A 95,673-nucleotide genomic window follows, 5' to 3' on the forward strand; every position below is an offset into this window, starting at 1 on the left:
TCTCCTTTATTTCATACATTGATTACAAATCGTTGTATTGTTTTCATGTGATCTCCTCATATCCGTATCATACATCAACCAATGAAGAAAATGCCATGATAACTTTGGTGATTTATTGGATCGAACGTCTAAATCAGGCTTTTCGCGCGCTAGCGTGAAATAGCCTGCATTTTCTTGTTGGAGTCCTTTTCCTTTGCTTCATTAATTCGGATGGTCGCCGGATACTCACCACCTTTGATCTGATGCTCGGATATGGTCAGAGTCCCGGTAACAGTCAGGACTGCGTCACTCTTGAGGGGGGAAGCCGAACGCAGGTATGTCCAAAGACCAGATGGAAGACGTTCGCCGGATACGGCATCGACCTTGAGTATCTGGCCTTTGCTCTGAAAGACCTGCGTTCCGGTTAGCTGGTCTTTGTAGGACTCGGACACTGGAGCAAAGACTCTGACAACGGCAACCACGTTGCTACCGTTTTGCGGGTGGGACGCTTGCCATTTGGCTGGAATCTGCAGTTCATTACTGTTGCCGCCTCGCGATGCCGCACAGCCGCAAAGCAAAGCGGTGAGAATTGAGATGCTGATTGTTTGTCTCATCTTATGACTCCAACAGAGTAATCAGAGGACTTTTTCCATGATATCAGAACTTATAGATGACTAATTTGTCTACTTATTACCACTATTAGTCCGCTAAACATGGAAAACCTGTCCACTTATTACAGTTTTGTTTAGATTTTTCCGCTTATTGTGTTATTAATCCGCTAAAGATGGAAAGTCTCTTCCAAAAGAAAACTCCCCATGACCACATCATTAACAAAGAAGACCGATGAAGTCCACAAAAAAAACAGGCATATTTCGTCCAAATCCAGAATTAAAGTTGATGGAGCAAGTTCGGGAAGTATTGCGTTATCATCATTACGCGTATCGCACAGAACAAACGTATTGCCAATGGATTTTACGGTACATTCATTTTTATGGCGGAAAAACGCATCCTAAAGATTTGGGGGCAAAACAGGTGGAACGATTTCTTTCTGATCTGGCGGTCAATGGTCAGGTGGTAGCCTCCACTCAGCGTCAGGCGTTGAATGCTCTGGTCTTTCTCTATCGGGAAGTTCTGGATATTTCACTCGATGCGGAAATTGCGCCGATGCGCTCAAAAAAAGAAACACATCCTCCAACCGTCTTGACCAAAGAAGAGGTTCGGAAGCTTTTGCTGAAGATGAACGGTACCCACTTGTTGATGGCAAAACTGCTTTATGGGGGGGGATTACGTTTGATGGAATGCATTCGGTTACGGATTCAAGATGTGGATTTCGGGCAGAACAAAATCTTTATTCGCGGAGGAAAAGGCGGAAAAGACCGGGTGACCATTTTACCTCAGAATATCAGGGATGAACTTAAATCTCACATTGACCGCGTGGTTTCGCTACATCATCAGGATCTGGAAGCAGGTTTTGGAGAAGTCTATCTTCCCAATGCTCTGGGGAAAAAATATCCTCAGGGAGCCAGAGAAACTGTATGGCAATATGTTTTTCCCGGAAAACAGCGCTCCATTGATCCACGTTCAGGAAAAGAAATGAGGCATCATGTTCTGGAATCAGGACTGCAAAAAGCGGTGAAAAATGCCGCCAGAGAAGCAGGAATTCATAAACGTGTCGGTTGTCACACCTTACGGCATAGTTTTGCCACCCATATGCTGGAAAATGGCGTTAACATTCGAACTCTTCAGGAATTATTGGGACATGCCGATGTCAAAACGACAGAACTTTATACACATGTGATGCAACATAATCTGAATGTACTCAAGAGTCCTCTGGATCAATGAGAGGACTCCATCAAGTCTGGCCCGCAATTACCCCATCAATGAAATAATAAACGGACTTTCCAGCACTTCCACAACATATTTCAGAAATCGGGCCGCATCGGCACCATCAATGACACGGTGATCATAGGACAGCGAAAGCGGCATCATGAGTGCCGGTTCAAAGGTTCCATTTTTATAGACCGGTTCCATGGAACTCTTGGAAACACCAAGGATGGAGGTTTCAGGCCAGTTGACAATCGGGGTGAATCCGGTGCCGGCGATTCCTCCCAGATTGGTCACAGTGATGCATCCGCCCTGCATATCAGAGGGTGACAGTTTTTTCGCACGGGCTTTTTTGGAAAACTCACTCAATTCACTGGAAATCGTGAACAGATTTTTCTGGTCGGCATTCCGGATCACAGGAACCACCAGGCCATTGGGGGTTTCGACCGCGACACCGATATTGCGGTAATGTTTCTGCACAATGGCCATGTTTTCCATATCCACCGCCGTATTGAACTGCGGATATTTTTGCAGAGCCATCGCCAGCACCTTGATCAGAATTCCGGTGATTGTTAAATTGGAGCCTTCGGCTTCCAGCATGGGTTTGAATTGTTTGCGCAATGCTTCAATCTGAGTGATGTTGGCTTTGTCAAACTGGGTCACATGCGGAATGGTATTCCAGGCAGTGGTCATGTTTCGGGCAGTGGCTTCCCGGATGTTGCTCATCTTGATCCGTTCCACCTTGCCGAATTTTGAAAAATCGGGAAGCGGCGGAGAACTCATGCCGGTTACAGAGGCGCCACGCCGTTTGGTGTGCAGTTCCCGTGAATAATGTTTCACATCCTCTTTGGAAATTCTTCCATGAGGCCCCGAACCGGGAACCTGAGCGATATCCACGCCAATTTCACGGGCAAATCTGCGGGTTCCCGGAGACGCGGGCACAACTTTTCCAGGACGGCTCACTGGCGATACGGTTGGTTTTTCCATGACCAGTGGTTCCCGTTGAGGCTGTTTTTCCGCCCTGGCTGATTGTGGTTGGGGTGTTTTGACAGGTTCTGTTTTGTCTGCTTCCCGGCTGATTTCAACCTCAGCCAGCAACTGTCCAGCCCGCACCTTGTCTCCAATGGCGACAAACAGTGATTTTACGGTTCCGTTCAAGGTGGAGGGAATTTCAAAAGTCGCCTTGTCTGATTCGGCTTCCACCACAGGGGTGTTCACATTGATTTTTTGCCCTGCCGAAATCAGAATCGATGTGATCTGAGCCTCGACAATGCTGTCCCCCAGATCCGGTGTTTTGAGTTGTTCCACCACAGGACCATCGTCTTTTTTCAGATTGTAGGCTGGTGTCGAAGGTGCCGCTTTACGGGATTCATCCTGAACGGGAGGTGTTGATGCCGACGCCGGAGCTTGCTTTGAAGCAACAGGTTTGGCAGGAGCAGACGATTCTGCGGCTTCAGCGGTTTCAAGCGTCATGAGGCTGGCACCAATTTCGATATGATCGCCGGTTTTCACCAATATTTTTACGATTTTGCCCGCAATATCGCAGGGCACTTCCACAGTTGCTTTGTCAGTTTCAATTTCAATAACAGGGTCATTCACCTGAAGTGTGTCACCGGGTGCGACCAATATATTGATCACATCTCCACCCTTGATGCCATCCCCCAGATCAGGCAGTTTGAATTCTTTAGCCATTGCAGCATTTCCTTTCAAAAAATAATGATGAATTGTAACTTTCAGTCACAAAGGCACAGAAGATTTGTATGGCTTCACCTCTGTACCTTTCATGTTCAAAGACGCGGTGTGTGTTCAATTTAAGCCAGTGACATGGGATCCCGTTTGTCAGAACGAATTTCCAGATCTTTAGCGGCTTGCTGAAGCACTTTTTTGTTCAGTTCACCTTTTCTGACCAGCGCGCCCAAGGCCGCATAAACCATGTGCCGGGCATCCACTTCAAAATGATCTCTCAGGGCTGTTCGTGTCTCACTCATGCCAAACCCGTCTGTTCCCAGTGAAATCATGGTTTGGGGGACCCATTTTTCGATCGAATCCGGCAGTGCTTTCATATAATCACTGGAAGCAACGACCACGGAGCCTGATTCATTTTTCAGAACTTGTGTCACATAGGGAATTTTTTCCGGTTCCAGCGGATTGAGCAGGTTCCAGCGGTCACAGTCCAGTCCGTCGCGTCTGAGTTCTCCATAGGAAGTCACACTCCACACATCCGCGGTGACTTTATATTTTTCCAGAATGGTTTGGGCTTCCAGAGCAGAATTGATGAGGCTTCCGCTACCAAACAAGTGGACATGAACCGCTCCGGGCTTCACTTTTTTAAGTTTGTAAATTCCCTTGAGAATGCCCTCTTCAACGCCTTCAGGCATTGCCGGATGCTCATAGTTTTCATTGCAAACCGTGAGGTAATAGAACACGTTCTGCTGTTCCACATACATTCTGCGCAGACCATCTTTGAGAATCACCGCGAGTTCATAGGAAAAGGATGGATCATAGGTGATCAGGTTGGGAATGGTGCTTGCCAGAACATGGCTGTGTCCATCCTGATGCTGAAGTCCTTCGCCGTTGAGGGTCGTCCGTCCGGAGGTGCCTCCGATCAGAAATCCGCGGCACATCAAATCCCCCGCGGCCCACGCCAGATCGCCCACACGCTGGAACCCGAACATGGAATAAAAGGTGTAAAACGGAATCATCGGAATTCCATTGGTCGCATAAGAACATCCTGCCGCGATGAAGGACGACATCGCACCGGCTTCATTGATGCCTTCTTCAAGAATCTGTCCATCGGTGGATTCCTTGTAATACAGCAACGTGTCTGAATCCACCGGGGAATACAATTGTCCTTTGGAGGCGTAAATTCCATAGGCGCGGAACAGGCTTTCCATGCCAAAGGTCCGTGCCTCATCAGGAACAATAGGCACAATATATTTGCCGATTTCCTTATCTTTCATGAGTTTGGTGAGCATTCTGACATAGACCATTGTGGTGGAAACCTCCCGCCCTTCAGAGCCTTTATGAAACTCTTCAAACACCTTGTCTTCAGGCAATTTCAGGGAAATGCACTGTGACATTCTCCGTGGCAGGGATCCACCGAGTTTTTCGCGTTGGGCACGCATATACTGCATTTCAGGACTGTCTTGCGGCGGCATATAAAAAGGCGCGTCCGCCACATCTTTGTCTGACAACGGAATGGAAAAACGGGTACGGAATTTTCTAAGTTCGGCTTCTGTCAGCTTTTTTTGCGAATGCGTGATGTTTTTGGCTTCCGCGCTTTCGCCCAAACCATAGCCTTTGACGGTTTTGGCCAGAATGACCGTTGGGCCATGGTGATATTCAGTCGCGGCCTGATAAGCGGCGAAAATTTTGTAGGGATCATGTCCGCCCCGATTGAGTTTCATCAGGTCCTCATCGGTCATGTGCGCCACCAATTTGGCCAGTTCAGGATATTTTCCAAAAAAATGTTCCCGCACATACGACGGTGGTTCCACCGAATATTTCTGATAATCCCCATCCACGGCTTCCATGGCTCGTTTTGCCAGAATTCCATGTTCATCACGGGCAAATAACTGATTCCATCTCCGGCCCCAGATCACCTTGAGGACATTCCAACCCGCGCCGCGAAAATGACCTTCCAGTTCCTGAATGATTTTTCCATTGCCCCGCACAGGCCCATCCAGTCGCTGAAGGTTGCAATTGACCACGAAAATCAGATTATCGAGTTTTTCACGTCCGGCCAGACCAATCGCGCCTAAAGATTCCGGTTCATCGCTTTCACCATCGCCCATGAAGCACCAGACTTTGCCGCCATTTTTAGGTTTGAGTCCGCGGTCTTCCAGATAGCGATTGAAGCGGGCGTGATAAATGGCCATCAACGGTCCCAGTCCCATGGACACTGTGGGGAATTGCCAGAAATCGCGCATCAATCGGGGATGCGGGTAAGAGGAAAGTCCGCCGCCGGGATGCAGTTCTTTTCTGAAATTATTCAATTGTTGCTCGGTAAGACGGCCTTCCAGAAAGGCGCGGGCGTAAATTCCGGGAGCTACGTGCCCCTGAAAGTAAATCGAATCGCCCCCATATTCCGGAGAACGGGCACGGAAAAAATGATTGAAGCCAACCTCATACAGGGTGGCACATGAAGCGAAGGAGGAAATGTGTCCCCCGACATCCGAGCCGTCACGCTGGGCACGAATCACCATGGCCATGGCATTCCAGCGAATATAACTGCGAATCATCCATTCCAGATTGACATTACCGGGATAAGCCGGTTCTTCTTCCGTCGGAATGGTGTTCATGTAGGGGGTGTGCGCTGAATACGTGAATCGCAATCCTTTTTGAAACGCATGATGCTGTAAAGACTGAATCAGAAATCTGGCCCGGCCTGTTCCTTCTTTTTCCAGAACATAATCCAGCGATTCCAGCCATTCAACCAATTCAAGTTCTTCCTCTTCGTTTCTCGTTTTATTTTCGGGAGCCATAGTGTGATCCTGTTCAAAAATTTTATTCATTAAACCAATTTTCTGTATCCAGATGTGGGACGCGGAAAATTTTATGTGATTCTGCCTGTAGGGGCGATTCGCGAATCGCCCCTACATCGTTTGTGAAAAAAACGTATGTTTCACCCCTACGTCATTTGTTAAAAATATGGATAGGCGATTCGCGAATCGCCCCTACATCGTTTGTGAAAAAAACGTATGTTTCACCCCTACGTCATTTGTTAAAAATATGGATAGCTTTTTTCAAGGCCGCGGCGGCGGCTTCCATGTGTCCTTCACTGAAACTGGGATGCGGATGGATGGTCAACGCGACATCTTCCAGGGTTGCGCCCATTTCAATCGCCAGGGTTGCTTCCGCAATCATTTCTGAGGCCTTGTAGGAAACAATGGTTGCGCCAAGGATTCGGTCATCAGCGGCGTCAGCCACATATTTCACATACCCCAGCGCTTCATTGGTGGTGAGTGAGCGGCCCAGTGCGGCGATCGGGAATTTTCCGACTTTTATGGGAATATCCCGGGCGAGGGCCTGTTCTTCCAGCAAGCCGGCGTTAGCCACTTCCGGTTTGGTATAAACCACGTCAGGAATAATCCGGAGGTCCTCTCTTGAGGCTTTTTCTCCGGAAATGATTTCAGCGGCAAGCACACCTTCGGCTGTAGCCTTGTGAGCCAGCATGGGGCCATTGATGACATCCCCAATCGCATACACATTCGGGAAAATGGTTTGAAGCTGGTCATTGACCGGAATTCTGCCTTTATCCAGTTGCAGTCCCAGAACCTCCAGATTGAGATTGTCAAAATTGGGTCGTCGCCCCACCGTGACGGCCAACAAATCGGCTTCGAGAATCAGGCTTTTTCCCTCTTTCTCACAAGTCAGCCTGATCCTCTTCCCGGAAGTGTCGCACGAAACAGCTTTGGTCGAAGTGAAAACATCGCCACCCATTTTTTTAAATTCCCTGGCAACCAATCCCGCGGATTCGGATTCGCAGGTGGGAAGAATTCGATCCAGCATTTCCACAATGGTAACTTTGGTGCCAAGTGCCGCATAGACCGTTCCCATTTCCATGCCAATGATTCCACCGCCCAGCATCACCATGGATTGTGGAATGGTCTTGAGCGAAAGAAGCCCGGTAGAATCCAGAATTTTTTGCTGATCTACGGGAAAAGGTGGCAGATTGAGGACTTTGGAGCCGGTTGCCAGAATAATGTTCTGACAGTCGATCCGCACCGGGGAAAGACTGTCAACTTCCACCTGATTGGGTCCCAGCAACTTTCCTGAGCCTTTGATGAGCTGAACCTTGTTGTTTTTTAGAAGTCCCTGAATTCCCTGCACCAGTTGTTTCACGATCCCGTCTTTCCAGCCAATGGTTTCTGCCCAGTTGATGGTAGGCTCCGCCACATGAATTCCCAGCACAGGCGCTTCTTTTTTCATGTGCGTAAAACTGGCTGACGCATGAAGCAGTGCTTTGGAAGGAATACACCCGACATTCAGACAGGTGCCGCCGACATGTTCTTTTTCAATCAGCACGGTTTCGATACCAAGCTGTCCCAATCGAATGGCCGCGGCGTATCCACCCGGACCACCGCCAATGACTACTGTATTTGTTTGAATCTGTTCCATGAGATGTCCTGAATTGAATAACAAAAACATAATTGCTTGAACACTTTCTTACATCCGTAACTGGAAACATTGTAATTGTAAAGGATGAGAAATGAGGAATTTTTGAAAAGATGGGCGTTTGATTCTTGCTTGCGGCATAAGTTCGCCAATATTCAATCATGTGAGCGTTCCATTTCTTGCTTCAGCATTTGTTTTACGTTATAAACCGAAAAAGTACTCACCATTCTTCATTCCTTATCTGGCTGATGACCACCTCAATAAATATCCGGTCCCTGTGACCTTCACCGGACTGGTGCTGGTGTCTCATGAATGGGAACTGGTTTACCGGGGAGCTGTAAGTTGATGATCATGAAAAAAACATTCAGGTTATCCGATTATCGCCTTGTCCATATCGGGATTCTTCTTCTCTGTATGATTCCAGCGCAATTCGTGCTTGATTCCAACACGATGATTCCGGTGGCAATGGCACAGGAAATTCAGGAAGAAGAGGCGCTGGATGGATTTGACAGCTCAGAGGCCCCGGATGAAGAAGATGCCGCCTTGTCAGGCTTTGGGGATGAAACACCACCCGCAGAAACCTCAAAAGTCAGATCACTGGACGATGTTCCCCTTGAGGAAATGATTCCCACTGAAACACACAAGCAACCCCTTGAAATACTCATGGAACGGTTGCAACCCGAACAACCCCGTGAAACTCCGCAACCTGTCTGGCTGATTTACAAGACAATCCGGGAACAAGGCGTGTTGCATGGTACCTATGGTTTTAACAGCAGTTACAACCATGCCTATCCTGAACCTGAAGATCCTGACCTGCCGGACTACAGCCGCTTATCAAAACTGAAATTTTATTTGCAACTGGATTGGAAAATGGATCTGGAAACAGGCTGGAAAGCCAAGGTCAGCGCAAAGGCTTCTCACGATCTGTTTTACAGTTTGCAGGATCGAAGCCGGTTTTCGGAAGAAGTCTTGAGAGAGCATGAAACTGAAGCAGAACTCCGCGAAGTGTATATTCAATCCAACCTGCCCTTCAGCGTGGATCTCAAGTTTGGACGTCAGATACTGGTCTGGGGAAAATCTGATTATCTGCGGGTCACGGATATTCTGAATCCTTTGGATAACCGGGAACCCGGAATGGTTGATATCGATGATCTCCGTCTGCCGGTCACGATGACCCGTCTGGATGTTTATGCCGGAAACGTGAATTTGCAGGGCGTGCTCATTCATGAAATCCGCTTTGACAAAATTCCGCCTTATGGCAGTGAGTTTTATCCACTGGAGGGGCCGTTGCCTCCTGAAAAGATGCCAAAAAGTGACGACCGGAAAAACTGGGAATATGGACTGGCCCTCAATTTTCAATTCGGCTCTTTTGACGGTTCCCTGTATTGGGCTGATGTGTTCAACGACACCTTTCATCTGGTGGTTCGCCAGTATCAGATGCTACCTACAGGCGAAGTGATCCCTGTCCTGATGGAACGCCAGCACAGTCGGTTGCTCATGAGAGGCACCGCCTGGAACCGGGTTATCGGAGACTGGAGTTTGAAGGCTGAAATGGCAGTGCTGGACGGGTTACGTTATTTTGCTACCCCGGAGACACTATGGCAACGGGAGGATCTGCTGGGATCAATAGAATATGCCGGCCTCACGGACACGACGATGACGTTTGAAATCCTGCGTCAGCAATTAAACAATTTTGATCAACGCCTCAACAATGCGGTGGATGGGGTGCTGGACGAAAATTTTACGGAAGTTGTCAGTTATCGTCGAAATTTCCGGAGAAATACATTGCGTCTTGTTTTGCTTGGAATGATCTTTGGGAAAGAAGGTGAAAATGGCAGTTTTTCACGTTTGTCTCTGGAATATCAGGTTGATGACCATTTCTCAATCCAGGTCGGTGGCGTCGGCTATGAAGGTGGCACAGAACAGAATGTTGTGACTGAAAAATATAAAAACAATGATCGGATTTTTTTGAATGGTAAATACGCCTTCTGACAAAACACGACTGTGAAATGACAACTTTAAGGGAGTGGAACACATGATTCGCCAAATTTTGTTAATGACATGCGCCTGCCTTGGTTTGTGGCTAATCGCGGGCTGTGGAAATGTGGACAACACCGGTGTCAGGAATGGTCATATTTCGTTGAAAAACACGGCTCGTGCCTATCGTCTGACGGGAACATGGTTGTTGCATTCGGGGAATGAAGCCCGGGTGATTCCTGACTGGAATGATGGGAAATGGCGTTCGTGGCAGGTCCCTGATGGTCAGATCACCCTGACTCTGGATGAAACAGAAAAATACAATTCCTGGCTGGGCCTTGAATTTGAAATCAGTCCCGAGTTTGAGGGGCATCCCATGAGTCTGCTGATTCCCGTCAATGGAAATTACACCGTCATCCTGAACGGACAGCGCCTCCATGAATACCGGGAACTGGGCGAAATTGTGCAGACAGGTCCCACCCAGTTTCATTTTGATGCCAGAGATCTGCGACCGGGAAAAAACAGGCTCCTGCTGGAAGGCACCCGTCTGATTGGCGTGAGTGGCCCCAGTCCGGAAATATTTCTGGGTTTGACCGATGTGGTGAACACGAGATATATCTTTCGCTGGGCCTGGAATGCCATTCTGACCGGCGTGTTTGTCTTTCTGGCGTTTTATCACTGGCAGATGTTTTTTAAACGACGCACAGCCATTGCCTATTTCTGGTTTGGCTGTGTGTTGCTGTCAAACGCGATGTGGGTGCTGTTCAACCCCTATCTCGCGTTTTCTATTTTTCCGGAAAACACATGGGTCTGGCTTATATGGTGGTTCACCATTCCATTGACCATGCTGTCCTATCTGCCCTATTTTCATTACACTTTTGATTATCCTGTGACACGCTGGACCAAAATGCTGGTGGGCATTATTGCGGCATGGGCATTGATTCCCGCATCCGATTTGATTTTTAACGACTGGACCAAATGGACCTTCAAAATCGGATTGCCTGTTATTGGCCCTGTCTCTCTTCTTTTTTATATTTATACCGGAGTGTTGCTCACACGGGCTATTCGGGAAAAACAGGTCGGTGCTTCATTGATGTCGTTGGGTATGTTTGTCGTCATTGCCAGTTCAGTCAATGATCAGTTGATGAACATGAATGTCTATCAGGCTCCCTTGTTGCTTGGTGAAGGAACCCTGTTTTTCATGATCTGTCTGACCATTGCCCAGGCCAACCGTTTTGCCGCAGTGCATGAAGCACTGGATCGATCGCACAAAATTATTGAAGACTACAGTCGAACTCTCGAACAAAAAGTGGATGAACGCACCCGCCAGTTGCGTCAGAAAACGACAGACATTCAGAGCATGTTACAGAATATGGATCAGGGCATACTGACTGTGACCGAAGAAATGCTGATTCATCCCGAATATTCCCGCTATCTGGAAGAAATTTTTGAAACAAACCACGTGGCTGGCAGGGACGTCATGGAATTCATGTTTGACCGCACCGATCTGGGAGTCGATGCGCGGTACAGCATCGAGACCGCCATTGGTGCCTGTGTCGGTGAACACATGGCAAATTTCATCATCAACTCTCACATTTTCCCGCTTGAAATGGTTTATATTCTGCCGGAAGGGCGCAATAAATATCTTGAGTTGTCCTGGGGGCCTATTTGTGATGAAGATGAGTTTATTGAAAAAATTCTCATTTGCGTCAGGGATATGACAGAAATCAGGAAACTGCGGGAACAAGCCGGACAACAAAAAAGAGATCTGGAAATCATTTCTCATATATTGGGCGTTTCTCAGGAAAAGATTTTTGAGTTCTTTACCAGTGCCCATGAATTTCTCGAAGAAAACCGGAAACTGCTCACTCAAACCGCTCACAAGGATGGCGAAGTGCTGGATTTATTATTCAGGAATATGCACACCATCAAAGGCAATGCCCGAACCTATGCCCTGCTGTTCATCACGAATGTGGTTCATGAGGCCGAACAGACGTATGATGAACTGCGACGGAATCCCGATTCAGTCTGGAATCCGGAACAATTACTGGCACAACTGGCAGAGGTTCGCCGAATCATTGAAGACTATGAACAGATCAACATCAAAAAACTGGGCCGGAAAGGTCCGGGTCGCCGTGGTGACGCGGAACGATTTTTCATGGTGGAAAAGGAAAAAATCAAACAAGCACTGCTCACTATTCAACAGACAGACCATGACGACCTGATCGCGCTTCAAGCCCTGGTGCATGAGCTTAACAACACACTTTCGCTGATCGGCATGACCACTGTCCGGGATGCGCTTTCCGGCGTCTTGGACTCGTTGCCGTCGCTGGCACAGGAATTGGGAAAACAGCCGCCTGCTATCCATATTCAATCAGAGGGTGTTTATATCAAAAACCAGATTACAGGATTGCTGCGTAATGTGTTCATGCACATCTTCAGAAACTCCCTGGATCACGGAATTGAATCTCCTGATTCACGAAAGGCAAACAGTAAATCCGCTCAGGGCAATATCTCGTTGCAATGTTCTGTAGAGGGTGACCTGCTGGTTTTCAGGTATCAGGATGACGGGGCCGGCCTGAACATCAAACGATTGCGTGAAAAAGGGATTGAGAAACAGAGTTTACCACCTGATGGCGGAACCCGTCAGGCTGTGGCTGAACTTATTTTTCATTCAGGCTTGTCCACTGCTGAAAAGGTCTCTGAAATTTCAGGCCGTGGGGTAGGAATGGATGCCGTAAAAAATTTCATTGAACGTGAACAGGGAACCGTCAAGATTGAATTCACCGGACAAACAGAAGGGGCTTATCAAACCTTTGCGTTTGTGCTGACCTTTCCTGCAAAATTCGCGGTGAAAATTGACGGATAATGCATGGATGAACAGGATCAATGCTATGGAAATACTGGTTATCGAATGTGTGAAGCTTGTATTTGGTTTGATCGGTCTGATCCTGTTGACAGTGGTTTTGCTGCCATTGCTGAAAGCTTTGAAAAACAGTCTTCATGAAGAAGTATTACAGGATCATCATGAAATGCCTGTCATCCACGAAGAAACAGAACTGGAAATTCCGATTAAAGATACGAAGCAGAAAATAGAGGAAGGCTTAAGACACGCAAGGACGGTTCCCTGGAAAACAGCCCGAATTATTCAGTCCTGGATCAGGGAATCTTGAATCAACAAAGAAGGCCTATTCCAGGAACTGGTAATTGGTTCGATCCTGATGGCGACTCATGGAGTAATCTTCTTTGGCTTTGAAAATTTTATCCACCAGTTGAATGTATCGTTTAATACGGGGAGCACTTTCAGGAACGATCTCTGAAGAATGCTCCTGATAGTGTTTGATCATCATGGAAATGGATGATTTTGCTGAAGCATATTCTTCCAGATAGACGGAAAGCGCAACCACTCTGAAACAGCAACGGAAAAACTGCTCGCCCATCGCTGTGGGCAGAATTTTGCGGTAAGCCCCCAAAGCGATTCCCAGAAATTCCTGTTCACGATCCATGGATTTCTCAATCTTTGCCAACACCGCGGCTTTCAGCGCGTATTCGCCCAATTTGTGAAGTTCATTGCCAAATTTGTCTGAATCATAACTGTACAGCAGTTCGGATGTACGCATCGCAAGCTGATAGGCCAGCACAGCGTTTTCTGTCGTTCGCTTGACCGTGTTCATTGTTTTGGAAAGTCCTCCCAGCATGTCTTTCATGGGTTCCATCTGGATCGTGAACCGTTCCTTCAAGGCGGGATCTTCCAAAAGTTCATTAGTAGGATTCTGTGAATGTCGAAAGTAATTCAGAACATTGCTGGCAAACAGTGTTTCCGGGCAGATATGAATTTCAAGGGCAGTAAAGTTACAGTAATCATTGCCTTCTGTCGGACCGATGTATTCAGGTACCAGGAAAAAATTAGGGGCCATGACCTGACTGTTGGGTTTGAGCGCGTAACTTCTGAATTTTGTGTGGTTGTCACTCATGAATGAACTGAGTTGAATCGGGATGAGCGCAGAGTTGGATTCTTTGATTGCCGCTTTTTTCTGGTTTTCCGCAGACTGATCGAAATATTGTTCTGATTCAAAACAGGCTTCAACTGTAAATGTTCCATCTTTTGTTTTGAAGGGAATGGCCGCGACAATTCCATGAATTCCATGTTCCAGTAAATGGTTATCTCCCTTGATGAGCGCGGGAATACCTGCCTGAAAGATAAATCCTTCTTCAGCCAGTTCTCTACGGGCTTCCCCGGAAATCATGTTGGTCAATTCGCCGACGGCATCAGCGACATCATCGTTGAGCGCCTCATAGGATTCGCCCAGCATGTTGTTCACAATCGAAACAATACAGCTTTCCGTAAAACTGATGCTGATACTGCCTCTGGTACCACCAGTCAGGGGAATGATAGCCGAAATCACTCCATGAGTAGATTGATCTTCTTTCTTGTAAGGTTTTCCGGGCTTGGCATCTGTCATGGCCATCGTCTGGAGAACTTTCATTGTTGAAGCCAAAAATGGATTGATATATTCTACTCGCATTAGAATGTTTCCTTTGCAGTCTGGTCAGAAAATTTTAACAAAGAATGACTTGTGAGAAAAAACAGTTTCACTTATTTTTATTCCGGTTTTCTTGGAAAAACATCAAATTTCCGATTTAATATCTGATATGTTTAGATAAAATAGTATATGACACAGGATTACCGACTGTGTCTAAAGAATTAATCACAGATTCAAGATAAACTGTCAAATATTATTTAGCTTCAAAAGGAGTGCTGGAATATTTGATTTTTACAGAGTATAAGCTGTCATTCTATGGATTAAGAATCATGCGCATTTTACTGGTAAGTTGCAGTTGCTTTCTGGGTATTTCCGGAATACTGCTCAGATCCCCCGAAATCTTCCCCTGGAAGGCGGTGGTGAGTGGTCTTGAAATCACCCACAACTGGGGCGGAATGCTGTTTTTAGTCATTTTCCCCATGTATTCATTGGATCATCTCCGGATTCATCAAAAACGGCTCAAAGCCATTTCATTGGTTTCAGTTTCAGGGTTTGCACAGTTGTTTTCCGGGCTTGGTCTGATAATTTCAGGAATCGCCGTTTTTTTATATGGAACAGATCCGCAAAGTTTTTCGACACAATCGCATTATCTTCTGACCTATCTCCTTGTTGTCAGCATGATGATGCATTATATAATCAAGAAATAAATCCCAATTGATCTAAGAAAAGTAGCCCTTATGAGTAAAAAAGAGTTGTTTGTTGAAATCATGGACACCACCCTGAGAGATGGAGAGCAGACCCAGGGTGTATCGTATACCCCCGCTGAAAAATCCAATATTGCCAAAGTCATCCTGAAATCATTGAAAGCTGATCGTATCGAAATTGCGTCCGCCAGAATTTCTGATGGCGAAAAAGAAGCGGTCAAACATGTCACCCAGTGGGCTAAAACTGAAAATCTGCTGGAAAAAGTTGAGGTGCTAGGCTTTGTCGATCATAAACTCAGTGTGGACTGGATCACTGAAGCCGGAGGAAAAACCATCAATCTGCTCACAAAAGGCAGCAAGAAGCATTGTGTCCACCAACTCAAAAAAACTCTGGAAGAACACATATCCGCCATCAAGCAAACCATTCAGTATGCGCACCAGCAGGGATTGACTGTGAATGTCTATCTTGAAGACTGGTCCAATGGTTACCGTGATAATCCGGAATATGTCTATGAGTATATGGAATCACTGAAGGATTCAGGCATTACCAGGTTCATGCTGCCCGACACATTGGGGGTGATGGCACCTTATGAAGTTTATGACAGCATCCATGACATGGTGACCCGTTTTCCATGGGCTCATTTTGATTTTCATCCACACAATGACTATGGTCTGGCAACCGCCAATGTCCTGTTTGCCGTGAAAGCCGGTGCCAGAAGTGTCCATTGCACGATGAACTGTCTGGGCGAACGCGCGGGAAACGCGTCGCTGGCTGAAGTAGTCGTTGTGTTGAGAGACAAGCTCAATGCTCAATTGTCGGTTGATGAAACAACCTTGACAGCTCTCAGCGAAATGATTGAGAATTTTTCTGGAAAACGGATTGCGTCCAATGCGCCAATTGTCGGGGAAGACGTTTTTACTCAAACCAGCGGAATTCATGCTGACGGTGACAAAAAAGCCAATCTTTATCATAATCCCATCACACCGGAACGTTTTGGTCGGCAACGGACCTATGCTCTGGGGAAAATGAGTGGAAAGGCTTCTCTGCAGAAAAATCTGGATCAGCTCGGACTGCAATTGTCTGAAGAAAACTTTGACAAGGTTCTGCGAAGAATTGTCTCTCTTGGTGACTCTAAAAAGGTCATCACTGTAGCCGATCTACCCTTTATCATTACAGATGTTCTGGAAAGTAGCGAACAGGATCGTATCCAACTGTTGAACAGTTCCATCACCAGTGGACACAATCTCAAAGCGATTGCGACGATACATCTGGAAATGGATGGACATTCTTATCTGGAAACCGGCTCTGGAAATGGCGGATATGACGCTTTCATGTCTGCCGTAAAGAAAGTTCTGTCAAAAGAGAAAATCAAGTGCCCTGAATTGATAGATTATGAAGTACGTATTCCCAAAGGGGGGAAAACCGACGCGCTCACAGAAGCCACCGTCACCTGGAAAGCGGAGGATCTCCGATTTAAAACAGTTGGCGTTGATTCTGACCAGGTCGCGGCCGCAGTGAATGCTACAATGAAAATGCTCAATCTGGAACTCATGCGTCAATCGTCTTTGAACACTCTTGCATCCAAAAACTGAAAACAAGGATTATTATGGCATTGGAAGGAAAAACAAAACGACTGATTCCCGGTTCTGAACCCGGAACCCTGATCATGGTCACCAAGGATGAACTCACAGGTGGTGATGCCGCGAAAAAGGCCACCATCACAGGCATCGCAACTCACAAAACAACCCAGACCGCAAATGTATTTTCTTTACTGACCCGGCATAACATTCCAACGGCCTTTATCAGGAAGGAAAGCGAAACATCGCTGTTATGTCAGGACTGCGATATGCTCCCACTGGAACTGGTCATGCGTCGATACGCCTGGGGCAGTTTTCTGAAACGGGAACCCCAATATCAGAGAAGCGAACCATATCGCTTTGATGAGATAAAGTGTGAATTCTTTCACAAATGGGCCGTGGTCATGTCGCCACTCACACCGGCCCCCATACAGATGGAAGAAAATGAAGCCAGAGCGAAATACTTGAAAGATGGAGTCTGGGCTGAAGGTGTTTATACCGATCCTTATCTGCGTATTCAAGGCAAGGACTGGTTTCTGCACTCGGCCAAATTGCCTGTAGAACAGACGAATACATTGATGCAAACCACACCGGTCTGTACCGCAGAGGAATTGTCCTTCATTGTCAACAAACTCATGCTTCCCTGTTTCCAGGTTTTGGAAAACGCCTGGAAAACCGTGGTAACAGCACATGGCCCGGTGGTGCTGTGTGACATCAAAATCGAGGTTGGCCGCAAAAAAACAGATGGCCAATTGGTGATTGCGGATGTCATTGACAACGACAGTTGGCGGATTTGGCCCGGAGGTGATCCCAAACGACAACTGGATAAACAGAATTTCAGAGATGGGCATCCTCTGAGAATGGTTTCTGATAACTATGCCCTTGTTGCGGAGTTGACCAGTGCGTTCCTCAAATAACAAAGCGCCTGGCAAAGGCGTAAAAACAGCCCCGGAGTATGACCTTCAATACACCGCTTTTCTGTTATTAACAGGAAATCCTTCAGGATTTCATCACTTGATGATGACTGAACTGGTGTTGCGACAATTTCCTGAAATTAAACGGATTGTCCTGATTCTGTCCAACGGAAAACATCCCGATCCGACAAAAACAGGGCCGATTACCGACAAAAATATCCGACTGGAAATTCTACAGAATCTGATCCGGGAGTTCAATGATCCCCAAAACAGTTGCGTGGCGCAGATTGCTGAAAAAAATGGTTATGCCCTTCAAGTGAATGCTAAAATACTGGAGATTTCCACCATAGAATTTGATCAGGATCTGATATTTCGGATTATTGACCATCTGGGTTACATCCGGCAGCAGGCGACGCTGGCGTCTCGCATGCATCCCATCAAAATGATTATCGGTGCGGATCTGATTCACAGAATGAACAATCCGCAGATTTTTACAGACGCCGATCTCGGTGAATTTAAAAAATCCTGTGAGTTTTTAGTCATTCCCCGGGAAGATTATGCGATTAACGACGAGATAGAAGCCGTACAGCAAAACCGTAAAGTAGAACTGAAGTTTCAGCTTCTGCAATTGGAAATTCTGCCACCGGAACTTTCTGTTTTTTTACAGCTTTCATCCACTCAAATCAGAAAAAATGTTCAGGCTGGACATGACATGTTTTACCTGGTTTCTGAATCAGGCGCCAAGCTTGTCAAATCTTATGGTCTGTATACGTCTCAATCCAATGTGGTTCTCAATGAATGGGAAGTCAGTTGCTGGAACATGCAGAAAGTATTGGCCCAATTCTGCCTTCAGGTCAAACAAACCCTTGATCAGCGTGCTCAGGACAATCTCGAACATCTCCTTGCGTTTGTGGAAACATCCTCAGGAGGCAACCTGTCCGCAGCGTTTTCGGCAATTCCGGGAGCGTCAGTGCATCTGAGTGAAAGCGTGGTGGCTTATAGTCCGCAGGCCAAACAAAGATTGCTCAAAAAAACCTCCATGGAATTTCCGGCAGTATCAGAAGAAATGGCCCAGACACTGGCAAAAGCGCTCAAACGGCAGAGCAACGCGAATATTGTTGTCGTGGAAACAGGCATGGCAAGTCCACCTGACAACAGGCATCACAGTCCTAAAAATGGCGAATGCTATTTGTGTGTGATTGTGGGACGGCGAATGTCCCACCGAAGAATCCTTGGGTCGGTATTTTTAAGCAAACGGGAGCATCAATTGGTGTTTGCGATCCAGGCCTTGAATTTTCTGCTGGAGTTATTGCGAGAACCGGAAACCATGCAAATGTCAGGTCTTGAATAATTTGATGCGGCATTCAGCGCATCCGACCTGTTCAATATTTCCTTCAAAGGTATGGTATCCTTCCCCTCGGGACTGCTCAAAAACAGCCTTGCATAGTGAAAGATCCTCTTCATGAAGGCTTCCCAGCATTTCATAGTCACGATGCTGGGAAGGATCCAGAATATGAATCATGGGTTCCGGGGTGTTATTCCACTGGATCAGTTGAAGTTGATCCGGATCCAGTCTGTTGCTTTTGATTCTCATAAATTTCCCACCAGCATCAATCACCTCCTGGGTAAAATGACGGGGGACGGCCATCAGATGGAAGGTTTCCTTGTTTTCCATAGTTGTCATCAATCCATTGTGTAGTTCAATTCCATCAATATTTCCATATTATGAACATCACGGGGAAATATTGGAAGTTTTTGAATAAAAACTGACGAAGGCAATTCGCCAATGATTGAGCGAATCATATCATTTTCATGATTGACATGCTTCTGATGGTTCAGCAATAAACGTTCCAGAGCCTGTCCCAGTTCATGGGGAATTTCAGCACTGGATGAAAAATTAAATTCAGGTGTGCACTTGTTGATCAAAAGTCCCTTGAAGGGCAGATGAAACTCCAACAATTTTCGGGTGAGAGAAAAAGATTCAATGAGTTGTTGTTTTTCAGGACTTGAAACGGCCAGAAATGCGGTTTCATTGCTGGCCAATAAGTCAGAAACCTGCTCGGCTTCATCGCGGATGGCCTCATACATTCCCTGAAAATTCCCCAGAAAATCTGATAAATCACTCAGAAAATGAGATCCTGTCAATTTTTCAAAAAGTTTCAGCGCCAGGTTTCCCCCTTTGCCAGCCAGAGAGCGTCCAATCTGTTCTTTCTGTCCTTCCAGAAAATATTTCAAAACAGACTGCCCAAAGAATTCCTTCAGTTTGAGCGGTGCGCTGATAAAATCCAGAGCATGCTGTGACGGGGGGGTATCCAGAATGATCAGATCATATTCATTTTTCAGATGGAGCGCATACAATCCTTCCATCGCGCCATATTCCTGTCCGCCACCCATACTATGACTCAACTGCTGATAGATATGATTGTTCAGGATGTTTCTTACCTGCTGCTCAGATGTTGCGTTCCTTACCACCAGATTACGAATGGTATCACGAACATCCAGCATCATGGCCCACATTTCACCCTGAACACCGCTCGTCAATGGAACTTTTTTTGGTTCATTGGTGATGGAACCGATTCCCAGACTATCGGCCAAACGTTTTGCGGGGTCAATGGTCAGGACAATCACCTTGAGTCCCATTTCAGCGGCCCGGATTCCCAGAGCCGCACTGATGGTTGTTTTTCCCACACCACCACAACCGCAGTTGATGACAATTTTATGATTTTTCAATGTTTGATTCAGTAATTCTGACACAACGACTCCTTTCTATCGGCTCATCCAGTAATTCAACAACCTTGTTTCCATCAAATGAAAAAATTCAGGATTGCTGGTCCCACCATAAATTATGGGTAAGGTATAAATAGGTCCGTTGCAATTTTGTTGCAGATAGGCCTGATATTCCTGGGACATATCAAAACGGCTCTTGAAAAAGTCCACCATATCCCGTGCTTGTGGTGGCAATGATTGACGGTGCTGTTCAAAAAGAGTCTCGACAGATGGAGGAAATGTTTTTTCAGGGATTTTATTCAAAAACAAGGGCCCCAGCGCAATATTCATGGATTCTGAAAGGGTTCTTGCGAATTCCAGCGTTTCCTGAATGACCATAAACTCCGGTAACGCTGACAATACCATACAGCTTTTTGAGTGATCAGAAAACAACTCATCCATTTTGGCTGTCTCATGCGCCACAATACCTTTCATGAAAATTTCACGAACAACTTTGGAAATATTCAGCATGGTTAAGGCATGTCCTGTTGCGGGCATATCCACAATCACATGGTCCCACTTTTGTGAAAACCACAGTGTCTTCTGTTTGCATTCCCAATAAACTTTTCCCAGCAAGACAAGCTCATTCAAGGCTGGAGCGGCCCTGCGCAAAACACTCAACCCACTGGCGCCTTCAAACAGCATATCATACAGCTTTTCGCTCCTGAGCTTGAGCATGACATATTCCTTGATCGCGGAGTTGGGCGTGATTGAAATTCGGGATACTCTGGGATGGGTTGACAGATAAGCTTCCTCCCAGGGTTCTTCCGAGACCCGGTTGATATGGCACAGCAAAACATTTTTTCCCTGGCTTGCCGCCATTTGAGCCAGAAACACAGCCAGTGTGGTTTTTCCAACACCGCCTTTTCCAGAAACCATGATCAATTGCCGGGAAAACAGGCTGTTCAGATCACCAATAAATGAAACAGGTTTGGACATAATAGCCTCAAGTTTTTTGACAAACTGCCGATTACAAATTAAAGAGTCTCTAACAGATAGAGATTGGGCTACGAAGTTATTCCTTAACGTGTTCATTTCAAAATGGGAATATGAAAATACAGACATTTTTGATTATTTTTTCAACAATCATCTTCAGCAGTTGTGCTGAACTGCAAAGATTGACGCAACCGTTTGTCCCTAAAAAAGTGGAAATGGCCTGTGCTTCAGTACTAGTGGATGATGCTTTTCAGCTTTATAATGAAGCCAAGGCAAACCTCGCCATTTTTTATGAACGGCGTGATGCCAATCTGCTGTATGAAGCATATTATCTCTCCTATGATTCTGTCATCACAGCAAAATCTGTCAGGACTTGTGAAGATAAAGCCATGTCACATTTCCTTGCATGGAAGAATTTATATGACATGAATAAAAATCTGCGAAAAGTGATCAGGGCCAATCTGCCAGATGATGATCGTGGAAATTTAATTGCAATTTACAAAGAACAGTACAATAAACTGATGACAACAGACATTCAGTAACCTGTTCAACGCTACATCTATCATTGTTTATGGCATTCCCCCGTCAAAGTCTTTATCACTCCATCCATGTTTTTCCTCATTCCGGAAATGAGGATTCATGATTATCAGAGGATTTTTCACCTGGTGGCTGATCATTTTTTCTTTTGTTTCATGGGCTAATTCTCTTGATCAGGAAATTTCACGCTACATCACCCGGGGCAGTGTTCTGGTTGCCAATGATGAAAAAACTATTTATTCCTTCCAGAAAGGCTCCTCAGAGCAAGTTCCGGCATCCATTCTCAAAATTGCGACCTCATTGGCCGCACTGCACTTTCTGGGACCTGATTACCATTTTAAAACGGAATTTTACCTGCGCTCTGACGGAGATGTGTTGGTCCGGGGATATGGGGATCCGTTTCTTGTTTCAGAACAATGGATAGAGATTGTTACGCAATTACAAAACACGCCCGAATTCCCACAAATCATCCGGAATATTCTGCTGGATGCCAGTTCCTTCAGTCCAGATATCCACATAGATGGTGTGGAACAATCTTTGAATCCATATGATGCGAAAAACGGCGCGCTTGTCACCAACTTCAACACCATCAATGTCATCAAGCGTAACGATGGCAGTGTTATTTCTGCTGAAAAACAAACACCGCTCACGCCACTGGCCCGAAAACTCGCCGCACCGATGCCTTACGGTTCCGACCGCATCAATATTTCCCCAACACCAGAGCATATTCTTCCTTACCTGGGAGAACTGTTTAAAGCTTTCCTGGAGCAGGCAAATTATCGTGTGACCGGTATTATTCGGGAAGATCGTGTGAAACCTGAAGACAGACTTATCCTGACATTTTATAATCCCAATCCTCTGACACAAACGCTGAAGGGAATGCTGCACTATTCCAATAACTTTACCGCAAATCAACTGATGCTGACCGTTGGCATGAGGCAAAAGGGGGAACCTGCGACACTTGAAAAAGGCATGAGTGCGTTGAACACCTATTTTCATGATTATCTTTCAGCACAAAATCCTCAATTTGTCGAAGCTTCCGGCATTTCACGAAAGAATCTGGTCGATCCCCGCTGGATGATCACGGTTTTAAAAGCATTCCGTCCGCATATGACGTTGCTTTCCTTAAAAAAAGGAATCTATCTGAAAACAGGAACACTCAAGGGGGTTTATTCCCTGGCGGGTTATTTACCTTTCCAGAAGGATTATATCTATTTTGTGATCATCCTCAATCAATCACAAAATAATCGAAACCAGATCCTTGATTTATTGATCAGGAATTTCAGCGAAAATCGAACTTTTCAATGAGATGTTGAACTTGTAACTCACGCCCATAACAGGCTATAGAATTCCGAATTTGAAACAACTACTCCCGGATTTGTATTCCAAACTCTGTGGACGTACCCTGTGAAAATCCATTTATCCACAATTTTATTCCTCACATAAGGACTCAGATGTTTGAATCATACGCATGGTTGGCGTTGGGAATCGCAGGCACTGTCGGTATGGTTGCCAGCCTCATTCGGATTATCATTATTCTTCGTGTTTCCAGTTTGCTTCAAAAACTCGACTCGCCGGAAGCCGCACTGAAAGAACTGGAGAAATTAACACCACAAGCATTGAGAGACAAAGAGCCCTCTCCCTCTGAAAAAGCCCGCAAAGAACATAAAATTCAGCAAATTCGCCAGCAGGAAAAACAGATTTCAGAAGAACTTGAAAAACGGGAACAGGAGCGGAAACAAAAGCAAGTCCTGACCAAAGAAATCATTGAAGAAAAACTGGAAGAACCCGCACCCGTGAATTTCATGGAACGACTGCGGCGAGGCATTGGCAAAACCCGGGACAGTTTCATGCAGGGGTTGGGAAATATTGTTCTTGGTAAAAAGGAAATTGATGATGATGTGCTGGACGAACTTGAAGAAGTCCTGATCAGCGCGGACATTGGCCCGGAAACAACCTATAGAATTCTGAAAGCCATTACCCAAAAAGTAGAACGAAAGGAATTACAGTCGCCAGATTCATTGAAAGACAGCATCAAGGAGGAAATATTCAAAATCATGAGCAAGACTTATCCCGGGAAAGATGCCTCATCGCTGAAACCCAAGGTTTATCTGTTCGTCGGTGTCAATGGTGTTGGCAAAACCACCACGATCGGTAAACTTGCCTCCCAATATCAGAAGCAGGGAAAAAAAGTGTTGCTTGGAGCCGGGGATACGTTTAGAGCCGCGGCCATTGAACAACTGACGGAATGGAGCAAGCGTTCCCAATGTGATATTATTGCGAAATCGGCAGGCAGTGATCCTTCCTCAGTCATGTTCGAATCTGTTGAAAAGGCCGTGAAGGAAAACTATGACGTGGTTATTTGCGACACAGCAGGCCGACTGCATACCAAGCAAAACTTGATGGAAGAACTAAAAAAAATGATCCGGGTGATCAAAAAAGTGATCCCGGACGCGCCCCACGAAGTTCTGCTGGTACTCGATGCGACGACAGGACAGAACGCCATTTTCCAAACCCGCGAATTTCGGGAAGTGGCGCCACTGACCGGTCTGGTTGTCACCAAACTTGATGGCACAGCCAAAGGCGGCGTGGTGATTGGCATCGTTAATGAATTTGATGTTCCGGTTCGTTATATCGGTGTCGGCGAAAGCATTGAAGATTTAAGAGAATTTGATCCGCAGGCCTTCACAGAATCACTGTTCTCCTGAGATGCTGCAATCTGCTTTTAATTCCCTGTTGAACGACAAATTATTCTTGCAGCGTTACAAAGTCGTGAGTCTCTCAAAGGAATGTTGAAATGATACTCATTAAAATGTTGGCGCCTCACACAAATGGTTTACTTATTGCTTTTCGGGATTTCAGGGAGCACCATTAATGGTATTTAAACGTGAAGGTTAAAATACCGTTAATTTATTTTACGAATATTGTCAGAAAAATTTACTTTTCTAAATTATTTTTTTGATATATGGTTACAACAGTTCAAAAAACTATACTTTTTATTAATTCTTTTTAAGAGGTTCTATGAAACGAAAAATGTTGAGTACACAAGTAGTTGCAGCAGCTTTGATTGGTATGATTTCAGCACCCGTATTACATGCGGCTGATGAAGCCTTCAATGCTTCAATCAGAATTGTTGCAGCCTTGGCCATTTCTGAAACCAGTGCATTGACATTCCCTCAAACCGAAGCGTCTACCAGCACACAACAAGTGGCTATTGGTCCAAATGATTCAGGCGCGGCATCTTTTAACATCACGGGAGAGCCTAATGCGGGAGTAACCGCCTCTATCGTGGAACCAAGTCTTGAAATGACTGTTGGTCAGACCACCATTACGATTAATACATTCACCTTTGGTGGTGCTTTAGCATCAAACGGTTCAGTATCTTTGAATGGTTCCGGTAGTGCGACTGGAGCTAAAGTAGGAGCTACCGCGAATATTCCTGCAAATCCTGAATCAGGGCAATATTCCGGCGCATTGACCTTTAGGGTCGTTTATAATTGATCATGTGACATCGGCTATGCTCCCTGTAGCCTGATCCTATATAAAAATGGCATACAGACTGAACCTGTATGCCATTTTTTTTGGTAATTTCGAATTTAAATCTGTTGATAGATGGGAGTAAAAATGAATATCAGCAAATCTTGGTATATAAAACAAAATTCAATGATTTTCATTGTTGTCACTTTTATCTGTTTTGTATCCTTACCTCAATTATCCCTTGCCACCAATGAGTTATTTTCTGTAAATCTGGAGATCCTGCCTGTACTAAAAATCAATCAAGATGAAATTCTGAGTTTTTCCATAAACCCGGAAGAAATGATAAAGGCTGAAACCCTCACTGAAACTGGCGGTATTGCATCTAAGCCAAAACACACTTTTACTATTGAACCCGACCAGCAAGGTGCTGCGAGATTGAGTATTAACGGCGAAAAGAATACCTTGATACGAGCCATAGTTGTAGAAACAGAAGTATCACTGTTCAACGCTAATGGTGGTCACAATGTTAAAATCAATCAATTCAAATTAGGTGGTGGCTTGGGACATGATGGACAGGGCGTCATTTCCTCATCTAAAACAAGTATCTCTACCTCTATTGGCGCGACGGCAGAATTTACAGATACTCCCGCAGATGGTCAATATTCTGGATCACTCACACTCAGGGTTCTGTATAATTAAATAACTCTAAGGTTCTAACTGGAGTTCATCTTCATAGGATGGAATTGGATCAGGCGTTCCTTCTCCACGAAAGCGTGAATGGCATTCCTTACAGCCACGTTCTTCAAACAATTTCAACTGTTGCAGGATCTCGCGCTGACTTTTAAATTTTACGGTTTCAATCAGTTTAAGAGCCTCAGTCTTCATAACTTTTGCCAATTCCTCAAATTCTGGAGACAAACGTCCCTCGGCATCCCAGATTGACTCTTTAGCTCTGGATTTTGGACTGATGCTTTTGACCATAAACAGACGCAAAAGATCATCGGTCATCAATTGCAACGATTCCGCATGCGCAATGATTTGGGGACGGGCATTGATATGCTTCCGGATCAGATATTTGAGTGTCAGTGTATGCATCCCCTTGATTTGCATGACCATGCCACGATATCTGATCAAATTATTCAGGTTAGTTTTTTGTAGAGTAACATTGCGAGTTTGTGCATCTTCGGTAGACTGAGCACTGGTAATCAGTGGCACACACAACAACATGAACATCAAAACAGTTTTATATACAAGAGGGCTTGATTTTCGCATATTGATCCTTTGTTTGGAAGAAGATTGTCAAACGGTTATGCCAATAATGAGGAAAACATGAAAGTACAAAAATTTAATAAAATCTGGGCAATTTTCAGTTTGATCGTGATTATTTTTTTGGCTTCAGGACATCCAGCCCTCCCCAAAAAAGATGATGACTATGACGATAACGAACATGAGGAAGCCCAAGATGATGATTATGACAATAGAGACCACGGAAATAAGCATTACTGGCGTTTAAGAATTGAAGAACGTAGCGATTTGCGCTTTCCGACCGTTGTTTCAAATACAGACAATAATGACATCATCGTAGACCCTGAGGATTCAGGCGCTGCCGTTTTTGATGTGAAGGGTTTCCCGTATCAGGAAGTCAGGGTATTTATTTTGCATGATGAAACCTATATGTATCCTGTAGATATTACTCAGAATTCATCTAATTCTTCCGGTGACAGAGTGATCAAGGTCATGAGGTTCACTTATGGCGGTTCGTTGAGAGACCATGGAAGAGGCGGTGAAGGCTATCTGAACGCACAGGGCATGTTAACCAATATGAGAATCGGCGCAACAGCCAAACTTCAGAACCAACCCGTCCCGGGTGCCTACCTGGGACAATTGATTTTGAGAGTGGTTTACAAATAATTCTTTGACAGGTTTTTAGTAGATTTCTGCTAAACGAGGTGGCCCATCTAATTCAATTTCAACTCTTTACATTAACGGATGTTTTGATCATGCAGATTATAAATCGGCTCAAACAAATATCAGCAATAGCCCTCATTATTGGCAGTTATCTTGCATTTTCCCCACTTGCATGGAGTAAAGCAAATTTCACAGTAGCCCCTGGAATTGTGGAATTTGATTTGTCTCGTCCCGGGACACAGACCTTTTTACTCATCAATAGCGGTGATGAAAACATCCGACTGTTCATTCGGCCCCTTTATTTTGAAATTGATTCAAGATCATTGGCTGCGGGAGTTCACCTGCGCTCACTCACTGCGGAAGAAGAAGATATTTCATCAGTCATTCTGGTCAGCCCGCGAGTGCTAGCACTCATACCGGGAGAACGAAGAAATATACGCATTTCAGTTCGTCCCAACCGCACCTTAACACCGGGTGATTACCGTGCGCATTTGCTTATAAAAACGCTGGGAGATCAAAAAACCGCACCTCAGCCTACGGATAGCCAACAACAGGGGATGAGCATAAAACTCGATATCTCACTGGAAACAGCCGTGGCTGTTTATGGGCGAATCGGAAACCCCGAGTTTGACTTTCAATGGGAATGTCAGACGACTCAAGAAGGAAAACTGCAGATCAACGCAATCAATCTGAGCAAATGGCGTTATAGTGGATGGGTAGCCGTTTATGACGTGTCCAACATGGAAAACCCACTTGCCAAACAACGGTTGATTTCACTGAGAGAAAGTAAACGTCCAATAATGTTCGATTTTTCCCCTCCTGAAAAAATGGAAATACGCTGGGGGACTGGTGAAGCCAAACAAGATGAAGGAAAAAGTCAATGTTCCATCAGCAAGTAACCTTTTCCTTATTTTTGGAGTGGCACAGTTCACACGAATATTTATATTATGCCTGATTTTAGTCACAGCTTGTAATATATTTGTTCAAGCTGAGGACAACCCACTTTCCCCCCCTGCACCCCCCCAAGAATCTGCTTCTAATGATATTTTTGAGGCTTTTATTGCCTTTCAGGTACGCAAAGCAACAGGCGATACCTTTTATCGAGTCCTCATGGATGCTGATGAACGACCCTATTTAAACATTGAAGATATCCTGTTTAACTGGTTGGAAATGTCCGGAAGTTGTGACACCGCAAAAATTGCCTGTCATGCATTTTTACACCTTTACCAGCAAAATTATTGGATTGACGGGAAAAAATCACAATTTGGGAATTCTCGTCAAAATACCACAGTTACATTTCCAGCAGACGCACTGGTTATATCAGAGGATAAACTCTGGTTGCGTTATGACGTATGGGATCAATGGATTCCTGCTGATATTACATGGAGTTTGTCACGTTATTTCATGAAATTTCTGCCGCAATACCCATCCCTGGTAGATCTGGCCAGTGAACGTGAAAAACAACGGGATAAATCAAGAAAAGCACAGTTAGAAAGAGAACGGATTGATCGACTTCCAGTCATGGAACCTGATGGGATCTTTCATAATGAAATGCGCTACAAACTACGAATGGGAAGAGAAGTGAACAGTCTCCAGCAGGGTGTTCAGGTTCAGGATGCTGAGGTTTCCTACGAATACAATGCCGATCTCTATCAGGGGACGCTCCAGATTTCCGGGAATGTGAACACGACCAGCGCTGGAGAAAATGCGAAAAATTTAAGTTTTTCCACCTGGAAATATACCCGCATGGAACAAAGCCTGTTTCATCTTTTCGAGTTGGGAGATCTCAGGTTGGGCCCTACCGTGATGATGCCGTCCATCGTTTTAAATTCCGCAGTTCATTTACAACGCCTGGAACATAAACGGGGAGTCGGGAATATCAGCTTGATAGGCGTAGCTCCAGAAGGAACAGAAGTGGATTTGTATCATAATGGATATTTACTCGCCAGTACTGTGGTCAAAAAAGACGAAGCGTCTGAAGGTTTTGAAACCATTGATTTTCTGAACTTGACCAAAGGTTTTGGCTTGTACCAGTTCAAGGACATGGTGGTTGAAGGTGGAGGAATGATGTCATTGAAATTCTTTTATCCTGATGGTTCCTATAGTGAAGATGTGGTGCGTATTGCTCCGGACAACGGATTGATTCTTGCTCCATTTCAATGGGATTCCCAGGCTTATTGGGGCAAGTCACCTCTGGGGGAAATCGGACATCTCGATTTCCGTTTTGGTTTATTGAGCAATTTTTCGCTCGGAATTCACGGCTATCAGATGCCGGATGACGCATTGACCCGTCAAACCGGGTTTCAACATTCTGTCACCGCATTTGGCGGTGACATTGCACTGAGACCTTTTTATGGAATGACAATTTTGGGCGAAACCATTCAGACAGCAAATACTTTCAGTTATGGAATTCAATCGAACATATCCTGGTTGAACCCCCACGTGATTCAACTGGAAGCACGCTTTCTTGATGAACTTAGCCCCTTATATAGTTTTTATTCTGGCGATCAACGGACACCTAAATACTATCGTGTTGGGCATAATGTGAGCTGGCGAAGCTGGTTTTTTTCGGAAGACTATCAGGAAAATACTTCAAAACAGAAACTCAACATGAGCGTAAGGTATCGGGTATCCTCCCCTGTTTCATTATTTTCTGAGTCGGCATTTTCAAAATTCTGGAATGATCCTTCCGTGTTAGAAACTTATACCTTTGGGGGCGAATACACGACCGAATATCATGGGTATCGAGTGTCCCGGAATCTGAGTTCCATTCCATCAGTGTCTATGAGTTATCGCTTTCAGGGAAAAGACAGTTTCCCCTGGGAAGCCTCGCTGAGTGTCACCAGAAACGACGACAATCGAGTGACAGCCTCCGCAACCATCGCGTGGAAACCGTCAGATCAATTCAACACAACCGTCAATGCCACCCAGAACAAGCAAAGTATTCAGGTTTCATGGACAGATATTCTTTCTCAGGAGAACGGCCCTGATCAACCCCGTGATTTTGGTACCGGGACCTTGAGCGGAAAAATTTCCATTCCCAAACGTAAAGAAGCTGAAAGCATCCCGTTGCAGGGCGTTGTAGTGCGGGCCGGATCCAAGCGAGGTGTTACCAATGAAAATGGAGAATACCGCATCACCGGACTTCCTCCTTATCAAACGTTAGAAGTGTCCATTGATCCTGCTTCTTTAGATGTTGGATTGGTTCCTAAAAAAGCAAGGGATATGATCCGGTTTCGTCCATCCACCCATATAGAATTTAATCCTCAACTCTCCTGGAGCACAGGACTCGACGGACAGGTCAATGTCGGTGCTGGAGTGAAAGATCCCGCCTTTGTGGAAGCTGTCGATGCTGATTTAGAAGTAGTGGCTAAAGGCAAGATTGAAGAAGATGGATTTTTTCTCATCGAAGGGTTGATTCCTGGCAAATACACTCTTCGCGTCAAAGGCATCAAACCTGTACCCCATCCTGTTCAGATTGTGGTGGAAGAAGGTATGGACTGGATTCCAGGTATAACCTTTGAGGGCGTAGACGATGAAGTATTGCGTGAACAGCCGCTGTACGAAGATTCGTCACCAGTTTTTCAGGAAAAATAAAAAATAGACGGGAGTGCCACTTTTTCAGCCACAAATCGTAGGGGGCAAACCTGTGTGTTCGCACTGATCCCGGGCTGACACACAATTTCAGCTTTCAGTATTAATGCAATTCAGAAGCATTATGACTCCATAGCAGAAAATATCGTTTGGCTTCCATGCCTTGATAATTCTTGAAAACTGATAGCTGACGGCTGAACGCTTACCAATACCCAATAATTATTGGAAGGTAGTCCAGATTTCCTGGGCTATAGGTCCCATGGGTTCACCGGCTTTGCGAAGCAGGGAAATATCAAATGAGGGCTTCTGAAAATTTTTCAGTTTGAGCGGCACCAGGCTTCCAATGGCGAGTTCATTCTGAATAAAATGGGTGGGCATGATGCCCCATCCCAAGGCTGAAATCAGGATTTGTTTCTGCGCATACAAGTCATTGACCATCCATGTAGTCAATTGCTGTTGGTAGGCGGCTACGTAATCTTCCAGAGTTTGATTGACCAGAACCATCACATAGGGTTGTAATTCCTCTATTCCTATTTCATCGTTGGCATGTGAGAGAGGAAAGGCCGGTGTGGCAACAGGAATCAACTCAATTGTCACCCATTTGAGCGATTCCAGAAGCGGGTTGGACTGACTCAGATACGTCAGGGCAAAATCAGTTTTTTGATTCAGCAGGAGTTCAGGAATATGCTTGTTGTTCTCAATACGGAGTTTGATTTTGAGGGAGGGGTGACTGGTCTGAAATAAATGCAGAATGGTCATGACTCCCGCAAGTGGACACAATGAATCCACCACCATGGTTATTTCAGCTTCAGCTCCGGTTTGAAGATATTTCGCAAAATCTTCCAGCTTATCAATCGCCTCAAGAGATTGCCTGGCTTTTTCATAAAAGGCTTTACCCTGAATAGTCAGAACGGGACCTGAGTGAGCTCTCGAAAAAATTGAAAAACCTAAATCATCCTCCAGATTCTTGATTGAAATACTGATGGCTGACCGTGAGCGGTAAAGGCCTTCAGACGCTGCCTGAAAACTACCTTTTTCCACCACAGCCATCAATCCTCTCAGTTGGTCAATTGTCATATTCTCCTTCCGGGAAAAGGTTCATACGTGTCTGACACTGGCTTAAACCCTCATCACACTCAGGAATAGTCCGCTTCCGGATGAAAACACACCACGGCGCCGGTGGTTCCGGTCGGAATGAATTCATGGGCATCAGTCAGTCGGATTCCGAGTTTGTCAGCCTGGATCAACTGATAAAGTGTCCGGTTGTTCTGCAAATTGGTGATACCAGGGTATCCGGGACTATAACGGGCGCCAGTTCTTTGAACGGTGCTGGTCAATTCCCGCAATTTTTCATGGAGCCATTCCGCCATGTCTTCCGCCACACGGTCGGACAATCCCTGAAGTAGCATGGCTGATTCGGTGTCGCCTTCCGCTTTGAACGTTTCAATTTGCTGTTCTGCCAGATTTCCGCCTGTAGAAATCTGAAAACCGATCACATCATACTTGCCGGAACTCACAGGATGATAAAATTGTGCCGCGGAAAACTTATCCTGATTTCCTTTGCCCAGTACAACGGTGAAATCAATTCTGGCAATTTCCTGTGTGAGATCCTCGGGAGCATACACCAGCACTTCGTCACCATCGGACTGACAGGGAAACAAACCGATGTGTCCCTGCGGAACCAGCCATTGTTTGGCTTCACACAACGTGATCCATTTTCGTTTCATGGCGTCAACGGATTCCGGGGTCAACCCCTTTTTCTCCCAGCTATCCCTGCGTCCAAGGCGCCAGTTGAGCGCATACAACGTTTTTTCGTCCAGCGGCAATTTGCTCAACGGCAATTGCCAGGCTGTGACCCCGTATTTAACTGGAGGTGCCTGATATTTATCAAAGGCTACGGTTCTTCGTGGAAGCGTATTGAGCAGGGATTCTGTCTTTTCACTTTGTTTGCGGGCACGTTCGTAATAGGTTTTCAGTTCTTCACGGTTTTTTTCAATGAACTGTTCTTTTTCTGCGGATTGCAGGGCTTTGATTATATTGACGCCATCCATGGCCGAAGCGCAATAAAACACATCGGGCTTGATGGCCTTGAGATCCTCCTGTCCAGCCATAGCCACATATCCTGCATGCCGCCGGTTCACCGGTGCCCCACCGATCAGCAACGGAATGGAGAATCCGGCTTCCTGCACCATGCGTGACACCGTGATCATGTGATTGGATGTTTGCACCAGCAACGCACTCATGCCAATGGCGTCCGCCTGATGTTCACGGGCGGTTTCAATAAATTTTTCCAGCGGCACCTGAACGCCCAGATCAATAACCCGGTAGCCATAATTTTCGAATAAGGTTTTTGCCAGATCTTTGCCGATGCTGTGCACATCCTGATAAACAGTTCCCAGAACAATGGTGCCTTTATAGGATATTCCTCCGTCGCCAACCGTATTGCGTTTCATGAACGATTCCAGAAACCCCATCACATGTTTCATGACATCGGCGGATTTGAGCAGATGGGGCAAAGAAACTTCTCCTGCGCCAAACCGGTCTCCCAGTTCCTGCATCGCTTTCATCAGGTGTTGATTGATCAGATCCAGCGGTTGCATGTGTTGAATCACCCGGGCGGCCTGTTCCACAATTTTGTCCTGATATTCATAAGTAAATCCTTCCACCGTCACAGAACCGCCGATGCGTTCCTTGAAACCGTCCTTGATTTTTTCACAAATCGCGGTGGTGTCTGGCAGATCTTCATAGGTTTGCTTTTTAGTGACAGTCCCGCCTTTTTTAATTTCCGCGATTTCTTCAAGCCGGGCAAACGCTTCCATATCACGTTCCAGAACGACTTTGAGTCCCAGTTCATAGTCTTTGGGGTCAATACTTTCCACAGGCACATAATGGTTCGGATTCACAATGGCCGCATCCAGTCCGCGTTTGCGTCCCTCATCCAGAAAAATGGAGGTGAGAACCAGTCGCATGTATGGTTTTTTTGCCAGACCATTGGTGAGATTGCCCACCCCAATGGTTGTTTTAATATCAGGATGCAGTGCCTTGATCCGTGGAATGGAATTGAGCGATTCCATCGAAAAATTCATGCCTTCAATCGACTCCGCGCCAATCGGAAATGCGTTCACGTCAATCAGCAGTTGGTCAGGAGTGACGCCATGAACCGCGCAGGCTTCCATGATTTTTGTAGCCAGTTCAACTTTTTTGTCCGCGGTGAGTGCGGGGCCTTCCAGGTCAGTCGCCAGAGCGATATAAAGGGGATGATGGAATTTTGTTTCTGGCACCAACGCGTCAATCTTGCTCAGTCCCGGCGCATATTCCTCAAGGGAAATGGAATTCACGATCGGACGTCCCGGATAAACCTGAATCGCGTTTTTGAGTGCGTCCACATCGAAGGAATCCAGACACATGGCTCCTGAAAAATCCAGAGTCATGGCCTGAATGACTTTGGGCAGAACCTCGGGAGTGCTGACAACATTGGAATCCATGCACACGTCAATAATGTCCACGCCCAAATCCTTGACCTGTTCATTGACCACTTCTTCCAGTTCATCAAAATTGATCACCCCTGCCGGATTTTCCACGGCATCTTTTACTTTTTTGGAGCCACGCACATTGAGACGCTCACCGATCCGGATCAGATTGCTGGTACTGTCCACCGCCACCGCCTGTTGGGGGCCTGACAAATAAACACGGGAATCCAGTTTTCTGGAAACAGGGGTGATTCCCCGAACCGCATCTGAAATCGCCTTGATATACGCCGGAGTGGTACCACAGCAACCACCCACAATGTTGACGCCCAGTTCCTTGACAAATTGGCTCAGATGCCGGGCCAGATCCTGCGGGGTTTGCTTGTAAACAGTTTTGCCATTTTCAGAAGTGGGCAAACCTGCATTGGGTATGACAGAAATCGGCAGTTTTGAATAACGTGAAAGCTTTTCCACCGTAGGACGCATCAGGTCAGGACCAATGGAACAGTTGATGCCGAACACATCAATGCCAATTCCCTGCACAGTGGTCAACGCGGCATGAATATCGGTGTTGAAAATCTGCATTTTACAAAATTGATCCACCGTGACCTGCACCATGATGGGCAGTCTGATCTTTTTTTCACTCATGGCACGAAGTCCACCCGCCACGGCCGCTTTCACTTCCAGAATATCCTGCTGGGTTTCATACAACAGCACATCGGCACCACCGTCAATCAATCCCAGCACCTGATGATAAAAATTGGATTCCACCTGCGCCCAGGTTCCTTTGCGCAGATTGGCACTGGTGCTGGAAAGCACCGTATTGGACGGACCAATGGACCCAATCACAAACAGTGGTCGTCCATCATAATCCGCTTCTTTTTGATAGACAGCCTTTGCCCTGACGGCAATCTCAGCCCCAACCCGACTCATGGCATAGGCCATTTCTTCATAGGAAATCCGGTTCAAATCAAATCCGTGCGGAATTGGCGCAAACGCACTGGTATCAAGTTGACTGAAATCATATTCCTGAAGCCGGAGAGGTGTGGCGCCAAAGGTATTGGTTTCAACCGCATGAGCGCCGGAGCGGAAATAGGCCAGATGAATTTTTTGAATGGCATCAGGATGGGAAAAACTGAGCATGTCCGACAGCATGCCAAACGCAGCGCCCCCAAAGGCATCATGGCCCAGTTCAAGGTTTTGAATCATGGTTCCCATCGCACCATCCAGTACGATCACCTGTTGTTTCAACGCTTCCAGAAAATTCATAAAACTCCGGTATATTTTAGTTATTCAATTGAGAGGACACACAAAAAGGGCGAGGAGCAAATATCAGGTCTTTCTCGAAAGTGGTAAGTTCTCAGCTTTCAGTTCTCAGTTTTTTTGAACTGATTGAAATTTTTATGATTTTTTATATAAGCCAAAAAGTTTCTTTGAAAGTTTGATACTCATAAAACTTTTAATTTTAATGACTTACAAAAAACTGAAGGCTGATAACTGAAAACTTACAACTCTTGAGTTCTTTCAAAAATTTGCGGAAATCATATGTTTTTTTGAGAAAATTTCAATGATCGGTGTCACCGTCTTCAAAATTTTGACAGAATTGTTCACCTTTCTGAATATATTCCAGATAAAGCAGGATGGTATCACTCAGGAATTTCGTATCTTTTTCTGAAACATTCTGAGTTTTGATATCATGAACTTTCCTATGAGCAATATCCAACCAGAAAAGCCCTTCGGCTGGTGGCTTATTGCACTGGATATAAAGCGGAGCATCCTTCCCTTTGGAATAAAAAAACAGTCGCCATTCCTCGACATACAGCATGGTTGGCATATTGAAAAGACTCTCGAAAGTTTTAAAAAACAGGATGCGGATATTAAAAAAAGTTTTTAGGCCAGGGGAGAGATAACCCTCTAATCCTCTGCGCTGTCTTGCCCGTTTTAGTTTCAGGGATCAATATCGGTAATCAGAGGAAACAATTTTGCGATAAAAGTAAAATTTGATTAATTCTTCATCCAAAATATTATTGATACGTTTCATACGTATACCTCCTGAAAAGCACAAACACTTTATTCACCTAAAATTAGCTTCCCTATCTGTTCAATTGAATCAACGTCCAGTTCGAGGGGGTAATCTGTTCAGCGGAGATGATCTGGAACCCTTTGAAGCCCTTGTCAGTGAAATATGATTATGTCATTTGTCGGATTGAAAAATAGCGGTTTTTCAAAGAGTATCCTTCTGTCTTGATACAGGACGTTTCGCTCAACAGTTCATGAAAGGAATTCTTTATGAAACAAAAAATTATATTTATCGCGGTAACAGTAATCGTCGCAGTATGGGGCATCAGCCTGGTAGCGGCAAAAATAATGGTGCCAGAGCATAATCCGCCTGAACATTATGCGGGAATGATCCTTGGCACAGAAGCAGATAAAATTCTGGTTGACTCCTGCTTTGACTGTCATAGCAACCAATCAAACTGGCCCTGGTACAGTTACATGCCGGTGGTTTCAGCACTGGTTGCGCATGATGTGGAAGAAGGACGCAAAGAACTGAATTTTTCCCTGTGGGATAAAATGACTGAACAGAAACGTCTCAAAAAAATGGATAAGGCCCTGGAAGAAGTCATGGGTGGTGAAATGCCCCTGACGCCTTACGTCTGGATGCACGCCAACGCAGAAATAACCCCTGATAAAATCGCGGTATTGCGTGCTGCGGCTCAGGAAAAACTGGGGCTTGTTGTGAATGAATTCGCAGACAAAGACGAGGAGGGAGACGAGGATGAAGATAAAGATTAGCCGTCATGCCCTGTCTCAGAGTAGACTTCCCTTTTTGTTTTTTTTATGCATGGTGACCTTGAGTTCGTTGGCATTTGCCGAGGAAATGAAACTCAATTCCGCCATCGTTTTTAACGTGAAGACCAACCTGTTCGCTGTTCAATTTGACGGGAATGCCGATCCGGAAAAAGTGCTGTTTGAGCTGACTCTGCAAACAACGGAATCCAGTTTGATGATTTCTGAGGTGTCAGTCACAATTCCTCTTGAGGCGTTATCCACTGGAATCAAAGTGCGGGACAAGCACATGAAAGAAAAAATATTTCAGACCCAGGATGGGCAACAACCGCCAATCCTGTTCAAGTCACAGCAGAATTCCTGTGTGGTTGAAATCAAGGGTGGTGACTGCACCCTCAATGGAGAACTTGAAATCGCAGGAAGAAATCTGCCCACAGCAATTCCACTGCATGTGGAACAAACAGAGGGAACATGGAAAGCTTCCGGACAAATGGTTATCCTGTTGGATGCCTTTCAGATCAAACCTCCGGGATATATGGGAGTAAAAGTTAATAACGCTGTGACAGTTCAATACGAGGTATGGTAGAAATAATATAATCAGGCAGGTTCGATGAAAAAAAATATATTCCCCAGACCGCGTTTAACAACGATCACACTGTTTAGCAATAAACAATTCAGGATCCAGCGATATTTTTCCATCGCGGGTTTTGTCCTCCTCTCCTTCTGGAGTGGAATTGCCCATGCTGAACCGGAAATGATCCGGCATGATTATTTCAGTTGCATGGCCTGTCATTACAGTCCTCACGGCGGTGGTCTGTTGACGCCTTATGGACGGGGAATCGCACAGGCCCTGAGCTATCAGGGAGGAGACTACGAAGAATCGGAACTCAAACAAAAATTGAGTTTTGACGGCTTGATGGATCAGGGCGTTCAGGTCCGACTTGCGGCCTTGACCCATGGTGAAATCGGAAAAGCTTTTCCAATGCAGGGAGATTACCTCAACCATACGCAACTCAATGATAATTTATCCCTGAATGTGAATATTGGCGAGATCCCTCCTCCGGCGGGTTCTGATTACACGTTTGATCAGGAATTCCTTAAACAAATCATCCTCAGAAAATTCGTGGTGAGCTATCGACCCGGAGAAGATGGAACTGAAATCACGTTCGGCAGAGATTTGCTGCCTGTCGGACTGGGATTGGATGATCACACTTATTTCATTAAAAAATACAATCGACTGAATGTGAATGATGTCGTGACGCAACTGGGATACTATTCATGGGGACCCCAACTCCTCTATGCCATTGTCGGTTATGCACCCAGCACTGAGGAGTCTGAGGGAAATGGTGAAGCAGGAGGTGTGCTCAGTTTTGAGTATAAACCGATGGTTCAGAAAAATTATTCCTTTGGCGGACATGTCCTGAAAGGCCGCACTGATGCAATTTCCCGCACTTTGACAGGCCTTATGACTCGTCTGTCATTCAGTGAATCCATCGTGATATTGGCAGAGTTGGACCATACGCAACGGGAATTAGCGGACACAGGACTCAGTTTCGGACAATGGACTCGCTTTCTAAAGGCAAGTTACTATCCGATGGACTATCTGGAAACAGCGCTGACCATGGAGTCTCTGGAACGTGAAACACCTTTTGAGGCCGGGGTATCACGAACCGCCTTAAGAAGCACACTACGCGCCACCGGACAACTGAGTTTTATTTTTATTTTCCAGAATCAGTTCACTAATGATACGGCCTCCAATCTGGATAACATGTTGATGCTACAGGTCTTTTACAACGGATTTTAAGGCCATTGCTGAGGAAAGATGATTTATGAAAAAAACAGGATTTTATAAAAATTTGACAAAATATTGTGTCAGTGTGGGAATCATTGTTTGGACCATAGCGTCCTGTGCGCCTACAGGAACTGATGAAACCGCCGAATATCAGACCATTGACGCAGACACACCTGTGACCTTTGACATCCTGCATGATACCGTTTTAAAACCACTTTGCGTCCGTTGTCACGATTGGGCCAATACTGAAACTGAAACCAGAAACTATATCTATCCCGGAGTGGCGGATTATTCAGAATTGTATAAAGTGGTCACTGTAGGAGAACCGATTATGCCTCCTGGCGGCCCCGAACTGACTGTTGCGCAAAAAGAACTGGTTTCACGATATATTGAAGAAACTGCCGTAAAATAGTTCAAGTGCCCCAAACCCCATGTTTCCACCCGCCACGAAAGACGGGTGTTCCTTTTTTTGACACTTGGCCAAAAATGTGGCCAACCCCGCTTGCAAATCCTGCCCGAAAACAAAATGCAGGCTTGATTAAAGAAGCAAGCCGTTGTATATCGACGCCTTTGCGGCGTTAGCAAAACAAACATTTCATTAGCCACAGCGTTATTATGGCCGCATCTGATTTGGAGGATTGATTTGAATATTGCCGAATGGATTATGGCCGCAGGAGTTACCTTTGCCATAAGTGTATTGATGTTCTCGGTGTTCCAAAATGATCCATGGAAAGATCATGTTTATGAGCAGGCACCTGCGATTGTAGCCGGTACACCGTCGCCTCATAAAGCCGGGCGAGAAAAAATGGCTTGTGCGAGTTGCCATGCGATCGTGGACCCAAGTGTTGCTGGACGTAATCAAATTATACCACCCATTGTTGATGGAGCGGCCATTCCAATTTCTCATAAGGATGGACGTCACAAGCAGGCCTGTTCCATGTGTCATCAAATCATAAGCAGAAAAGTTGCCGCTGAAACCCGGAAAAGCACTCCCGCCGCCATTGAAACCAGACCAAACACGCCCACGGCAATTACAGTGGCTCAGGTCCAGGTCGTAATGCCCGCGACCCCGGATGCGGCAGTCTGGGACCCGGAATGGCATGAGAGTTTTGGACTGACTCGCTTTCAAGGAAAAATTGTTCGTATTGTAGAAAAGGCAGGGGCCTATCAAACTGATAATATAAACATTCTGGTAGATAACAAAATTAGCACACCGACATGGTACAATGTAGCACCAGGCTGGTTTTTACAAGAACAAAAATGCTCTCTTGATTTTGGAATGTTTGTAAAAGGTGTTGCCTTTCAAGACATGGCCGCAACAACGGAAATGCAATATGTAAAAACACTCTCAGTCAATGGGCAATTCTGCGATATTCGCGATAAAGAAATGATTGGCTTCTGGGAAACTGGTGCTATGTTCGATGAAGAGTGAGTTTATCATGAAAGAAATAACCAATATATTAAGCCGCGAAAAATGGGAGGTATTTTATCTTCTGTCAACGCTATCCACCCTGGTCATCGGCCTCACCGCCGCACTGCAACCCTTCTTTTTAGCGGATGTGATTGTTATCCCTTTTGAGGAGGAAGGCACCATCAATGCTCATCTGGTGGTTGTTACCCAAATGTGCAGTTTGGGGCTGAATTTTCTTCTGGGTTTCGCCTGGAGCCGCCGCAAAAGGATGGCTTCTCTGTTTTATGGCTTTGTTATCGCCGCATTTGCGGCCTTAATGATCCCTTTTAGCAAGAACATAGCCCTTACCATCGGTATTTCCGGCCTTACGTTTTTTTATATGATGCGCATTTTAGTTTCAATGGGAGCCGACACGCTCCAGTTACAACTCTCGACCATGGGAGGCGATGGGACCCCCGATAGAAAGCACCCGGAACTTCTATCCAACATGATTTTCATGATGATTCTGGGCAGCACCATCATCCTCGCAATTCTGATGCAGATTCCCACCTCGGTCAAAAATATTGAGCTTGTTATGCTCCTGCCATTTTATGTTGCCGTATTCGGGGCGTTTATTGTCAACAACTACATGCTTTCCGATTCAAATGAAGATGAGTCCGTCCCCCAACCCTTCAAACAGGCCTGGGAATTACTATCCAGTGACCCAAGGATGCAGCTTTGTTTCGCTTCCGCCCTGTATGTTCGGGCAGACATGCTGGCGATCAGCGTATTTCTCTCGTTATGGACAAATTCTTTTGCCGATATTGTTGGTATCTCACACGCGGCCGCGGCGGGACAAGCAGGATTGATGCTGGGTTATCTGGGGCTTATCATTCTGCTCACAATGCCCTTATGGCGCAAATACATGGATACGCATAGCCGTATTTCAGCCATAGGTGCCAGCCTGTCGATCACTGGAATCGGGTTCATTCTTTTAGCGATGATGGTGACAAATCCCTTCGACTGGTGGACAACGTTACTGCCGCTAACCCTGGTAGGTATCGGTCAGGCAGGCAGTCTGATTGGCCCCAAGATATTAGCCGCTGAACTCACCCCAACGCATGTTTTGGGATCATTACAGGGATTGTTATATCTGATCAGCTCCATGGGTGTTGTGATGCTGGTTCAAAGCGGTGGCTATTATTTTGACGCTGTTGGGCCAACCGCGCCGTTTATTTTAATTGGCGCAAGTAACATGCTGATCATGTTCTATGCGTTTTGGCTTGTTAAAAGCGGCATGGATGAACGCGATGATCATACCTTGATCAAACGGCGCAAAATTAATCTGAAGCCATTTGTTTTTATGCTGTCACTGCTGCCTCTCATCTGGTTGATTGGACGGGTTCTGGTCGGAGGTGTTACTCTGGGCAGTGACATCGGGCAGATGCCTGTCGGCTTTATCAACCGTTACCTGGGGGATTGGGCCTTTAATTTTCTGCTGTTATCCTTATCTTTACGCCCTGTAGCCAAATTGACTAAGGTGGGAGCGCTCATGCAGTATTCCCGCATGATTGGACTTTATGCTTTTTTCTATGCATTTCTGCATGTGTTAACTTATTGGTCGTTGGAGTGGGTCTTTAATTTGAATGAGATCTTTACCGATATTGTAGAACGCCCTTTCATTCTTCTGGGAGTGGCCGCGTTTATCATTCTGGTTGTTTTAACAGTGACATCAACAAAAGGCTGGATGAAAAAACTTGGTGGTAAAAAATGGAAAAAGCTTCACAAAACTGTTTATCTTGTGAATATATTGGTAGCTTTTCATTTTATGTTTGCCGCAACCCATGAAAATGGAGAACCTCTCATCTATGGATTTGCGGTAGCGTTACTGCTTGGCTATCGGTGGTGGAAGAGGCCCCAAAAAAATGTAAAAACTGTTAATTAAAAAAACTCAATGGATCTTTATGTCTGATACACAACAATCTCAAAAAAATACCCTATCGCCCCAAAACAAAGTAATGATTGGCATGCTGGTTGGTGTGATAGTCATCATCATCTTGTTTGGCTACCTCAAAAACAGGGAAACGGCCTCAATTGCGCCCGGTTCTATTGTGCAGGGACAAAACGTTGCTTTTGTTGCGAATTCCAATAACACAACTCTGACTCAACAGGAATATGAAGATCTGCTCTTTATGCGCGAAGAGGAGAAAATGGCTTTGGATGTCTATCAGTTTTTATCACAGCAGTGGCAATTCAACATTTTTTCCAGCATCGCGCAATCGGAACAACGCCATACCAACAGGGTTGCTAATCTTCTGAATGTATACAATATTCCAGATCCTTCATTGAATAAAGGACCAGGTGAATTTTTGAACAACAATCTGTCTGAGCTTTACTCGCAACTTGTAGTGAGAGGACAATCCTCTATTTTGGAGGCTCTTAAGGTTGGTGCACTCATTGAAGAAGTGGATATTCGCGATCTGGATGCGGCAATTCAGGCAACTGACAAGCAGGATATAATATTCGTCTATAATAATATCCGAAATGGCTCATATCACCATTTACGAGCATTTGTTCACAGTATAGAACTGTATGAAAACCGTTATCAGGCGGTTATTCTTCCTCAGGAACGAGTGGATTCTATCGTTCAAAGTCCACTCGTATTAACCCCATAAAAACCACAGCTATTCTCCGCAGACCTTTTTGTGTGTCACAAATCAATAATTTACGGTTTGATCATGGGGAATGGATTCAACGGATTTTTTTTGATCCATTGTGTTCCAACCCCCAGCAACACTTTATGGAAGCCTTCATAAGGAAACATCCGCCGCACCTCTTTTGTGAAAGCGGAGGGTATTTTCGGTCCAAGCAATCCCATGGAAAGATCCAGTAAATCCGCTTTTCTGAAAGCCTCCACCATTGCGCCAAATTCACCACGATAGGGAACCAGTTTGTGATGATTATCGATCATTTTCGCGATTTCATCACCCCAGAGAGTTCGTCCTGAGTTTTCCAGAAATTCCCGTGCATGCGCAATGGAGGGTTCAAGATAATCAAAAGTACGATCGAGCCAGATTCCGATGTCATGAAAGGCTGATGCGATTGCCACCTTTTCATGAACAATCCGGTCCTCTGTTTCCATTTGGAACAAGGTGTAGTTATAAACCCGGTACACATGGCCGTGATACGCCTGATAATCATTGCCGAGGGGCTTTTTCCAGAAAACAAATACAGCTTCAATGAGAGGCACTCGCTCTATGGGTGTCATGGGATTCATTCCTTCAAAAAAACTGTTAAACTTGAATTTCGCTGTTGTTTTGAACTGACACACATGCTATCGAAGCGCAAGGATATATTGTCCAGATTCAATTCAAACACACAGGATCACTATGCCATTGTGGCTGAATGAAGCATCATCTCCCCATTTTCCTCCAGTAGAACGATTGGACCCGGAACATACCGGAATTGTCGCGGTTAATGGGGATTTTTCCATCGAACGGCTGATCAATGCTTATGCCAACGGGATTTTTCCATGGCCCTCGGATTATGGACTGCTCTGGCATTCTCCAGATCCCAGGTATGTCCTGTTTACGGATGACGTACATCTCTCGCGTTCCTTGCTCAAACAAATACGGTCAGGCAGATTTGAAACCCGATTTGATACGAACTTTGCCAGTGTGATTCGGTTGTGTTCTGAAGAACGTAAACGAGGCACATGGATTTTACCCGAAATGCAAACAGCCTATACCCGACTGCATGAACTCGGATACGCGCATTCAGCAGAAACCTATGATGCGGAAACGGGAGAGTTGATCGGTGGCTTGTATGGGGTTTCCATCGGGAAAAGCTTTGCGGGTGAATCCTGTTTTTTTCGCCGTGACAACGCCGGAAAAATCGCGTTTGCCGCACTGGTCGCAAAGCTTGGAGAGCTGGGGATTCCTTTCATGGATTGCCAGATGGAAACCCCTCTTTCAAAAAGCTTTGGCGGAGTGTTTGTTTCCCGGAAACAATACCTCACCATGTTGAGGAGGCAGGTGCAACAACAAGATATCCCCAAGAACTGGATGATGTAAGGGCGACCGGCCGGTCGCCCCTACGTGGGCATCAATGGGCATCAAACTGTTATCGGTCAGGCAAATACATTGGCTTCATAAAACCAGTCAATCGTGAGAGAAAGACCCTCTTTCAGGGGAATCTGGCTGTAGTTGGGCATCAACGATTTCAGTTTGGTAATATCCAGACATTTGGATTTGGCACCCACATATTTCGACGTATCAAACTGAATCTTTCCAAAATCGTAGTCAATTTTCTCACAAATCAACTGGGCAAACTGACGAATCGTGAACTCTTCACCCCCGCCAATATTCACCAGTTCATTGTTGTGATGAGCGGTCAACTCCAGCGTCGTATTTACAAAATCACCAATATAAATCAATTCCCGCCGTTGAAATCCATCCCCCCAGAGTGTGACAGGTTCATGATGATATTTTCCACGCATGATTTTGCGGATCAGGTCAAAGATGAAATGCATCTGCCGTCCATCCGTGTGATATTGAGGACCATACAGAGTGGATGGGACCAGACACAGATAATTCAAACCGAACTGCTTGTTCAAGGCCAGTAATCCCGCATACAGCATCCGTTTGGTCATGGCATACGTAAACAGGCTTTCAATGGGAGTTCCTGACATATAATTTTCTTCTCTCAACGGCAACTCTGGCGCATAGGAACAACTGGTGCCCATGCAGATCAGTTTGGCCTGCGGCTGGTGTTTCTGCCACCAGGTGAGTACATTGGTGTTGATATGCTGATTGATGAGCCATTGTTCTCCCGGATGATACAGACAAAAATCTCCAGCCTGGGTCCATGCGGCCAAATGATAAATCTGGTCATACGTCACAGCACCAAACGGTTTAAGCGATTCCTGGCGGGTCAAATCCGCGTTTTTTGAATTCAGTTTCACCACCTCGTGTCCCTGTTCTTCAAGAGTGCGGCAAAGGGTGGTGCCCAGAAAACCGGTTGCGCCGGTTACCAGAATTTTCATGCGGTGCCTTTCATGGGTTGACAGGGAAGTAAAATTCAATTCTCTGTTCAATGAGGTGCTGGTTTCGAGCCAGAATTTCATCCTTGAAATTCCAGGCCAGTACAAAATAAATATCTGGGAGACGCGTCAATTCATCTTCCATGACGATGGGAATATGGGTTCCCGGAGCATATAAACCTTTCCGCAATGGATTTTTTTCCACCAGAACATCCAGATATTGTTTACCTGCCCCGAAATAATTGAGCATGGTGTTGCCTTTGACGGGGGCACCCATACCATAGATGGTTTTGCCTGCCTGTTTGGCTTTTTCCAGATATGCCAGATTTTCAATTTTCATCTGCTCTATCCGTTTTTCAAACAACCGGTAGGTTTGAAACGCATTGCTGGAATCCTGTTCTTCCTGAGCGATCATGGTTTTAAGGCGATCAGAAGGCGTGGCACGAGGCTTATGCGTGACATAGCCGATAATGGACCCACCATGTATCGGAGACAGTCTGGCATCAAACATGGAAAGACCGTGTCGCTGAAGCAGGATTTCAATGGTTTTGAGATTGTAGTACAGCAGATGTTCATGATAGATCTGGTCAAATGCCAGATTTTCCACAATCTTTTTCATATACAGAAACTGAACAATGAACACGCCATCGTCTCTCAGACAATCCCTGATTCCTTCTGTGACCGAATGCAGTTCTTCCAGATGAAAAAACACTCCTGACGCATTGATCAGATGAAATTTCCGGGGCAATTGACGCGCCAGTTCCTGATTAAAAAAGGAGTTGATGGTAGGCACACCGGCATCATTGGCAATCCGTGCGGTGGTTTTGGACGATTCGACCCCGGTCACTTCATATCCCAGTGCCTGATATTGTTTCAATTGAGAGCCATCGTTGGAACCAATATCAAGGATGGATTTATCAGGAACTCCGGCAAAAAAACGTTTGTCCGCTTCCTCCGCAATGCTTTGAAAGTGGTAGTTCAATGAGCGTGTTACGCCTGAAAGATAGGTGTGATCGCCGAACATGATTTCTTTTTTGACAGTGTAATCAAGCTGTGCCGTTTCGCAATCGTGACAATATAGAACCCGCAGGGGATAAAACGGCTCCTTGCCGAGTTCCTCTTCCTTTAAAAAATGATTGCACCAGGGCTGATGTCCCAGATCAATGGCCAATTCCAGACGAGAGGAATCACAAACACGGCAAGCGTTTAGTAACGTGTTCATACACGGAGCAAAATTAAAGGGTTCATAAAGTTTTTGTGGCTAACGATATTCAGGCAAACAGATCCTGATTATTTTTTATAAAAGCTTCTGCCTGATTCAGGGTTTCAGGGGTGCCGATATCCAGAAAGGGTACTGCGACAGGATGCACACGAAGCACATGCTTTTGCTGGAGTAGCGTTGGGAAAATCTGCGTTTCAAAACTCAAGGGACGCACCTCGGGAAAATCGCTCAGCAACTGATGTCGAAAGGCATAGACACCGGCATTGATCAACCCTTTTCCCGGTCGTTTTTCCGCAAATTCAACCAGATTGCCCTCACGGTCCAGGATGAGGGAGCCATATCTGGAGGTATCTTCGACTTCCAGACCAAGGATCACACCATCCACTTCTGAGTCCTGAAATCTGGAAAACAGGGGGGCCAGATCTGCCAATGCCAGGGAATCCCCGTTCAGAACGAGCCAGATATCGGGTTGATGGGAATGATTGTTCACAGAGTGCAGAAAGCCGCCCCCTGTTCCTAGAGCTTCGGGTTCCTGATAGCAGTGAGTCCGGCTGAAAAGAGTGGTCAACGATTTGAAATGTTGTTCAATGACTTCAGACAGATAGCCTGTGGAAAGAAGAATATCCCTGATGCCATGTTTTTCCAGATATTGAACAACCCACTCCAGAAACGGGCGTTCCAGGACAGGAGCCATCGGTTTGGGAATTCCTGGAAGCAGGTGTCGGATTCGTGTACCAAAGCCTCCAGCAAGGACTACTGCGGATATATCGAGATTAAATTTCAAAGAATGAGACATGAGAAATAATGAAGCAGATCAGGAATTTTTAGAAAAAAGCCGATGCTCAATCCATGAGCAGATCAGATGTCCAACCAGGATATGTCCTTCCTGAATTCGCGGTGTTTCATTGGAGGGCATTTTCAGACAGAGGTCACACAACGTTCCCATTTTCCCGCCAGAAGATCCTGTCAGACCAATGACAAAGATTCCCATGCTTTTTGCGGTTTCAATGGCATTGACAATATTGGGAGAATTGCCAGAAGTGGAAATTGCCAGAAACACATCGCCTTTCACACCATTTCCCTCAATCTGTCGAGAAAACAGTTTTTCATAACCATAATCATTGCCAATGGCTGTCAGAATGGAGGTATCTGTCGTCAGTGCGATTGCGGCAAGTGCAGGGCGGTCAAAATAAAAGCGGCTCACCAGTTCTCCTGCGATATGTTGAGCGTCTGCGGCAGAACCACCGTTGCCGGCAATCAGAAGTTTATTTCCCTGTTTGTAGGCCTGCACAGAATGATCACACGCTTCCTGAAGCAGGCTTAAAAAATTTGAATCCGCCAGAAGTTGCTGTTTGAGGGTGATGTTGTTTTCTATTTGAGAAGTCAGGAATATATCAGCCATAAAGCTTTTCCGATCAATAGATGTTGTTTGAAAATGGTTTCAGTCTTGAAAAAATCTGGTTGATCCAGTCATCAGACAATTCTGAAACACCCTTGCGGATCCAGTCCTGCCACCAACTGGAGATCGTTTCAAAATCTTCAGCCTCAAAACGATGCTGAATCATGTATTTAAGGTCATTGCGGTATACTGCGACATCAATGGGAAAGCCTACATCCGTGGTGCTGGTCCGGGTTGCGTCAAACGAAAGATATCCCACTTTCAGCGCCCATTCCAAACTATCTTCATAATTCAGGGCACGGTCCAGCACAGGTTTTCCATAACCTGATTCCCCAATGATGTAATATGGGGAGCCGATGGTTGATTCAACCCAGTTTCCTTCAGGATAAATCATGTAGAGTTTGTGTTCTTTGTCTTTTTCAAGACGTCCGCCCACAATCGCATACAGATTAAACCAGATATTGCTGTTTCTAAGAGAGGGACCATCTTCTTCGGCGACCCGACGAATTTCGTTGGCAAAAGCATTGACCGCTTTATACATTTTATCAAAAGAAGAGACTTCCTGTTCCAGAACTTCCTCAAAATAAGTGATGGCTTTATCTCTGACAGACCTTAATCCCGAAGTCATCACAAACATGCTGTGATTGTTGTGTTCATGGATGGTTATTTTTCGGGCTGTGGTGCGAACCGTTCCTGACGTGAGTCGAGTATCCGCAATTGCGACCAGTCCATTTTGAAGTTTGATTCCCAGACAATATGTCATAACTAAGACCCTGTTCACGATTAGACTTAAAAAATTAAAGCCGGAGAATGCTAGAGTCATCCTCTAAAATCAAGTTCTTACTGCCGGAGGGGATGCTGTTGTAACACTGTAGAGTCATAACATGTTACGTCGCTAAGAATCGTTCAGGATTGGGTGTTTGACGATAACTGATTAAGACAACCCGAAAAACGCATTCTCGGACAGCCTCCTAGTTTTGAGCGTCAACATTACATGCCCCGCAAACGCCAAAAACCGTATGTTTGACGGGCACGTAATCCTGTCCTGCCGTTGAACTGAACAACCCTGGCCATCCCACCAGTCAAAGTATTTTCCACACATTGTGATCTCGCTTACCTCACAAATATTAGTAAAAATCCATTGACACTATATTTTTGTTAGCATATACGAAGTTTAGTTATTTACTCTTACATCCATAAATTATTATCCTGGTCATTCAACAAATTTTCGGGAGGTAAAAAATGAGCGTGGTTGAAGCATTGATTTTATTTGCGATCCTGTTATCTACGGCCTTTTATCTGGTACAAAAGTTCAAAAAAACACTTTCAGGCTCTGGTAGTTGTTGCTCAGAAGGTTGTTCTGGCGCAGAAAAATCAAACTCTTCCGGTTGCGGACAGGCCAAGGGAAACAGTGAATTTATTCTAAAAACCAACAAGGAGACACTATGAGTGAACACATCAGCCTGCGAAATATGAAAATCAATGAAAAAGCAACCATTGTTTCAGTCAAGGCAACCGGTGAATTGGGACGACGAATTAGAGACATGGGACTTGTCAAAAATACCACTTTCCAGGTCATTGGAAGAGCACCCTTGAAAGATCCTGTTGCGTTACGTCTGAAAGATTTCACCTTAACGTTGAGAAACAAAGAAGCGGATCATATTCTTGTTCAACTCAGTGCATAACCTGAATTACTCCTTCCCTTCATAATTCGCATGATTATACCCCGTCCATCTCTTGCGGCGGGGTATAGAATCTTTTAGATCTCCCCAATTTTATTCAAAGGATACTCGTATGGATCAATTGAAAGTTGCCCTGGCTGGAAATCCCAATTGCGGCAAATCCACAATTTTCAATGCATTAACAGGTTTAAAACAAAAAGTAGGGAATTACCCCGGCATTACTGTCTCCAAACATGAGGGACAAGCGACAATCAATGATACGTTGTTGAACATTTGTGATTTACCAGGGGCCTATTCGTTGACCCCTTACTCTCAAGAAGAAATCGCTGCCAGAAATCATCTCATCAATGAGCGACCGGATGTGATTATCAACGTGGTGGACTCCAACAGTCTGGAACGAAACTTATATTTTACGTTGCAACTTCTCGAACTGGGCATCCCGCTCGTTTTGGGATTGAACATGATTGATGAGGTCCGCAAAAAAGGCATTACGATTGACTCAAAAAAATTATCCAGTTTGTTGCGGGTTCCAGTGTTGGAAACCGTTGGGAAAACAGGTGAAGGAAAGACAGAACTCATCACTGAGGCCATTAGAAACGCTAAAGAAGGCAAAGGTGTTACAGTGCCCTTGTATATCTCGTATGGCGCAGATCTTGATCTCGCTTTGCAAAAAATGGAAGATGTGATCATCAAACATAACTTCATGAACGGCGCTCTCCCTGCACGATGGACTGCGATTAAATATCTGGAAGGTGATTCTCATGTGATTTCCATGGGTTTAAGGGAACGGGAAACCCATAAACAATTGGAGATAATTGTTGCTGAAGTTACAGATCATTGTAAAAAAACTCTTGATACAACACCTGATGAAGTGATTGCGGACTATCGCTATGGTTATATCGCGTCTATCCTCAATGAAGGGATCATCTCAAGAAATAACCGTGCTGAACGACTGGAATTGAGCGACAGGATCGACAAGGTTCTGACCAACAGGTTGTTTGGTCCGATCATTCTGCTGGGCGTTTTATATGGAATGTTTGTTATGACATTCACCGTAGGCGCGATTCCAATGGGATGGTTGGAAACCTTTTTCGGGTTTCTGGGCGATACCGCTACAAATCTGATCCCCGAGGGACTGATTCAATCGCTGGTGGTTTCTGGAATTATTGATGGCGTAGGAGGCGTTCTTGGTTTTGTCCCATTGATATTATTTATGTTCTTCATGATTGCCTTCCTTGAGGACTCCGGTTATATGGCCAGAGTGGCCTACATTCTGGATCGTATCATGCAGGCGGCAGGTTTGCATGGAGCATCGGTGATGCCCTTTGTCATTTCCGGAGGGATCGTTGGTGGATGCGCTGTGCCAGGAGTAATGTCAACCAGAACCTTGAAAAGTCCAAAGGAAAAATTAGCGACGATCTTAACATTGCCCTTTCTAACCTGTGGCGCCAAAACACCCGTGGTACTGTTGCTGGGCGCGGCATCTTTTCCGGAATATGGACCACAAGTGTTGTTCGCCAGCGTTCTGCTGGGTTGGACGGTTGCGCTGGTTTCAGCCAGAGTCTTGCGTTCTACTGTAATCAAAGGGGATTCGACACCATTTGTGATGGAACTTCCCCCCTATCGATTGCCAACACTGAAAGGTTTGCTCATTCATACCTGGGAACGAGCCTGGAACTACATTCAAAAGGCCGGGACGGTTATTTTGGCCATATCCATTTTGCTATGGGCGGCCATGACATTTCCGCAACTGCCAGAGGCACAGGTTCAGGAATTCCAGCATCAAAAAGTGGCACTTGAGGAAACGCTGACAGACAGTTTGACCGCTGAAGAAAAGGCTGAAATCGAGCAAAAAATGTTAACAATTGATAACAATCAGGCAGGCACAGCCTTACGTTATTCCTTAGCGGGAAAATTAGGCACTGCTTTAGAGTCAGTCAGTTCTTATGCTGGATTTGACTGGAGGGTGAATATCGCCTTGATTGGCGGTTTTGCCGCAAAAGAAGTCATTGTCTCCAGTCTGGGCACCGCTTATAGCCTGGGAGAAGTAGACGCGGAAGCATCAGAAGCATTATCCGACCGATTGAGAGCAGATCCCAATTGGACATTTTTAACAGCAGCCAGTTTGCTGGTGTTTGTCATGTTGTATGCGCCCTGTTTCATTACAGTTGTGGCGATCGCCAGGGAAACTTCGTGGAAATGGGCAGGGTTCAGTATCGTGTGCAACACGATCATCGCCTATGTATTAGCCGTAGGTGTTTATCAAATTGGTTCGTTGATACTTCAAATCAATTGACCCCAGTTCATTCTCCTCTTTGAAGAAATAGTCCTCATAAGCCGCAAAACTGATTCAACATGTTTTTGCGGCTTTTTTGTTTTCCACCAAAACAATCTATCCTTATAAAGTTAAAATTGACTTTAGCGCCCTCGTAATTATAAATTCCCTGAATATTTGCTCGCACCAGGAGATCAACTTGTTTGAAGTGTGTCATCTTGTCCCTCTTAAATGGTTGGTGCTATGGTCTCCCGTATCAGTCATTAATAAAACGGAATAATTTTTATGCTGGAAATATTCTTTGAACATAGAAAAGCGCTTTTCGCAGAAATGTTGGGAACCTTTGCCCTGGTCTTGGTCGGTGCAGGCTGTGTGATCATGGAAAATCACACAGGAATGTCACATTTAGGATTGCCTGATGGAAAGGTGGGTCTCACTGGAATCGCCTTTGGCCATGGATTGACCTTGATGGCTATGATCTTTGCTTTAGGTTCTATTTCCGGAGGCCATTTTAATCCTGTGGTTTCAGTCGCGTTCTGGTCCCAGAAAAAACTGAACAATGACTTGTGTATCGGCTATATCGCCGCCCAGTTTGCTGGCGCCATCGCAGCGGCCTTGATGCTCGCGGGTTTCTTTCCCGATGAAATTGCGCTTGCGACGCTGGGAACACCAGTTCTGGCTGCAAAGGTTTCTCTTGCCAAAGGAATGTTTTTAGAGGGATTGATCACATTTTTGCTGGTGATAACCATATTGTTTTCAACCCATGAGGATAATCCTCATCGAGCGTTTGCACCAATCGCGATTGGCATGACTTTAGTCGGATTGATCCTGTTAGCGGGTCCGATGACGGGAGGATCTGCCAATCCAGCACGTTACCTGGGGCCTGCACTTGTCTCCTTGAACCTCAATCATTTTTTTCCGTACATGTTTGGGGAGTTTGCGGGTGGATTGATTGCGGCGTTTGTATTCAGTCTCATCCAGGAAACTGGATTTCCGACCTTCGTAAATCTGACGGAATCTCAAACAAAGAAAAAAAACAATACCGTATCCCGACCTGTTGAAGCAGCTTCTTTGAAAGAAACAATTCAAGTCCCGACATCGACTGAAACGGTAAAACCCGCAACTGCCCCGGATAAAAGTACCGTTCGAAATGCATACAACTTATTGAAAAATGGTCAACAGGCAGAGGCGATTACAGCGCTCAAGCATCTGTTGTCAGAGTTCGCCCAATGTGATGCTGAAATACAGAATCGTATTCTAGGACTTAAAATTATTTTTGAAGAAGAATTGGGACCAATCAAAGACCTCGAAGGCTTCAGTCAACTTACAGCTAAACCAGCCTGATTGACAATGTGCTAAACCCGGGAACATGGATCATTGATTCAGATCATCAGGAAAGGGCAGGAAAAACGTCTGTTGAGCCAGATAATCCGTCTCAAAACGAACGATCCAGCTTCTCAGGAGATGTGCCATTACACTGAAAGATGATTTTTCATTACGATAACTTTCCAGGGCGTCCAGAAAAAAAGCTTTCTCCCTTGCTTGCAACTGTTTTGAAAAATAGCCAAGTGCATGCATCAAGGCATTGATGTTATTGCTGATCCTGGCTGGTCTGGAAAGTGCTTTTTTTAGTTCACTTTCATAAAGTGACAATATTGTTGAAATTTGCATTTTATCCGGATTAGCGACAAGTCTTCCCAAAACCCTCATCTGTGCCTGGTTGTAGGCCATCAGTAACAGCTTGTTTTCTGATTGAAACTGAACCAGTTCAGCCATATTTTTTGATTGTTTTACCTGTCGAAATCTTGCCAGAGTGAAAAGTTTTGTCAAAAAATGCTCCCTGATTCTGACATCATGCAATCGTCCTTCATCTTCAATGGCCAAGCCCTCAAACTTTTGCACTACCGCCTCAGCAAATAAACCGGAACTTTTCCCAATCGGGATTTTTGAATCAATCGCAGGGAAAATTTTTACATCCTTGATTCCACATGAAGGAGAACGCCCCTTCAGTAGAAACCCATCCACATCGGCCAGTTCATTGACAAAAGAGTGAGAGAAATCTCTCATTTTTTGTGTAAAATCCAATCCCGTCGCAGGTTGTTGCAGAATTTTCTCCTGATGATTCATCACAACCCTGATGGGTTCCCGTGGTATTCCCATACCGATAGCGACTTCAGGGCAGACTTTTTTGAAATCAACGTACTGATTCAATTTTCTGACAAAATCATTGGGCATCGCCTGTCCATTATATCGGCAGGATTCAAACTCCAGACATTGGGAAACAACAACAACGGGACGAATTTGGTTCATGGTATGACTCAGGAGAAAATCAGTGATTGAAATATTTATTCTTGTTCCTTGATATTCAGGATCTCACAAATCCGGTATTTATGCTCCTTGTTGCCCGAACATAGTAGATCTATCATTTCCAGTTTTTGTGCATCAGTCAGAATCACAGGTCGTTTTTTCCGGATATCCAGATGTTTCACCTGATTCAATCCGGTTGTTACTGATTCCGAAATTCCCACCATCCCTGTTACGATGGTTTCAGACAGTTCAGCAACGCCTGTAGCCACTGTCTCGGAAAGTCCCACAACACCTGATGCCAGAGCTCCCGCCGTGGAAATAAAGTCCTTTATGGTTTTACTCCCACCTTTTTTCCCCTGACTTGAAATCCACATTGGCAACGAGACGGATTGCTCCAAACCAAGTTTATCGGGAGTTATATTCAAGGCCTCCATCAATTTTGTGATTTTACGTTTGGGTATCGCTATCTTGCCTTCTTCTATTTTGTGAATCACCTGGCCCGCTGAATTTTCTGCATAACCTATTTCCATACCAAGCTCTTTCTGGGTCAGGCCCTTCTCAAGTCTGGCTCCGCTGACGATCTCCCCAAGGAGTTTTAGAAATTGTTTTTCTGGTTTCATAGTTATTTTATAGTTAAATTTTGACTATTTTTATTTAGTTAATAAATAAGTATTGACTTATTAAAACAGATAAACTACTATTTGATCACGATAAACAACAAACCAAATCAATCTCATAATTTTGGAGGAAGTATGAATGCAACAGAAATCAAAAACAAAGTAGAACAAACGCTGGAAAACACTGTGAATGCTGTTGAGAGCATCCATAAGACACTGGTCAACCATCCCTTTGAACTTCTTGAAAGTGTGGAAACCTTCAAGACTCCAGTTCAAAAAGCTCGAGCCTTACATGATAAGGCCACAGAAAGTGTCTATAACCAGATCAGGAGTATCAATAAAATATTGAGCAACTACCTTTCAACCTTGATACCTGAACCTGTATCGGCCTCACAAGCCAAAGCACATTCTTCAACAGCTAAACCAGCTAACAAGACAAAACCTCAAGCAAAAAAAACAACCAGTAAAACAACAGCAAAGAAAGCTTAATTTCTAAACACAACAATTTAATTACTAAGGAATGTATGGAAAAGCTGAATGAAATCAATAAAAAAGTTCATGAATTTACATTACAAAATGTTGGACGTGTTGAAGAAGTCTATCACAGTGTGAGTGACAGAGTGTTTGCCTCTATTGGACAGGTTGACGTCCTTAAAAACATCGCCACAGATATTAAATCCATGGAGGGACGATTGTCCAATGATGTTTTTACAAATATCAGAACTATCAGTAAGAAATCTGAAGAATTGATTACCGATATTTTGAACAAACTCCCCGGAAAAGCCGCATAGGGTGTCTGGTGCGACACCATGAACCACACCAGTGGTTCATTTTTGAAAGGAAAGAGGTTTCCTCCCCTGGTCTCTTTCCTTTCCCTCTCTCAATCATTCCCTAAAAAACCAAGCGTTTCTGAAAACTTCGAATCATCTTGTTCAACTGTTTTGAAGACGCCATTCCACCAACAAAACGGTCGGGTCTTAACAGAACAAAATCAATGCCTTTGATTTGTTTAAAATATTTTTCCAAATCACCATACACATCAATCACGCGGACTAATCGAGCATCATCCATGGGGGTTGGCGATTTATTCAACAGTTTGTCTATGGAAACAATCTGGATGTAACTCATTTCCATCGCCTGACAAGCAATGATCGAATCCTGATTCAATAGATTCAACGGATTCAAATTCCATCCCAGCAAAGTAAAATAAGGCCCCATACAATCATCAAGGAGTTTTCTTTCTCCGCTGACAAGCTGAATGGATGGCTGGATAAAAAGCTGACCCACATAATCCTGATCATTTGACGAGGTAGATACTACGATACTATTTTTTCCCAAGGGAATTTTGGGTGTAGGTTTCAAGGCCTTATCAAACAACCATTTATTCACAAGGGCTGAATTATTGAAATACTTGATCAGGGAGTCCCGTAAAAGGGCCATGACATTGCTGGAATAGGTCAACATTTCCAGATTCATGCGTGCCATCTGAATTTCATGTCTGATCAGATGTCCCCGTTCATTGTCATAGCTATTGAGCAGATCTTTTCCTGCTTTGCCTTTAATCAATAACACGACCTTCCAGATCACATTAAGCACATCCTTGAACCCTGAAATCACGCCCTGTCCAGCAAAGGTCGGAATCATTCTGGCCGCATTTCCCAAGAGCACCACCCGGCCTTTGCATGTATGATCAACCGTCTTTGCATAGACATTATATATCTGCTTATGACTGATATCCGGGGTACGGTCTCCAATCCAGGGATTTAGCAATTGATGGATTCTCTCAGTCTGTAAAAGGCTCGCTTCGTCTTCCCCGGGCAACACCAGAAATTCCCATCGTCGATGTCCCATGGGCAACGGATAACAAATGGCTGGACGCTCAGGATTACAATGAAACTCGATATAATCTGTCGGCAAAAAATCATGTTCTGTTTCAACAGTAAGCCATTTGATACAATAATTATTTGTATTAAATTTTTCCCCGATCAGTTTTCGGACAGTACTGTGTTCACCATCACAACCCAGTAAAATCTGGGTTTTAAACTCATGAATTTCTCCATTTTGATTTTTGTATTGAACGAGTAAGCCATCCTCCTGTTCCTTAAAGGCTATCAACTCCGCATCAGGAATCACATGCACATGCGGATATTTTTTCAGATTCGCCATCATATTCGATTCCAGAACAGGTTCCAGAAACGTATTCAGGCGATAATGACCGAAGTTTTTTTCATTGGCCGCAGGCACAATTCGATACAGGGTTCCGAATGTGGAGGATAGAATATGGAGTGGTACCCCTGTGTGAATGCTATCGCTGGATTGATCAAGTAAATCGATATTTTGTAGAATACGAAGTCCTTCATCATCAATCAGTACAGCGCGTCTTTGAAAAGACGGTTCTTTTTTTTTCTCAAGTACCTGTGTCTTGATATGATATCGCGCTAATAAATTTGCAGCGAGCAAACCCGTTGGGCCACCACCAACAACAGTGACTGGAATATCTTTCATAGTTTTTGGTTTCTAAAGAACATCTTGAGGAATTTTCCAGAAAAAATTCTAATTGTTTATCTCGTCGAAAAAAATTGGCTTCAATGTTCTCTAAAATACTCGATACGAACTGTCCATGTTTTTATGTAAAAAATTACAAATATCATTTCATTTGACATTCATCATTCAGTTCCTGCATGCATATTGTAAGGAGAATAATGTGTATTTTAAAACTCTGTAATCAACTATCTGAGGTCAGACATGGAATCTTTGCTCAATGAAGACATGCCCGCCAACGCAAAAAACTGGATCGCTCATGCCATTGCTGGAATGGCCATTGCGGATGGACGTGTAGACTCTTCTGAACTGGTGTTCTTAAAAGAAGCCATGTCTTTTCTGAATGATCGGGAATCCATCAATAAAATTCTAACCTTCGTAAAACAGGGAAAAGTTCCTGAACTTCCCGCCATAAGCCTCGATAAAAACGCGGCATTTTCCATATTAAAACACTTGACCCAAATTGCCATCATTGATGAAGATCTTCATGAAAATGAAACTTCATTTTTACACTCAGCAGGTGAAATACTTGGATTTCCGCCCAGTATCACTGAAAAATTTTTATCCATTGCCCACAAAAATCTGGAATCTCGAGTTGCCAGAGGATTGCTAAAAGTTCAGGGATCCCAGGAAGAGGTGCGATGCAAAGACATGACGCTTACTGGTTGCATGGTGGATCTGGATTATGTGGTCAATCCCATGACTGTCGGAGAATTACAGGTTTATGCAAAAAATAACGAAGAAGAAATGTTGTGCAGTGTGATTCCCTGCATTGTAAAATGGTTTCGGAAAAAATCATCCGGGAAAATCGCCATCAAGCTTGAGTTCAAGGAAGAAATAAATGTAAATCATGGTGTTCTGCAGATTGTTGATCCTGACTCCTGTATTATTGGCGCACAAAAAGAACTGGTTACAAAATCATCAGCTCTTGCCGGAAGATATGTCCAGTGCCGTATTTGCATGACATCAGAAATCCCCTTCTGGTCGTTGCGTCCTGGAAACATGATTCCTGAAACCAATATTTTCTGGGTTCCGATCTATACAGAAGCCTACAAAGGCAAGGAACTTTGCAATTTCAATTTACAAAGAATCACAGTCTGCCCCAACTGTTTTTTTGCCAGTGACATTCTACATTTTTTTCATTTGCATGGTGAAATCCAGATGCCGGCAAGTTTTGATGTTAAATTATTTTCAGTCAGGTGGAAAGAAACCATTAATGGACGAAAATCCATCTTGAGGGGCACATTGGAAGAACTTCTTTCAGAAAAGCGTCCCCTAGAGCAGGCTATTGCCACCTATACCATGGCCGTTTACACGCATGATTTATTATCACGTCAGGTTCAGATGACTTTTTTTCATCAGCAACAATCAATTTTTTATTTATTGATTCAGGCCGATCTTTACATGCAGATCAACAAAAAGCATGAAGCCGAAAAAAATTTAAGAGAAGTGATCAAACGGTTGGAATTGATCATGCTGAAAACCAAAAGTGTGTTCTGGATTCAAGCTGTAGAACAGTTAGCCATGATCAAACTCTATTTTCAGGAAGATAAAGGGGTTTCCAAACAACTGACCCAACTGGAACGCTACAAGGAATCTCACCCGCCCAAACCCTCAACAGCGGAAGACGAAGCCCTTGAAAAAGCAATTGAGTCCCTCAAACAGGCCAATCTGGACCCACAATCCTATTGGAGTTCAAAACGTTCCCACTTTCATAGAAATCAATGACCCCGCATTGTTCTCCGAACAACTTGAAAACAAATCAATCAATGGCTTGAAACGTTCCTTAAACAAAAATGTCCAGCACCAGGACATATACGATGGGGCGTTCCACATCCTCCCTGATCACATGGGTGATTTCATACCCCACATTCTCATAAATAAAACGTTCGCCCTCGACCAACTGATTCTCCGTAAGCCACAATTGTATGGTTTCCTCATATTTCAGGGCACCATGAACATTTACCAGAATTTTTTCTGAAGATTCGCTCATATTTTCATTATTAAGGATGGAATTGATGGTTGTAATGCCACTCCGGCATTTTTATTGAGACTTTAATAATCGAATCAAATCTCGCCTTGAAATCACTCCAACCAATTGTTTGTCATCATCCACCACAGGAAAACTGTGAATACTGGACTGTGCCATCAGTTCCAGAACATAAGTCAGCGGATGCCATGCTCTGACTGTCACAAGTTGGGAAAAAATATGTCGAATGGTTCGTTCCTGAGCAATATTTTCATAGGGTCGCGGATTTCTCAGGTCGGTTCCAAACACAATAAACGCTTTTAGAAAATCGTATTGTGAAACAATTCCAATCAGTTCCTTATTTTCAAGCACGGGAAACATATTGAATTGATATTCATCAAACAATAATTCCAAGTCATGGATACTCATATCAGGATGTACCGTGATCACATTTCTGGTCATTCCATTTTCAACCTTGCCATTCACAAAATTTTGCATAAGTCCTTTACCGGAAACCCAATTTTGGGGATTATTTTGAAGATTCTATGGTGATATTGTCAATCAAACGAGTCTTACCCACCCAGACCGCGGCAACAAACAAGGTTTGTCCCTCAAAATGTGACTGGGGTTCCAGGGTTTCAGGATCAACAAAAGTGGCGTAATCCAGACGAACTGAGGAATGTGTCAGGATTTCCGCGTGTAGAACACTGATGATTTCTGAAAAATTATATTTTTTTTCCTCCAGGACAAGAGACTTTGCCAGTTTCATCGACCGTTGGATTCCCAGGGCATATTCTCTTTCCGCTGTTGACAGATACCGGTTGCGCGAACTCATGGCCAGGCCATCTGGTTCCCGATGAATCGGGGCTTCGATGAGTTGAATTGGAATATTGAGATCCCTGACCATTTGACGGATGATCAAACATTGCTGATAGTCTTTTCTGCCAAAAATAGCCACATCAGCTTGAATGATATTGAACAGTTTCAAAACAACCGTGGTCACCCCTCTGAAATGCCCGGGTCGGGATGCGCCTTCAAGTTTTTGGCAGACGGGCGTTTCTGGTATGACCCAGGTTCCATAACCTTCAGGATAGATCTCTGATACTTCCGGCGTAAAAAAACAATCCACGCCCGCACGTTGGCCAAGCCTCACATCATTTTCGAGAGTTCGGGGATATTTATTAAAATCTTCATGCGGTCCAAACTGTGAGGGATTCACAAAGATAGTCATGATCACATGATCGGCAACAGTTCGAGCCTGATGAACCAGACTCAAATGGCCTTCATGCAACGCACCCATTGTAGGCACCACTGCGACCTTGCCCTTCAAGGCGGAGCGATATTTCCGGAAGGCTTCGATGGATTGAAAGATTTGGCTGTTCATAAATCACATGGAGTTATTTTTGATCAAAAGGAAACTTGAAGATATCGGCTCAATGTTGAAATATTCCTGTCATCTCAAAATTCTGAAAGTTTTTCCTATCGTCGAAATGACACAAATGCATCTCCGGATTCACATCATAACCATGAAACACTATGAAAATTCCTGATAAAATGGAAATTCTCCGTTGGCTTTTGATACTGTTTTTTTTTGGAATGACAGGTCTCGGATTTTATTTAAATTATCAACGTGCCGTTGTCAAAAATAAAGTTCCGATGACTGAACAATCCTTCCGTCAGGATTCGCCCAACTCAGAACAGGAGCGTTCTGATTATATGAATTCCCACTAACGCGACCACAACGGAGATATCCAGATTTCCAATTGGCGGAATGGTTCTGCGGATTGGCGTCAAAACAGGCTCACAGACTCTGCTCAGAAACCTGTTGACAGGGTGCAACGGATCAAATTGAATCCAAGACATAACCGCATAGCCTAGCAAACAAAAACTGTAGAGACCTAAAGCAGCGTCCAGGACTCGGATCATGGATACAAAAAGTGATGTCATGATTCTCCTTATATTAGAAATATGAGTTAGTTTTTACGAGGTTCCACCGCTTCCATCAACACCCCTCGAAAACCTGATTTTTCTAAAGCCAGCAAGGATTTAGCGGCCCGTGGAGTTTCTTCCAGCAATGAATTTTTATACAAAACAGGACTATTTTCTGACTGTTTCAGCCCCTTCACCATTCCATGCATCACATGAATAATGGCTTGTGCGGTTTCTTCTCTTGAGAGCCCCAAGGCACCGCCACCATCAGTCAGTGCTTCAATCAGAACACTTCCAGTCAAGGCTCCCAGATGAAAGATTCTTTCCAGAGTATCCAACTGATATTCAGTGTGAACCTCCTGAATGAAGGAAAACATCGACAGGCATTGCCGCACCTGATTCATGTCCTCCCTATCCACCAGTTCTGATCCTGTCAAGGCGATCACAGAATCCTGAGGATTGACAGGATGATTCGAAACACATTGCACCATTTTATGCGGATTGATTTCCTGAGTCATCCGGGCAAAGGACACATCATTTTTTAATAAAACCAGAATATGCCTGTCCGCAATCAATAACCTGATCCTGGTCAGCAAGGGTTTGAACTCGAGGAACGTTGAATCCATGAAAATCAGTTTACACTGACTGAAAAGTTGATCCAGATTCCATTCCACCCGAGTGCCAGGCAACAAAGCATTTTCCGGTAATTCTGTCAGCGGATGGATACAGAATACCGGCGTGTTCCGGAATTTCTGCCCTTGGGACACGGCCTGCAACCTTTTGCCAAAAGGACCCCAACCGATGAATCCCAAAGTGCCCAACTCTGCGTCATTCATGATTTCATGCGTTTTGAGTTCAACCACGTTGCCCAAAGATAGCCCTCCCTATACGAATCATGGTTGCCCCTTCACGAATGGCTGACGGATAGTCGTCACTCATTCCCATGGATAGCTCCGTCAAGCCCTCATATCCCAAATGCTGTTTCATTTTAGTTTGCCAATGACTCAACTCCCGAAATCCGGCCTGAGTAGCCGCCTCCTCCAGGGTAGGATCGCCAATGGTCATTAAGCCTCGCCAGACGAGGTGTTTGCATTGCAGCAGGGTGGTGCCAAGTTCCAGAACATCGTCATAGCGACACAATCCTTCCTTGGAATCTTCTCCAAAGATATTTACCTGTATCAACACTTGCATGGTCCAGCCAGCTTCAGCGCATTTTTTTTCCAGCAATGCGGCCAGATCCTTCGAATCCAGTGAGTGAATCCAGTGAAATTTTCCAGCGCAAAATTTTGCTTTGTTTTTTTGAAGATGTCCGATCAGATGCCATTCCACATCGGCCCTGTTCAACGCTTCAATTTTAGGAATGGCTTCCTGAACCCGATTTTCCCCAAATTGAATATGGCCAGCTTCCACGGCCAACCGGATGGCTTCTACAGGATGGGTTTTGGAAACAGCGATCAAACGGATTGTTTTGGGATCGCGTCCAGCCTGTAGGGCCTGATGGGTGATGTTTTGCACAAGGTCTTTCAGGTTATTTTCAAGGGAATACAAATTGGTCATGAGGTGTTTATTTCGCGGGTTGTGCTTGCAGTTTCCACAAGCCCAATTGATTGGCCTGCGCGTATTTTTCGGCATTCTGATAATCGACATGGTATTTGCCCGGCGTGTCTTCCAGAAGATAAAACGACCAGCCATTTTTGATCAACCATTCGTTGATACTGGTATCACTGGCCCAAAGCTCACCCACCATACGATAAATTTTATCCAGATATTTATACTCGACCCGAACCCGGCGCCCATAAAACAGTTTGCCAAGTTCATAAGCCACCTTTTTTTTGAACCAGTCATTATAAGCCTTGCCCTGACTGATGGATTGCTCTGGTGACACAAAACGCAACCATACTCTGATTTCCTGACGGGAAATATTAAGATTGTTTTTGGACAATTTAAAGGTCCATTTTCGAAATTCAGATTTGTCATCAATGCGAATCCAGATGCTTTCCGAATCAGAAACTCTCCCGACCACACCTTCCAGCATATCAGGAAAAGCCTGCCCGGATTGATCGCCCAGGCTATTGAATAAATTGCTTCGGCTTTCACTGAGCGACTGAGCCTGTGTGTTGAGCGCAGACAAAAAGAACAGGATCATAAACAGGGATCTGGCAGCCATCATGATGTTCCTTGTGAAATTGATTGATAATGATGCAAGGCCTCCAACAACCGCATAATCTGCTCTTGTTGATTATGAACATGCAGGCAGATTCTGAGACGCTCAGTTCCGGCGGGAACGGTCGGACTTAAAATCGCTTTGACCGCAAACCCTGATTTTTGCAGAAACAAGGCTGTCTGTCTCGCCTTCTCATTTCCAGGAATGAGTGCCCCCTGAATTGGACTGTAACTCTCAAGAAACGATATAGCAGAACCGGAACGGAGTTGCGACCGAAAAAATCTGATCCGTTCATGAAGGGCCTCCAGCATTTCCGGATGTTGTTCCAGAAAATCATAGGCGCATTGAATGGAAATCAAACTGTGTGCGGGAAGGGAGGTACTGTAAATCAGGGATCTGGCATGATTGATCAGATAATTTTTCAAAATTTCCGGACCAAGCAATATTGCGCCGTGACACCCCATGGCTTTACCAAACGTATGAATCCTCGCAAAAATCTGACTCTCCAGTCCCAGTTCAACCACGCGCCCCCGGCCCTGTGGACCAAAAACCCCGGTCCCATGGGCTTCATCCACAATCAGCATTGCGCCTGTTTCCTTACACAGTGAGGTTAACTCTGTCAGCGGCGCAAAATCACCATCCATGGAATATACCGATTCCACCGCAATGAACACTTGCCCGGAAGCCTGCCGCAGTTTTTCTTTCAGATGGTTCAGGTCGTTGTGTCTGAAGGAAAAATGCCGGGCAACTCCAAGTCGTAGACCATCACGGATCGACGCATGGATCCATTGATCATACAGTACCGTATCGCCTTTTTGGGGGACACAACTGAAAAATCCCAGATTGAGGTCATAGCCGGAATTGAACAATAAACCTGACGAAGCCTTATGAAAGGTTGCGATACGTGTTTCCAGCGCTTCAGCCAGGAGGCTGTTTCCGCTGATCAGTCTGGAGCCTGTGGAACCTGTGGCCGGAGGCGACAAGGCGACCATTTTTCGCAAAACAGCATCATGCAACTCATGGGATCGGGCAAATCCCAGATAATCATTGGAACAGAAATCTATGAGGGAATGATATTGCTCCAACTGGCGAAGCAAACCTGCCTCCTGACGTTTCAGCAACAGGTTCTGGAGCAATTTTTCAAAGGAATCCACAAACGGTCCAATCAACCGTGATGATGGTGGTGGTGATCATGATCATGACCAATGGTGTATTCATTGACAGGTCGGGGTACCAGGCCAAGAATATCAAACATCTGCTGATCCAGATCCACATCAGGATTGGGCGTCGTCAACAGTTTTTCGCCGGCGAAAATGGAATTGGCTCCCGCCAGAAAGCACAAGGCCTGATCAGACATACTCATCTGGGTTCTTCCCGCAGACAACCGCACTGTTGATTTGGGCATGATAATCCGGGCTGTTGCCACCATGCGTATCATTTCCCAGATAGCGACCAGTGGCTGATTTTCCAGAGGAGTTCCTTTGACTGGCACCAATGCGTTGACTGGCACCGATTCAGGGTGTGGAGTCAAATTGGCCAGAGTGAACAACATGCCAATGCGATCACTGTGAGATTCGCCCATGCCAATGATGCCCCCTGTGCAAACAGAGATACCTGCCTCCTGAACATGTTTAATGGTTTTGATCCTGTCATTATAGGTTCTGGTAGAAATAATTTCTGAATAATAATCTTCCGAAGTATCCAGATTATGATTATAGGCGGCCAATCCGGCTTTGGCCAGTTTATCAGCCTGATCCTGATTCAGCATTCCCAACGTACAGCAAACCTCCAACCCTTCCTTGTTGACGGCAGTGACCATTTCCAGAACCCTGTCAAATTCTGAATTATCCTTAACATTTCTCCAGGCCGCACCCATGCAGAAGCGTGAGGACCCGTGTTCCCTGGCTTTTTTTGCGGCCTCAACCACCAGCTCCAGGCTCATCAGTTTTTCTGCGGGCAGACTGGTCTTGTGACGGGCAGATTGTGGGCAATAACCACAATCTTCAGTACAGCCTCCAGTTTTGATGGAGAGCAAGGTGCACTTCTGAACTTCTCGCGATGGATGGTTTTCACGATGAATGGTTGCCGCACGAAAAATAAGATCCATCAACGGGGTGTTGTAGATCTCGGTGACTTCGTCCAAAGTCCAGTTATGTCGGGTTTCCTGCATTGAATTTCTCTGATAGAGTTGGTGTCTTATGACAAAAAAATGGAAGCATGATGCTGTTTCATAAAAGAGCATCCACTTTATTTCAAGTTATTTCAGGGAGTGTTTCAGAAGGATAAATCATGCGGAATTGGCGATATACACCACTTTTCCATCACAATATTTGCAACGATAGCGATGAATGGCTCTGTTCCTGCGAAAAGCTGGAAGTTGCCAGCAGCCATTGACGCATTTTTTAAAATAGGGAGACTGTGAAAATTCTACAGAGTGGCAACGTTCCCCCGAGCAACCAAGCTCCTGGGCTTTGGCTCGCCAGACATTGTCATGACCATGACTGGGCCCCACGAGTGCATGAGCGATTTCGTGCAACAGGGTATCCGTGATTTCCACGTTGCCGGCGGATCTGACAAAACCACGGGACATCGTTATTTTTTTTGCTCGATAACGACAGTTTCCAGCCCTGCGACGGGCATTATCCAGTTCAAACCGCCATCCTCTCTGCCAAAGCCAGTGTTCCCGTAAAAGCCGTTCAGCTTCTGCCATGACACGCACTTCAAGGGGATCCTCAGATTTATCAGAATAGGGCTTTGTTCTAGTGTCAGAAGTTGAGGTGAGGAATGCTTTCTGCAGAAAACCAAAAGGGTTAGAGCCACTCATGAACGTCTCACGCAGGAAACATTTGTTTCAATTTATCAATCAGCGTTTTTGCGTCAAAGGGTTTGACGATATAGCCATTGACTCCGCTTTTTATGGCCGCCAGCACATTATCTTTCTTGGCTTCCGCAGTGAGCATCAACACCTTGATGGATTTATATTGTTCGTCTTCCCGCAATTTTTTCAAAAAATCAATCCCGTTCATTTTGGGCATATTCCAATCAAGAATAATCAATTGGAATTTATCTCGTTCATCACGGGGAATCTCCATTTTTTGCCATGCGGTTGTTCCATCATCGGCTTCAGTGACATTCTTCAATCCCTCATCAAACAGAGCTTTTACTACCACACGTCTCATTGTGGGTGAGTCATCAACCACCAGGATGTTTAAATTCTCGTTAATCGACATATTAAGGTCTCCTATAGTTTTTTTGCAAAAAAATCATGCTAGGAAATGAGACAAACTCTAAAAAAGAGCAAGAAATTTTATGATTTTTTTTACAGTGAGATTCAGTCTGATGTAAAAAACTTGTTTTGAACAGGGGTTGAGTTAGATATTGAAACCGTTATCAGTATCACAAACCTTTTGTTGCTGTAAATTTTCTGGTGACGGCAACCGAATCAAGCCATCGCAAGGTGTCATTCCGTGCTTGACACGGAATCCATCGGCGCACTCCTGGATCCCCGTTTTCACGCGGATGACATCGTGGCGGGCCACAGGATTTCATCACCAAATTATTTACAGCAGGAACCTTTTTAAAGGATGGCCTGATCATGTCATGGGATCTATCTCCACCAGAAAATTCAGCTTTGAAAGATCATGATGTCGCCCCGCAAGGACAACATCTGCAAGGAAAAAGGATCGCGCTTCTGATTTCCGGAAGCATTGCCGCCTATAGAACACCTGATCTGGTGCGGGATCTTCGTCGTGAAGGCGCGGATGTGGTGGTGTTTGCCACACAGGAAGGCCTCAGGTATGTGTCAAAAGAGTCGCTGGAATGGACCTCTTTGCATAAAGTCATCGACGAGTTCACTGCGGAGGCGGAGCATTTAAGCGATACTTTTCCGTTTGATGCCTGGCTGGTGGCCCCTGCCACTTACTCTGTTATCAATAAAATGGCCTGCGGCATTGCGGATTCCGTGGTGACTTCCACGCTGGCCTCCGCTCTGGGCAAACTGGAACGATTTCATAAACCTGTTTTGCTGGCTCCGGCCATGCACGGTTCCATGCACAACAGCATTCTGACCAAATCCATGGGAGAATTACAGCAGAAAGGTGTCATCCTGATCCCGCCACGTCAGGAAAATGGCAAAAACAATCTGCCATCCAACGAGATACTGACAGCTCATACAATCCGCGCCCTGAATCAATCGAAGCTCAACGAGAAATCAATCTTGATCACTGGCGGCCCCACCCCTGTACCCATCGACCACATCCGCCGGATAACGACCCATTTCACGGGTGCGCTTGCCATTGAAATTGCTCGCGAAGCGTGGTTTCGTGGTGCCGATGTCCATTTGCTTCTGGGAAAAGGAAGCAACACGCCCCCGGTATTTCTTCAATCACAGATAGTCTCGACCTTTGACGAGTATAAAACCCGGATTTTAGAAGCCTTGACACGTCAGACCTTTCATTGTGGCATTTTTTCCGCGGCGGTAGCCGATTATCAACCCGAAATGATTCATCCCGGAAAAATCCCCAGTGGAACCGCTGAATTGTCATTGAAGCTGGTTCCTACCCCAAAAGTAATCCAACTGGTTCGTCAACAATTTCCTGAACTGTTCATGGTTACTTTCAAATATGAGGAAAATCTGTCACATCAGGCTTTGATGAGCATCGCCCGAAAACGACTCGAACAAAATTATAACCTCGTTGTTGCCAACCGGGGTGAAGAATCAGGACCCCATGGGGAGCAGGTTGCCTGGTTGGTAGCGCCCGGACTTGAGGAAGTTTCTGCCACTGGTAAACCACAAATTGCCAAAGCCTTGATCAATTATCTGGAAAACAGCCTTTGAAACACATGAAATTTTTCCTTGGAGCACTTCTCTGGATGCTGTCCGGAATCCACTCACTGAAGGCCCAACCTCCCGTGATTTCTACGACGCCTGAGCAGAATCATGACCTTTTTGAATGGGTCACGATCACTTTTCAGGAAGTTCTCCATTCTGATTCCGCCATCCACAATGTGCAAAAAGCGATTGAAGGCAGAACCTCACTCAAACTGAATCCGGTCCGGAAACGCGTTCAGTTTTCTCTTGAAAATCTGCGTAAATATCCCTTTTTGCATCTGGAAATGTGCCGGGAACCCCCGGTCCTCAAGCTTGCTGAAAAATTTGCCTGGAGAGATTTTTTCAATAGTGGCGGCACCTTGTTTCTGGACGCATGCTCTGGAAGCAATCCCGTCATTTCACAGTGGAAACAGTGGGGGGAGCAGATCTTTGCCAATTCAGGCTGGGTTCCGCTCAACAGCAGTCATACCCTTTCGTTCAGTTTTTATCTGCTTGAAAAAAAAATGCGCTATGCCCGGGGCGGAAATCCGGTCTCGGTGCTGGAAAATGATGGCCGCTTCATCATAATACTCAATCAGTCAACCGCCTGGAACTGGAACTCTTTTGTCGCGTCAGAAGTCAGCCCCTTGTTGAATGAATTTCCCCTGGAACTTCATTTGAGATTTTATGTGAATCTGTTGATGTATCTCCAGACAGGAAATTACAAAAGCGATCAACTGCATTTACCAACCATTCTGCTAAGACGCCGGTGATATGAAATTTTTTCACAAGGGGTTCGTCCTGACAGGGTGCTTCCTGCTTTCTGCCTGTGGATGGACCCATTCCACCCATCATAACGAATCTCGTTTTCCTCACCCACCGGCGTGTGTCAATGCCTATGTGGATCAGATCGATGACATCACGATCCTGCGAATCTTCCCCCACAATTCTGATGCCTACACCCAGGGACTTTTGATCCATCAGGGAGAATTGTTTGAAAGTACAGGTTTGTATGGGCATTCTTCACTACGCAAAGTGGAGTTGGCAACAGGCACTGTTCTTAGCAAAATTTCGCTTGACAGCCAGTGGTTTGCTGAAGGTCTCACCTTGTTTGACAACCGGCTTTATCAACTCACATGGCGTGAAAAAACCGGCTTTATTTATGATGTTGCCACCTTCGAACAAAGCGGAACCTTTGACTATCAAACAGAGGGCTGGGGATTGACCCAGGATGGCACCCATCTGATCATGAGCGATGGCTCATCAACCCTTTATTTCCTTGACCCTCACACAAGGGCGATCATAAAAACGCTGGAGGTCCGGCAACAAAACTGTGCGGTGACCCGGTTGAATGAACTGGAATATGTAGAGGGAGAGATCTGGGCCAATGTCTGGCAAACAGATTTTATTGTGCGGATTGATCATGAAACAGGAAATGTTTTGGGCTGGATCAATCTTCAAAGCTTATGGAATGAAGCGTTGGGAGCCACAGCCGAAGTATTGAATGGCATTGCCTATGATCCTGACAAACGCACACTGCTGGTCACCGGCAAACGTTGGAACAAACTGTTCGAGATCAGGAAAAACCCCTGAATTTCACTGTACCTGTGGGCCGCTGTTGGGAGTTGACCACTTTTTCGGCCCTGTGTCAAAAAATGGATCTTTGCTGTTCCACCTGATTTGTGTTTTATTCTGTAGGAGCCGACCTGTGTGTCTGTCCCGGAGCAGGACGCATACAGAGGTTCGCCCTTACAATCTCATCAGGCATTATGTCGTCTGAACAACACTACTCACTGGAATCTTTATGAACATATCACGACTGACATTCTGCATTGCGTTCATTCTTTCAGGCATCATTCCTGTTCCAGGCAGTTATGCCCAGCAATTGCCTTCTCTTGATAGTGTTACGCTACAACTCAAGTGGAAACACCAATTCCAGTTTGCAGGGTATTATGCCGCAGTGGAAAAGGGTTTTTTCCAGGAGGAAGGACTGGCTGTCAAAATTCTGGAAGCGCCTGCGGATGGCAGTTCTTTTGAGCCTGTTCTGGCTGGTGAAGCAGAGTTTGGAATTGCCATGTCCGATTTGATTCTTCTGCGTGCCAAAGGTCATCCCGTTGTGGCCTTAGGTGCCATTTACCAGCACTCGCCCCTGATTGTGCTGGCACCGGAAAAAAGTGGAATTGACACCGTGCATGATCTGCTCAACCGGAAACTCATGATCGAGCACCATGCCGCTGAAATTCTAGCCTATCTGGAAACTGAAAATCTACCTGCCTCCAAACTGATTTTATATCCGCATACGTTTGATATCTCACAAATCCTTAACGGCGACATTGACGCGATGACTGCATATTCCACCGATGAACCCTTCTTGTTAAAAGAAAAAGGCATCAAATATAACGTCTTTTCGGCAAGAGCGGGTGGCATAGATTTTTATGGAGACATTCTGTTCACCATGGAAGAACAGATTAAAAAACATCCAAAGCGGGTCCTTGGATTTCTCAAGGCTTCCACCAGGGGTTGGGAATATGCGCTGAATCATTCTGAGGAAATCATTGAATTGATCCTGACCCATTACAGCCGGCGACATTCCAGAGAACATTTGAAATTTGAGGCGGATCAAACCAAACATCTGATTATTTCCGATGTGGTGGAAGTGGGTTACATGAACCCCGGTCGCTGGAAGCATATTTCTGAGATATATCGCAAAATGAACATGATCTCCGGAGATGTTTCTCTCGATGAGTTTCTGTATGATAAAAACCCCCTACCCGATTTAAGCTGGTTCTATTGGACTCTTGCCGGACTGACTTTTCTTGGATCTCTTGGATTTATGGTTTCTGCCAGATTCTATAAACTGAACCGAAACCTTGCTCTGGAAATCAAGCAACGCGAAGAATTGCAAAACAAACTGTTTGAAAGTGAACGCTCCAAATCAAATCTGCTGAAAAATTTGCAGGGCATGGCATACCGTTGTCGCAATGATCTGCACTGGACCATGAAATACGTCAGTGACGGTTGTGAAGACCTCACAGGATACCAGGCAGAAGCACTTCTGGAAAATGCTCAGTTATCGTACAATGATATCATTTTGCGCGAAGATAAATCCATGGTGAGTTCAAACATTAATGAGGCACTCAGGGAATTCAGACCATATCAACTGACTTATCGGATAAAAACCAGGACTGGAATTGTGAAATGGGTTTGGGAACAGGGAAGGGGCATTTTTTCTCCGGAGGGAGATCTGCTATATCTGGAAGGCTTCATCACGGATATCAGCCTTCAGAAAAAAGTTGAGGAAGAAAAAGAACAGGCGTTGGATAAACTTGAAGAACAATCGCGGTTGCTGGAAGAAAAATCCGGACAACTTGAAACCCACAACAGACAGATGCTCCGTGATCTGAACTTAGCCGGAGGAATTCAGAGACATTTGTTCCAGACTGATGATGTTCCGGCTTTTATCACCATTGCCACCTGTTTTATTCCCTATTCCCACATTTCAGGGGACATCTATAAAATCTATATGAATTCCAACAACCACCTGAATTTATTTATCGGGGACGGAACAGGGCATGGTCTCGAAGCCGCGCTGTCTACCATGATGGTCAATGCCCTGCTGACACAGTATCCCGATGAAAGACCCATGCAGTTACTACGCTCTGTGAATAAGGTGCTTGAAAAAAACTGGCCCATTGATCGTTTGATGTCGGCAATGCATCTCCAGATCCATGAATCCGGTGAAGCACTTCTGGCAACGGCCGGACATCCGCCGCTTTTAATTGTCTCACCCAATGGTAATGTCAATTTCTGGTTTTCCAGCAATCCCTTCCTGGGGGTTGGTGTAGACACCTTTTTCCAGCATGAAGAACAACAGTTTGTGTTATCCCCGGGAGATCGTGGATTGCTTTATACAGATGGGATCATTGAATGGATGAATCAGGATGAGGAACAGTTTGGAGTTGATGCTCTGGCAAAATTTTTCCAGGAGCACCGCACGATGGATCCTGATGAGTTTCTGCAAACATTACTGAACCATGTCGCTCAGAACCATGCACCAGGAATACCGCTCTCCGACGATCTGACAATGATTTTGTTTGAGTTTCACGGAGTTGCCTGAGCATCACAGGCCTTGCTCAAAAATGCTGAATCCGGAGTTTCATTTCCGTTCACCAGACAACCATCATCTGACATATTTGTCTGCAATGTGAGTTGGTTACTCACACTGAATATATATCCAAATATTAACTGGTCTTTTTAATAGTATTTTTTATGTTTCACCTCTTCTTTCTGAACGTACAAACGATAACATCCATGGGAGGTTTATGCACCAGGTAGTGAAGCTTTCATCCATATTGCCCGAGAATCATTTTCAGACAGTTCTGGATGCGTTCAAATCTTTGAAACAGGGAGAGGCGCTGATCCTTGAGAATACTCTTTCTCTCAGTCCTGTACTTCAAAAAATACAGGAATCCCTGTGGGGGCAATATTCATGGACCCCTGTTTATTCCAAAGAGGGATCGTACACCGGTGAACTCATCAAAGCACCAGCCGCCATACACGCTGGAAAATCCGTCTCTGGTTTCATGCAACAGGAACATGAACTTTGCGACAAATTTTATGCGGAGGGGGAATCAGCTCTCCTTGAAGGAAAATGGGATGCCGGGGAGCAGGATCTGCGGTCCTTTGAGATCAGCATGAGACGTCATTTCAACATGGAAGAAGACGTGTTGTTTCCCGCCTTCGAAGCAGAAACAGGCATGACCCGCGGGCCAACCCAGGTGATGCGCATGGAACATGGGCAAATCAAAGGGATGCTGGATCAAATCAAAAACGCACTGGATGAACACGACACCGATCAGGTTCTTGGTCTTGGGGAGACACTGCTGATCCTGATGCAACAACACAACGCCAAAGAAGAAAACATGCTGTATCCCATGTGTGACCAACATTTGAGAAGTGTTGAAGGGCTTTTGAAAGAAATGCAACAGACGGATGTATGACTAAAACCTTGAAAAACACACAGGGAAACCAAATCATTCTCACCATTGATTGCAGGGAATTGTTGCCGCCGGAACCCTTGGTGAGAGTGTTGGAAGCACTCAATGTGCTGGAAGAAAACCAGACTTTACGGATGCTCCACAGACAAAAGCCCTGTTTGCTGTTTGATAAACTGGACGAACGCGAACTGACGTATCACCTGACAGAATTTGAAGATGGTTCCATCGAACTGGACATCTGGAAAGATCCCTCATGAGAACCTCCGGTCTCAGTCTTGAACAAGCTCCTCCCGAAGATATTCCCTTCCGTTTTTTTATCATGGCTCCCGTTTACGGAATATTGGCGGGAATGCTGCTCTTGTGGAAAGGCCTCTCCCTGTTTCAATCTCAATGGAGCCTTGAAACAGTCAGTCTGACACATCTCCTTACCCTGGGCTGGCTGACCATGATCATGATGGGGGCTTTTTATCAGATGGTTCCTGTTCTTGTCGGAAATAAAGTGCCGGCAATTGTACTGGCCCGTTGGGTTCATGCTCTGCTGAATCTCGGGATAGCGGGATTGACTGGTGGAATGCTCTGGTTTCATCGTCCGGTACTGACAGTGGCATTCCTCTGCCTGATGCTGGCATTTGTTTTGTTTTTAACACAGATCGCCATTGCCCTCTGGACTGTTAAAGCTGACAAGCCTGTTGTTCATGCCATGAGAATTTCTGTCGCAAGTGGTAGTGTCGTGGTTGGTCTCGGATTGTTCATGCTGTCACGTTATCTGGGTTGGAACACCCTCGCTTTTTCGCCGTCAACCATGCGGACAATCCATGTGTCATGGGCCTTTACCGGCTGGATTGGCTGTCTGATTGCGGGGGTGGGCTTTCATGTCATCCCCATGTTTTATCTTACAGGCGCGTTCCCGGGACGCACAGCCCACTGGATTTTGACAGGATTGGCAATCAGCCTGATTCTGGTTTCAATCTGCCTGGCAACGGAATCTTCAGGATGGTGGTTGGCTTTGTGCGTGCTTCCCGGAATAGCCGGCTTTCTGATGTTTTCGGGAAAAATGCTGGAGATGCTTTTTCGCAGGAAACGCAAGATACAGGATTCACCCCTCTTGTTCTGGCAGCAGGGATTGTTTTTTCTGATTGCAAGCTGTCTACTGGTTTGGGTTGCCATCTGGAATGAATTGCCGCAGATGCCTCTTCTGCTGGGCGCTGTTTTTCTGGCAGGTTTCGCCATGTCCATCACGCAGGGGATGCTTTATAAAATTGTTCCGTTCCTGATCTGGTTTCACCGTTTCAGTTCGCTTGCAGGCAAAATCAAAATTCCGTTGCTAAAAGATATCCTCTCAGACCGCCATGCCCGGGGGCAATGGTTTTGTTATGCCGGTTTTACAGGTTTGGTGCTGCCGGGAATTCTATTTCAATCCAGCGAAATGATCAGGGTTGCGGGATTTTTGCTGATAATTTCTTCATCCTTTCTATTCATCAACCTGTTCAAAGCCTACCGGATCGCCCAACCAATAGTCGCCCTTTAACGTAGAACGAGTCATTCCCTTTTGCAAATTATGCAAATTTATCAGTTTTTCTCCTTCACATTTGGTTTATTTTTTGCCAGAAGCAACATAATACCTGATATTTTATTCAACCCGATGAATCAAGGAGTCGCCTTTGGAAGACTTTGACATGGCCACAGACCTTGGGCCAATTACGGTTCCTCCCGGACAGCAAACGCCTGGTCCAGCCTCTGCGTCTCAAAGTGGGGCTGAGTATGGCCGCAACGATGGCTTAAGCGGTGGAGCACCAGTTTTATCACTGGATAAAGCATGGTTGCACCAGAACCTGCTCAACTGGACCGATCATCATCCACGAAAAACCGGTTGGAATGAATCGGATCAAAAAATTTTATTGCAGTTGTTTGAAGAGCTCCATGACCAGAAAGTGACACCTTTGTTTGACGGCTTCTGCGACCACATGAGTGGAATCGATGCCGGCCCCGGGATTGCTCAGGAATTGATTCAACGGTTTCAAAACTTTTTCAGATGGATCATTCGACAGGAACTTGTGGCTGATTTTGTATTCAATGTGAGGTTCCAATCCATCAAGGGGCAGGGGGTCTCGATTGTTTACTGCAATGCCCGAACCGGATTGTTTGTATTTCGTCTGCTGCAGGAATGCCACAAATTTCTAAACCTGCGCTGGCGTCCCTGTGATGCGGAAACAGATGCCCTCTATTTCTCACAGTGGCTGAATTTATGCCGCTCGTTGGCCTTCAGGGAAATGGATGATGAAGTGATGCCCTACTGGGCCAATATGGAACTACAGGACCTGGAATTCCATGATATATCGTTTCATGGAATCCAATCTGTCAGTACCTCGTGGAAGCGTCAAAAAATGCGGTTTGTCCGTTTTCTGGATCCTGTTCTGGAACATTGTGATTTCAGTGAGTGTGAGCTGCTGGATTCCCAAATCATGAATGCCCGACTCCAACATGCGGATTTTAAAAAGTCACATCTGTCTGTAGATATCCGTAACTCGGATTTAAGCCATGCTGACTTTTCGTTTTCCAACATCCGGTTCAGTGCGATGAAAGAATGTGTTCTGGATCATGCAAGGTTTGTAGAATCCAACATGGAGCGGATGGATTTGTATTTATCCCGTGGAACCGGGGTACATTTCAGCCATTGCCAGATGGAAGAAGCCAATTTGATCAAAGGTATTTTTCCCGGGTGTCAGTTTGACCATACCATGCTGAAACGATGTGTCAGCATGGACGCGCAATTCAACGATTGTGACTTTTCCCATGCGGACTTGACTGGGGCCTCCATGAGTCGCTGTGAAGCTCAAAACGCCAAATTCATCAATGCGTCCCTGGTGGAAGCCAACCTGTATCAGGCAAATCTTGAAAATTCAGATTTCACAGCCGCCAATTTGACGGATTCCTACATGATCAATGCCAACCTGGTGAAAGCGGTATTCAATCATGCGATTCTGGAACGCACACTCCTGCGTGGTGCCAAAATGAATGAGTGTCAGATGATCAGCGCAAACCTGACTCAGGTTGACCTCTCCTACGCCCAACTGGTAAAAACAAACCTGGAACACGCGAACATGACGGGTGCTGTCCTGAAATCCGCGAATATGGAAGGAACGTTGTTTACAGGAGCTCATTTGCTTGGCGTTGACCTGACAGGAGCGCATCTTGAAGGCGCGGTGATGAAAAATGTCGATTTTTCGGGTGTGAAACTGACAGAAGCTCAATTACGCAATGCGGATCTGTCGGGAAATAATCTATCCAAAGTCGATCTGACCAATGTCGATCTTCGTGGTGCCAATCTGAGCCACTGCTACCTGGAAAAAGTTGATTTGCGTCATGCGAAAATGGGGCGGGCCAATTTGACAGGAACCCGGATGAAAGGCGCTAAACTGAACAATGCCATGCTCTCAGGTGCCAATCTGTCAACCGCTGATTTGAGAGAAGCAGACCTTCGTGGTACAGATTTAACCGAGCGGGAACTCCGTAAGGCTCACGAGAATGGAGCGTTGATGGAAGATGCTCTGGTCTTTATGAAAGATGCTGATTATCATTGTAAAATTTTACAGGGTGCCCTGATTTTTGTTAAAGTCCCCCCCAAAAAACGCGTGAATTAGAAATTATTTATTAAAATTGAAACAAGAGTCATACCATGATCAAACTTTGCCATCTGCCGTTCTGTTTAATGGAATTCCAGTCGAGTAAACTGATCTATAATAATTTTCATTATTTTCCGGAATATCAGGGTTTCTGGCCTCATCAGGAAGATCTGAACAACAATAATCTTTACAGCAGTATCCTCGCCAAACATGATATTGAAGATCTGGATAAGGTCTTTCATTGGATCGAAACCATCAAACTCTCTCCTCCCAGAGGAATCCCGGAAATAGAAAACCGGTGCCCTGTTCTCACGATTGATCACAACAACCTGAAGTATCATCTGAAATTCAGCATTTATCTGGGAAACAAACAAAGCCCCCTATTTCTGATCCTGCATCTGATCCCTGAAGATCAGATCAACCACATTGATCAGGAGGATCGTCGTATTTTTATGGATCAACTCGAACAATGCCACAGGGGACTCAGTTTCGGTGAAGCTTTTTTCAATTATTCTGTCCAGGATATTGCCATACTGGCCAACACCATCTCCATGATCATCAAGGACAATGACTTGATCAAGTTACCGGATTTAGAATCATCACTCGATCGTATCAAAAAAATTGGAATATGGTTACAACTCCATCAAATGGTGGATACCTGTTTTGAACTTGAAGAAATTCTTGAACAAATGACAACGCAACCAGAATCGTCATTGAAGAGTTTTCAAGCGTTTCAGGAAACCTGGAAAACCTTTGATTCGCTGGTTGCAGTGACAAACGCGGTGGCCAGTTATTCCAGATATCGCAAGGATATCGGCTATTTTCGCATCAGGAGAAGTCCTCTGGGAATGGAAGAGCGCCAGTATCAGGAAATGATCAAGGATTTTGAAATTCTTCAGCAATTGATTCATTATGACAACCCCAATGATCTTGTGAGAAAACATGCTGATAAATGTATGGGATATCTCAAACTGATGGATAAGGTGGTCTTGAATCAAACCTTGGGTCGATTGAAATCGATTGCGGCTGATTTGTCCCATGAACTGGGAAAATGTCTCAGATTTCATATTTCCTGCGAATGGATCATTGTCACAAATCACTATGCACAGCATTTGATCTGCAGATACCTCATCAATGTTCTCAGATATTTGATTGTCGAGCATCTTGAACTTCCCAAAGAACGTGAGATGACGAAAAAACATCTTGTTTCCGAAATCCTGCTCAAGGTGGAGCAGGATGATCACAATGTTTATATTATTTATGAAGATAACGGCTTTGAATTTGACATGGCCAGTGTGGTCGAACGTGCTCTTGAAAAGAAGCTCATCACAGAAACAATGTCAGAATGGATGTTGGATCAGGGACGTGAAAATGTATATAATCTGATGCTTAAACAAGGCTTTGGTCCTCCAGTCAAACCACCACCAAACACCCTCTATGAACAGCATCTTTCATTAATTTACGAAGAATCCAGTAATCTTCAGGGACACATGACTTTTGTGCGCAGAGGTCCATACAATGTTATAAAACTCCGTGTTCCCAAACAATCCAACGGCATCCTGCTTTTCCCCAAAAACCAACCACTGGAATTGGGACTGTTGAGGCTATAAATTCATTGAGATAACCGATCATGAAAATAATAATTTCATGATCGGTTATAAAGGTATTTATGGATATCTCGAATCTGAAAGTATTACCCCGCCCGAATCGTGTGATCTGCCTGGCCATTACTGCTGAACGGCTCAACCAATTCCGTTATCATCTCAAGAGTTGTAAGGTTTCAGTTATCAGCCTTCAGATTTTTATAAGCCATTGAAAATAAAAGTTTTCTGAATATCAAACTTTCAAAGAAACTTTTATGCTTATATTAAAAATCATAATAATTTCAATCAGTTCGTAAAAACTGAGAACTGAAAGCTGAGAACTTACTACTGTCGAGATATCATGATAGTTGGCTATAAAATTTCTTGATTTCAGCTTCATTGGACGGTTATCGGAGGCCTTCTCTAAATCCGTTATAATCAGGATAATGCAAGAAATTTTTTTGACTATTTGAATGGATATGGTTAGACTCCGGTCCGCTTTAAAAATACCTCTCTTGTGGAAATACCTCAAATAGGTTATAGCCAATTTTTCAGACTTCATTTAATTCCCTGAATTGTTCGCGCAGAATGTATTGAATCCAGTTGCTCAACGGCTTCAATCATGATCCGACAGTTTTTCAGGCTTCAATGCGTGTTATCAGTTTAAGGATTGCTCATGATCAACGGTTTCGTAACTTCAACAGAAATATTTGTTCCCAAAATCAAGGTGATTGGTGCCGGCGGAGGTGGGGGAAACGTCGTTACCAAAATGGTGAACGTGGGCGTCAAAAATGTGGAGTTCATTACCTGTAATACGGATATGAAAGCCTTGAACCGTACCACGGCTGAGCTCAAAATTGAATTGGGCAAGAACCTGACCAGAGGCCTGGGTGCGGGAGCCAAACCTGAAATTGGAGAAGCCGCGGCTCGAGAAACACTCCAGGAACTGGAAGCGCATCTGGAGGGTGCAAACATGGTGTTTATCGCCGCAGGAATGGGGGGTGGAACCGGGACAGGCTCGGCACCTGTCATTGCGGAACTTTCCAAAAAGAAAAATATCCTCACTGTGGGGGTGGTCACCACGCCGTTTTCGTTTGAAGGTAAAAAACGCATGCGTGTCGCTCTGCAGGGGATTGAAAAACTCAAAGGCTGCACAGACACGCTACTGGTGATTCCCAATGATAAACTGCTGGGCGCCTCCAATCAGACAACCAGCCTGCTGGACGCGTTTCATCTGGCGGATGAAGTTCTCATGAACGCGATTCAAGGCATCACCGATCTGATCAATCATGTGGGGACCATCAATGTGGACTTCGCTGATGTGAAAACCATCATGGAAAACATGGGCCGGGCCGTGATTGGTAAGGGCACAGCCGCTGGGGATGACCGAATGCGCAGAGCCGCATGGCATGCGATCAACAGTCCATTGATGGAAGATACCGACATCCGTGGCGCCAAAGGGATTCTGGTGCATGTTATGGGATCCAATGACATGGGACTTCTGGAAATCAATGAAGCTATTGGCTCCATCCAGGAAATGGCGGATGATGACGTGAATATCATTTTTGGAGCGACCACCCTTGACGATATGCGTGATCATGTAACGGTCACTGTGATTGCCACCGGACTTCCGCACCATGATCACCCCATGCCATGACAACCCTCCCTGAGACCACAGTTCCCCTGTATCACACCATCAATGGCCCATGTCCCTACCGCCCGGAAGGCACATGGGAAAACCTCTCTTTTTTTATGGATAATCTTTCTGCTGAAAGTTATGAAGCACTGCTGAACCAGGGCTTTCGGAGAAGCGGATGTTCCATCTATCATCCTGTCTGTAAAAATTGCAGCATGTGTCTTCCGTTACGGGTCAACGTTCATTCCTTTCAACCTACGAGGGGTCAGCGTAGAGCCTGGAATAAAAACACTGATATTCGCATTGAGTTCAGACCAGTGTCCTTCGATGACGAGGTTTTCAATCTCTACCGGAAATATCAACTTCAATGGCATAATGCTCCAGCGCCTCCTGAAAAGCCGGAGTTTGTTTCATTTTTGATGGAAAGCCCTGTTTCCACAAAAATGATGTGTTATTATCTCAACAATCAACTCATTGGAGTGGGTTGGGTCGATAAACTGAAAACCATGCTCAGTTCTGTATATTTTGCGTTTGACCCCGATTTTTCCTCCAGACGCCCCGGAGTCTTCTCCATGTTGTGTGAAATTGAATATGCCCGTCAATCAGGTTTCGACTGGGTTTATCTCGGATACTGGGTTGAAGACTCACCTGCCATGAAATACAAATCGGATTATCAGCCTGCTGAAATTCTGATTGATCAAACATGGCATCCAGTGCAATCTCAATAGACAATCCCTCATGCCGTTTACCAGAATTATTCGTCAATTATTCACCACCTGGCTCACGCTGATTCTGCTGTTCACCATAGAACGTGTCTATTTTTTTACCGCGTTTTTTCCGGAAACACTTCCCCGACCGATTCCAGTCAAGGCTGTTTTTCAGACATTTTTTGATGCGGGACGAATGGATATTTCCGTGTCGTCCCTGCTGATCCTGCCACCTGTGCTTTTACTGTTTCTGCTGGTGTGGGGGGCCGAAAATCGGCCGCTTGTCCGGTGGAGCAAGTTCTTCACAGGCTGGCGGATCTTTGTGACGGCAATGAGTATTTTATGTCTTTTGATTGATCACTGGTTTTTTTCTTATTACCATGACCACTTCAATCCACTGTTCTGGGAATTCAGTAGCGGTGGTGGGGAGAACATGGCCAGGGTTCTGTTCAGTCTGCCTGATGAAATTCCCGTTCTGCCCATTGTCCGGGATATTCTGGCCTTCAGTCTGGGAGCCTTGGGATTGCATTGGGGGTTATCCCGCCCGGCGTTCCATTGGGAACAACGTGTTTCTCTCAAACATCCTTTGAAACTTACTGCCATTCTGTTGCTGGTGCTTTTAGGTTGCCGGGGAACCTTCGGCATTCCATTGATCACCCAGTTCAAAAAACTCAGAACACCTCATCCGCATCTCAACCTGACTTACAGCAATCCCTGGTATGCGTTGTATGTGAGTTGGGAAAAAGATTTTCTGCCGGTTTGGAACATCAAACATCAGAAAGATACCATGAAACTGGGTGTGGAGGAGGTCCGTCCTGATTTCGAAAGATATGCGGCGCTGGATTCCCGTCGTAGGGTGACACAGCCGGAACCTGAATATCTCAGCATGGAATATGAAGTACCGGGGCTCTTTCAGCGTTATTTGAAGAAAAAGCCCAAACACATTGTGCTCATTTTCCTGGAATCCTTTGGGGATTGGGTGACAAAAATCGAGGTCGAGGATTTCAAACATAAAATCACACCGAATTTCACGGCGTTGAGAGAGCAGTCCATGGAATTTCTGGAATATTTTCCCGCGGGCGCACTGACCATGGAAAATCTGACCAAGGCGACTCTGGGAATTCCGTTACCCCGCAATTTCCCTTATGAATACAATTTTTCAGCCGCCTTGAATCCCTTTCCTGATACAATGCCGAAAGCCATGAATAGAAAAGGCTACAAACCGCATTTCTTTTATGGTGGACCTTTGACATGGCATCATCTGTATTATTATTTTTCAAAATGGAATTATGAACAGGTTTATGGCGAAAACAATGTGTCCAGGTCAGACACAGGCTGGTTTAGCGCCTATGATGAAAATCTGTATGAATTTCTGCATCAACATCTGGAATCCTCCTCAATACCCACCTTTAATTTTGTTCTGACCATCAGCAATCATCCCCCCTATCGTGTTCCGGAATCATTTCAGTTTCAGACGCCCCCGGCGGTGGAACAGGCTTTGCCACCGACGGATAAACCCGATTATATCCAACGGAGATTCAAGACCATTGCTTATGCGGACAAGGCCCTGGGTGAATTTTTCGAGAAGGCCAGAGCGTCCGGTTATTTTGATGAAACACTGTTCATTGTGACAGGCGATCACGCGATCCAGGGTGGGTTTCGCTGGCCACCGGAAGAACGGTACCATACTTCCCGGATTCCTCTGCTGGTGTATGCCCCCAAGCTGCTCAAACAGCCTCAACTGAAAATCACACACCGTGGAACCCATCTGGACATGCTGCCAACGTTGCTCTCCATGCTCAATGAAGAACCTGTTCGCCTCAGGAGTTGGGGGCATACCATGCTGGAACCCTCAACCGATACATTTCTCAATTCACCATGGATCGATTGTCTAAGTGATATCTGTCTGTATCAGGAACAGCTTTATCGGGTAGATCCTGCCACAGACAGGATGAAGGCCTGTTTTGATGAGGGATGTGTGCAATCAGGACAATTGCTGAGAGAGGAGATATTGAGTTGGGGACGAACAGGACTGCATTATTTTTTCCAGTTCAAACAGGACGACGCAAAAGAGGCCTTTCCTGATTTCAGCACACACAACTGAACCCAATATGAGATATGAGTAATATAATCCTTGAACTCTAGCAGGTTGCACTATGACACATTCGATTCGTTTTGATTTGTTATTTCCTTATGCGATCGCACCGTTGCTGACCTTGGTGGTTTCGATCTTTCTTGTTTCACTCACGATCCGGGTGGGGAAGCATGTTCGTGAAAATCAGCTTTTTACCCTTCTGGTACTCAATTTCGCGTTGTACAATCTGGATCTGTTTATCCGCACTTTGTTGACGTCTCCTGTGGCAGTGCTGACCATTTCACGATTACAGCACATCAGTTTTGTGTATTTTATTCCGTTACTGCTGCATTTTTCATGGGAAATTCTGGGAATTCGTGATCGTAAAAAAACGCTGTACACCGCCTACGGCTTCAGTGCGGTGATCATGCTGTTCACCCAGTCAGAATATTATCTCAGTGGCGTCAACCTATATTTTTTCGGTTATTTTTCACAGAGTGGTCCGCTTCTCAAAATTTATGCGACTGTCGCACTGGCTGTTTCGATCTATGCCTTGTGGCTTCTGGTGCGGGGGTATCAGAAATCCAGCAACCGGGAAGAGCGCCTCAAACTGAAATTTGTCATTTCAGGAGTGTTTTCGAATGCGTTTCTGACGCTTGGCAATCTGTTCCCCACGATGGGGATTGCGGTCTATCCTCCGGGAAATTTGGGCTTTATTCCGTTGCTGCTCATGGCTTACGGCATTTTGCAGCACAACATTCTGGACACTGCGAAAAGCTGGTTTTATCGGGGCTACGTGCCACGAGTCATTACCGGTTTCGTCTGGTTGCCCACCGCTTTTTGCCTGCTGTTCCTGCTGTTCAGTGGCGAAGGTGTGTTTCCTGAACAAATCCTCGACAAGGTCTTTCCCTGGCTCATTCCCTCTTTGTTGTCATGCCTTGTGAGTTTGGGGCTTGCGTCCTTCAGTTTTTTGAAAGGAAAACGGGATGTCGAAACCCTGTTGTTTGGTGTGTTGTGTACGCTGTGGGGGTGGTTGAGTCTGGATAAAATCATGGAGGGCTTGTTTCTTCAGGAATTGATGGCTCTCCGGTTCACCCGGTTTGCCCATTTTTTCCTTGTTTACCAGCTCGGCGTTTACACCCATCTGGTCTATTCCGTCACACGCAATCCTGACCGTCTGCTGGTCCGTGCCTGCTATGTCGCAAGTGTGCTGCTGATGTTTCTCACTCAGACAACGCACTATTATCAGGATTCCATGTATCAGTATTTTTTTGGATATTTCGGCCAGGGGAACTGGGCTTTCCAATTTTTCGGGGGAGTTGGTCTGGCCCTCATCTTATGGAACAGTGTGTTACTGTTCCGGGCATGGCGGAAAACGGCAGAATCAGCCGAAAAAATTCGTCTCGTATTTCTTTTCACAGGAACAATGATCACCGCTGTTTTGAATCTGGGAAATATTCCGGCGACAAAAGGTGTGGAACTGTATCCGCTCGGGAACTTTTCTTTTGTGGCCATCCTGATCATGGCGTATGGGATTTTCAGGCATGATATCCTGGAAATCAGCGATTACGCGCGTGAAAAAACACTGAGATTGTTTTCCCTGGGTGGACTCGGAGTGATTTATGCGGCCTTATTGATTGCCGCGGGAAATGTGATCGCAGAATATTCTTTTTTTGAAATTCTGGCAGGCATTTATCCCTATGGCATTCCCCCGTTGATCTCGTTTCTCATGTGTCTGTTTCTGTCCTTTGTTTCCATCAGGGCCGGTTATCTCAGCATGGAATCCATTCTGTTCAGTCTGATCTGTGTGATTTATGGATTTCTCAGCATGGAAATCCTGCTGACCGGGATTGTCTTCGAACCTGAATTTGCCCTGAAGATCATCAGGCTCGATCATTTTTTTCTGGTTTACATGATCGGACTGAATGTGCATCTGTCTTACAGACTGGCAAAGCGTCATCAGGAAAATCGATGGATTATCTACTTTTTTTACGCAGTCAGTGTGGTGTTATCCCTATTTACCCAGACCGATTGGTATATCCAGGAAGTAACACGGTATTATTGGGGGTTTTATCCACGTCAGTATTTGATGTTCAACGTGTTCTGTGTGTTTCTGGCGGTGGGGCTGGTGGTGGTTTGTCGCTGTTATTATCAGGCCTGGAGGCAATCCCGTGAAAATCACCAGAAACGAACATTCCTGTTTTTTCTGGGAGGTTCCCTCATCACGATGTTGCTGAATCTGGGCGACATTCCGGCTGTGTACGGCATTGAAATCTATCCGCTCGGGAACTTTTCGTTTCTGGCTGTGGGTTTCATGGCCTATGGTCTGCTCAACCGCTATATTCAGGAAGTGCTGTATTTTACCCGCAGTATCATTCATCAATTCGTGTTTCTCCTGCTCCTCATGACCCTTGTCATCGGGTGCTATATCACCTTGAGAGTTCATACAGAAATTCTGTCGTTGATCATTGCGACGCTGGCGGTTCGAGTGTTGTTTCAGGTAAGCCGCACCAGTATCGACGCTGTTCTGGACTTATTGTTTCCCTCAGCCAGATATGACATGGAACGGGTTCTGGGTGAAACCCGTGTGGAGTTGTCTCTGGCACTGACACCGGAAAACATCTGTGATGTGTTGATACCCCGATTCCTGTATCACCTGGAGGCTGACTCATGCTGGATTATTTTTGCGGACAAGGGTGCTCTTTCGTTCAAGGGAAATATTTATGTCAAACCGGACGCGACCAGAAAATACCGTTTTTCATCAAGGACGAGACAGACCTGGCCCTATGTTTCCAGAGAGGAAGTACAGATCAACGCTGAACATCCCCTTGTCATGGCCTTGTATGAAAAACAGAGTCTGATGATTCAGGAAAAGATGGATGAATGGCTCAGACAGAATCGTATCCGAATCCAGGGAGGGGATATTCTGTCTGAAACCGCCCTGGTCTCACCTGTCTTTTTTCAGGGGGCGATGGCCTGTGTTCTGGGTCTCGAAACCAAAGCGAACGGGCAGTTGTATTCACGGGAAGAACAACATTTTCTGCGGGCGATTTCTTTTCAGTTGGGGTCTGTGATTGAAAATGTCAATCTGGTGCGTTCACTGGAAGAACGCATTCAGATCAGAACCTGGGATCTGCAGGAAGCCCGCAACCGGTTGACGCATTTGAATGAGGTGATTCAGGCGGTTAATTCAACGCTCGATCTCGACGAAGTGATGAACAAGGTCATGAAGGCCCTGCAGGAGGTATTTCTTTTTGATCAGATCGGAATTCTCCTGCCTGACGAGGAGGGCGAAAACCTGATTTTTCATCAACTGTATGGCACAGGTCTTTCTGCTGAGGATCGGGCTGATCTCCGGAGTTGTTCCTTTCCGCTCGATGGCGAACACGCCAGTTGGGTGGGAGAATGTTACCAAACCCGGAAACCTGTCTATGTCAGCCGGATCAGGGAAGACAGTGTGGAACATTTCATGGCCTCTGATCAACGATTCCATCAGGTTTCCAGGGCGCAATCCTATATTTTTTTCCCGTTGACCGTACAGAATCATTCCATCGGTGTGATCCACTTCGGGCATTCGCAATTGTTTTTTGAATTATCGCAGGAACGGATCGAATCCATCCAGCAGTATGTGCTTCAAATCGCCGCGGCCATCCAGAACGCGTTGCAGTATGAACAGAGCCAAAACCAGCAACGGGAATTGACTGAAGCCCATAACAACATTAAACTTCAACGGGGAGAATTGGCCAAAACGCTCAAACTCACCCAGCGTCATGAACAGGAACTTTCCCGTTTGTATCATTTGATGGACGCGGCCAACTCATCCCTCCGGCATCAAGACATTCTGAAAGCGTTTTTTGATTATGCGCTGGAAGAGAATTACCCCTTTGATGGTTTGATGCTGCATGTGCTGGAACCGCATACGGAAACGCTCAAATTATCCACAGTTTACGCGCTGGTTCCTGAAGCACAGTTGCTGGAGAATAAACATGAACGCTTCAATATTCCCATGAACCAGACAGGCGGAATGTTCCACACCACCTTGAACTGTGCCAAACCGCAATTCATTGTGCGCCCGGAACCTGACGAAAGGCCAGAGTTTTATGAGGTGCCGACGCATCGGCATTTCTTTGAAGAAGGCTTGATGGCATCCATGCTGATGTATCCTCTGCTACAAAAGAATCAATCCTTCGGACTGCTGTCATTTTTCACACATTCACTCAAACTCAACGTGACAGAATCCAGAATCGCAACCATTGAACGCTATGTTCAAACCATCACCTCCGGATTGCACAATGCGTATCTTTATGAACAAAGTCAGCAGGATCGTGAGGAAATCAGCCGCATGAACCATCTGATCCGTACTGTCAACGCGACCTTGGATCTGGATGAAGTCATGACAGTGTTTGCCGAGGTTCTTGAAGAAATTTTCAGGTTTGACCAGATCGGTATCTGGATTGTTAAAGAGGCTGAACAACAATTGGAACTGGTCAAATATTATGGTGTCAGCGCCAATTATAATTTTCAGGAACAACTGTCAAAGGTTCAAATGCCGTTAGTGCCCAATCACAGTCTGGTGTGTGAAACTCTGCTGAAAAACAGGTTGTCGTGTGTGTCACCCATCACCCCCGAACTCCTGGAAGCCTTCACACCGACAGACCGTTTATTTCATGAAATTGCCGGTGCGCAGGCTTATCTGCTGTATCCGCTCAATATTCAGATGCGTACCTTTGGTGTTCTGGTTTTCGCCAGAACAGACGCGCCGTTCACGCTCACCGGTTTTCAACAGCAGACTATCCAGCGTTATGTCAATCAACTGGCCAATGCCATGTATAACGCAGAACTTTATGAACAAAGCCAAAAAGACCGTGCCGCCAGCCAATACAATGCGCTACAACGTGAAAAGGCCTTACAGGAACTGGGACTTCAACATCAACAACTTCAGGACGCACAAGTCCAACTGGTGCAATCGGAAAAAATGGCTCTGCTCGGATCGCTGGTGGCTGGTGTGGCCCATGAAATCAATACCCCGGCTGGTGCGATCCAGGCCGCGATTCAGGAAATTGATCAGGATTATGTCGAGCTCCTGTCAGGGATGAGCCAGATTTTGAGAAATCTGCCCGTGGAACAATGGGATGTTTATTTTCAGGCCTGTCAGACCATTTTAACCTTCAATCAGGAATTGACCACCCGTGAACAACGGCAAATCGCGTCAGGTATTCAGGGGCCGATGGCGGACGCCGGGATTTCTGAAGCAAGAGTCTGGGCCAGAGATCTGGCAATGGTAGGCTTCAGCGGGGAGAGTATTCCGCCTTTTTTACCATTGTTTCAAAGTGCTGTCGGTGAGACGATTCAGCAATCGTTGCGGCAACTGGGTCTGAGCAGGATTCATGTTCGCAACATTAAAATCGCGGTGGACCGCATCACACAACTGGTCAAGGCGTTCAAGCATCACGCCCGGCTTGATTCATCGCAATGGATTGAAACAGATCTGAAACATGATCTGGAAAACACAATGGTGATCCTGCGGAATAAATGGAAACACGGCATTATCGTCCACAGGGAATATGCCGAATTGCCCCCGGTACGCTGTAATGCGGATCAACTCAATCAGGTATGGACCAATCTGATACACAATGCCATTCAGGCCATGAATGGGAAAGGGGAACTGATTATACGGCTTCAACGAGATCAGGAACGGGTGTTTGTGGAAATTGAAGACAGCGGACCTGGCATCCCTCATGAAATCCAGAACCGGATTTTTGAGCCGTTTTTCACCACCAAAGCCAAAGGTGAAGGCACTGGTCTGGGTTTGAGCATCTGCAAAGAAATCATCGAACGGCATCAAGGCTTGATTCGGGTGGACTCTGTTCCGGGAAAAACCTGTTTTCATGTCGAGATTCCACTGACTATGCAAGAGGACTCTGAAAAATAATTTCATCAACATAATGTTGGACTTTGAACATTTTACACCTGTGGGCAGTGGTTCCAAAATCTCTTGATTTCAGCTTCATTGGGAGGTTATCGGAGCCTTCCCCTAAATCCGTTATCATCAGAAGAACTCAACAACCCTTCCATCCCTCAGTGTTTTTTGCATTGCTCCAGCATGTGGCTCAATTGCTGTTTGGTGCTGGAATGTTCCGGCATGTGTTGCAATACAAATTCTACGGTGCCGAAAATGAGGGCCATTTTCGGTTTTTCCGGAAACGTGGGCAACGATAAATATCGATCCATCGTTCGGCTACTGAGGGAGCCATTGGCGTGTTTAGTCACATTCCACATCCCGGATTTCAAGGCCAGGTCGCCTTTCTTTTCCCCTGTGAGATTTTCCCAGCACAACACAGCCATGTTCAACGTATTCACCAGCAGTTGACGATGATGGCCACTCTTCCGGGAATGATCCGCTACGCCCCCGGAAGAGGGTTCACTGACGATTTTCAGTTTCTTGCTGTATTCATGGGCCCGCTCCACTCGCGCCAGTAAATCCCTCAGTTCAAACGGTTTGATGAGATAGTCCGTGGCGCCGAGCCTCAGGGCTTCTTCCAGGTCCCGGGCCTGATCCCTGGCCGATATGACCAGAATGGGGATATAGCGGAACCGCTCCATTTCACGAAAATGGGCAATCAGCCGTAATCCGGCATCGGTTCCAGAGGGCATCATCAGATCGGTAATGATGAGATGCGGCATCGGGATACGGTCCAGCATCCGGAGGGTGTCCTCGTAATCCTCGGCTTCCCACACGCGAGCCTGGGCATAGGTCGTCAAATCGATCTTGAGTCCCAGACGGGTGTCGGGATTGTCCTCGATCAGCAAAATGCGTTTTTGTTGTTTCATGCTTCCTGTTGCCAAAGTTTGAGAGAAAACCAGAAGGTCGAACCTTCTCCTTTCACGGATTCCACGCCAATCCGTCCGTTCATCTGTTTCAGGCGGGCCTGAACAATCGCCAATCCCAACCCGGTCCCCGGAGTGCCAAGCACATCCTGAGCCCTGCGAAAACGAGTGAAAAGAGTTTTCAAGGCGTGTTCATCCATGCCGATGCCGGTATCCTTCACTTTAAAAATCACTTCCTGATCCGCACGTTCACAACTCAGGGTGATCCGTCCGGATGGGGTGTATTGATAGGCATTGGTGATCAGATTGCACAGAATATCTTCCAGATAAAAAGGATTGGCCCAAACTTCAAGCTCTTGATCTGTCGGGCAGTAGCTCAAAATCACTTCCGGTTTCCTCAGCAGTTCCGTCAGACTCAAGGCCTGTTGAACAATCAGATCCACGTTCACCGGAAACAATTCGACAGGCAGATCCTCCCGGAGTTTGGAGAGTTCCAGAAACTGGGCAATCAATCGTGCCATTTTCCGGGCATTCTGTTCCAGAATATCCAGGTAACGCCGTTGAGAGATTTTGGGACGGACACACTGCACGCCATCCGTCAGAAATCGGGAAAACCGGACGATGTTGTCCACTGGGGTTCGCAATTCATGAGAAATGTTTTGCAAAAACTCCTGTCGGGCCTGCAACTCTTTTTTTCGTTCAGTGATATCCCGTAAAATCAGTAGCCACGAATCCTCCGGCATTTGCCGCAACGGGGCGGCATGGGCTTCGATCGCCTTACGATCCGTGGGAGTGCGGATGATGATTTCAAACGGAACACCGGCCTGGATCTGTTGATGGAACCATTCCACCGGTTGTTCAATCCCGGACAGGTCCAGCCATTCCAGAAAGGACTCTGGAGGCACATCTGCTTCCACAAGACGGGTTGCGGCGGAATTATAGAACAGGACCAGCCCTTGTTGGATCAGGACCACGCCATCCGGGGATTTTTCCACCAGTCGGGCATAGCGTTCCTGACTCTGCTTCAACGCTTCGGAGGTTCGCCACAAATCCTGATAACGGATGGACAGTTCCTGATCCATGGATTCACGAATCTTATCCGCGTTGCTGAGTTTTTCCTCCTGAACCGTGATCTCTTTTGCCAGTTGTTGCCGGGAACGTTCGACCTTCAGGAATTTTCTGAAAACATACCAGAACAGCGCCCCCAGCAGACTCAACCCGATGCCGCCGCGAAACCACCAGGTTCGCCAATAAGGAGGAATGACAGTGACAGTGATTTTCCGGTCAGTCCAGACATCATTGGAATTGCTCCCACGGACCAGAAGGGTATGGCGGCCTCCCGGCAAATGAGGATAAAACCCATAACGTCTGGTGCCGCTGTCATGCCAGGCGGTGTCGATCCCATCCAGAAAATAGGACAACCGGTTCTTTTCGGGATTGGTATATTCCAGCACCGAAAATTCAAATTCCATCGAGTCCTCGGGCCATTGCAGAATAATATGGTCCTGTTGATAGAGGGGGAGTCTGGAGGGTTCTCCATTGATTTTCAGGGAGGTCATGACCACTTGGGGGGGATGGCTGTTTTCTTTCATCCGCAACGGAACCACCCGATTGAGACCATTGAGGCCGCCAAACCAGAGGATACCATCGGGCTGACGGGCATGAGCGAAATAATAGAACACATTGTCCTGCAATCCGTCTTCCTTGAAATAGTTGTGAAACCTCTGAATTTGCGGATCAAACCGGGAAAGACCGTTTTTGGTGCTGATCCAGAGCAATCGATCCTGCCCTTCATAAATTCCATAGGCATTGTTCACCGGCAAACCATCCCCGGTCGAAAAATTTTGAAACATCCCGGTTTCCGGAAAAAACCGGCTCAAACCGCTTTCGGTTCCCAGCCACATCCTGCCGATGCTGTCCGAGGAGACCATGTTCACCTGATCATCCGCCAGACTGTTCGCCGCCTGTGGATCATGCCGATACTGCCTGAAGGTCTGGCGCTGTTTATCAAAAACCAGCAGGCCGTTCCCTTGGGATCCCAGCCAAAGGCGTCCTTGAGAGTCTTCATGAATACGATTGATTTTATTGGAATTGACTGTTTGCGGCAGAAAATTTTGAGGAAGAAATGCGCTGAATTGTTGAGTTTGCGTATCCACTCGCACCAAACCGCTTTCATATCCGGCAAGCCAGAGAAGTTGCGGCTGTTCTTGATCCTGATGGATTTGATTGATGAATTGGCTACGAGGATATCCTTGGGGGGAGTCGGGATCATGACGCCAATGTTTCACATAGACACCGTTTTGCGGATCAAACACGCTGAGAATGCTTTCATTCAGATTGATCGAACCCACCCACAAGCGCCCCCTGTCGTCCTCGTTGATGGCTGTGACAATCGGAAATTCCAGGGACGCACCGGCATGATCCAGGATCGCGGGCGGGTATCGGGTGAACCGTTCCGTGACTGGATCAAAGCGGTTGAATCCGCTATTCGTGCCGATCCAGACTTGTTGCGTATGATCGGGAAAAATCGCGAAGATGACGTTACTGCCGAGCGTGGTCGGGTCCCGTTCATCATGCTGGTACAAGTCAAAGTTCCTGGTGATGCCTTTGTAAATTTTACCGGACAGACAAAACACCCAGGGAATATCCGATGAATCGACCACAATATTTTGTGGATTGATGCAATGCGTGATGTTGGTCGGCTTGACCATCGTGCCGGGATGATTCGCGTTTTGCGGGTCCACCTCGTAAATCATGCCTTGACGCGAGATCAGCCAGACCGTGCCTTGAGACGTGGCGGTCAAGGCCGCGATCTGTGCCGGATGCGTGGAAAAGCGGTTTTGTTCGTCATCCATCCGCGTGAATTGTAGGGTCGCAGGGTCCATTTTCCAAAGGGCACGTTCGGTGAGGACCCACAAAAAGCCGCTTCGATCTCTGACCAAGTCCTTTATTTTTTCGCCGCCCGGGAGGGTCGGATCATCCGGAGCAAGGAACAAGCGGGTGAACTCCTGCTTTGCAGGATCGAATCGGTTCAGCCCCTGATGGGTGCCGATCCAGAGAACGCCTGCCGCGTCTTCCACAATCGCGGTGATATGATTGTCACTGAGTGAAGTCGGGATATCGGCGGAATGCGTGTAAGTTTCAAAATGTCCGGTGGCGGGTTCCAACCGGAACAAGCCCCCCTGTTCGCCGCCAAACCAGAGGATTCCGTGTGAATCCTGAAACATCGCCAGAATGTAATCGTCCTTGATATCTTCACCGGGTTGGGATTGGGATGGACGAAAATTTCTGAACAGTCCCGTCGATTTATCCATTCTGTCCAAACCCTGGTAGGAACCAAACCAGAGGGCATCCCTGGATTCATGGACGGTGCGGACAAACTCATCCGAAATCGAACCGGGACTTTTCGGATAATGAATCAGCTTGACGCCGTCATACCGATACAAGCCTATGGACGTTCCCAACCAGAAAAAGCCCTTTTCATCCTGCATCACATCCAAAATCAGCCCTCCCAAGGACAACACCTGTTCCCATTGGAGAGGCCGGGACTCGGCGCGAAGTCCGTTTCCCGCCAACCCGCACAGACAGATTCCCCAATACAGGACGCGTGTCAGGAACGATCGAAAAATAAAATGGTGTAAAAATGGTCCGGTTGTGGGTTTGCGGTTCCTCATAAGTTCCCTCTGACTCAATCCTTCCCTCCAGGGTGTTTCCCATCATGATGTTTTAGACATTTTTAGACATTTTTAGACACGATTTTCAACACCCTTTTTCTTGTCTAAAAATGTCTAAACATTTCAATTGATTTGTGGGATCGCAATCCATTATGGAATACCATTCGTAACCAAGTTTGATCATAATTGGGTCCATCCACTAATCCCTCGCCCCTTTTGGGAGAGGGGCGGATGAGGGGAAAAACAAATACAGACCCAATTATGATTAATCCCCAAAATCGTTGTCATCATTCCCAAGGAGGAAATATGCGTAGTGGTTTCAGTCATCGTCATCAGATTGCTGTTCGTGGAAAGCTGTGGATCGCCCTGCTGGCCGGTGGGCTGAGTCTGGGCGGATGTTATAATGATTTGCCGGTGGAAGCCCAATTGCAGGCTTCCGCCGAAACGGTTTCTGTCGGGGAAACAGTGACCTTCGACGCATCCGGGTCCGAATACGACAAAATCGCCTGGAAACAGGATCATGTTAAGCTCTACGCCTGTTCCGGAGAGGAAACCTGCTCCTTGATATTCACCGAGACGGGAACCTACACCATCCGGGTCGAAGTGAGCAAGCAGATCCGACACGGAGTGGAGAACACCGATCGGCCACAACACTGGCTGACGGGAGAAACCGAAATCACCAAGGATCAAAAAGAAGTCCTCGTGACGGTGAACGCCGCCAGTGCCGACACAACCACCGCAGATACGTCCGGTACGACCACCGATTCGACCACAAGCTCCAGTTCCAGCACAACCACCAGTTCCAGTAGTTCCAGTTCCAGCACAGCCACGGATACCACGGCTCCGACGGTTTCGAGCACCTCGCCGACGGATGCGGCAACTTCGGTTGCGGTCGCCACAACAATCAGCGTGACCTTCAGCGAGGCCATGAAGACCTCGACCATCACCACCAACACCGGCACGAGTTGTAGCGGCAATATTCAGCTTTCCTCGGACAGTTTCAGCACCTGCGTGGCCATGAGTTCGACGATTGCCAACAGCAGTGACAAAACCTTCACCCTGACCCCGGCGGCGAGTCTGAGCGGAATCACCACCTATAAAATCCGGGTGACAACGGGCGTTCAGGACGCGGCGGGCAATGCACTGGCCTCCGCCTCCACCCAGGCCACCGGTTTCACCACCGCGGATGTGACCGCGCCGACGGTCGCAAGCACCTCGCCGACGGACGCGGCCACGTCAGTTGCGGTCGGTAGCACAATCAGCGTGACGTTCAGCGAAGCCATGAAAACCTCGACGTTGACCACCAACACCGCCGACACGACCTGTTCCGGCACCTTGCAGGTTTCGTCCGACAGTTTCAGCACCTGTGTGCAAATGACAGCGTCGCCCACAGCGAGCAACAGCGACAAAACCTTCACGGTCACGCCTTCCGCCAATCTCAGCGGGAGCACCACCTATAAAATCCGGGTGACGACCGGCGTTCAGGACGCGGCGGGCAATGCCCTGGCCTCCGCCTCCACCCAAGGCACCGGCTTCACCACAGTACCATTATGGGCCCCACAGGCGTATGTGAAAGCCGCCAATGCCCAAACGAATGATCAATATGGTCACAAGGTCGCCATCTCCGGTGACACGATGATTGTGGGCGTATTATGGGAAGATAGCAATCAAACCACCATCACCAACGGCACCACCGCCAGTAGTAACAACAGCGCTTCCGATTCCGGAGCGGTGTATGTGTATAAACGCACCGGCACCAGTTGGGCCCAGGAAGCCTATCTCAAGGCGCCCAATGCTGAGACCAATGATAACTTTGGTAACAGTGTCGCGATTTCCGGTGACAGAGTGGCAGTGGGCGCTTCTACGGAACACAGCAACCAGACGACGATCACCAACGGCACCACCGCCACTGCCAACAACGGCCAGGGCGAATCCGGTGCGGCGTATGTGTACAAACGTACCGGCACCACTTGGGAGCAGGAAGCCTATCTCAAGGCTCCCAATGCTGAATCCAATGATGCCTTTGGTTACAGCGTTGCGATAGACAGTGATACCGTGGTGGTGGGAGCGCCTCAGGAAGACAGCAATCAGACGACCATCACCAATGGCACCACCGTCAGTGACAACGACAGCCAGAGCGAAGCCGGCGCGGCGTATGTGTTCAAACGGAGCGGCACCACCTGGGCCCATGAAGCCTATTTCAAGGCATCCAACGCCGCATCAGGCGACAACTTTGGTATCAACGTGGCAGTCTCCGGCACCACCATTGTCGTGGGCGCTCATATTGAGGACAGTAACGCGACGACGATCACCAACGGCACCACCGCCAGTTCCGACAACAGTGCTTCAGGTTCCGGCGCG

The 95,673-nt window shown here is 45.9% G+C and carries 79 protein-coding genes; 45 read left to right on the top strand and 34 right to left on the bottom strand.

Annotated elements, in window-relative coordinates; genetic code table 11:
• Positions 1 to 149: 149 nt before the first annotated feature.
• On the bottom strand, positions 150 to 593 hold the full coding sequence (locus tag HQM11_12265; GenBank protein MBF0351798.1) for a hypothetical protein: 444 nt from the start codon (positions 591 to 593) through the stop codon (positions 150 to 152).
• 229 nt (positions 594 to 822) lie between these two features.
• On the opposite strand from HQM11_12265, the gene HQM11_12270 reads away from it, so the two are divergent.
• Positions 823 to 1,821: an integron integrase gene (locus tag HQM11_12270; GenBank protein ID MBF0351799.1), complete on the top strand. Its 999-nt coding sequence runs from the start codon at positions 823 to 825 to the stop codon at positions 1,819 to 1,821.
• A gap of 27 nt (positions 1,822 to 1,848) precedes the next feature.
• Here HQM11_12270 and HQM11_12275 read toward each other — a convergent pair whose 3' ends face one another.
• From HQM11_12275 to lpdA, 3 genes are all read right to left on the bottom strand, one after another.
• The gene (locus tag HQM11_12275) at positions 1,849 to 3,495 is read right to left on the bottom strand and encodes a dihydrolipoyllysine-residue acetyltransferase (protein ID MBF0351800.1); all 1,647 of its coding nucleotides are present in this window, start codon (positions 3,493 to 3,495) and stop codon (positions 1,849 to 1,851) included.
• 119 nt (positions 3,496 to 3,614) lie between these two features.
• Positions 3,615 to 6,287: a pyruvate dehydrogenase (acetyl-transferring), homodimeric type gene (gene aceE, locus HQM11_12280; protein ID MBF0351801.1), complete on the bottom strand. Its 2,673-nt coding sequence runs from the start codon at positions 6,285 to 6,287 to the stop codon at positions 3,615 to 3,617.
• 232 nt (positions 6,288 to 6,519) lie between these two features.
• A complete protein-coding gene (lpdA, locus tag HQM11_12285; GenBank protein ID MBF0351802.1) occupies positions 6,520 to 7,923 on the bottom strand; it encodes a dihydrolipoyl dehydrogenase in 1,404 nt (467 codons plus the stop codon).
• A gap of 348 nt (positions 7,924 to 8,271) precedes the next feature.
• Between lpdA and HQM11_12290 the strand changes: the two genes are divergently transcribed.
• From HQM11_12290 to HQM11_12300, 3 genes are read left to right on the top strand one after another with little or no spacing between them, the layout of a single operon-like run.
• The gene (locus tag HQM11_12290; protein MBF0351803.1) at positions 8,272 to 9,912 is read left to right on the top strand and encodes a hypothetical protein; all 1,641 of its coding nucleotides are present in this window, start codon (positions 8,272 to 8,274) and stop codon (positions 9,910 to 9,912) included.
• A 43-nt stretch (positions 9,913 to 9,955) separates the two neighbouring features.
• Positions 9,956 to 12,766: an Hpt domain-containing protein gene (locus HQM11_12295; GenBank protein ID MBF0351804.1), complete on the top strand. Its 2,811-nt coding sequence runs from the start codon at positions 9,956 to 9,958 to the stop codon at positions 12,764 to 12,766.
• Positions 12,767 to 12,791: 25 nt separating this feature from the next.
• Positions 12,792 to 13,070 carry a hypothetical protein gene (locus HQM11_12300; GenBank protein ID MBF0351805.1) on the top strand — a complete coding sequence of 93 codons (279 nt, stop codon included), beginning with the start codon at positions 12,792 to 12,794 and terminating at the stop codon, positions 13,068 to 13,070.
• A 15-nt stretch (positions 13,071 to 13,085) separates the two neighbouring features.
• Here the strand turns inward: HQM11_12300 and HQM11_12305 are convergent, their stop codons facing one another.
• Positions 13,086 to 14,423, bottom strand: coding sequence for a chemotaxis protein CheX (locus tag HQM11_12305; GenBank protein ID MBF0351806.1), 1,338 nt, complete (start codon positions 14,421 to 14,423; stop codon positions 13,086 to 13,088).
• 287 nt (positions 14,424 to 14,710) lie between these two features.
• Here HQM11_12305 and HQM11_12310 point away from each other — a divergent pair, with 287 nt between their 5' ends.
• The 4 genes from HQM11_12310 to HQM11_12325 are packed head-to-tail and all read left to right on the top strand — an operon-like array spanning position 14,711 to position 18,928.
• Positions 14,711 to 15,088: a hypothetical protein gene (locus HQM11_12310; GenBank protein MBF0351807.1), complete on the top strand. Its 378-nt coding sequence runs from the start codon at positions 14,711 to 14,713 to the stop codon at positions 15,086 to 15,088.
• A gap of 30 nt (positions 15,089 to 15,118) precedes the next feature.
• Positions 15,119 to 16,678 (top strand): 2-isopropylmalate synthase, encoded by a 1,560-nt coding sequence (locus HQM11_12315; GenBank protein ID MBF0351808.1) that lies wholly within the window; start codon positions 15,119 to 15,121, stop codon positions 16,676 to 16,678.
• 14 nt (positions 16,679 to 16,692) lie between these two features.
• Positions 16,693 to 17,580: a phosphoribosylaminoimidazolesuccinocarboxamide synthase gene (locus HQM11_12320; protein MBF0351809.1), complete on the top strand. Its 888-nt coding sequence runs from the start codon at positions 16,693 to 16,695 to the stop codon at positions 17,578 to 17,580.
• On the top strand, positions 17,564 to 18,928 hold the full coding sequence (locus HQM11_12325; GenBank protein ID MBF0351810.1) for a CinA family protein: 1,365 nt from the start codon (positions 17,564 to 17,566) through the stop codon (positions 18,926 to 18,928). Before HQM11_12320 ends, HQM11_12325 begins: the two co-directional genes overlap by 17 nt.
• Here HQM11_12325 and HQM11_12330 read toward each other — a convergent pair.
• From HQM11_12330 to HQM11_12340, 3 genes are read right to left on the bottom strand one after another with little or no spacing between them, the layout of a single operon-like run.
• Positions 18,914 to 19,252 carry a hypothetical protein gene (locus tag HQM11_12330; protein ID MBF0351811.1) on the bottom strand — a complete coding sequence of 113 codons (339 nt, stop codon included), beginning with the start codon at positions 19,250 to 19,252 and terminating at the stop codon, positions 18,914 to 18,916. The two genes, HQM11_12325 and HQM11_12330, sit on opposite strands and share 15 nt — an antisense overlap.
• Before the next feature lie 8 nt (positions 19,253 to 19,260).
• The gene (locus tag HQM11_12335; protein MBF0351812.1) at positions 19,261 to 20,331 is read right to left on the bottom strand and encodes an ArsA family ATPase; all 1,071 of its coding nucleotides are present in this window, start codon (positions 20,329 to 20,331) and stop codon (positions 19,261 to 19,263) included.
• Between the two features lie 12 nt (positions 20,332 to 20,343).
• On the bottom strand, positions 20,344 to 21,282 hold the full coding sequence (locus HQM11_12340) for an AAA family ATPase (GenBank protein ID MBF0351813.1): 939 nt from the start codon (positions 21,280 to 21,282) through the stop codon (positions 20,344 to 20,346).
• 110 nt (positions 21,283 to 21,392) lie between these two features.
• Between HQM11_12340 and HQM11_12345 the strand changes: the two genes are divergently transcribed.
• From HQM11_12345 to HQM11_12365, 5 genes are all read left to right on the top strand, one after another.
• Entirely contained in the window at positions 21,393 to 21,821 is a 429-nt protein-coding gene (locus HQM11_12345) for a hypothetical protein (GenBank protein ID MBF0351814.1), read from the top strand.
• Between the two features lie 97 nt (positions 21,822 to 21,918).
• On the top strand, positions 21,919 to 23,124 hold the full coding sequence (locus HQM11_12350; GenBank protein ID MBF0351815.1) for a D-alanyl-D-alanine carboxypeptidase: 1,206 nt from the start codon (positions 21,919 to 21,921) through the stop codon (positions 23,122 to 23,124).
• 197 nt (positions 23,125 to 23,321) lie between these two features.
• On the top strand, positions 23,322 to 24,524 hold the full coding sequence (gene ftsY, locus HQM11_12355; GenBank protein ID MBF0351816.1) for a signal recognition particle-docking protein FtsY: 1,203 nt from the start codon (positions 23,322 to 23,324) through the stop codon (positions 24,522 to 24,524).
• 313 nt (positions 24,525 to 24,837) lie between these two features.
• Entirely contained in the window at positions 24,838 to 25,317 is a 480-nt protein-coding gene (locus HQM11_12360) for a DUF4402 domain-containing protein (GenBank protein ID MBF0351817.1), read from the top strand.
• A gap of 123 nt (positions 25,318 to 25,440) precedes the next feature.
• Positions 25,441 to 25,992, top strand: coding sequence for a DUF4402 domain-containing protein (locus tag HQM11_12365; GenBank protein MBF0351818.1), 552 nt, complete (start codon positions 25,441 to 25,443; stop codon positions 25,990 to 25,992).
• Between the two features lie 6 nt (positions 25,993 to 25,998).
• Here the strand turns inward: HQM11_12365 and HQM11_12370 are convergent, their stop codons facing one another.
• Positions 25,999 to 26,565 (bottom strand): cytochrome c, encoded by a 567-nt coding sequence (locus HQM11_12370; protein MBF0351819.1) that lies wholly within the window; start codon positions 26,563 to 26,565, stop codon positions 25,999 to 26,001.
• A gap of 57 nt (positions 26,566 to 26,622) precedes the next feature.
• Between HQM11_12370 and HQM11_12375 the strand changes: the two genes are divergently transcribed.
• From HQM11_12375 to HQM11_12385, 3 genes are all read left to right on the top strand, one after another.
• Positions 26,623 to 27,204 carry a DUF4402 domain-containing protein gene (locus tag HQM11_12375; GenBank protein MBF0351820.1) on the top strand — a complete coding sequence of 194 codons (582 nt, stop codon included), beginning with the start codon at positions 26,623 to 26,625 and terminating at the stop codon, positions 27,202 to 27,204.
• Positions 27,205 to 27,293: 89 nt separating this feature from the next.
• Positions 27,294 to 28,100, top strand: a complete 807-nt coding sequence (locus HQM11_12380) for a hypothetical protein (protein MBF0351821.1) — start codon at positions 27,294 to 27,296, stop codon at positions 28,098 to 28,100.
• A gap of 211 nt (positions 28,101 to 28,311) precedes the next feature.
• Entirely contained in the window at positions 28,312 to 30,798 is a 2,487-nt protein-coding gene (locus HQM11_12385) for a carboxypeptidase regulatory-like domain-containing protein (GenBank protein MBF0351822.1), read from the top strand.
• A gap of 216 nt (positions 30,799 to 31,014) precedes the next feature.
• On the opposite strand, the gene HQM11_12390 is transcribed toward HQM11_12385, so the two are convergent.
• From HQM11_12390 to HQM11_12400, 3 genes are all read right to left on the bottom strand, one after another.
• Complete coding sequence (locus tag HQM11_12390; protein MBF0351823.1) at positions 31,015 to 31,872, bottom strand: LysR family transcriptional regulator; 858 nt, start codon at positions 31,870 to 31,872, stop codon at positions 31,015 to 31,017.
• Between the two features lie 59 nt (positions 31,873 to 31,931).
• On the bottom strand, positions 31,932 to 35,531 hold the full coding sequence (locus HQM11_12395) for a homocysteine S-methyltransferase family protein (protein ID MBF0351824.1): 3,600 nt from the start codon (positions 35,529 to 35,531) through the stop codon (positions 31,932 to 31,934).
• A 295-nt stretch (positions 35,532 to 35,826) separates the two neighbouring features.
• Positions 35,827 to 36,096, bottom strand: a complete 270-nt coding sequence (locus HQM11_12400) for a hypothetical protein (GenBank protein MBF0351825.1) — start codon at positions 36,094 to 36,096, stop codon at positions 35,827 to 35,829.
• Positions 36,097 to 36,551: 455 nt separating this feature from the next.
• Here HQM11_12400 and HQM11_12405 point away from each other — a divergent pair, with 455 nt between their 5' ends.
• The 7 genes from HQM11_12405 (at position 36,552) to HQM11_12435 (ending at position 42,909) form a co-directional block, all read left to right on the top strand.
• On the top strand, positions 36,552 to 37,058 hold the full coding sequence (locus HQM11_12405; protein MBF0351826.1) for a heme-binding domain-containing protein: 507 nt from the start codon (positions 36,552 to 36,554) through the stop codon (positions 37,056 to 37,058).
• On the top strand, positions 37,042 to 37,638 hold the full coding sequence (locus tag HQM11_12410) for a YceI family protein (protein ID MBF0351827.1): 597 nt from the start codon (positions 37,042 to 37,044) through the stop codon (positions 37,636 to 37,638). The genes HQM11_12405 and HQM11_12410 overlap by 17 nt, the downstream gene beginning before the upstream one ends.
• Before the next feature lie 24 nt (positions 37,639 to 37,662).
• On the top strand, positions 37,663 to 38,856 hold the full coding sequence (locus HQM11_12415) for a hypothetical protein (protein MBF0351828.1): 1,194 nt from the start codon (positions 37,663 to 37,665) through the stop codon (positions 38,854 to 38,856).
• Between the two features lie 25 nt (positions 38,857 to 38,881).
• A complete protein-coding gene (locus tag HQM11_12420; GenBank protein MBF0351829.1) occupies positions 38,882 to 39,256 on the top strand; it encodes a cytochrome c in 375 nt (124 codons plus the stop codon).
• A 231-nt stretch (positions 39,257 to 39,487) separates the two neighbouring features.
• Positions 39,488 to 40,276: a magnetochrome domain-containing protein gene (locus HQM11_12425; protein MBF0351830.1), complete on the top strand. Its 789-nt coding sequence runs from the start codon at positions 39,488 to 39,490 to the stop codon at positions 40,274 to 40,276.
• A 7-nt stretch (positions 40,277 to 40,283) separates the two neighbouring features.
• Positions 40,284 to 42,179 carry a ferric reductase-like transmembrane domain-containing protein gene (locus HQM11_12430; protein ID MBF0351831.1) on the top strand — a complete coding sequence of 632 codons (1,896 nt, stop codon included), beginning with the start codon at positions 40,284 to 40,286 and terminating at the stop codon, positions 42,177 to 42,179.
• Between the two features lie 19 nt (positions 42,180 to 42,198).
• Positions 42,199 to 42,909 (top strand): DUF2202 domain-containing protein, encoded by a 711-nt coding sequence (locus tag HQM11_12435; protein MBF0351832.1) that lies wholly within the window; start codon positions 42,199 to 42,201, stop codon positions 42,907 to 42,909.
• A 50-nt stretch (positions 42,910 to 42,959) separates the two neighbouring features.
• Here HQM11_12435 and HQM11_12440 read toward each other — a convergent pair whose 3' ends face one another.
• Positions 42,960 to 43,502 carry an HD domain-containing protein gene (locus HQM11_12440; GenBank protein MBF0351833.1) on the bottom strand — a complete coding sequence of 181 codons (543 nt, stop codon included), beginning with the start codon at positions 43,500 to 43,502 and terminating at the stop codon, positions 42,960 to 42,962.
• Positions 43,503 to 43,623: 121 nt separating this feature from the next.
• On the opposite strand from HQM11_12440, the gene HQM11_12445 reads away from it, so the two are divergent.
• Entirely contained in the window at positions 43,624 to 44,307 is a 684-nt protein-coding gene (locus HQM11_12445; protein MBF0351834.1) for a leucyl/phenylalanyl-tRNA--protein transferase, read from the top strand.
• A 56-nt stretch (positions 44,308 to 44,363) separates the two neighbouring features.
• Here HQM11_12445 and HQM11_12450 read toward each other — a convergent pair whose 3' ends face one another.
• Genes HQM11_12450 through HQM11_12470 form a run of 5 tightly spaced genes read right to left on the bottom strand, consistent with a single transcriptional unit; the run spans position 44,364 to position 48,659 of the window.
• Complete coding sequence (locus tag HQM11_12450; protein ID MBF0351835.1) at positions 44,364 to 45,278, bottom strand: NAD-dependent epimerase/dehydratase family protein; 915 nt, start codon at positions 45,276 to 45,278, stop codon at positions 44,364 to 44,366.
• 10 nt (positions 45,279 to 45,288) lie between these two features.
• Positions 45,289 to 46,497 carry a class I SAM-dependent methyltransferase gene (locus HQM11_12455; GenBank protein MBF0351836.1) on the bottom strand — a complete coding sequence of 403 codons (1,209 nt, stop codon included), beginning with the start codon at positions 46,495 to 46,497 and terminating at the stop codon, positions 45,289 to 45,291.
• Positions 46,498 to 46,546: 49 nt separating this feature from the next.
• On the bottom strand, positions 46,547 to 47,293 hold the full coding sequence (locus HQM11_12460; GenBank protein MBF0351837.1) for a nucleotidyltransferase family protein: 747 nt from the start codon (positions 47,291 to 47,293) through the stop codon (positions 46,547 to 46,549).
• An 18-nt stretch (positions 47,294 to 47,311) separates the two neighbouring features.
• Positions 47,312 to 47,899, bottom strand: coding sequence for a D-sedoheptulose 7-phosphate isomerase (locus HQM11_12465; protein MBF0351838.1), 588 nt, complete (start codon positions 47,897 to 47,899; stop codon positions 47,312 to 47,314).
• Positions 47,900 to 47,912: 13 nt separating this feature from the next.
• Positions 47,913 to 48,659: a peptidase gene (locus HQM11_12470; GenBank protein MBF0351839.1), complete on the bottom strand. Its 747-nt coding sequence runs from the start codon at positions 48,657 to 48,659 to the stop codon at positions 47,913 to 47,915.
• A 479-nt stretch (positions 48,660 to 49,138) separates the two neighbouring features.
• Between HQM11_12470 and HQM11_12475 the strand changes: the two genes are divergently transcribed.
• The 4 genes from HQM11_12475 (at position 49,139) to HQM11_12490 (ending at position 53,197) form a co-directional block, all read left to right on the top strand.
• Complete coding sequence (locus HQM11_12475) at positions 49,139 to 49,345, top strand: hypothetical protein (GenBank protein ID MBF0351840.1); 207 nt, start codon at positions 49,139 to 49,141, stop codon at positions 49,343 to 49,345.
• Positions 49,342 to 49,581, top strand: coding sequence for a ferrous iron transport protein A (locus HQM11_12480; GenBank protein ID MBF0351841.1), 240 nt, complete (start codon positions 49,342 to 49,344; stop codon positions 49,579 to 49,581). The genes HQM11_12475 and HQM11_12480 overlap by 4 nt, the downstream gene beginning before the upstream one ends.
• A 109-nt stretch (positions 49,582 to 49,690) precedes the next feature.
• Positions 49,691 to 51,874 carry a ferrous iron transport protein B gene (feoB, locus tag HQM11_12485; GenBank protein ID MBF0351842.1) on the top strand — a complete coding sequence of 728 codons (2,184 nt, stop codon included), beginning with the start codon at positions 49,691 to 49,693 and terminating at the stop codon, positions 51,872 to 51,874.
• Positions 51,875 to 52,138: 264 nt separating this feature from the next.
• Positions 52,139 to 53,197 (top strand): aquaporin family protein, encoded by a 1,059-nt coding sequence (locus HQM11_12490; GenBank protein ID MBF0351843.1) that lies wholly within the window; start codon positions 52,139 to 52,141, stop codon positions 53,195 to 53,197.
• 30 nt (positions 53,198 to 53,227) lie between these two features.
• Here the strand turns inward: HQM11_12490 and HQM11_12495 are convergent, their stop codons facing one another.
• A complete protein-coding gene (locus HQM11_12495) occupies positions 53,228 to 54,163 on the bottom strand; it encodes a DUF1722 domain-containing protein (protein MBF0351844.1) in 936 nt (311 codons plus the stop codon).
• Positions 54,164 to 54,198: 35 nt separating this feature from the next.
• On the bottom strand, positions 54,199 to 54,780 hold the full coding sequence (locus HQM11_12500) for a helix-turn-helix transcriptional regulator (GenBank protein MBF0351845.1): 582 nt from the start codon (positions 54,778 to 54,780) through the stop codon (positions 54,199 to 54,201).
• A gap of 132 nt (positions 54,781 to 54,912) precedes the next feature.
• On the opposite strand from HQM11_12500, the gene HQM11_12505 reads away from it, so the two are divergent.
• Together HQM11_12505 and HQM11_12510 are read left to right on the top strand one after the other, a co-directional pair.
• On the top strand, positions 54,913 to 55,266 hold the full coding sequence (locus tag HQM11_12505; GenBank protein ID MBF0351846.1) for a hypothetical protein: 354 nt from the start codon (positions 54,913 to 54,915) through the stop codon (positions 55,264 to 55,266).
• Positions 55,267 to 55,301: 35 nt separating this feature from the next.
• Positions 55,302 to 55,568, top strand: coding sequence for a hypothetical protein (locus tag HQM11_12510; GenBank protein MBF0351847.1), 267 nt, complete (start codon positions 55,302 to 55,304; stop codon positions 55,566 to 55,568).
• Between the two features lie 100 nt (positions 55,569 to 55,668).
• Here HQM11_12510 and HQM11_12515 read toward each other — a convergent pair whose 3' ends face one another.
• Positions 55,669 to 57,282, bottom strand: coding sequence for an FAD-dependent monooxygenase (locus tag HQM11_12515; GenBank protein MBF0351848.1), 1,614 nt, complete (start codon positions 57,280 to 57,282; stop codon positions 55,669 to 55,671).
• Between the two features lie 240 nt (positions 57,283 to 57,522).
• Between HQM11_12515 and HQM11_12520 the strand changes: the two genes are divergently transcribed.
• Entirely contained in the window at positions 57,523 to 59,046 is a 1,524-nt protein-coding gene (locus tag HQM11_12520) for a hypothetical protein (protein MBF0351849.1), read from the top strand.
• A gap of 58 nt (positions 59,047 to 59,104) precedes the next feature.
• On the opposite strand, the gene HQM11_12525 is transcribed toward HQM11_12520, so the two are convergent.
• The 11 genes from HQM11_12525 to HQM11_12575 all read right to left on the bottom strand — a co-directional run bounded on the left by HQM11_12525 (position 59,105) and on the right by HQM11_12575 (position 66,604).
• Positions 59,105 to 59,311 carry a hypothetical protein gene (locus HQM11_12525; protein ID MBF0351850.1) on the bottom strand — a complete coding sequence of 69 codons (207 nt, stop codon included), beginning with the start codon at positions 59,309 to 59,311 and terminating at the stop codon, positions 59,105 to 59,107.
• A 51-nt stretch (positions 59,312 to 59,362) separates the two neighbouring features.
• Positions 59,363 to 59,785 carry a CBS domain-containing protein gene (locus HQM11_12530; protein ID MBF0351851.1) on the bottom strand — a complete coding sequence of 141 codons (423 nt, stop codon included), beginning with the start codon at positions 59,783 to 59,785 and terminating at the stop codon, positions 59,363 to 59,365.
• A 31-nt stretch (positions 59,786 to 59,816) separates the two neighbouring features.
• The gene (locus HQM11_12535) at positions 59,817 to 60,671 is read right to left on the bottom strand and encodes a pantoate--beta-alanine ligase (protein ID MBF0351852.1); all 855 of its coding nucleotides are present in this window, start codon (positions 60,669 to 60,671) and stop codon (positions 59,817 to 59,819) included.
• Between the two features lie 308 nt (positions 60,672 to 60,979).
• Positions 60,980 to 61,234, bottom strand: coding sequence for a YggT family protein (locus HQM11_12540; protein MBF0351853.1), 255 nt, complete (start codon positions 61,232 to 61,234; stop codon positions 60,980 to 60,982).
• 26 nt (positions 61,235 to 61,260) lie between these two features.
• On the bottom strand, positions 61,261 to 62,088 hold the full coding sequence (locus tag HQM11_12545) for a hypothetical protein (GenBank protein MBF0351854.1): 828 nt from the start codon (positions 62,086 to 62,088) through the stop codon (positions 61,261 to 61,263).
• Positions 62,072 to 62,773 carry a YggS family pyridoxal phosphate-dependent enzyme gene (locus tag HQM11_12550; protein MBF0351855.1) on the bottom strand — a complete coding sequence of 234 codons (702 nt, stop codon included), beginning with the start codon at positions 62,771 to 62,773 and terminating at the stop codon, positions 62,072 to 62,074. Before HQM11_12550 ends, HQM11_12545 begins: the two co-directional genes overlap by 17 nt.
• Positions 62,774 to 62,780: 7 nt before the next feature.
• A complete protein-coding gene (locus HQM11_12555) occupies positions 62,781 to 63,386 on the bottom strand; it encodes a thermonuclease family protein (protein MBF0351856.1) in 606 nt (201 codons plus the stop codon).
• Complete coding sequence (locus HQM11_12560) at positions 63,383 to 64,534, bottom strand: 8-amino-7-oxononanoate synthase (protein ID MBF0351857.1); 1,152 nt, start codon at positions 64,532 to 64,534, stop codon at positions 63,383 to 63,385. Before HQM11_12560 ends, HQM11_12555 begins: the two co-directional genes overlap by 4 nt.
• Before the next feature lie 11 nt (positions 64,535 to 64,545).
• Positions 64,546 to 65,550, bottom strand: a complete 1,005-nt coding sequence (bioB, locus tag HQM11_12565; protein ID MBF0351858.1) for a biotin synthase BioB — start codon at positions 65,548 to 65,550, stop codon at positions 64,546 to 64,548.
• A 117-nt stretch (positions 65,551 to 65,667) separates the two neighbouring features.
• Positions 65,668 to 66,090, bottom strand: a complete 423-nt coding sequence (locus HQM11_12570; protein ID MBF0351859.1) for a SprT-like domain-containing protein — start codon at positions 66,088 to 66,090, stop codon at positions 65,668 to 65,670.
• 121 nt (positions 66,091 to 66,211) lie between these two features.
• The gene (locus tag HQM11_12575; protein MBF0351860.1) at positions 66,212 to 66,604 is read right to left on the bottom strand and encodes a response regulator; all 393 of its coding nucleotides are present in this window, start codon (positions 66,602 to 66,604) and stop codon (positions 66,212 to 66,214) included.
• 368 nt (positions 66,605 to 66,972) lie between these two features.
• On the opposite strand from HQM11_12575, the gene coaBC reads away from it, so the two are divergent.
• From coaBC to HQM11_12640, 13 genes are all read left to right on the top strand, one after another.
• Positions 66,973 to 68,217: a bifunctional phosphopantothenoylcysteine decarboxylase/phosphopantothenate--cysteine ligase CoaBC gene (gene coaBC, locus HQM11_12580; protein MBF0351861.1), complete on the top strand. Its 1,245-nt coding sequence runs from the start codon at positions 66,973 to 66,975 to the stop codon at positions 68,215 to 68,217.
• Between the two features lie 5 nt (positions 68,218 to 68,222).
• On the top strand, positions 68,223 to 68,963 hold the full coding sequence (locus tag HQM11_12585) for a DUF4159 domain-containing protein (GenBank protein ID MBF0351862.1): 741 nt from the start codon (positions 68,223 to 68,225) through the stop codon (positions 68,961 to 68,963).
• Position 68,964: 1 nt separating this feature from the next.
• Entirely contained in the window at positions 68,965 to 69,783 is an 819-nt protein-coding gene (locus HQM11_12590; GenBank protein MBF0351863.1) for a glutaminyl-peptide cyclotransferase, read from the top strand.
• A gap of 211 nt (positions 69,784 to 69,994) precedes the next feature.
• The gene (locus HQM11_12595; GenBank protein MBF0351864.1) at positions 69,995 to 72,307 is read left to right on the top strand and encodes an ABC transporter substrate-binding protein; all 2,313 of its coding nucleotides are present in this window, start codon (positions 69,995 to 69,997) and stop codon (positions 72,305 to 72,307) included.
• A gap of 466 nt (positions 72,308 to 72,773) precedes the next feature.
• Positions 72,774 to 73,190 (top strand): hemerythrin domain-containing protein, encoded by a 417-nt coding sequence (locus tag HQM11_12600; protein MBF0351865.1) that lies wholly within the window; start codon positions 72,774 to 72,776, stop codon positions 73,188 to 73,190.
• Positions 73,187 to 73,444 (top strand): DUF2249 domain-containing protein, encoded by a 258-nt coding sequence (locus HQM11_12605; GenBank protein ID MBF0351866.1) that lies wholly within the window; start codon positions 73,187 to 73,189, stop codon positions 73,442 to 73,444. Before HQM11_12600 ends, HQM11_12605 begins: the two co-directional genes overlap by 4 nt.
• On the top strand, positions 73,441 to 74,715 hold the full coding sequence (locus tag HQM11_12610) for a hypothetical protein (protein MBF0351867.1): 1,275 nt from the start codon (positions 73,441 to 73,443) through the stop codon (positions 74,713 to 74,715). Before HQM11_12605 ends, HQM11_12610 begins: the two co-directional genes overlap by 4 nt.
• A 133-nt stretch (positions 74,716 to 74,848) precedes the next feature.
• Positions 74,849 to 76,828 carry a pentapeptide repeat-containing protein gene (locus HQM11_12615; protein MBF0351868.1) on the top strand — a complete coding sequence of 660 codons (1,980 nt, stop codon included), beginning with the start codon at positions 74,849 to 74,851 and terminating at the stop codon, positions 76,826 to 76,828.
• A 35-nt stretch (positions 76,829 to 76,863) separates the two neighbouring features.
• Positions 76,864 to 78,420, top strand: coding sequence for a hypothetical protein (locus HQM11_12620; protein MBF0351869.1), 1,557 nt, complete (start codon positions 76,864 to 76,866; stop codon positions 78,418 to 78,420).
• A 649-nt stretch (positions 78,421 to 79,069) separates the two neighbouring features.
• The gene (gene ftsZ, locus HQM11_12625) at positions 79,070 to 80,050 is read left to right on the top strand and encodes a cell division protein FtsZ (protein MBF0351870.1); all 981 of its coding nucleotides are present in this window, start codon (positions 79,070 to 79,072) and stop codon (positions 80,048 to 80,050) included.
• Positions 80,047 to 80,757, top strand: coding sequence for an arginyltransferase (locus HQM11_12630; GenBank protein ID MBF0351871.1), 711 nt, complete (start codon positions 80,047 to 80,049; stop codon positions 80,755 to 80,757). The genes ftsZ and HQM11_12630 overlap by 4 nt, the downstream gene beginning before the upstream one ends.
• Before the next feature lie 10 nt (positions 80,758 to 80,767).
• Complete coding sequence (locus HQM11_12635; protein ID MBF0351872.1) at positions 80,768 to 82,840, top strand: LTA synthase family protein; 2,073 nt, start codon at positions 80,768 to 80,770, stop codon at positions 82,838 to 82,840.
• Between the two features lie 52 nt (positions 82,841 to 82,892).
• Positions 82,893 to 88,742 carry a GAF domain-containing protein gene (locus HQM11_12640; protein ID MBF0351873.1) on the top strand — a complete coding sequence of 1,950 codons (5,850 nt, stop codon included), beginning with the start codon at positions 82,893 to 82,895 and terminating at the stop codon, positions 88,740 to 88,742.
• 146 nt (positions 88,743 to 88,888) lie between these two features.
• On the opposite strand, the gene HQM11_12645 is transcribed toward HQM11_12640, so the two are convergent.
• Together HQM11_12645 and HQM11_12650 are read right to left on the bottom strand one after the other, a co-directional pair.
• On the bottom strand, positions 88,889 to 89,641 hold the full coding sequence (locus HQM11_12645; GenBank protein ID MBF0351874.1) for a response regulator: 753 nt from the start codon (positions 89,639 to 89,641) through the stop codon (positions 88,889 to 88,891).
• On the bottom strand, positions 89,638 to 93,312 hold the full coding sequence (locus HQM11_12650; GenBank protein ID MBF0351875.1) for a hypothetical protein: 3,675 nt from the start codon (positions 93,310 to 93,312) through the stop codon (positions 89,638 to 89,640). The genes HQM11_12645 and HQM11_12650 overlap by 4 nt, the downstream gene beginning before the upstream one ends.
• Positions 93,313 to 93,618: 306 nt before the next feature.
• Between HQM11_12650 and HQM11_12655 the strand changes: the two genes are divergently transcribed.
• On the top strand, positions 93,619 to 95,673 hold a 2,055-nt coding region (locus tag HQM11_12655; protein MBF0351876.1), incomplete at its 3' end, for an Ig-like domain-containing protein.

Source organism: SAR324 cluster bacterium (assembly GCA_015232315.1).
Lineage (GTDB): Bacteria > SAR324 > SAR324 > SAR324 > NAC60-12 > JADFZZ01.

Coding starts and splice junctions, on each gene's coding strand:
- HQM11_12265 (MBF0351798.1), bottom strand. CDS start 593: ATGAGACAAACAATCAGCATCTCAATTCTCACCGCTTTGCTTTGCGGC.
- HQM11_12270 (MBF0351799.1), top strand. CDS start 823: ATGAAGTCCACAAAAAAAACAGGCATATTTCGTCCAAATCCAGAATTA.
- HQM11_12275 (MBF0351800.1), bottom strand. CDS start 3,495: ATGGCTAAAGAATTCAAACTGCCTGATCTGGGGGATGGCATCAAGGGT.
- aceE (MBF0351801.1), bottom strand. CDS start 6,287: ATGGCTCCCGAAAATAAAACGAGAAACGAAGAGGAAGAACTTGAATTG.
- lpdA (MBF0351802.1), bottom strand. CDS start 7,923: ATGGAACAGATTCAAACAAATACAGTAGTCATTGGCGGTGGTCCGGGT.
- HQM11_12290 (MBF0351803.1), top strand. CDS start 8,272: ATGAAAAAAACATTCAGGTTATCCGATTATCGCCTTGTCCATATCGGG.
- HQM11_12295 (MBF0351804.1), top strand. CDS start 9,956: ATGATTCGCCAAATTTTGTTAATGACATGCGCCTGCCTTGGTTTGTGG.
- HQM11_12300 (MBF0351805.1), top strand. CDS start 12,792: ATGGAAATACTGGTTATCGAATGTGTGAAGCTTGTATTTGGTTTGATC.
- HQM11_12305 (MBF0351806.1), bottom strand. CDS start 14,423: ATGCGAGTAGAATATATCAATCCATTTTTGGCTTCAACAATGAAAGTT.
- HQM11_12310 (MBF0351807.1), top strand. CDS start 14,711: ATGCGCATTTTACTGGTAAGTTGCAGTTGCTTTCTGGGTATTTCCGGA.
- HQM11_12315 (MBF0351808.1), top strand. CDS start 15,119: ATGAGTAAAAAAGAGTTGTTTGTTGAAATCATGGACACCACCCTGAGA.
- HQM11_12320 (MBF0351809.1), top strand. CDS start 16,693: ATGGCATTGGAAGGAAAAACAAAACGACTGATTCCCGGTTCTGAACCC.
- HQM11_12330 (MBF0351811.1), bottom strand. CDS start 19,252: ATGGAAAACAAGGAAACCTTCCATCTGATGGCCGTCCCCCGTCATTTT.
- HQM11_12340 (MBF0351813.1), bottom strand. CDS start 21,282: ATGTCCAAACCTGTTTCATTTATTGGTGATCTGAACAGCCTGTTTTCC.
- HQM11_12345 (MBF0351814.1), top strand. CDS start 21,393: ATGAAAATACAGACATTTTTGATTATTTTTTCAACAATCATCTTCAGC.
- HQM11_12350 (MBF0351815.1), top strand. CDS start 21,919: ATGATTATCAGAGGATTTTTCACCTGGTGGCTGATCATTTTTTCTTTT.
- ftsY (MBF0351816.1), top strand. CDS start 23,322: ATGGTTGCCAGCCTCATTCGGATTATCATTATTCTTCGTGTTTCCAGT.
- HQM11_12360 (MBF0351817.1), top strand. CDS start 24,838: ATGAAACGAAAAATGTTGAGTACACAAGTAGTTGCAGCAGCTTTGATT.
- HQM11_12365 (MBF0351818.1), top strand. CDS start 25,441: ATGAATATCAGCAAATCTTGGTATATAAAACAAAATTCAATGATTTTC.
- HQM11_12370 (MBF0351819.1), bottom strand. CDS start 26,565: ATGCGAAAATCAAGCCCTCTTGTATATAAAACTGTTTTGATGTTCATG.
- HQM11_12375 (MBF0351820.1), top strand. CDS start 26,623: ATGAAAGTACAAAAATTTAATAAAATCTGGGCAATTTTCAGTTTGATC.
- HQM11_12380 (MBF0351821.1), top strand. CDS start 27,294: ATGCAGATTATAAATCGGCTCAAACAAATATCAGCAATAGCCCTCATT.
- HQM11_12385 (MBF0351822.1), top strand. CDS start 28,312: ATGGATGCTGATGAACGACCCTATTTAAACATTGAAGATATCCTGTTT.
- HQM11_12390 (MBF0351823.1), bottom strand. CDS start 31,872: ATGACAATTGACCAACTGAGAGGATTGATGGCTGTGGTGGAAAAAGGT.
- HQM11_12395 (MBF0351824.1), bottom strand. CDS start 35,531: ATGAATTTTCTGGAAGCGTTGAAACAACAGGTGATCGTACTGGATGGT.
- HQM11_12400 (MBF0351825.1), bottom strand. CDS start 36,096: ATGCCAACCATGCTGTATGTCGAGGAATGGCGACTGTTTTTTTATTCC.
- HQM11_12405 (MBF0351826.1), top strand. CDS start 36,552: ATGAAACAAAAAATTATATTTATCGCGGTAACAGTAATCGTCGCAGTA.
- HQM11_12410 (MBF0351827.1), top strand. CDS start 37,042: ATGAAGATAAAGATTAGCCGTCATGCCCTGTCTCAGAGTAGACTTCCC.
- HQM11_12415 (MBF0351828.1), top strand. CDS start 37,663: ATGAAAAAAAATATATTCCCCAGACCGCGTTTAACAACGATCACACTG.
- HQM11_12420 (MBF0351829.1), top strand. CDS start 38,882: ATGAAAAAAACAGGATTTTATAAAAATTTGACAAAATATTGTGTCAGT.
- HQM11_12430 (MBF0351831.1), top strand. CDS start 40,284: ATGAAAGAAATAACCAATATATTAAGCCGCGAAAAATGGGAGGTATTT.
- HQM11_12435 (MBF0351832.1), top strand. CDS start 42,199: ATGTCTGATACACAACAATCTCAAAAAAATACCCTATCGCCCCAAAAC.
- HQM11_12440 (MBF0351833.1), bottom strand. CDS start 43,502: ATGACACCCATAGAGCGAGTGCCTCTCATTGAAGCTGTATTTGTTTTC.
- HQM11_12445 (MBF0351834.1), top strand. CDS start 43,624: ATGCCATTGTGGCTGAATGAAGCATCATCTCCCCATTTTCCTCCAGTA.
- HQM11_12450 (MBF0351835.1), bottom strand. CDS start 45,278: ATGAAAATTCTGGTAACCGGCGCAACCGGTTTTCTGGGCACCACCCTT.
- HQM11_12455 (MBF0351836.1), bottom strand. CDS start 46,497: ATGAACACGTTACTAAACGCTTGCCGTGTTTGTGATTCCTCTCGTCTG.
- HQM11_12460 (MBF0351837.1), bottom strand. CDS start 47,293: ATGTCTCATTCTTTGAAATTTAATCTCGATATATCCGCAGTAGTCCTT.
- HQM11_12465 (MBF0351838.1), bottom strand. CDS start 47,899: ATGGCTGATATATTCCTGACTTCTCAAATAGAAAACAACATCACCCTC.
- HQM11_12470 (MBF0351839.1), bottom strand. CDS start 48,659: ATGACATATTGTCTGGGAATCAAACTTCAAAATGGACTGGTCGCAATT.
- HQM11_12475 (MBF0351840.1), top strand. CDS start 49,139: ATGAGCGTGGTTGAAGCATTGATTTTATTTGCGATCCTGTTATCTACG.
- HQM11_12480 (MBF0351841.1), top strand. CDS start 49,342: ATGAGTGAACACATCAGCCTGCGAAATATGAAAATCAATGAAAAAGCA.
- feoB (MBF0351842.1), top strand. CDS start 49,691: ATGGATCAATTGAAAGTTGCCCTGGCTGGAAATCCCAATTGCGGCAAA.
- HQM11_12490 (MBF0351843.1), top strand. CDS start 52,139: ATGCTGGAAATATTCTTTGAACATAGAAAAGCGCTTTTCGCAGAAATG.
- HQM11_12495 (MBF0351844.1), bottom strand. CDS start 54,163: ATGAACCAAATTCGTCCCGTTGTTGTTGTTTCCCAATGTCTGGAGTTT.
- HQM11_12500 (MBF0351845.1), bottom strand. CDS start 54,780: ATGAAACCAGAAAAACAATTTCTAAAACTCCTTGGGGAGATCGTCAGC.
- HQM11_12505 (MBF0351846.1), top strand. CDS start 54,913: ATGAATGCAACAGAAATCAAAAACAAAGTAGAACAAACGCTGGAAAAC.
- HQM11_12510 (MBF0351847.1), top strand. CDS start 55,302: ATGGAAAAGCTGAATGAAATCAATAAAAAAGTTCATGAATTTACATTA.
- HQM11_12515 (MBF0351848.1), bottom strand. CDS start 57,282: ATGAAAGATATTCCAGTCACTGTTGTTGGTGGTGGCCCAACGGGTTTG.
- HQM11_12520 (MBF0351849.1), top strand. CDS start 57,523: ATGGAATCTTTGCTCAATGAAGACATGCCCGCCAACGCAAAAAACTGG.
- HQM11_12525 (MBF0351850.1), bottom strand. CDS start 59,311: ATGAGCGAATCTTCAGAAAAAATTCTGGTAAATGTTCATGGTGCCCTG.
- HQM11_12530 (MBF0351851.1), bottom strand. CDS start 59,785: ATGCAAAATTTTGTGAATGGCAAGGTTGAAAATGGAATGACCAGAAAT.
- HQM11_12535 (MBF0351852.1), bottom strand. CDS start 60,671: ATGAACAGCCAAATCTTTCAATCCATCGAAGCCTTCCGGAAATATCGC.
- HQM11_12540 (MBF0351853.1), bottom strand. CDS start 61,234: ATGACATCACTTTTTGTATCCATGATCCGAGTCCTGGACGCTGCTTTA.
- HQM11_12550 (MBF0351855.1), bottom strand. CDS start 62,773: ATGACCAATTTGTATTCCCTTGAAAATAACCTGAAAGACCTTGTGCAA.
- HQM11_12555 (MBF0351856.1), bottom strand. CDS start 63,386: ATGATGGCTGCCAGATCCCTGTTTATGATCCTGTTCTTTTTGTCTGCG.
- bioB (MBF0351858.1), bottom strand. CDS start 65,550: ATGCAGGAAACCCGACATAACTGGACTTTGGACGAAGTCACCGAGATC.
- HQM11_12570 (MBF0351859.1), bottom strand. CDS start 66,090: ATGGCAGAAGCTGAACGGCTTTTACGGGAACACTGGCTTTGGCAGAGA.
- HQM11_12585 (MBF0351862.1), top strand. CDS start 68,223: ATGAAATTTTTCCTTGGAGCACTTCTCTGGATGCTGTCCGGAATCCAC.
- HQM11_12590 (MBF0351863.1), top strand. CDS start 68,965: ATGAAATTTTTTCACAAGGGGTTCGTCCTGACAGGGTGCTTCCTGCTT.
- HQM11_12595 (MBF0351864.1), top strand. CDS start 69,995: ATGAACATATCACGACTGACATTCTGCATTGCGTTCATTCTTTCAGGC.
- HQM11_12600 (MBF0351865.1), top strand. CDS start 72,774: ATGCAACAGGAACATGAACTTTGCGACAAATTTTATGCGGAGGGGGAA.
- HQM11_12605 (MBF0351866.1), top strand. CDS start 73,187: ATGACTAAAACCTTGAAAAACACACAGGGAAACCAAATCATTCTCACC.
- HQM11_12610 (MBF0351867.1), top strand. CDS start 73,441: ATGAGAACCTCCGGTCTCAGTCTTGAACAAGCTCCTCCCGAAGATATT.
- HQM11_12620 (MBF0351869.1), top strand. CDS start 76,864: ATGATCAAACTTTGCCATCTGCCGTTCTGTTTAATGGAATTCCAGTCG.
- ftsZ (MBF0351870.1), top strand. CDS start 79,070: ATGATCAACGGTTTCGTAACTTCAACAGAAATATTTGTTCCCAAAATC.
- HQM11_12630 (MBF0351871.1), top strand. CDS start 80,047: ATGACAACCCTCCCTGAGACCACAGTTCCCCTGTATCACACCATCAAT.
- HQM11_12635 (MBF0351872.1), top strand. CDS start 80,768: ATGCCGTTTACCAGAATTATTCGTCAATTATTCACCACCTGGCTCACG.
- HQM11_12640 (MBF0351873.1), top strand. CDS start 82,893: ATGACACATTCGATTCGTTTTGATTTGTTATTTCCTTATGCGATCGCA.
- HQM11_12645 (MBF0351874.1), bottom strand. CDS start 89,641: ATGAAACAACAAAAACGCATTTTGCTGATCGAGGACAATCCCGACACC.
- HQM11_12650 (MBF0351875.1), bottom strand. CDS start 93,312: ATGAGGAACCGCAAACCCACAACCGGACCATTTTTACACCATTTTATT.